Below are 115343 nucleotides of genomic sequence, written 5' to 3' on the forward strand. Positions count from 1 at the left end.
GGGAAAGAGTACAAATGCCAATATCACTTCTTGGCGAAAAGCCGCTTCAAATTTCCACGCGGCACCCAATCCTTGCAAAGAATACCCCAGCGCATGAACTACCCGAGTCATACCTCTCTTGCCTGGCTTCATTTGTCACAACCCCATAAAGAATCTGTCACACAAGCGTCATGCTGTGGTGGTATCTCTTAGCCGTCCCCACTGATAACGCGCAAACGGGTGAAACTATGAATGCTTTTTTGCAGAGAGTCCACCAACTCGATACGCTGGCATTTATGTGGCTGCATGTCACCAAGCGCTTTCCATACCGGCGCACAGTACGCTGGATTTCCCGCTGTGGCGACGGTCCTCTCTACGCCACCATAGCCCTCGCACTCATTGCGTTTGACGTCCCGCAGAGCGAAACTTTTTTGTTTATGGGACTGTGTTGCTACGCTCTGGATGTGAGTCTTTATTTGGTGTTGAAAAATGCCATCAAACGCGATCGGCCGGCAGTGAAAATTGATGTTTTCGAAAGCTGGATTACGCCGTCGGATCAATTCAGCTTTCCCTCAGGTCACACAGCGGCAGCTTTTGTATTTGCCTATTTAATATTGGCATTTTTTCCAGCTTTTGCCCTCGCCGCCTATGTTCTGGCCTGTTTAATTGGCATGTCTCGCGTTTTACTGGGCGTGCACTACCCTTCAGATATAGTCGCAGGCGCTGCTCTCGGAACTGGCTGCGCCATGCTGGGCGGTATTATGTATACAGGATTGATTGGATGAAAATACTTTATGGCGTGCAGGGTACTGGCAATGGTCACCTGACCCGGGCACGCTCTATGGCACGCGCCCTAGCGAATTATGATGTACAGGTAGACTGGCTATTTTCCGGGCGCGAGCGAGCTGATTTTTTTGATATGCAGGCGTTCGGCAACTTCAAGTGCTACCAAGGAATGACCTTGCAGACAAAAAAAGGCAAGGTCAACATGGCGAAAACTATCGCTAAAAGTAACTTACTGCAACTGTATCGCGACATCAAATCTCTGGATATGAGCCAATACGATTTGGTCGTCAGTGATTTCGAGCCAGTATCATCCTGGGCCGCAAGAAGCCAGGGGGTGCGTTCCATCGGCATTTCCCACCAGAATGCATTTTTGTATCCGATTCCCAAGCGCGCCAACAATCTGATTACCGATACGTTTATGCGCTGGTTTGCGCCCACCGACACCCCGGTAGGGGTGCACTGGCACCACTTTGATCAACCGCTGCTGCCGCCGATTGTCGAGCCCTCGGACATCGACAACACCGTTACTGAGAATCAGATTCTAGTGTACCTACCGTTCGCCGATTTAGACGATATTCTTGCGCTGCTGAAACCCCTTACCGGGTACCGCTTCTACGTTTATCACAAGCTCGCAGAAGCCAAAAATATGGGGCATATACAGTTGTGTCCGTTTTCTCGCAGTGGCTTTCAGGCGCACCTGCATTCGAGCGAGGGAGTCATTTCAAGCTCAGGGTTTGAACTGCCTAGCGAAGCCATAGAGCTAGGTAAAAAGCTGTTGGTAGAGCCGGTAATAGGTCAAATGGAGCAACAGTCGAACGCCCTCGCCCTGCAAGCGCTAGGCTACGCCACGACCGCTCACAGATTATCGACAGAGATTATCGCGCGCTGGCTAGAATCGACGCGTCCGAGACCCACACCTTACCCCGATGTCTCCGCAGCGTTAAGCCGTTGGATCGTAAAAGACAAGGCGCAGAATCTCACTTCGCTGAGTAAAAGTTTATGGAGCAAGGTGCCAGGAGTTGTAGATATGCCCGGAGAGGGTATAAGCGAGCAGATTCAGGCGAATTTAACCGGCTGCTGATCATCCAGCAAGACCGGTTGCAAACGACTGTCGTGTCGGGTGACGTAGGCGCGCCAGCGCACCAAAGCGCCCCCGGCTATTAAACCGGCCAGACCCGCCAAAGTGGTTAACCCTTCACCCGCCCCCAGATGATGCACCCCCACCGTGGCAGTTAGAAGACCTAGCAGAGGAACAAAGTAAACCAACATCGAACCATTGGCGACCACCTGTTCGGGAACACCGAGCTCAATGGAATCACCGATCTGGTAATGGGCCGCGTCGCGCCCACCTAAAGACACCCAAATGAAAGTCGTGTGGCCAGCAAACCTCGCCATCAGACTCTGGCCACAACCTTTTTGCGCCGCACAACTACCGCAAGTGGACTTAACAATGGTCTCGACCCACAGGCCATCGGCCTCGACAGCGACAATTTTTCCCGACTCGACTAACATTTCGCAACCCGATCAAGTGTTAGGATTTAGGCTGAAGTGCTTGGCCGATTCGCTCCGCCACGCTGGCGGGCACCTCACCGACCACTGTCAGCTGGTACAGCTGCTGCCCGCTTTTGACACCACCGAGATAAAAGTTGGTAGCGCCTCGCCTCGCCCGCGCTTCTATAGCCACTTCCTGCGCGGCAGGGTCAAGAAACACGGAAAAGGTGGACAGACCATCAGTATACATCAACATCTGAATGTTATTGCGCACCTGGCGCTCACCGGCGAACGCGAACCCTTCGGGAACCCAACCGAGGCGCCAGGAAGCTGGCTCCGCTTTAGCCGTACCTTCACAGTTGGTCATATCCGCAGCGCGCACTCGGTGCGATATTTTCGGCGCACTGGCATTAACGAATGACTCCAGCGGCACTTCTGTTTCCAGCTCGACAAACTGAAACTGCTCCACAGGACGTTGGTTTTCATCCAGCAAGATGGATTTAGTCACCAAACCGGTAGCCCGATCTATGCTAAACACATACCCAAACCGGAAAGGATCGCGGGGCACAATATGTAAGATGGTAGCCTCGCGTCCGGCAATGCGATCGACACCGAGCAGGCGAAAACTGTAGAGTTTTTCCAGCTCAGAGCGCTGTTCCTGCAGGCTGGACGCACGATTGAGCAGCAGTTTTTCCGCTGCCCCTTGGCACCCCAGTGGCTTATTGATAATTGCCTCGCGCTCAGGCCCCTGTAAGTAATACACACGTTGGTACTCAACCCCATCATCCACCCAGTGCTGCAAGCGGAAACTGTCGCTGCCATTGGTATCTTGGTGGGTGAAGATTCCCTGGTAATTCAAGTGTCGCTGCTGCTGGGCAACTTTGGCCAGCAGCTCACTCACGGAGCGAATAGTAGAATCTTCAGAAATCGCAGAAGAACTTGAGGACGAGGCAGGGTCAGCCTCGTCCGAAGGGGATTGCGCCTGCACAACGCTGAGCGGCAAGAGCGTCAGCAACAAGGCGCCGGCAAGCCGACTCATGATTTACTCTTCTTCAATTAACGGGACACGGGCGTGGGGCACGACACCACTGGCACTGTTCACCGCTGCGTGATCTGTGTGTTGCTCCAACAGTTGCTGCAGATAGATACGCACTTTCTCGTTGGATACCTGCACATCGGCGCGACGCGGCTCAACGACCACTTGACGGCGCGGAATCGCCTGATAGCCGGACTGAGCACTGACCGGCCGAGCAGACAATGCCGGAGCGTTAAAGCCCGCGGGTAAAGAAACATCGGCCGGAGCCGGTTGACTGACAGCCGTATCGGCAACCATATCGGCAGCGCCAGTCGGGTCTTGCTGGTAGAACTGCGCTCCCACAATGACCGCGCCAGCCACTGAGGCCGCCACCGCAACGCGACCCAGCCCCACCAGCCAACGAGATTGGCGCGGTGCACTGTGGCTGGGCTCAGCATCCAGCGCCTGACTGATACGACTGGCAAAATCGCTGGGCGCCAGCTGCTCTGGTAATTCCCGACGCGCTGCAGCGCTGATTACTTGATAGCGAGACCACTTCAGCCGCACTTGCTCGTTGCTCGCCGAGGCTTTGAGAATACGAGCCAACTCCAGCTCAGAAGCTTCACTATCAACCGCAGCCGATAGAGATTCGGCTAATTGTTCCTCGAACTTATCTGTCATGCTCGTCGTTACCTTTACCTACAGCGCCTTGCGCTTTCATGGTCTGGCGAATCTGGCATCGTGGCGCATTATAACGTTCGCTAACATAGCGCAGCCGAACCAGAATTACAAAGATTTACAACCGTTGTTCCGGTCTGACACCCCCTGCCGACAAAGGTTCAGCCAGGGTTCAGTTTTTTTAATCGCTGCCAGACAGCAGCGGCTGAATCGATTTATCAATGGCTTCACGGGCGCGAAAAATGCGCGAGCGCACGGTGCCGACGGGGCAGTCCATAATTGCGGCAATATCCTCATAGCTCAGCCCCTCCATCTCACGCAGGGTGACCGCCGAGCGCAAGTCTTCAGGCAAATCGCGAATGGCATTGTCCACCGTCTGCTGAATCTCAGCACACAACAAGTTGCTCTCTGGAGTATCCGCGTCTTTCAGTAAATCTGAACCCGAATAAAACTCGGCTTCATCCACTTCCACATCCGAAGCGGGTGGACGACGCGAGCGCGATACCAGATGGTTCTTGGCGGTGTTAATAGCGATTCGATAAAGCCAAGTGTAAAAAGCACTCTCACCGCGAAATTTATCCAGTGCCCGATAGGCCTTGATAAAGGCCTCCTGGGCGACATCTTGCACCTCGGCTTGATCCCGCACATAGCGACCAATAATGGAGTAAATTTTGTGCTGGTACTTCACCACCAGCAAATCGAAGGCGCGCTTATCACCCTTTTGTACTCTCTCGACCAGTTGCTGATCGGTGTCCGGCGCCGTTTGCGCTGTCATTCGTTTACCCCCAAAACACCCGCCATATCCGGGTGAGTCTCAATTTCCTGCGCCTGCATCCAATGCAAACGGTAACCCATAATCTGTTCAAACGCTTAACATCGGGGCTTATAGCGCCACTTGCAATGGCCCCATAGACCAATATCATCTATGAGAAGTTCCGAGCTAATTATACGCGTTTATAAGCCGCCTTAATCCCCACCACCGCAAAAGGCTCTTAATCCGTCGCTAGCTCTTGCTATACTCCGCCTCTGACAAATTATGAACACGCTCTATGAATCGACATTTTGATCACGATGTACTCATCATCGGCTCGGGTGCCGCTGGATTAACCCTGGCGCTAAGCCTGGCTCAAACCGCGAAAGTCGCCGTTCTAAGCAAAAGCGCCGTCAATACCGGATCGACCTGGTTCGCCCAGGGGGGTATAGCGGCAGTACTGGACGACGACGACTCTATAGAGGCGCACGTCGCCGACACCCTAGTGGCAGGCTCAGGCCTGTGCCATGAGGACGCCGTGCGCTTCACCGTGGAGCGCTCCAAATCCGCCATCAACTGGCTCATTAATCAGGGGGTGGATTTCACGCGCGAACAAAACTCCGACGATTATCATCTAACCCAGGAGGGCGGGCACAGTCATCGGCGGATTATTCACAGCGCTGACGCCACCGGTAAAGCGGTGCACAGCACCTTGATTGAGCAGGTACAACAGCACCCGTCGATCGAGATCTTTGAGCATCACGTGGCTCTCAATTTGATTACCCAGGCAGATGCGGGTTCGCGCAAGTTGCGCTGCACCGGCGCCTACGCTCTCAACCGGGCCGACGATCACGTACACGTCTTCCAAGCAAAAACCGTGGTTTTAGCCACTGGCGGTGCCAGCAAGGTTTACCTGTACACCAGCAATCCCGACAGTGCCTCCGGAGATGGCATTGCCATGGCGTGGCGGGCAGGATGCCGTATCGCTAATATGGAATTTAACCAGTTCCACCCAACCTGCCTCTATCACCCCAAAGCGAAAAGCTTTTTGATGACCGAGGCGTTGCGGGGCGAAGGTGCTTATTTGCGTTTGCCGGACGGCACCCGGTTTATGCCCAAATTTGATGAGCGCGCAGAGCTGGCACCTCGGGATATCGTCGCCCGCGCCATCGACCACGAGATCAAACGCCTGGGGTGCGATTGTGTTTATCTGGATATCTCTCACAAATCCCCTGAGTTCCTCAGTGAGCACTTCCCCACGGTCAAGGCACGCTGCCTGGAGTACGGTATTGATATTACCCGCGATCCGATACCCGTAGTACCAGCGGCTCACTACACCTGTGGCGGCGTAGTGGTCGACAGCAACGGTCAAACGGATCTGGAAAACCTGTACGCGATTGGCGAAACCTCTTTTACCGGTCTGCACGGGGCCAACCGTATGGCATCCAACTCATTGCTCGAATGTATCGTCTACGCCCAATCAGCGGCCGAACATATTGCCTCTCGCTTGACGCGGGTTCCCGCACCGAACAAATCGCCAAACTGGGACGAGTCCAGGGTCACTAATTCCGATGAAGACGTGGTGATTTCGCACAATTGGGACGAGCTGCGCCGATTTATGTGGGACTATGTCGGCATTGTCCGCACCCATAAACGCCTGGAGAGAGCCACGCACCGGATTAAACTGCTGCAGAAAGAAATCGCCGAGTACTACAGCAACTACAAGGTCAGCGGCGATTTAATCGAGCTGCGCAATTTAGCCACGGTGGCCGAATTGATTATCCGCTCGGCCATGGAGCGCAAAGAAAGCCGCGGCTTGCACTACTCTCTGGACCACCCCACCATGAGCGAAGTGGCCCGCGACACTATTTTAGTCCCCACCAACTTTGCCGCTCAGGATATTATCGTCAGCGCCTAGGCCTTGACCTGAGTGACCAGCCAAATCCGCAGGCGCAGGTAATCGGCAGGAGGCAGGCTATCGGGCATTATCAGCAGTGTCAGGCGCCTGCCATTGCGGTAACGCAAGCCCATAGTGACAAGCCAGGGCCATACCCGGGCTTCAGCCTCAAGACTTACCGGCAAAAGAACTCCGTCCGCCTCGGCGAGAGCCCAACCTTTGTGGTCCAACCGCAGGCGTCTGGTGGGCGCTGGACGCAAGCACCAAATGCCGCAGACAAGCTCAGCTGAAAACACAACCACCATCGCAGACCAGTATTCTGGCAATAGCGGAATAAAAGCAATTGAGGTAAGAAAAACAGCGCCGCTAATAATGCCAAGAGCGAAGCGGCGCTGTAGAGACGACGGCAGAATATCGGCGTCCAGATAGAGCCGCCCTGGAAAGTGCCGCGGCAGAGAGGTTTCAGCTGTCTTTAGGCTTACCTGTGTTATCACGGACAATTTGCACAATCCTTTGCAGTTCTGGATCTTCCGGGTCCTGGCGATGCATAAACCAGGCAAACATGTCCTGATCTTCACATTCGAGCAACTTCCAATACCGCTCCTTATCGGCCTGCTCCAGGCTTGGATAGACATTATCCAAAAAAGGCAGCAATACTAAGTCGAGCTCCAGCATCCCTCGGCGGCTGCCCCAAAACAGTCGATTTCTTTCCACTACAGACTCCGGATAGGTAAATACGGCGCCAGTATACAGCTAAGAGCGTGAAGAGGCGACGCGGCGGCCGCCTTCATCACATGCCACATTATTCCGTTACTATACGGATGGTACGGATCATCGGTTGACCGCGGCGATAGAAACGAATCGGCAAAAGCTTGTCCGCAGGCAAACCCGCCGCCAGAGATTCGTAGTCGCTTACGTCGGTCACTTCATCATAGCCTAGCTGTACGATTACATCGCCCGGGCGCAAACCGGTTTCCGCCGCTGGCGAGTTGGGTTCCACCTGACGTACCAGCACGCCGCCGTCTAACTTCCAGCGCTCGCGATAGCGCTGATCGATATTGTCAATTTGCAGCCCCAGCCGGTCTAGACTATTGCCTTTTTTACTCTCGGCTGACTGCGCCACATCATCTTGTACTTCGCGTTCACCGAGAGTGACCTCGAGGGTTTCCTTTTTCCCGCCACGCATTACGGTCAAATCAACTTCAGTGCCGGGTGCTACCCGCCCCACCAGCTGTGGCAGCATACCTGAGTCAATTACCTCTTCGCCGTCAAAACCAATAATAACGTCACTGGGCTTCAGGCCACCTTTTTCCGCCGGGCTGCCGGGCTCAACGTCGTTGACCAGCGCACCCACGGGTTTATCCAGGCCAAACGAAATAGCGAGATCACGATCCACATCGGTAATCATCACCCCTAACCACCCGCGCTCCACGCGGCCACCGTCTTTTAACTGCGCAACCACTTCCTCAGCAACATCGGATGGAATAGAGAAAGACAAACCGTTCGAACCGCCCGAACGACTATAGATTTGCGAGTTAATCCCGACTACTTCGCCATCCATATTAAAAAGTGGGCCGCCGGAGTTGCCTGGGTTAATCGCCACATCGGTTTGAATAAAAGGTACATACTGACTCTGGTTGGCGCCGATGGAGCGGCCCTTGGCGCTGACAATTCCGGCACTGGCGGAATAATCCAGCCCAAAGGGCGAACCAATGGCGACAACCCACTGCCCTACTTTGAGCGAATCGGCTTTGGCAAAGGTTAATTTGGGTAAGTCTTCGGCCTCAATTTTCAACAGCGCTAAATCCGATAGCGGGTCAGCCCCAATGGTTTTGGCAACAAATTCGCGTTTATCGTGCAGGCGAACGTTCACTTCATCGGCGCCGTCGATTACATGGTTGTTGGTGACAATGTAGCCGTCTTCACTGATGATAAAGCCAGAGCCCATAGAACCCGATTGACGCTCTTGCGGCGAAGGCTGGGGAAACCAGGGCGGAAGGTCGTGCTGATCAAAAGGCGACTGACCGAAGGGCGACGCCTGGGTGGTAATCGTCCTGCTGGTGGTGATTTTCACCACTGCCGGTGCGTTTTTTTCAATAAGGTCGGTAAATTCCGGCAGCGCCGCCGCGCGTGCCGCAACCCCCACCAAAAGCAAACATGTAGCCAAAAACACTTTATAAACCAACACTCTGTGCTGCATGTAAACACTACCTCTGTATCGTTAAAGCCAAGCGCAGCATTTTATTAAAGGGCCGCGCAAAAGTGGCAATTTGGACACAGACAAACCGCAAAAATTCCGGCTGAGAAACATTTTCAGTTTAATTTTTAAGGCTTGAGCTCGCCACAGTGCTGGCAGGCGGTTCGAAACGATCCACACGAATCGTCACCCGACGGTTCTCTGCCCGCCCTGCCTCACTGCGGTTGGAAGCAATCGGGTAGCGCTCACCATGCCAGCGCACCTGGAGCATATCCTCGTGAATGCCACGCTGCTGCAGATAGTTAACCACAAACTCCGCGCGGCGCTGTGACAGCTCCAGATTATCAGCGCGCAAACCCGAGCCATCGGTATGGCCATCAATCACGATAGAGGTCACATAGGGGTCGGCCAGCACATAGCGAACCAGGTTATCCAGCAATTCACGCTCCTCATCCATAAACTCTTCGGAGGCGCCGGCAAAGTGCACCGTGCTGCGATGGATCTGATCGTAATTGACAGGCAACAGTGAGCCCAAACAGCGTTGAAACTCGTTGAGTGCGCCGCGAAAGCCCAAAGGCTCAATCACAATATCGGTAAATTCATGCTCACCGCGTGCCGCCCAGGGCTCGGCTCGCAACAGCAACTGATTGCCCTCGCGCAGCTGCTCCAACAACAATTGCGACTCACGCCAATCGTGCATCACCGGCTGGTTTGACTCGACAACCTGAGCTTGGGTCAATAATTGATGCTGGCCAAATGCGCGCCACGCCGGGGTAAGTGAATACCATTGCGCACCACCAGGTGCCAACTGACGGTTTACTTCGGCCAGATAAAAGCGCTGCTGCTCACCGGCGCGGTGCAAAAACACGGCGCGTCCCCACTGGGGCACCTGCTGGTAAAGCGTGCAGGCGAATACACTGGTGTTGGTCTCCCAGCGGGTAGTTTCCATAGGGCCAGAATAGCTCGCAGCAAAACCTGCTGGCGACCACAGCGGGGCGCAACACATCACGAGCGAAGCAATTGCCAATAAACGAACAGCTAAGTACATAGCAACCTCAAGGGATATTTCACTCAGGGTATCGGCCCGATACGGCTGCGCTTTAACGGCAATTTTGCTAGGATGCGAGCCTTTACCAGACAGCGACGAACCATGAGCCGAGAAATTACCCTCACCCGCCCTGACGACTGGCACATTCATCTGCGCGACGGCGACTCCTTAGCGCGCACCGTGGCCGATGCCGAACGTCAGTTCCAGCGCACTATCGTGATGCCCAACCTGGTACCACCGGTGCTCAACGCCGCCCAGGCGCAGGCCTACCGCGAGCGAATTCTCGCCCACAGCAAAGGCGGATTTGAGCCGTTGATGGTGCTCTATTTAACCGATAACACCACGGCTGCCGATATTCGCGCTGCAAAAGCCGCGGGGGTGGTGGCCTGCAAACTCTACCCTGCTGGGGCTACCACCAACTCCGACTCTGGGGTCACCAACATCGCCAATATCCGCGCAACCCTCGAGGCCATGCAGCAAGAGGGCCTGCTGTTTTTAGTGCACGGTGAGGTCACCGACACGGCGATTGATATTTTTGATCGCGAAAAAGTGTTTCTGGAAACCGTACTCGCTCCGGTGGTGCGCGACTTTCCCGCGTTGAAAATAGTGCTGGAGCATATCACCACCGCGGAGGCCGCTGAGTTTGTGCGCAGCGCACCAGAGAATGTGGGCGCCACAATTACTGCACACCACTTGCTCTACAACCGCAACCATATGCTGGTGGGTGGCATTAAGCCGCACTACTACTGCCTGCCAATTTTAAAGCGCAACACTCACCAGCAAGCGTTAATAGAAGCGGCAACCAGCGGCAATCGCAAATTCTTCTTGGGCACCGATTCTGCGCCCCATGCCAAAAGCAAAAAGGAAGCAGCTTGCGGCTGTGCCGGTAGCTACACCGCCTACAGCGCTATCGAGCTCTATGCGGAGGCCTTTGACCGCGCGGGTAAACTGGACAAGCTAGAAGGGTTTGCTAGCCACTTTGGCGCCGACTTTTACGGCCTGCCGCGGAACACCGCTAGGATTACCCTGAGCAACACCCCCTGGCAACTGCCCGAAACACTGCCCTATCTCGACGAAACTATTGTGCCCCTGTGCGCCGGCGAAACCATCAACTGGCAAATCAAGGCTTAAGGATTGTTTGTGAAGCCCCAGCCCCCCGAGTTTGAAAAAGACAATGCCTCACCCATGGCCCAGCGCTTTCGCGGCTTTTTGCCCGTGGTGGTGGACGTGGAAACCGGTGGCTTTAACAGCGCCCGCGACGCTCTGCTTGAAGTTGCCGCCGTAACTCTAACCATGGACAGCGACGGCTCGGTGCGTCCGGACCAGACCCTGGCCTTTCATATCGAACCCTTTGAAGGCGCCAATATTGAACAGTCCGCGCTGGATTTTACCGGTATTGATTTGGAAAGCAGCGACCGCATGGCGGACCCAGAGCCCATGGCAATGACCGAGCTGTTGCAGGGTATTCGCCGCGCGGTGCGCAACAATGGCTGTACCCGCGCGGTCATGGTGGGCCACAACGCCCACTTTGACCTAGGGTTTGTAAACGCCGCTATCGAGCGCTGCGAGATTAAACGTAACCCTTTTCACCCCTTCTCCTGCTTCGATACCGCGACCTTGTCAGGCCTGGCTTTTGGCCACACGGTACTGGCCAAAACTTGTCAGATTGCCGGTATTGAATTTTCCAATAGCGCCGCGCATTCGGCCGCTTACGATGCGGAAAAAACCGCTGAGCTGTTTTGCCTGATTGTTAATCGCTGGCAGGAGTTGGGCGGCTGGCCACCGCCGTTGGCTTAAAGGCGGCAGTTATTGAGCTTCGCGGCTGACACTAACCTGCGGTAATTTTGGCGCAGGCACGGCGCCCCCCTCGGCGGGCGCTATTACCTCGGCCTCCCCCTTGGCCAACAATACGCCATCCTGGTTATGAACACCACAGGCGATGGTAACCAAGCGCACGCGCGCTTTAAGTCCGGTAATGGTTAGCGTCACCGTGGCGGTATCACCTATCTTAATTGGCTGTTTAAACTGCAGTGATTGGGCACGGTAAACCGAACCCGGCCCCGGCAGGCGGGTGGCAATAGCCGCCGACACCAAGGCTCCCAACCACATGCCGTGGCCGATGGGCTCACCGAAGGGTGTGGTGGCCGCATAATCGGCATCGAGGTGCACCGGATTTACATCGCCACTGGTAGCGGCAAACAAGGCGATATCATCAGCGGTCAGAGTCTTACTGTAGTCGACTTGCTGATCCACTGATAAGTCACTGAAGGCGATTGCGTGTAACTGGCTCATGAGGATACTTGCTCTTTGTCAAAAAAGCGCCATTGTAACCTTTTAAGCGCAACATCACGCTACCCACGGGCGCGGCAAGTTGCTATGCTTGGCGGCTCATAATAGAGAGCCACGGCTCATTAACTTTACAGGGATACGCAGGAGAACCCATGTCCAAACAACAGAAGATGTTTGTCGTTGTGGACCCGAACGACGAACAACATGTCGCTCTGGAACGCGTAAAAATGACCTCACAACTGCAAGAGGTCAAACCATTTGTGCACGTCTTTGTCGCCGTCGATGGCGATGCGGTAGACACCCGCGCCTACAATGCCAATCTGGTGCGCGACCAGAGCTGGTTCGAAGAGAAAATTCGCAAGGTTCTAACCGAAGCCGGCGTTGAACACCTGATTGAGGTTTCCTGGTCATCCGAGTGGCAAGAGTCCATCATGCAGTCAGCCAAACGCGCCAATGCCGACCTGATCTACTTGCCGGTGCACGCGCAAACCGCCAGCAGTCGCCGCTTCCTGTTTACTGAATCCAAGTGGGAGCTGTTAAAAGGTGCTTACTGCCCCGTGGTTTTGATTCGCCCAGGTGCTCGCGACCAACGCAAAACTGTATTGGCAGCGGTTAACTTTCAGGCCACCCGCGATGTGCAAATCGAGCTGAACGACAAAATTCTCGCCAGCGCCCGCTATATTGCCGACGTTTACGGCGCGGATTTACACGTGGTGAACGGCTATATGGACTCCATGAGCTACCCGGATCGCGGCCGCTTGGTTAACGAAACCGGCCTGAGCGCGGACCATATTCATGTGGATCACGGCTACACTTCCGACGTTGTCTCTAAAATTGCCGAAGACATTAACGCCGATTTGGTGGTCATGGGTACTCTGGGTCAAAACGGCATGACTAAGACGCGCCGCGGCAACACCGCCGAGCGTTTGATCGATGCCCTGGACACCGATGTGATGGTGATCAACCACGGTTAAGCCTCACAAACACCCACAAAAAAGCCCGGCATGTAAGAACATGCCGGGCTTTTTTATTCGCGCAAGGCTTAGATAAAGCTGCGCACAAACGCCTCAATTTCGGCGTCCTGACAACCATCAAAGAAACACTGCTGGAAACGCTCGCCGCCCACAGCCTGCTTCACCAACTCTGGATCCAGGGCCTTCAAGCCATCCAGGTAACTCTTGGCAGTCGCCTCTTTTACCCCGTTTAAAATACCGGCATTGGCAACCTGAGACTCGCGGCGCTCTGGCGGATAGCCCTGCCCGGTCACACCGGAAAAGGCCTTTTCAAAAATATAGCGAACATTCAGCTCTGCGCCCCAACCAAACCCCTTGGCAAAAGGCAGAGCCAGCGCATTACCGTTATTGATTTGCGCAAACAAGTAGGCATCGGCCGGATCAATGCAATAACCACAGCACACGCCCGGGTAGGCGTTAAGTGACATAAGCGCGCCCTGGCCGGTGCCGCAACCGCTCACGACAAAGTCCACCGCCTTGGAGTTCAGCAGCAAGCTGGCGATAATCCCCAGGTGGATATAGGTGAGACGGTGATCATCGTCGCCATCCATACCCACATTAAAAACCTCATGGTTTTGCTCGGCGCCCACCGCCTTAAGTTCTTGCAGGATAATGGGGTTTTTGCCCGCCTGACTAAATTCGTTCATCAACGCAATTTTCATAACAGCTCTCTCACGCTATTGAATGGAAGTGACTATCTGGAAAAATAGGCCCACACCATACCTGCCCGCCCCCATCTGGTCAACCATTTTGGCCTTACCAAAAATACTAACGCTGCTTAGCGGTGATCTCATTTGATTGCAAATTCGCCAGACTCGGCCGATAATAATACCCAAGCGAACAAAAGCACAGGTTATACGCAATGAAACAAGCCTTGATGGGCGCCCGTATTTTTACCGGTGACCGGTTTATTGACAATCAGGCCCTGATTATCAGCGGCTCTGAAATTTTTGCTTTACTCGAAAATGACAACGTTGTCCTGAAGCATCCGGACGCCGAGATCGTACAGCTTAACGGCGGAATACTCGCCCCGGGCTTTATCGATCTGCAGGTCAATGGCGGCGGCGGCGCCTTTTTTACCAACGATACCAGTGTTGGCGCGCTTCAGACTATGTTAGACGGCCACCGCCCAACCGGCACCACTGGCATGTTACCCACCCTGATCAGCGACACCCGGCAAACCCACCAAGCGGGCGTTAAAGCCGTCAGCGACGCCCTGGCGCAAAACATGGCCGGTATTCTTGGAATTCATATCGAGGGACCATTTTTCGATATGGATAAACGCGGCGCCCACAATGCCAAGTATATTCGCGAAATCGAAGGCGAAGACCTCAATTGGCTTACGCACATTAGCGATGCCAAGGTGATGCTCACGCTGGCCCCAGAACACGCCAACCCAGGTCAGATTCGCCAGCTGGTTGAGGCCGGGGTGATTGTCTGCGCCGGCCACACCAATGCCCATTACGATGATGTACTGCAGGCAGTAGAGGAAGGTTTGTCTGGCTTTACTCACTTGTACAACGCCATGCGCCCGCAAACCGGCCGCGAGCCCGGGGTGGTAGGTGCGGCGCTGGATACCGACACCACTTGGTGCGGCATTATTTGCGACAACCACCATGTTCATCCGGCCTCTGTGCGCACGGCGATCAACGCCAAACCCAAAGGTAAGGTTTATCTGGTGACCGATGCTATGTCCACGGTCGGCAGCGAGCAAAAGTCTTTCACTATTTACGGCGAAGAAATCTTTGAAAAAGACGGCGCTCTGGTTAACGCCGAAGGACGTCTTGCCGGCAGCGCTATTGGCATGATCGACGCGGTTCGCATTAGCCATCAGGACGTTGGTCTGAGCTTAGAAGAATGCCTGCGCATGGCGTCGCTCTACCCGGCAGAATATCTGCAACTGCACCACCAGCTTGGTCGTATCGAGCAGAATTATCGCGCTGACTTAGTTCACTTTACTCACGATTTTTCAGTCACCGCTACCTGGGTAGCTGGCGATTTCAAACAACACTAATTTTCGGAGCAATAATGAAAGTCGTTATCTTAAAAGATGCCGCTGAAGTCGCCGCCTACGGGGCGCAAATTTTTAATAAGCAATTGCATAAAAAGCCCGATTCAGTGCTGGGTCTGGCCACAGGCTCTACCCCGGTTGCCCTGTACAATGAACTCATCGAGCTGGTGAACAAAGGCGAGCTGAGCTTTAAACAAGCCAAAACGTTTAATCTTGACGAGTATCTGGGTCTAGCGGGCGAACACCCGCAAAGCTACCGCTTTTTTATGAACGATAAACTGTTCAACCATGTGGATATCGACAAAGCCAACACCCATGTCCCACCTGGCAATGCCTCCGACCCAGTGGCCGCATGCGAAGAATATGAAGAAGCCATTAACACAGCTGGCGGCATTGATATCCAACTGCTCGGTATCGGTCGCAATGGACATATTGGTTTCAACGAGCCTTCGAGCTCGCTGGCCTCTCGCACCCGCGTCAAAACCTTAACCAAGGCCACCATCGACGACAACGCGCGCTTTTTTAGCGAAGGCGAGTACCAGCCGCACCTTTCCATCACCATGGGTATCGGGACAATTTTAGAATCGAAAAAAGTTGTTCTACTGGCGACGGGTGCGGCCAAAGCCGAGGCTATCAAAGCTACCGTTGAGGGCCCACTGACCGCTGCGTGTCCAGCCTCGGCGCTGCAGCTACACAAAGATGCCGTGCTGATCATCGACGAGCAAGCCGCCAGCAGCTTAAGCGACCCTGAATTTTTTAAGCATATCGAGCGTGAAAACCAACAGCTGGAAAAGCAGCTGGGGCACTAAACGACTACTCCAATATACAGCGCAGCGGTTCATTTACCGCTGCGCTGCCACAATAACAACAATCAAGGCTCAACATGACTCAACTTTCTATTGCTGCGCAGCGTGTGCTGTCCATCGATGTGTTTCGCGGCATTACTATCCTTACCATGGTGTTCGTTAACGAACTGGCCGGCGTACATAACATACCCTCCTGGATGAAACACCTGCCCGCCGATGTCGATGGCATGACCTTCGTTGATTTAGTGTTTTCGGCATTCTTATTTATCGTCGGCATGTCTTTGCCTTTTGCCACGGCCGCACGACTGAAAAAAGGCGATAACCTGAAGCAAGTCTTTGCTCATGTACTCATTCGCAGCCTAAGCCTGATTGTGATCGGCGTATTTATGGTAAACACCATAAGCGGCTTCGACGAAGCGGCTATGCTGTTGCCGATGGATTTATGGGTGCTGTTGATGTACGCCGCCGTATTATTAATTTGGTGCTCTTACCCGAGGCGATGGCCAGCCCTTGGCAGCTTAGCCCCAAAATTGTTTGGCGCCTCCATGTTGTTGGTTCTGTGGTATTTGTACCGGGGCAATAACGGTCAGGGCATGACCACCCAGTGGTGGGGCATTTTAGGATTAATCGGCTGGGCCTACTTAATGGCCAGTATTGTCTATTTACTGTCTCTAAACATGCACCACGCAGGCACACATCTGGCCTTTATTATTATCGGTGCGCTGGCGCTGTTCGCACTGTATTTTGGTTTTGCCGCTATACAAGCCGAGGCGGGATCGGCGCTCGCCATTGTGCAAGAGAACAACCGCAACAATACTCATGCCGCCATTGTGTTGGCAGGCGCTGCGTTATCGACTCTTTTCTACAATACCCAGCTGGCACCTGGCAAAGCCCTTAATGGCACTGTGTTTGTCGCACTCAGTGGCATTCTTGCAGTGCTGATTTGGCAGGTATCCCCCATTTCCAAGATTTGGGCGACCCCGAGCTGGGGAATGTTCAGTATATTTTTCTGCAGCCTGATTTTTTGTCTAACCTATTGGCTGGTTGATGCGCGCGGCTACACTCGTTGGTGCCAATTTTTTGCCCCGGCGGCGGCCAACCCGCTGCTGGTCTACATTCTGCCGTATATCCTGATCGCCGCGTTCGGACTTGCAGGTATTCATTACCGGCCGGCCCTGTTCGGTTCGGGCATGGCGGGAGTGCTCTGGTCGGTCGGATTTGCTCTGGTCATTATGTGGATTGGTGCGTTTTTAAGTAGACTGGGAGTCAAGTTGAAACTCTAGGCGCAAGCTCATGATCATTATCAGCCACCCGAGCTGTCTGCAACACTTATCCCCCGCCGGGCACCCCGAGTGCCCGGAACGCATCGAGGCGATTCGCAATCAGTTAATCGCCAGCGGCCTGGATTTTGTCATCAGCGAGCGCGATGCCCTGCCCGCTACCGATGCCCAACTGCAAGCAGTTCACGATGCCGATTACTTGGCAAACCTTGAAGATTTGCCACCGGCCAGTGGTGTGCGAACCTTTGCCGACGATATCTGGATGAGCCCGGCGACCCTAACCGCCGCCCGCCACGCCGCAGGCTCTGGCCCCCAGGCAGTGGATTTAATCATGCAGGGAGTGAGCAAGACTGTGTTTTGCAATGTACGCCCCCCCGGCCACCACGCCGAGCGCGCCCGGGCGATGGGCTTTTGCCTTTACAACAATATCGCTATCGCGGCGCGCTATGCACTGGATGAGGCCAAATTAGACCGGGTTGCTATTCTCGATTTTGACGTACACCACGGCAACGGCACACAGGATATTTTTCTGGATGAACCCCGGGTGCTTTTTTGCTCGACCTTTCAGCATCCTTTTTATCCTAACACTCCAACTCAAACTGACCGCGCGCACATCGTTAATGTGCCTCTGCCGGCAACGACAAAAGGCCCCGAGTTTCGCGATGCAGTCGAGCGGCATTGGCTACCTGCACTAGAAGACTTCGCGCCGCAGATGCTGTTTATTTCGGCGGGGTTTGATGCGCATTTACAGGACGATATGTCATCGGTGAGTTTGCTGGAGCAGGATTACCAATGGGTTAGTACCGCATTGCGCAATTACCTGGACACTCACGACGAGTGCAAAGGTATAGTCTCAATGCTGGAGGGCGGTTACGACTTGCCCGCTTTGGGGCGCAGCGTAGTAGCCCACGTAAAAGCACTGGCGAAACTCTAATTTCTGCACTCTATTTTCTAAGCTCTGCAACGATTGTTCCCCGACGTGTAAAGCCTACAAAGCGGCTTGCTGGGCGCGGCTTGCGGCGCGCTGCCAACAGCCACCGACCCCTAGAATTTTCCTGAAGTTGGCGAATTTTAACCGCCACTTCGATCATTTAGCTTGCCATTTAGCAACTGGCAAACTAATTGCTCAGCTGTTGGCTCAGTCAGTACAACTTTACCCGGGACACAACCATGAGCAATGCTTCGCGCGGCTTCCGCGATTCTTCAAGGCCTGCCCAATCAAAACTGGCAAGCAAGGTTTTTTACGCCCTGTTATTTTTTTCCTGCCTTGCCCTCAGCGGTATCTCTTTACCGGGTGCAGCGCAAACAGTCGAAAAAAGCGCGCCCGACGTGGTATTTAATATCGCCAAGGAACGCGCCGCAAAACTCGCGCAGCAACCTTATCAGGAACCAGAGTACAATGTGCCGCAAACCCTGCGCGAGATGAATTACGAGCAGTACCGCTCCATTCACTTTCGCCGCGAGGCGGGCCTATGGCAGCACGACTCGCTGTTCGAAGTGCAATTTTTTCACCCGGGCTTTTACTACAATGAACCGGTTAACATCACCACGGTAGACCGCGCAGGCGCCAGCGCCCGCATCCCTTTTAAGCCCGAATTCTTCCGTTATGGCGATCAAGCCAAACCCATCGCTGAAGCCGTCACCCAAGACTTAGGCTATGCTGGCTTTCGCGTTCATTACCCACTCAATGAAGCGGACCGCAAAAGCGAGTTTATTGTTTTTCAGGGTGCCACCTATTTTCGTATCGTCGGCCCAGGCCAGGTGTACGGCATTTCCGCCCGCGGCCTGGCCATTGACACCGCCGAGAGCAGCGGCGAAGAATTCCCTGTATTTCGCGATTTCTGGCTATTACAACCAGATAAAGAACAGACCAGCTTAACCGTGGTTGCCTTGATGGACAGCCCCTCGATAAGCGGCGCCTACCGTTTTACCCTGAAGCCGGGCGCGCCCACCATAGTGGATGTGGACGCTGCGCTTTATCCGCGCACCGAAATCAACAAAGTGGGGATAGCGCCCTTAACCAGCATGTTTTTTAGCGGTGAAAACAGCACGGTTTATGTGGACGATATCCGCCCCGAAATTCATGATTCGGACGGTCTGCTGGTGCACAACACGCAGGGCAACTGGACCTGGCGGCCTCTTAGCAACCCCCAGGTACTGCGCGTTTCATCCATGCAAGAGACCAACCCCAAGGGCTTTGGCCTGCTGCAGCGCGACCGTCATTTCAACAGTTATCTCGATGCCGAAGCTCACTATGCCGAGCGCCCGAGTTTATGGGTCAAGCCCAAGGGCGAATGGGGGACAGGCCGAGTCGAGCTGGTGGAAATACCTACCGACTCCGAAACCAATGACAACATTGTGGCCTACTGGGTGCCGCAAGAGCCTCTGCAACCCAAGGTTGAACACTTGTACGCCTATCAATTGCGCACCTTTGAAGATCGCCTGCCAGAACAAACACTGGCCCAGGTTGAGCGCACCCGAACCGGCTGGGCGGCGATACCCGGCCAGGAAGACGGACCACCTCGCGCACACCGCAAATTTGCCATCGATTTTAGCGGCGGCGAACTGGACAATATTTCTCCCGAAGCGGAGCTTGAGGCACAAACCGCGGTGACCGGCGGCGAAATTACCGATGTGGTAGTGCAGTCGCTGCCCACCCCAGGCACCTGGCGCATCGCGTTTACCTTAATTCCCGCGGGCGAAGCCCCCGCCGATATGCAAGTATCTCTGTCCATGCGCGACCAACAACTGAGCGAGGTTTGGAGCTATGTCTGGTACCCCGATGCTGTACAGTAAAATGTCGTCGCAGGAACCCACCGGTGCCGCCGATAGCGATCATTCCAATGATCGGCCGCGAGAAAACACCATTACCATGCCGGGGAAGACCGCACGCCGGGCGCTGTTTTTCACCTTGGTTTTTTTGCTCGGCGCCCTCGGGGTGGGCATGATGTTCGAAATCCTGCGCCCCAATGAAATCACCTGGTTAGAAATTAGTTTGCTGGGGTTATTCGCCATCACTTTTTTATGGATTGTGTTTGCCTTCACCAGCGGCGCAATAGGTTTTGCTCTGCAGCTTTTCAAAATTGACCCGCTGACATTAAAACGGCAGACATCCATTCCCTCGCCTCACCCACGGGTTAACACCCGCACTGCGGTAATCATGCCAGTGTACAACGAGGATACCGGTCGCGTGATCGCGGGCTTTGAGTCCAGCCTGCGCTCGCTGGAGCAAACCGGCCAGCTCGACGCTTTCGATTTTTACCTGATTAGCGACACCCAAGACCCTGACATTGCCCGCGCCGAGGCCGGCGCCTGGCAGCGGCTGTGCGAACGACTGGGGCCTCTTGCCGAAAAGGTATATTATCGCCGCCGGGTGAATAACACCGGGCGCAAAGTCGGCAATGTCAGCGATTTTTGCTGTCGCTGGGGTGATCAGTATGAATCCATGATAGTGCTGGATGCCGACAGCGTAATGAGTGGCGAGTGCATGCTATCGCTGGTGCACGCTATGGAGCAAAACCCCAAAGCGGCGCTGGTACAAACCGTGCCGATCCCTGTGCGCCAACACACCATGTTCGGCCGCTTTTTGCAGTTTGCCGCCGACCTTTACAGCCCAATGCTCGCCACCGGTCTTGCTTTTTGGCAGACCGATACCGCCAACTATTGGGGGCACAATGCGATTATCCGTATCGATCCTTTTATCCAGCACTGCGGCCTGCCCGAGTTAAAAGGCCGTGGGCCATTCAGCGGCGAAATTCTCAGCCACGACTTTGTCGAGGCCGCGATGCTGCGCCGCGCCGGCTGGGACGTAATATTACTGGCAGATTTGCGTGGCAGTTACGAAGAAGTGCCCAGTAATATGCTCGATTACGCCACCCGCGATCGCCGTTGGGTACAGGGCAACATTCAGCACATGGGAATTGTGCGCGGTAAAGGTCTGCACGGCTTGAGCCGCCTGCACTTCTTGCAGGGTGCTATCGCCTATGTGTCGTCACTGCTATGGCTGAGTATGCTCGCACTAAGCAGCATTGACGCTGTGGTACGCGCCACCACCAGCAACGAGTTCTTTACGTCTGGCTTTCAGTTATTTCCCAACTGGCCCATTGCCAAAACCGGACTGATATTTTCCCTACTCAGCCTCACAGTGGCACTACTTATTTTGCCCAAGGTATTCGGTGTAATTATCGCGCTGATACACAGACGTGCAGAGTTTGGTGGCGCTATTAAGCTACTTGCCGGGGCGACCATTGAAACTCTGTTTGCCATTTTAATTGCCCCGTTGATGATGGTTTTCCACGCCTATTTTGTGGTCTCGGTTCTTGTCGGCCACAAAGTCAGTTGGAACGCTCAGGCGCGAGAAGGTCGCATGGTCCCCTGGCGTGAGGCCTTCGCTCACACACTGCCGGCCACCTTGGTAGCGCTTTTGTGGGGCGGTGTCAGCTATGTTCTAACACCGGTTTTTTTCTGGTGGATGACCCCGGTACTGGCAGGCCTGGTTCTGGCCGCGCCTATTGTGCGCTATAGCAGCAGCCTATCGCTTGGCCTCTGGCTGCGAGACAAGGGAATTTTTATTACCCCGCCAGAGACTCGCGAGCCTGCGGTATTAACTGAGGTGGCGAAATATCTGGATGAAAATTCTGGTGAGTATCCAGATTGCCCAGAGCCTGCCGTGCCTGCATCACGATGGCGGGAAATGCCGATCCAGAGCTTTTAAATAGATGAACACATAAAGCACAGTCCGTTTCGCCGATTGCTACTGGCGATACGGGCTGCCTCTTGTCCATATCAATAAAAATCGTGTAATAGAAACCTAACTCACAGGAAAGCGGAGCAAGTTCTTAAACATCTAATGGGTACGAACAGCTTTAATAAGCCTAAAAATAAGAGGGTATACAAGGCTTCCCACTAAACCCTGCTGCCCTGAAGATCATCCAGCAGCTATTACCAACACGCTCAAACCCAAGCTTGTGATAATAATCTGCAGCAATATCACTATGCAGATAGATTGCATTTGCTTTGTGTTGGCTGAGCAACCTTTGTGTAATTTTAGAAACCAGGTAAGCCGCGTAGCCCCTTCGCCGGTAAGTAGGCGCGGTTACCACAGAACCTATGCCGTAACAATGCTCGCTTAAACCAAACTGATTTGTGTACACGATCAGGGAAGAAACAGGCGTATCATTAACACAGAGTGTGTACCACGAGCCTGATTGGTACTTGCGGCTTTTACGACAGCTTATCAAGTAATCTTGTAGAGACTGTCCCTCGCTCCAGGCATCAAAACCCATAGAGTAAATGATATCCATACTCTGGGGCGCCGTTATTATTTTCATTAGAAATCCCTTTACCTACCCGCAACAGTTTTATTTAAAATCAAACCGCATGGTAATTACCCCCTCTTCCATATCTCGCTTTACCGCAAAACCTAGCGACTTAGCTAAGCCCGCCATGCCATGATTTTGCAGCATGGTTTCGCCGGTTAAATAATCAATGCCACTGTCGCGGCAGTAATTGAGCATTTTTAGCAACAACCGTTTACCTAGTCCCTGGCCTTTCATATCGGCGCGCACCACCACGGCGAATTCGCCTTCGGTGTTTTCCGGGTCCATCAAGGCGCGCACAACACCTAAGGTTTCTTCACTGCCGTCTTCGCATTTGGCGCTGGCAATAAAGGCCATTTCGCGGTCGTAATCAATTTGCGTTTGTCTTGCCAGCTGCTCGTGACCCAGGCTTGGCATTTCGGCAAAGTAGCGGTTGTAGCGGTCGGCGCCCAGCAGGCGGCGGTCAAATTCACGGTGGGCTGCCTCATCTTCTGGGCGGATCGGACGCAGTACCACCTCACGTCCATTTTTTAAACTGATTGGCTCTTCAAGCTCTTTCGGATATGGCCGAATCGCAAGTTGTCGTGTTTGCGGATCGCCCAACTTTACGCTGATATCCAGCACCGTAAGTTCCGCGCCGGAAGCGAGCAGTGGATTAATATCCAACTCCTGGATTTCCGGATGGTCAATTACAATTTGATTGACCTGGGTCAGCAGTACCTCAAGCGCGTGGCGGTTGAGTGGCTGTTGCAAATTGTGATCGCGAATTTTGCCCTCGGCCAGCGCCTGAATAACCAGGTAACGAGCCAGCGCCATATTAAGTGGTGGCAGAGCAACCACGGTATGGCGCTGGGTATCCAGCTCTGTGCCAGCCTCGCCCAATAAAATAACCGGGCCGAACACCGGGTCGTTTTTAACGGCAATGCGCAGCTCGTAGGCACCGGCGCGGCGGGCCATTTGCTGTAAGGTAAATCCCTCGACCTTCGCCTGGGGATAAGTGGTTGCCACACGCTTGAGCATATTCTCGGCGGTTTGATGCACCTCTTGCGCCGCGTGCAGGTTAAGCACAACTCCGCCGACTTCGGATTTGTGCAGAATATCCTGTGAGACAATTTTTAACGCGACCGGAAAACCGATACTCGAGGCCTGCAGCGCTGCCTCTCCCGGTGTCAGTGCGGTAGAAGTGGGCAGAGTTTTAATCCCGTAGGCCTGCAGCAAAGGCACAATGTCTTCGGTGTTTAGCTGATTATCGCCCCGGCTATGGGCCAGGTTGACAATTTTGCGGGCACTGAGAATATCGTGGGGAATACCGGCGGGCACCGACTCTGGTGTTTCCAGCAGCAGCTTTTGGTTACGACGGTATTGCACCATATGCATAAATGCGCCCACCGCCCCTTCGGGCGTGCGAAATGATGCTATTCCCGCTCGAGAGAATTTTTGCCGCCCCGCCACCGAAGCGCCCTCACCCATCCATGCCACCAGAACATTGGGGATGCGCCCCGATTTGCGTTTTATGGTTTGAATGACTTTTGCGGCGTAGGTTTCTCCAGAAACAAGCGCCGAAGGGCCGTGTAATACCAGTAAATTATCGACCTCAGGAGCGTCTAACAGGATTTCCAACGCCTGCTGGTACAACTCGGGCGAGGCATCGCCCAATAGATTAACGGGGTTGGCGCTGCGCCCCCCGACGGGAACCACCTCGCTCAAGCGCTGCTGGGTTTCCTCGCTCAGGGTTTCCAGACGACCGCCATTACTGATTAAGGTATCCACCGCCATAAGCGCGGGACCTACGCCGTTGGTTAGTACGGTGAGCCTTTCACCGTGTATCGGTTTGCCGTGGGCCAGTGTTTCGACTGCGGCAAACAGCTCGCGCAACTCCCCTACCCGCAACATACCGGCGCGGCGAAAGGCGGCATCGTAGACACCGTCTGCGCCGACTTGATCCGGCGCTACTGTGGCTGCCGCCTCCAGGCTTTGCAACGTGTGGCCGGTTTTAATCACCAATATGGGTTTGTGCACCGAGGCTGCCCGCGCCGCCGACATAAACAGCCGGCCGCTGCGAATGGATTCTACATACAGCAAAATCGCGCTGGTTTTGCCATCGCGCCCCAAGTAATCCAGCAGCTCATCGTAATCAACATCCGCACCATCACCCAGGGCAATAAAATGAGAAAAACCGATGCTGCGCTTGTCCGCCCAATCGAGAATTGTGGTACACACCGCCGACGACTGACTGATAAAGGCAATCTTACCCGGCTGCGCCGCAGTGTGCGCATAACTGGCATTAAGACCGATACGCGGCACCATCAAGCCAATACTGTTGGGCCCGAGAATACGCATTTGCCAGCGATGCGCGGCATCGAGCATGGCCTGCTGTACTGTGGTGCCGTCTATCTCAAGCTGGCTCAGGCCGGCAGCAATAACTATTGCATTGCGACAGCCAAACTCACCCAGCTGCTCGATGATTGAGGGCACCCGATCCGCACGGGTACAGATAATTGCCAAATCAGGCACCACCGGCAGCTCATTAATCGAGCCGTAGGCTAAGACCCCATTAATAGCTGAGTACTTGGGGTTAACGGGCATAATGGGGCCGGCAAAACTTGCCTGCAGCAGGTTGCGCATGACGGCATTACCCGGTCGGTTAGCGCGATTGGAAGCGCCAATTACCGCAACCGATGAGGGGTGTAACAATTTGTCGATATGTTTAAGACTCATGCCTGGATTTTAGAACCTGTTGCCCTTATTTGGATAGTAGCAACGCTGTGGGAATTTTAAATTCGCTACAATAGCCGCACTATTCTACTGCACTGCCGTAACGGACTTGCCAACCTATGACAGACACTCTGCCACTGATTCTCGCAGGCCCCATACTGCGCCATACCACAAGTTCACAAGTAACCCTGTGGCTGTGTACCAGTCGCCGCAGCCATATCCAGGTGCAACTGCACCAGCCAGATAACACCGTCCAAACCTTTAACCCCACACAGCACCAACTGCCGGCAGGGGAACGCTGTTACTTGCAACTGCTGCATTTAAAGCTTTCAACGCCTCTGCCAGAAGGCGAGCCTATTGGCTACGAACTGATATTTAACGGTGAGAAAATCGCGTTGCGCGAACGCCTTAGCGAGCTGTGCTACGCTGACGAACCCCGTCCGAGCTTTATCATCCAACCCAAACTTAAACGTTTGCTGCACGGGTCTTGCCGTAAGCCCCATCACCCTGGGGAAGATGGCCTGTGCGATGCCGACAGACTAATGGCGCAAACACGCGGTAACACCCAGCAGACTCCGGCGCTGTTATTAATGACTGGCGATCAAGTCTACGCCGACGATGTGGCGGGCCCAATGCTTGCCGCTATCCACCAGCTGATTGCCAAACTTGGCCTGCGCGATGAAAGTTTTAGCGGCGCTACGGTGGATGACACACAATCGCTGTTTAGCTGCGACAACAATTACTATGAACGCGAACAACTGCTGCCGCGTAATAAAGCCAATCGCGATCTGTTAGAGCTGTTTTTTGGCGGTGCCGAAAAGCCTATTTTTACTTCAGCAGGAGCACACAACCACTTAATCTCACTCAGCGAAATGCTGGCCATGTACCTGCTGACCTGGTCTCCCATCTGTTGGACGCTGGTAAATGTGCAACAGCCACCGGGCGGAATGAAAGACCAGTATCGCGAACAGTACCTCAATGAGCTCAAACACATAAATCACTTTGCCGACGGCCTAGGACAAGTGCAACGACTAATGGCACACCTGCCCAGCTATATGATTTTTGACGATCACGATGTCACCGATGACTGGAATCTTACCCGAGGCTGGGAGGAGACTGCTTACGGTCACCCGTTTTCGCGGCGTATTATTGGCAATGCCCTGATCGCGTACTGGCTGTGTCAGGGCTGGGGCAACCAACCGGAAGTATTCAAGCCTCTCGCCAGCAGGCTGGATTCACTTTTTGCCGACGAGGCAATCAACCGTCAAGATGAGTTGATTGACACACTTTTGGACTGGGAACACTGGCACTATGAGCTGGACACCCAACCCCCTGTCGTGGTGCTGGACACCCGCACTCGGCGCTGGCGCTCGGAATCCAGCCCCAATCGGCCATCGGGCTTGATGGATTGGGAAGCGCTAACCGATATGCAGCAAAAACTGATTGGCCATAAAAGCGTTATCATGGTTTCACCCAGTCCGGTGTTTGGGGTGAAGCTGATTGAAGTGGTACAGCGTATTTTTACTTTCTTTGGCAAAGCGCTGATGGTAGATGCAGAAAACTGGATGGCCCACCCGGGCGCAGCCAATGTGATGCTGAATATATTCTCCCATCTGAAAACGCCGCCACACTTTATTATTTTATCGGGCGATGTGCATTACTCCTTTGTCTACGACGTAACCATTAGGCGGCGTAAGCACAGCCCGGAAATCACTCAAATTACTGCCAGCGGTCTAAAAAATACCTTTCCGGCATCCTTGTTAAAATGGTTCGACAGACTAAATCGCTGGCTTTACGCCAGCCGCTCGCCGCTAAACCTATTTACCAAGCGCCGCCGCATGAAAGTCCGACAACGTCATGTACCCGGACAAAAACACGACCGACTATTAAACCAATGCGGTATTGGTTTGGTAGAGTTGCAAAGTGAGGGCGACCACATAAAAGCCAGCATTATCAGTCGCAATAGGCAGCAAGACTTTTACTAAATTAGCGCAAGCTGGACAGACTACCTTCGGGCTGTCCCGAAGGTAGTCAGGCAGGATTACAGGCATTATTAATGGCCCAGGGAATACTGCTCTTCGCGGTACTCTGGCATATTATCCAGCTGGTCTTCACTCATGGGGGTATTCCATACGATCTGGTTTCCCTCAGCCTTGAACTGGCGCGCGTCCACCAGAACCTCCTTGTCGCCAATGCCGATAAAGCCACCCACGCTGATCACCAGATCGGTCACCCGGTTATCTTTGACAATGACTTTTTCGACTTCGCCCAGAGTTTCGCCTTCGCGATTCACAACATCGCGTCCTTCAAGGTTCTTAGCCTGAGTAGCGGGCGCTGAAGCCAATGACGGACCATCAGACTCCGCCGGATCGGCAGTCTCGCGGGTCGAATACTGCGCAACACCTTGGGCTTCGCCATCCATTTCCGCAGTCATACCCGAGCCTTCTGGGTGACTGGCAAGTGAGCGAGCCTGGCCACTGGTCTGGGCCTGCGATTCAAGCTCCGACTGTGATAGCCGATCACTGCGCAGCAATTCACGGGCGAACACTGCATACTCTTCGCTGTTAAGCGCATCATCGGCGTTGTCGTCAAAGCGATCCATCACTTTATCTTCACTCCAGTCGCGCTGCTTTAAGTCCTGCTGATAGGCACTCTTTAACTCAGAGAACTCCACCTGGCCACTGGTGTCTTTATCCACCTGAGAAAAAGCTTTTAAATTGACCGAAGACTCATACACGCTCCGCTCGCCGTTCTTTTGCATTTCCCCAGCCAGCGCCAAGGGAGACACAGACAAGCTGCCCAACAGAGCTAGAGCGGCCGTTTTAGCAAACACAGTTTTACGTAAATTACTCATAACATTCACCTCAATGGTTTGGTAAAAGGATGCCCTTAGTCGAACGAGCATCCCAAATTCACCCCCAAAGTCCGTGGTATTAGAATGTGTACTGCAGGTTGACGCTGGCGTAGTCCACATCCATATTCAGCGGCTCGCTCTGCAGCACATTGACTTCGTCGCGCTCAATATCAAAATTAAAACGCTCATACTCGACGCGCAGGTCTAAATGCTCCGCGATTTGAAACTTTGTACCTACACCCCAAAAAGTGTCGTCGCCGTCAAAATCTTCTTCCAGATTAGCGACATCCGTGTTCAGCCTTGCATCACTGTCCCACCAAAGTTGCCCCCCTTTGGCGTAGAGAGAAAAAACTTCGGTCAGGGGCGCTTCTAAAATGAGAGCCAAAGAAGTACCCGACGGATCAAAGGTAAAAACATCATTACTGGCTTCGTCAAAATCGATGTACGCCCCTTCAACGCCGATGTACTCGTTAAACTTAACCAAGGCAAACGCTTTTTTCGCCGCCTCGTCCTCATCAAAGTCACCGTCTTTCATTTTAGTGACACCGTAACCACCACCGACAGAAAATTCGGGTTGAAACCGCCAGCCATTGTCCGCAGATTGCGCCATTACAGAAGCTGATGAAGCGCACAGAACACACACTGAAAAAACCTGCTTAAACATAGGTACTACTCCTAAATCATCCTAAGAATCGATCGCTGACAACACAGGGGTTTGAGCGATATCGCAGGTAGCTATCGCAACCAACATGCCAAAAAATATGTTAACTTTCAGATTTGGAGCGGCTTCACATTCTTCGCTCCAAGCTGTGATACACACATTAAAAGGTGTGCGAAAAAACGCAGCTTTGCTCAGTAAACAATCACTATCGAGCCTAGCAACTCCGTGCCACAACCTGACCCTCCGTCGAATGACTTAGCCCGATGGTAAGACTTACAAAATCAGCAAGTGAAGTTTTCAAGAGAGCGAGTGGGTAAGCAGCGAATTGGCGAACCGTTGAGCCCAAACAATACTCTTGATACATTGTTTGGCGCGCAGCTCTATAATGTATCGTTTTCGGCCAGCCCCTTAGCTATATGTCTCTCAACCTGAACGAGCACCTATCCGTCGTTATGAAATTGATTCTCTGTACTGGTCTTTTAGTACTAAGCTTTTTTGCCGATGCAAAAGATTTACTGGATGATGCGAGTGATGGCGAAAACAACACGCAGTACTTTTTCGTCAATGGCTATCAGGACCTGTTGCGACTATTCGGAGATCTCGGCTATACCAAAGAAGCCTGGCTAGAAGGCGACCGTGGCATACCACGGCTATATATTGCTGATATACCCCAGCGCTGGAGTTCGCATACCAGCCAAAAAATCACAGTCGACCTGAAAAAACGACTTTTCTTTCGCCTGCTTTTACCTTTAGTCTTGCGCAGCAACGAAATTATTCTCAACGACCGAAAAAAATTGCTAAGACTCGCCGAGCAAAAGTCACTTAATACCGAGCAGCAGCAGTGGCTGACCCAGACGGCGCAGGCTTACGACGTAGCTGAAGGCGACACATCCCAGAGCGCAGTTATTAATCAACTGCTCAAGCGGGTAGACACGCTCCCGCCATCTCTGGTTCTCGCTCAGGCAGCGGAAGAAAGCGGCTGGGGCACCTCGCGCTTTGCCTTTGCCGGCAACGCGCTTTTCGGCCAGTGGACTTGGTCTGGCGAAGGTATAGCCCCACAAAATCGACGCAGCGGCAAAGGGGATTACAAAATAGCCAGCTTCGCCTCGCCGCTGCAATCGGTGCAAGCACACGCGCGCAATTTAAATACACACCATGCCTATCGACCGTTTCGCGAAAGGCGGAAAAGCTACCGAGAACAGAACAGGCCCTTCGATGGTTCGAGCGCTGCCGAGACCTTAACTCGCTACTCAGAGCGAGGCCCGGCCTATGTAAAAACCCTTCACAGCCTTATCGAGTTTAATAATTTACAAGGTACCGATACGGCAACGCTTATGAGCTCCCCGGCGCTGGTTTTAATGCTGCAACATAGCGAGTAACCCTGGCCCTGAATACTTGTTTAGCCCACGAAGAGCACAGTAGTGACAAGCCCCGGTAAAGTCACTGCGGCGGGCTAACAAAGCCTATTCGATGAGCAAATCCAGGGCGTCAGTCGGCGTAGGCGCGCTCAAAGGCAAAAAAACCACAACCCCAAACACACCGTTAGGATCAAAAATACGGAATTTTTAAAACAGGTATCGCTACAGGCGGAACCGTCACCTCAGGATAGCCATGACGCTGGCGGATTTTAGCCGTACAATCGGGGCAAGCATGCCATCAGCAGATGAACCAAGGAGCCATATGAGCACGCCGGATAAAGTCCAACAAGCCCCCCATGAGACCTCGCAAAGCGCCGCCGCTGGCGAGGGCGAATCCCTGCGAAAGCGGCTGAATCGGATTATCTTTGGTTGGGACACCCCTGCGGGCAAGCTATTTGACTTGTGTCTGATTTGGGCCATCAGCATCAGCGTATTGGTGTTGATGCTGGAATCCGTAGAGTGGATTGTGCGTGAATACGAGCCTTGGCTCCGGGCGGCCGAGTGGACGTTTACTCTATTGTTTACCGCCGAATACCTTACCCGAATCTACTGTGCCGAGCGTCGCTGGGCCTACATAAAAAGTTTTTACGGTATTGTCGACTTACTGTCGATTTTGCCGTCTTATCTGGCGTTTTTTATTCCCGGCGCCAATAACCTTTTGATTATTCGCCTGCTTCGAGTACTGCGGATTTTCCGTATCCTTAAGCTCGCGCGCTATTTGAGCGAAGCCAATTTGCTGATGCGCACAATGATGCTGGCACGACGCAAGATTTTTGTATTCTTCTCTTCCGTGCTGGTGCTGTCGGTTATTTTTGGCTCGCTGATGTATATGGTGGAGGGCCCTGCGCATGGCTTTACCAGCATTCCCAAAAGTATTTACTGGACGATTGTGACGATTACCACGGTAGGCTACGGCGACATTGTGCCACAAACCATTTTGGGGCAGATTATCTCCGCCGCTGCCATGCTCACCGGTTATTCTATTATCGCCGTTCCTACCGGTATTCTCACCGCCGAGCTCGCCCAGGAAATGCAGCGTGATCGCCACCGGCGGTATTGCCCCGGCTGCCAGCGCAGCGGACACGAAGCCGACGCAGCACATTGCAAGCATTGCGGTGAGGCTTTACCTGAGGCCAAGTAACTGACATAAGGATCAATACGAGTTCATTCTCAAACGCGGACGCGAACAGACGCGTTATAAGCGGTTATTGGCGCTCGGCTTGACGCAACTGAATCGAGGCGGCCTCAATGCGAGCCCGATAGGATGACTTAACAAAAATAACTGTCGAATCGGGGGGCAGCTTTAACTTTTGCCAATACCGGCGTGATCCAATGATCACCCCACGCTCATCAAAAAATACTGCACTCGCCTCTAGCCTTTTAACCGACGGACTTTTATTGCGTAAAGATATCCAGACATCAATATTGCCCTCACTGTAACCCCCAATTCCCTGAGACTCTACGACTACGCTTGTGCCCTCATCGAGAGGCTGATTGTGCCACAGCAGCGGCAGCTTCAGGCTGGCATCAGGGCAATAATAGGCCTGCAACTTGTCCCGCTGCGGCAACACCTCTGGAGGCTCAGTCTCAAGCTGTAAACAGCGCCCAAGCGACAGCTCAGAAGCTTTGCCTTTAGATGGCAAGCGCTGATAAAGCTGCTGCCAAAATGAACCCGCCGTTACTCTTGCATTCTGCGACATAGCTTGGCCTAATATTTAAACGAAACGTCCCTGTCTCTAACAGTGTATTGGCACCAGAAGTCCGGGTGCAGTTTTAGTATGCAAGGGACCACTGGCAGCGGCCATAACCCATATGGTGCAAATATCGGTAATAGATGCCGAACAAACGGAAGTGGAAAGCGAAAATGGATATGCAGTGTTCCCACAGCAACTTGCGTGAGCAAGCGATTGAGCTGATTTACTCTACCGCCTTTGACGCCAGCGCCTGGAAATCTTTTATGGCATTGATTAAAAAGGAATTGCGGTATGAGCTGGCCAACGTCACCTTGGTTAACAACCAATCTTTAAAACCCATATCGAGGCAGCACCACAATAACCCCAGTGAATATGAATCTTTGTATCTCAAGCATTTTCACTCCCGCGACATTTGGTATAAGGCCCTGCAGGAGCGTTCAAAAGAAGGGGTATTTACCCCGAGCCACAGAGTGGTTACACCAGAAAACTATAAAAAGAGTGAGTTTTATAATGATTTTTTAAAGCGGTACCAGATCAACAATGCGATCGGTGGCTATTGGCAGTGGCAGGATGATATCTCTGCGCGAGTCAGCTTTTTACGCTCCGATGCGGCTGGCCCTATCAGCGAAGCAGAAGAATATTTCTTTAACTCTCTATCTCGGCATATAAAACACGCCTTACGCCTGCAGCACAGCAATTTCGCCTCATCGCAAACCGAAAACGGCAGCTGCGCCGCCATAATCACGACTGATCTTACGCTTCTCCACTACACCGATTCATTTATGCAGCTGTTGGACGACGGCGGCCTGTCGGCTGGTTTTTCGCATAGATTATGTTTTAAAGATAGAAGCTCGCAAGAAAATCTTGCTGCAACATTAAGAACCATGGATTTACCCGGTGCACCAGACAGTGCAACTGTGCCAATCATTATCAACGGCAGCATAGCCGTTCTTGTGCATATATCTCCACTGTACCTTAGCGCCTGTACCTCGAGAGGCCAGCGAACCTTTTTGCTAAATCTTTCTACAGCGGGGCTATTTAAAACCGAAATACCTATACAGCAAAAGCTGGGGCTAACAGATGCCGAGTTTGCGATTTGCAAAGACCTGGCTCAGGGGGCTTGTATAAAAAGTATTACCGCAAAGCGTTGCCGCTCAGAGCATACTATCCGTAAACAGGTAAAAGATATCCAGAGCAAGCTTTCGGTAAGCACTCAGGCGGGGGTAGTCGCAAAGTACTATCAACTACTACTGAATTCATAACAATTCACTCGACCGGCGAACTCCTTTATACCCGCCAATAAGCGCTCTGGCTCAGTCAGCATAATATTGTGGCCACTCCTGGCGCAATGCACCCACTCACACAGCTCGCCCAGCGCTTGCTCCGCCTTAATCTCATAATTGAGTGGGTCGCGTGCTCCTATATAACACACAACGGGCGCCTGACAATGGCTAACTAAGTGTCTGATGGGCATATCACTAACAAAGTCCACACCGCTAAAGAAAACATCCAAGTTAAAATCCACCTTTTCTAACCACTGCTGTGGCAGAGGCGTGGGATCTAACTCGGGTACGACTTGCGCAAAATAGGCGGCAAGGCACTCCGGCCGCTTTTCGATCCAGAGTTGCTGTACTAAATTTTTCGCTAGCGCATTGCCCCGCGCGGAAAAATACCGTTGCAAAGATTTGGGCCCACCTAGTACCGGCGATATACAGACAATTCCCCCGACTCGGCTTGGCAGGCGCTCAGCCAACAGAAAAGCTGTGTGGCAGCCGGCAGAGTGAGCAAGGACAATCGCGGGCCCGTGCAAGGCGAGTATCGCTTGCAGCGCGTCTAGCCAGTGCTCTTGATACGCGCTTAAGTCCGTCTGCTCCCGATTTAGTCCAGAACCCGGTGAGTCCAGGTAGATAACAGTCCCAGCTAGAGCTTCAAATGCAGGGCGAAACAGACTGTGATTCAAGCCCGGCCCACCCGGAATAGCCACATAGGTTGAGCCGGCTGCACCTGGTTGAACCCAATAGCGATAGGTCAACCCGTGGACTATCACCGATTCTATTAACATCGCGTCAGCCATTGTCTTGCATCCCTTTGTTACGACAATTTACCTTCAGCTTACCCTCAGCCTCCACTAAACCAAACTATGCCGGCAAGGTATAAGCCAACACCGAAAATTGCATGATTGAGTAGGCTTTTCAGTCGTGCCGTCCAAGGTGCAGCCGTCCTGCTGGCGGCGATACCCTGCCCCATACCCGGTTGCATAAACAAAAAGGGTAGCAGCACCGTAGCTACGCCAAACCCTAGCGCTGGCCATAAGTTTGGCTGAAATAACCAGGCGTTGCCCACCCAGCCGAGAAACACTAACGCAAACACGACGCCTGTAATATAGTGAAAAACCCAACCCAGCCACAGCTCCGCAACGACCGGACTTGACTGAGCGATAGCTCTATGGAACACCCGGCCCGCCGATACGTGCCCAAGCCAGCGTCCGAGATATCGCATATTCATTGAAGGAGTATTAAACGCCCAGCGCTGCAGCCAGGCCCAGCAGTCAAGCAACGCCGTTGCGCTAACGCCAAGAAGAACCGCAGCTAAAACCCATTCAGATATTGACTTCATATTTGCCTCCCAACAGATCTAAAATAACAGTCTGCAACTTAAAGCCAACTTGAAGTCAAGAGATGAACAGAGAAGCTTTACTGGATATTGCTCAGGTCGCGCGCGAGGCTAATATAACAGCTGCTACGCTGCGCTATTATGAAGAGCTAATGTTAATTAAACCCGCCGGGCGTCAGGGGCTGAGGCGCCAGTACTACCCTCAGGTGATTCAACAATTAGGTTTAATTGCTTTAGCGCAAGAAGCGGGCTTTTCACTGCAAGACATAGGCGCTATGTTTGCAGGCGGCAAGCTACAAATCGACCGCGAGCAGCTTAGCGCTCAGGCGGACGAGCTGGACCGCCGCATTAAACGCCTAAGCGCTATGCGTGACGGTCTGCGCCACGCTGCACTGTGTCCCCACGAGGACCACCTAGAGTGCGATAAATTTCAACGGTTAATTAAAGTCGCGCAAAAATCGCGGCAGCTTAAGTCCAGACAAGCTCAGCCTCAGCAACTGAGTAAAACAAGTCGCAAGCACAACCATAAACTCTAGCGAATCATCGACTCTCTTGGCACAGTGAACGCTTCGGCCGTAGGATAAAATTACTGATCACAGATAACGGAGTTACGGATTGCGACTAGAATCTTCCTTTAGAAGCGTGCCCTTAGCCGAGATGGATGACATGGAGAGGCTGGGATCGTGATAGGGATTTTCCAAGGTAATGAATTTCAAGCCCTCCCTGCGCAAAAATTCTATTTCAGCCGCAAAGTGTTGACGAAACAAATCTTGCATACCTCCGTGCTGCTGTAACAAGTTAAGGCCCGTTTCGATTCTCTCGGCTAAATGAAGATTACCCTTGCCGACATAAAAAACCACTGGAAACCAGAAACTCACTACGGTATCCGGAACAACCGCCAGCTGTTCAGCAGTCTCCGAGCTGGCAATAGCCTCGCGATAGTCCATTAATGTCGCCGGTAGAAAATCAAACCTCCCCTGCTGCAGCATAGATACCAAAGACGTAACATGGGCGATATCACTGACCCGAAAACCATTGTGGCGGTAAATATCCACATCAGCCCAGCCACGACCCAAGCCGACTTGATAGTCGGCCAAGGCTAAAAGGTTGTCCAGCCGCCGGAAACAATCGATATCATTCGCACGTATAATCAAGCGCTGATGACCGAGCAGATTAAATAGGATGGGTACCTTTATGGGGTGATTTTCTTCATTTTTATCCTGGCTCGCCCCTGGCGGCAAATAAGGGCCTGTGCGTATGTTAATAAGCTTGGCCTTATTAATTTCTCTGCGCGCTCGGCTGGTGCTAAATTCTTGCGCCACCCGTACCAGCTGGTAAGGTCCGTGAGAATCTCGGGTTACCTCTAAAGCACTTTCGAGCAGCGCGAGCTGATAGGCGTCGCGCTTAGGCGACTGCCCCCAATCCCAATACCGGTAAACTTGCGCGGCATTTGTCGCTGACACGGAAAACAATAAAAGTAGCAGTAAATACTTGTTGCAGAGCATAAAATCTACGCCAGTTCTTATATTTATTGTTTTAGATTACCAACAGCGCTTAGGTCACGCAATGTGTCACATAATAGAAACGAAAACGAGCCCTGCGGGGCTCGTTGTTCAGTCGCCGGCGCTTTACTAAGGCGCCGTTGTTTAGCCTGATGTAAACGTTATAAATCGAATCTATCGGCGTTCATTACCTTTACCCAAGCGCTGATAAAATCGCTGACAAAGCGTTCATTGGCGTCATCTTGCGCATACACCTCGGCCAGGGCGCGCAGCTGCGAGTTAGAGCCGAAAATCAGATCCACACGTGTGCCAGTCCATTTCACCGCGCCGGTTTTCATATCGCGGCCCTCGTAGCTGTTGTCGCCTGTGGATTTCCACTGAGTGTTCAGATCGGTCAAATTGACAAAGAAATCATTGCTCAACTGACCTGGCCTGTGGGTGAATACACCAAGCTTGCTGCCTTGGTAGTTCGCACCCAGTACGCGCATGCCCCCCACCAGCACAGTCATTTCGGGTGCGCTTAACCCCAACAGCTGCGCTTTATCCAGCAGCATCTCTTCGGGCGAGGTGATATACAGTTTACGACTGTAGTTTCTAAAACCATCGGCCTCTGGCTCCAGCGGCTCAAAAGACTCGGCGTCGGTAAGCTCGTCGGTAGTATCACCGCGACCCGGACTAAAAGGCACGGTAACTTGCATACCGGCATCCTGCGCCGCTTTTTCAATCGCAGCGGAACCGGCCAGAATAATCAGATCAGCCATAGAGATCTGTTTACTGCCCGCCTGCGCACTGTTGAATTGGCTTTGAATACCTGCCAGGGCGGATAGAACCTTTTGCAGTTGTTCGGGCTGGTTTACTTCCCAGTCTTTTTGCGGCGCCAGACGAATGCGTGCCCCATTAGCGCCACCGCGCATATCTGAGCCACGGTAGCTAGAGGCCGAAGACCAAGCGGTGTAGACCAGCTCCGCAACCGTTAATCCTGAGGCGAGAATTTTCTCTTTCAAAGCAGCCACTTCGGCGTCATTGACCAGCTCGTAATCCACCTCGGGCACTGGGTCTTGCCAGATTAAATCTTCAGCGGGAACCTCTGGCCCTAGGTAGCGCGCTTTGGGGCCCATATCCCGGTGAGTCAGCTTGAACCAGGCGCGGGCGAAGGCGTCAGCAAACTCTTGCGGATTTTTATGGAAGTGCTCGGAAATTTTGCGATATTCGGGATCTTCACGCATTGCCATATCGGCGGTACTCATCATAATTCCGACGCGCTTGCTGGCATCCTCGGCATCTGGCGCGCGGTCTTTATCCTGCAAATCTTTCGGCACCCAAATATTGGCACCGGCAGGACTTTTAGACAGCTCCCACTCGTAGCCAAACAGCACATCAAAATAGCTCATATCCCACTGGGTGGGCGTGGGGGTCCAGGCCCCTTCCAGACCACTGGTGATGGTGTCGCTACCCTTGCCCGAACCATGGGAGCTTATCCAACCCAGGCCCATCTGTTCTACGGGAGCCGCCTCGGGTTCGGGACCAACCGATTCGGCATCGCCCGCGCCGTGAGTTTTACCGAAGGTGTGACCACCGGCCGTAAGGGCGACGGTTTCATAGTCATTCATGGCCATGCGCCCAAAGGTTTCGCGAATATCGCGAGCCGATGCCAATGGGTCCGGATTGCCATCGGGGCCTTCGGGGTTAACGTAAATCAAACCCATTTGCACCGCAGCCAACGGGTTTTCTAAATCCCGCTCGCCACTGTAGCGGCTGCCTTCTTTGTCACTGGTGGCCAGCCACTCTTTCTCAGCGCCCCAGTAAATATCTTGTTCCGGTTCGTACACGTCTTCACGGCCACCGGCAAAGCCAAAAGTTTTAAACCCCATGGACTCCAGCGACACATTGCCTGTAAGGATGTACAAATCTGCCCAGGAGAGTTTGTTACCGTACTTTTTCTTAATTGGCCATAACAGACGACGCGCTTTATCCAGGTTGCCGTTATCAGGCCAACTGTTCAAAGGAGCAAAACGCTGAGTGCCGGTGCGCGCACCGCCGCGACCATCGCCCAAGCGGTAGGTACCGGCACTGTGCCAGGCCATACGAATCATAAACGGGCCGTAATGACCATAGTCCGCCGGCCACCAATCCTGCGAGTCTTTTAATACCTTTTCAATATCTTGCTTCACTTCAGCCAAATTCAGCTTGTTGAACTCGGCTGCATAATCGAATGCCTGGCCCAATGGATTTGAGCTGGGGTGATTTTGATGCAGAATGCTTAAGTTCAACTGGTTGGGCCACCAGTGCTCGTTGCCTGTGCGCTCGTCGGCTACCTTCGTGCGTGAGCCATGCATCACAGGGCACTTCCCTTCGCTGATATTATTAACGCCCATGCGTCTTCTCCTGCTTATCAGTTATTTATATCCAATTACGGTTAAACCCTCGAATAGCAAGCTTTTGTAAGCTTAAGCTCGCTAGGTGGGATATTCAGTATGGTTAAGCCTCGCCGGGTTTGCCATACAAAAACCATAATGAGCTGTATAAATTGCATTTATAGAACACATCTTTGCAGCCATAAAAAAAAGCGAGCCAATGGCTCGCTTTTTAGTTCAGAAATAAGACTTCTGTCGCCGACTATCCCACAAACACCCGGGCGTTACGGAACAGACGCAGCCAGGCGCCGTCTTCTTGCCAGTCGTCCGGATGCCAGGAGTTAGTCACCGCGCGGAATACCCGCTCGGGGTGAGGCATCATAATGGTGGCGCGGCCATCTTCGCTGGTGACACTGGTGATACCCAAAGGTGAGCCATTGGGGTTGGCCGGGTACTGCTCGGTCACCTGTAGGCTGTTATCCAGATAGCGCATGGCCACCAGACCGCTGTTGTCGCAGCTGTTTAAAGCGCGGTCATCGGCGAATTCAGCGCGACCTTCGCCGTGGGCCACGGCCACAGGCATATGCGAGCCCGCCATACCTTTAAACAGCACCGAGGGCGACTCCTGGATTTTTACCAGCGAGAAGCGCGCTTCAAACTGCTCGGACAAGTTGCGCACAAAGCGCGGCCAGTGATCGGCGCCGGGAATCAGATCTTTCAGGTTAGACATCATCTGACAGCCGTTGCACACCCCCAGGCTAAAGGTATCGGCGCGGTTGAAGAAACCTTCGAACTGATCGCGCACCTGCTGGTTAAACAGCACGGTTTTGGCCCAGCCCTCACCGGCGCCCAGTACGTCACCGTAAGAAAAGCCACCGCAGGCCACCAGGCCTTTAAAGGTTTCCAGACCAACGCGCCCGGCCAGCAGATCGCTCATATGTACGTCCACGGCGGCAAAGCCTGCGCGATCAAACGCCGCGGCCATTTCCACATGGCCGTTAACGCCCTGCTCACGCAGTACCGCGATACGCGGGCGCTCGCCTTTGCTGATGAAAGGCGCGGCGACATCGTCGTTGATATCGTAGCTCAGCTCTGCGCTCAGGCCGGGGTTAGCGGCCATAATGCCGTCAAACTCCTGCTTAGCGCAGGCGGGGTTATCGCGCAGCGCCTGCATCTGGTAGCTGGTTTCGCTCCACAAACTCTGCAAAATAACGCGGCTTTGGTCGAACACCAGCTCGCCGTTTTGCGCGATGCGCAGCCAGTCGTCTTCATTCAGGGTACCAATGCTATGCACCAGACCAGTTAGGCCGGCATCGGCGTACAAGGCTTTTACTTTTTCGGCATCGGCGCGCTTAACTTGCAACACGGCGCCCAGCTCTTCGCTAAACAATGCGGTCAGCGGACACTCGCCCAGGGCGTTAATGTCCACATCAATACCGCAGTGACCAGCAAAGCTCATCTCGGCCAGGGTGGCGAATAAACCGCCGTCGGAGCGGTCGTGATAAGCGAGAATCCAACCCTCAGCCAGGGCTTTTTGGGTGGCCTCAAAAAAGCCCTTTAATTGTGCGGCGCTATCCACATCCGCCGGGGTGTCGCCCAGCTGATTGTAGGTTTGCGCCAGAACAGAACCACCCAAACGGTTTTTACCTGCGCCCAGGTCCACCAACAGCAGCTCGGTCTCGCCCTGATCGGTGCGAAGCTCGGGGGTGACCGACAGGCGCACATCGCTGACCGGACTAAACGCGGTAATCACCAGCGACAAAGGCGCGGTGACGGCTTTGTCTTTGCCGTTTTCGCTCCAGGCGGTGCGCATGGACATAGAGTCTTTACCCACCGGAATGGTGATACCCAGTGCCGGGCACAGCTCCATGCCCACGGCCTCAACGGTGCGGTAAAGTTTTTCGTCTTCGCCTTTGTGGCCGGCAGCGCACATCCAGTTGGCGGACAATTTAATGTCTTTGATATCGGCAATCGGGGCACAGGCGATGTTGGTGAGGGCCTCGCCCACGGCCATACGACCAGACGCCGGGGCGTCCAGTAGCGCGCTCGGGGTGCGCTCGCCAATGCTCATGGCCTCGCCTTTGACCGAGTCGTAACTGACGGTGGTAATGGCGCAGTCGGCCACCGGAATCTGCCAGGGGCCGACCATCTGATCGCGTACCACCATACCGGTAACAGAGCGGTCGCCAATGGTGATCAAAAAGCTCTTATTGGCCACCGTGGGGTGCTTAAGCACACGCTCGGCGGCTTCGTTAATGTCAATTTCGGCGGTGTTAAATTCGTCCGAGGCCGGGGTGTAGCGGCTGGCCTCGCGGTGCATTTTGGGCGGCTTGCCGAACAGCAGCGACATGGGCAGATCCACGGGCTTGGCGTCGAAGTGCTTGTCGTTAACCACCAGGTGCTGCTCGCTGGTGGATTCCCCCACTACCGCGTAAGGGGCGCGCTCGCGCTCGCACATTTGCTCAAAGCGGGCGAGATTTTCAGGCGCAATGGCGAGTACATAACGCTCTTGGGATTCGTTGCACCAAATCGCCAAGGGACTCATGGAAGGCTCGTCGTTGGGCACGTTGCGCAGCTCAAAGCTGCCGCCACAGCCGCCGTCTTTTACCAGCTCGGGGAAGGCGTTAGACAGGCCGCCGGCGCCCACATCGTGAATAAAGGCGATGGGGTTGTCGTTGCCCAGCTGCCAGCATCGGTCGATGACCTCTTGGCAGCGGCGTTCGATTTCGGGGTTCTGGCGCTGCACCGAGGCAAAGTCCAGATCTTCGGACGAGCTGCCCGAATCCATAGACGAGGCCGCGCCGCCGCCCAGACCAATCAACATAGCCGGTCCGCCTAACACGACCAGCTTGCAACCGGCGGCAAAGGGCGGCTTGTCGACGTGCTCGCTGCGGATATTGCCGTAACCACCGGCCAGCATAATGGGCTTGTGGTAGCCGCGGCGCTCGCCGTCGTAGTTCTCTTCAAAGGTGCGGAAGTAGCCGCAGATGTTGGGGCGGCCAAACTCGTTGTTAAAGGCCGCGCCGCCGATGGGGCCATCCAGCATAATATCCAGGGCGCTGACGATGCGACCTGGCTTGCCGTACTCCTGTTCCCAGGGCTGGATAAACGACGGAATATTCAGGTTAGAAACGGTAAAACCGGTTAAACCCACTTTGGGCTTAGAGCCGCGCCCTACCGCGCCCTCGTCACGAATTTCACCGCCGGCACCCGTGCCCGCGCCGGCAAAGGGTGAGATAGCCGTGGGGTGGTTGTGGGTTTCCACTTTCATCAGCAGGTTAACGTTTTCGCTGCTGTAGCGGTACTCGGCGGTTTCCGGGTCCGGGTAAAAGCGTCCGGCCTGGGGGCCTTCGACCACAGCGGCGTTATCGGCGTAGGCCGACATCACTTGTTCGCCGCCACACTCAAAGGTGTTTTTGATCATTTTAAACAGGCTGCGGGGCTGCTCTTCGCCATCCAGGGTCCAGCTGGCGTTAAAGATTTTATGACGGCAGTGCTCGGAGTTGGCCTGGGCGAACATCATCAGCTCAACATCCACCGGGTTGCGCCCCAGTTTCTGGAAGTTCTCCACCAGGTAGTCAATTTCGTCATCCGCCAAAGCCAGACCCAACTCGCCATTGGCTTTGGCCAGAGCGTCGCGACCACCGCCTAACACATCCACGCTGGTCTGCGGCGCGGGTTCGGCGTGATCAAACATGCCGCCTGCCGACTCCAGGCTGGGCAGAACCGCTTCAACCATACGGTCGTGTAACAATGCAGCAACTGCTTCGCGCTCAGACTCGGCAATATCGCCCTGCACATGGTAGCTAATGCCCCGCTCAATGCGTTTTACTTCAAACAGACCGCTATTGTGGGCAATATCGGTGGCCTTGGAAGACCAGGGCGAGATGGTGCCAAAACGCGGCACCACCAAAAACAGGCGCCCTTCGTGGGACACTTCATCCATACGCGGGCCGTAGGTCAAAAGCTTGCCCAACACCACTTGATCTTCGTCTGACAGGGGCGCGGCCAGATCGATAAAGTGGGTGTATTCGGCCGCCACGGCGGTGACACCGGGAGCGACCTCTTGCAAACTGGCAAGTAATTTTTGCGTACGGAAAGGAGAAAGTGCGGGGGCACCGGGCAAAATCAGCATAGCGGGTTGAGCCTCAAGCTAGCGGGGTTGAGTTGTGTACACACAGGTCGCCGACAGCCCCGTCCGGTGAGGTAAATCGGCCGACCCTAAAAAGGGCGGCTATTGTACTGCAATTACCAGGTAAAGGCAGCCGCGACAGGCACTTAAAGCTCAAAAAACACCCAGCTAATTTTCTCCAGAGCGGCGATCTATAGCTTTGCGGCGAGTAAACTCCATAACTTAGCTCAAATTGGCTTTAGACTCTTAATGCCGACACAGCTATTATTTAAACAACCACACCAGTTGCGACGCGTGACGCGGTCCACGACAAAATGGCCATGTCAAGCTGGCAGATCGGCACCGATGTGTATAAAATCGCGCAAATTTTATGCACCCTATCTATTAAGCGCATGCACTAAAGAGCATATGCGAATAGCGGGCACAGGCTGAATCCGGCTAACCCCGGAAGGCGGAGTGAATGCTGAAACAGACCATCGGCCAATACCTGTACAGGCTCCCAGCGCGACTGCGCGCTAAGCGCTTGCTGTTCAGTGTGTTACTGCTTGCTCTGACTTTAGCTCTGACCACCAGCCGCCCACCCACCACCCTTGAACAACTACTGCAAACTGGCACCCTGGTAGCCATATCGCGCAACGGCCCCACCACCTATTACGAAGGTCCCGAGGGCACCACCGGATTTGAGTTTTTGCTGCTACAGGGCTTTGCCGACTACCTGGGCGTAGAGCTACAAATTCTGGAGCAGGAAAGCCTGAGCAAAATGCTGCAGCAGGTGGCTAGCGATCAGGCCCACCTGGCCGCCGCGGGTCTCAGCATCACGCCCCAGCGGGCCAAAACCGTTAAATTTACTCAGCCCTACCTCGAGGTAAAGCAGCAGCTCTTGTATCGCCGGGGCAGTTCCAAACCTGAATCTCTGGCAGATCTAAGCGGCGGCGATTTACTGGTGATTGCCGGCTCCTCCCACGCCGAGCGTCTGGAAACTCTGAAAGCCGAGTTTCCGGACCTCACTTGGCGTGAGCAAGAAAGCCTGGAAATGATCGACTTGATGGAAATGGTGCACCGCGGCGAGGTGGACTACGCCATCGTCGACTCCAACGCCTACCTCAGCAACGCTCATATTTTCCCCAAGGCACGTATCGCCTTCGACCTGGGAGACTCCGAACAGCTTGGCTGGGCCTTTGCACACCGCTTAGATAGCTCGCTGTACGACAAAGCGCGGGAATACTTAGATGAGATTAAAGCCAATGGCTCGCTAGAGGCGCTGGTAGCCGAGCTGTTCCACACCCCGGCCCCCGTGAGCACCGGGGGCGCCCTGCTGTTTACCCACCGGGTAGAAAATCGCCTGCCTCAGTGGCAGGAACTGATTCAGGAGGTAGCCGCCGAGGTGGACATGAGCTGGCAACTGCTGGCGGCCATGAGTTATCAGGAGTCCCACTGGAACGCCAAAGCTGTATCGCATACCGGCGTACGAGGCTTAATGATGCTAACCCGCACCACCGCCCGCGAATTGGGAATTGAGGATCGACGCGACCCGGAGCAGAGTATGCGCGGCGGCGCCTTATATTTTAAGAATCTTTACCAGCGCCTACCCGAGCGCATCACTGACCCCGACCGCACCCTGTTGGCACTGGCGGCCTACAACGTCGGTATGGGCCACCTGGAGGATGCCCGGGTGCTGACCCAGCGTCACGGCGGCAACCCGGATCTGTGGGCCGATGTGGAAAAACACCTCCCCCTGTTGGCCAAGCGCAAATACTACCGCACGGTAAAACACGGCTACGCGCGCGGCTGGGAGCCGGTACATTATGTCAACAATATCCTTCAGTATCGCGATATTATTGTCTGGCACGACCAACAGGAACAGCGCCGCCTGGCGCTGATGGAAAACTCAGAGGGCGCCGAAGACGGCGAGAGCACCGATGACGCTAGCAGCAAAGCGTCCCAAAATCAGCTCGCGCCGCTGTCAATTTTATAGTCCGGGATCACCTACCGAGCATAGGGAAGTGCCCCCCCTGCCTTAACACACATTTAGCCTGGCATTAACCGTGGCGCCCGGCTACGGATGGCATTTAGGCTACACTAAGCAACCAATTCTTTTCGCAACAGGATGTGATTATGATTACTTATCTCTACTGGGGTGGCGTTATTACCCTGGCCATGGTGGTGTTGATACTGCTGGGTAAAAATAACTTCTGGCGCAGTGCCATCGGCGGAGCACTTATTGTTTTTATTGGCGGCTGGGCGGCCTATTACTTTCACTTCGAACAGGTGTTTGTAAAACGCTACGGCGGGGTGATGACCATCACCATACCCGAAGGCCAGCAACACATAACCGCAACCTGGAAAGATGACAATCTCTGGATTGAAAACTACGACCCCAAGACTAACACTTGTCACTTTAACGAATACTCCAAAGGGAATATTCTGCAAGGTAAAGTGAGCTTGAAAAACTGCAACCCGCTCGGGGTTGGCAGCAGTGCGGCACGCTTAAGCGCGGCGAGCAGGCAAGCCCCGCAAGCGGTTGAAGAACTCAGCCCTTAAGCGCTTTCTTTTCAGCCCGCCGGCGTTTAAAAAACGCCTGCAATTGTTGCTGACAGGCCTCGCGCTCAACCCCGGGAGTGAGGCTAATAGAGTGATTAAAATAGGGCGCGTCTAGCAAACGCGCCTGGCTTTCCACCACCCCGGCTTTAGGCTCTACCGTGCCATACACCAAACGGGAAATTCGACTGTGCACAATTGCGCCGGTGCACATGGTGCAGGGCTCAAGGGTAACGTACAAAGTGCAATCGGCCAGACGGTAATTACCCAACTGGCGCGCCGCATCGCGCAGCGCCATCATTTCAGCGTGCGCTGTAGGGTCACAGGCGCCGATGGGGCGATTATAGCCGCGCCCCACCACTACCCCATCGCGTACCACCAAAGCTCCCACAGGCACTTCGTCGTTATCTCCGGCACGCTCGGCAAGGGCCATGGCCTCGCGCATCCAATGGCGGTCGTCGTCGCTGGCGGGCATTTGCGCTGACTCACCGCGGGCGCGGCGTTCGGCTTCATCCACACTCATAGGCGCGACAAATGCAAAGCGCGGTATCGCTACCCCGTCACGCTCGACCGACTCGGTAAACATTGCCAGCGGGCGCACCCACCAAGAGTAATCCCCGTACAGGCAGCGGTACACCACCAGCGCTTCTTCGGTTTCGCTGTGGGTGGCAATGCGGTAAACAAAGTAATCACTGCCTTTGTAATGGCGGTATAAACCGGGGCTGATTTGCATAAACACTCTGGGCTGGAAAAAGCCGCTATTTTAGAGCCTAGGTTTAGGTAACGCCATGGGCGGCAAGCAATTGATTATGGTTTGTAAAGTTAAGGCCACAGCGGCGAATAAATTCTGCCAGCTCGGTCAACTCACCACGGCCGTTGTCAGGTGCCGCGCTCGCCTTGGCATCCAGCGCGGGAAAAAGCCCGTAACCGGCCAGCAGGCAGGCCCAGGATTTTGCCTGATAGCTGCCCTCAAGATTGTACTTGCGCATATCAGCGGCAAAGTTATCGCTGTGGCGCCACAGATGCAGCACCGCCTGTAACGATTCAGAGAGTGCGTTATTCGCCGCGTTATCGCGCCAATAAGCCGTGTCCGTGCGCTGATTCACCTTGTAGTGGCAAACAATGTAATCGCGAATACCACTAAACTTTGCGCCAATCTCACGATTAAAGTCATCCTGATATCGACCGCTAAAATCGCCGTCTTCAAAACGTTTAATAAACTGCATAATGGTGTTGAACGTCAGCGCCAAAGCCGTGGCTTCCAGAGGCTCGATAAACCCCTGCGCCAGCCCTACCGCCACACAGTTGTGGCGCCAATGCTGCTGCACCACCCCCACCTTCATTTGCAGGTGCCGGGCGCTAACCTCGGCATCCTGCAGCCCTAAGTGCTGGCGCAATTCAGTTTCGGCCTGGTCTGCGCTCAAGTGCGCCGAGCTGTAAACATAACCATTACCACAGCGATTACGCAGAGGAATTCGCCAAGCCCAGCCGTTAGATAGGGCGGTAGAATCAGTGGCCGGGGTAATTTCAAGCGCAGCGTCAGTGGGCAATACAACAGCTGCATCGTTAAACAAATTGTCGCGGTAGCTGGTAAAAGGCACTTGCAGAGCATCCTGCAATAGCAGAGATTTAAAGCCGGTGCAGTCGATAAAAAAATCCGCTTGTACAGTGCGGCTATCATCCAGCCGTAAACGGCTAATTTCTCCCATCTCGTTTAACTGCACCTGAGCCACGTTGCCCTCAATACGCTCGACCCCTAAGAACTCGGCCTTGGCAGCCAGAAACTTGCCCAGCAGCGCTGCATCAAAGTGGTAGCCGTACGCCACATTAAAAGGGAAACACTCAGCGGCAATAGGGCCCAAGTTGTTGCGGGTTAAGTAAGATTCAAGGAAATATTGATCTGGGTGAGGGGTTTCCGACCGGCCGAGACGCCGCGCCTGAATATGTTTAAAAAACATAGGCATGGTCAGATCATCCGTCTGCGCCGGAAACGGATGAAAATAACGCTCGAAGCCCGGCACCGATGACCAGTTGGAAAAATAAATGCCGTTTTTATACGTGGCATTGCAACGGGGCATCCACTCGGACTCAGCAATTCCCAAGGTATCAAAAAAAATTTTTAGATGCGGCGTACTGCCCTCGCCCACCCCTACCGTGCCAATATTGTCAGACTCGAGCAAACGCACGTTAATATCCGGCCAACGCGACGCCATCAAGGTCGCGGCCATCCAGCCTGAAGTACCACCGCCAACAATTAATAGGGTTTTCGGCTTTTGTGATTTGCCCACCACTTTTACCTCTTCTTAGGGCCGGCCGACATTAGCGGCTGTGCAACTGATTTAACCAGGCGCGGTGCGAGCTGAGCGCTTGCACCGCTTTCTCACACCAGGCGTTGTGCTCGCGTATTTTCGCCTCCGCCAGTGGAATTTCTGACGGGTTCAGGGCCGGTAAACGGGTGGGGAAATACATGCCGTAGAGCACGTACATATAACTTTGCTGATTAAATAAATCCACCGTGCTAAAAAAGTCGGTGCGTTTGGGCGAAGCAATTTTCCACAGCGCCAATCGCTCGGCCAGCACATCCGATAACTTGGCTCGGTCGGTACAATCGACCCAGAAATCCGAGTCCCGACGATCGGAAATACAATAGTGCAACTGAATGAAATCGATGGTGCGCTCCCAGATATACTCCACCCAGTCGTTGCAGTGACGCGATAAAAGCGCAATATCGTCTGTGTCGCGAGGAAAATGGTCCGCCAGCAGCGCCGCACAGAAATCCGTCACCATAATGGAGGTGGCCTCCAAAGGCTCAACAAACCCTTGCGATAATCCCAGCGCGGCGCAGTTTTTATGCCAGAAATATTGCCGATACCCCGCCTGCATAGGCACCTTGCGCAAATTCGCCGCTTCGGCATCAAACCCCAGATAGCGGGAAAACTCTGCCACGGCCTGCGACTCACTCATATGCGACGATGAATACACAAAGCCCGTGCCGCGCCGATGAGGCAGGGGGATGTCCCAAATCCATCCCGCACTGTGGGCTTTAGCGGTGGTGTAAGGCTGCACCTCATCGCTGGGCTCGGTCGGCACCTGTACGGCCAGCGCCGTGTCCGTTGGGATTTGCTCAGTTTTCGCTAAAAACGGCACTTGCAAAGCCTGCCCCAGTAAACGCGAGGCAAAGCCCGAACAGTCGATATAAAAATCAAACGCCTCTTCACCGCCCGAGGCAAACTGCAAACGATCAATACTGCCATCATCGCCCATCACCACGTGTTCGATAGTTGCAAACTTGTGACGAACGCCAAAGCGAGTAAGGGCATTATCAGCGAGCAGTTGCGCAAACTTTCCCGCATCAAAGTGATACGCGTAGTGCACCACCCCATCGTAGGGAGACGACGAAGGATGCTTGGGGCCTATATTGTGCTCGGCCAGCGCATGCATAGCCGAGAGTTCAGAAAACGCCATTTGCTGTTGGTGGTGCATCCAATAGTGGCTGATATCCACCCCTACAGGAAAAGGCGCTACAAACGGATGATAGTAATAATGGTCCGCCCCGTACTTGTCAGCATCCATCCAGTTGGCAAACTTGATACCCAACTTAAAGGTGGCCTGACACTTGGCCATAAACTCGCGCTCGTCGATACCAAAGCGCTGCAGAGTAGCGCGTATATTGGGCACAGTGCCCTCGCCGACGCCAATGGTGGGTACATCCTTGGATTCGATCAGGCAGATCTCCACCTCTGGGTCGCGGCCCACGGATAGCCCCAGGTAATTCGCCGCCAACCAACCGGCGGTACCGCCGCCCACAATGGCGATTTTTTTTATCTTCATACTGCGCGACTCACTTCAACAAGCTGATAAACCAGTCTTTAACCTGGCGCTCAAACTCCGGCGACATTTCCCCCAGCACACCCTGTTTATGGGCCGGAATATAAGACTGAGGGTCTTCCCCTTGTTTAAACAGATAGTGATCAAACATGGCTCGCCAGGCGTTGCGCTGCGCGGGGGTTAAATCGCGCATCGCCATAGCAGCAAAATTTAAACTTTGCAGCGGCGTAGGCTTTTGTTGCGGTTTACCGATCGAACCATTCCACCAGTAATTCATCAAGCCGTTAACCTCGGCCAGCGAATCCACGTGGTGCCACCAAAGCATGGGAATAAAAATCGCATCGCCGGGTTCAAGCACCGCGCTATAGGCGTTTTTTAAAGCCTCGCGGTAACGCGGGTAGCGATCAAAATCCGGGGCGTGCAGTGACACTAAACTCACCGGTGCACCGGCGGGCGTGTAATCCAGCGGCCCGGGATACAAGTTAGCCACTTGCTCGGGTGGGAACAGCACAAAGCGCCGCTTACCGGCCACGACGCAGGCCAAGTTATCGGAGCCGTCATAGTGCGCGGAGACAGACACTTTATTGCCCACCCACAGCTTGGGTGCTACAGGCTCGGCGAATAAAGTGGCCGGATTGGCGGCGGACAACCCCGGCAGAATTTTATCCACCGCCACCCCCTGTACCGCTACAGAGGGTTTTACGTCGCGACCGGCCAACTCCAGCAACCGCCCCAAGAACAAATCCAGCCGCTCGCCGCCTTCAATATAATTAAAGCCATCCAGATTATCGTTGTAAAAAAAACGCCCCTCAATGGCAGGATGGCCGAGCACTACATTGACGTGCTCGCCACGATAAAACTGCGCAAGATAACGACAGAAATATTCATCCGACTGGAATGATGCCTCAACCAGCGGCCAGTCGCTCACCAGACCGCGAATGACCACGGGTTTTTGTTGCGGCACTATGTCGTTAAAAAATTGCTCGCGGCTTACACCCCGGTACTCTGGAAAGCTTAAAAAATTCTGCATAGCGAAACTGCTTTACTGCATGTGCGTAGGTAAAATGACAAGTTAAACGAAAAATGCGCGCGATAGAAGCTATCGCGCGCATTCGCTTGCGTCACTTGCTCACACTTATCAGAAGGTAGCGCGTACACTCAAAGCGTAGCGACGGTCTGTGGTAAAGCTAAGTGCCTGGGTTTTATCACCCTCTTGGTTCAACTGGTACTGAGTTTTGGTTTCCGAGTTAAGCAAGTTGCTGCCCTCGATACCCACTTTCCAGTTATCGTTGATGGTGTAGTAAAAGCTTGCATCCAGGTGATCCACAGGTTCTGCGTAAGCCGGTACAAACTCTTCCGACTCACGACGGGTCAGCAGATACTCTGAGCGCCAGTTGTAGGCCACCCGCAAGGATACATCACCGTACTCGTACATACCGACAATGTTCAGGTTTTCATCCGAGTAACCCTGCAGCGGCAAGCCCGAGAATACGCGGAAGCTGTTGCGGTTATCCGTTACCTGTGAACCGTCGTTGTTGAAAATCAAATCCGAGGTGCTTTCGTTCAGCGGATCTTCCAACCCGTCCTGGTCGATATAGGTGTAGTTGAACTGCAGACCTAAACCACTCCAGGCGCCGGGTAAAAAGTCGTAGAACTGCTGGTAAGAGAATTCCGCCCCGCGAATGGTGCCCGAGCCGGTGTTATCCGGGCCGTAAGCCGATACCGGATAGGTGTAACCGGCGTGCTCCAGCTCGTAGGCAAAGCTCTTGTTGCGAATAATGTTATCCAGATCTTTCTGAAACAAAGCCAGACTCACCGAACCCACCGGCGCAAAGTACCACTCCAGAGTTAAATCCAAATTAACGGATTCTTCCGGCTCCAGGTAGGGGTTACGCGATACCGCGGTAATTTCGATATCTTCAATGCCCACTACCGGGTTGGTGACTTCATCGCGGCCCGAGGATGGATCTTGCAACACGTTTTCATAGTCCAGACTCACCACCATGCTGTTGCGGCTGTCCAGCAGGCTGGGATAGTAAAGCGCCTTAGACGCGGCAAAGCGCAGCACCAAGTCGTCGGTTAACCCCAAACTTAAATTCAAGCTTGGCAGCACTGTGTCATAGTCAGTGCCCTGTACCGTACTCTGTTCGGCGCTGCCATCGGCCAGCGCGTACAAATCCGGATGATCGTTTGCAATAACGTCGGCCAGCGAGTCGGTGCCGCGCTTATCCACCGGCGGCAGTACTTCAAAGCCGGTAGACTCAAGCTGATAGCTTACATAGCGCAAACCGATATTACCTCTAAGTGGCATGGCCATGTCGAACTCAAAGTCGCCGCGAATATACGCCTCGGTGCGCTCTTCGCCAGACGAACTCAACTGATAGACTGAGAAAGGCCCATCAATCCGGTTGTTCATATCTTCGTAAGGAACACCGCAGCGGCCGCTGCCATCACTGGCATTACCCACCGCATTCCACACACCACAGCCATCGCGTAGAGTATTGGCAAAATCCTCTACCAAATCCATGCGCGGGAACAGGAAGCTGTTGTACTCACCCTGCACCACTTCACCGTTGTAGTGATCGGCAAAGCTTACCCGCTCAAACAGATCTGGCTGTTGTTGTGGCGACGCATTGTAGCGATCACCCTGTACCCACGGAGTACCCAGCGCGGTCCAGTTAGAATACTCGGTATCGCCAATTTCCAGCTCTTTATCCGAGTAGTAAGCACCGCCTTTAATGGCGGTAAGTGGGCCGTCAAAGGTGTACTCCACATCAATTTTAAAGGCATCCATAGAGGCGTCAGAGCGCACCTCCTGCTGCATGCCGTTACCCAGGTATAAATCCGGGTTAGGGGCGTCGCCCACGGTATTGATGGTGGGGTCAGATACGCGCGAATTTAAGTACTCAATGGTTGGCGTATCGCCGCGCAAATCGAGGAAAAACGGCGCCACTTCGGCAGTCAGGTCACCGCGCACTCGACTGGTTAGGTTGTAGTTGTGAGTGGTCTGGGTTGAATCCACGTGCTGATAATCCAATACCACTTTTAAACGGGTAGTGGGATTTAACTCAACATTAAACGAGGTATCTTCAACCGTATCTTCGTTGTAATTCCAACGACTGCGGAACTGCAGCGGGAAGTTGATATCCGCATTGGCCCCTACCCCAGAGGTTAAAAAGCCATCTTCGGTGGTGGTGATAGGACGGCCATCTTCTTCCGTCCACACCACGGCGTTACCCGTGCCGCTGACAAAGCCACGGTCACCCGAGGCAATAACCCGCTCGCGCCATTCCAAGGAGGCTTCAGAGCTGATGTGCTCTAAGGTGGTAACGATGGTTTCATCGTTATTTGCCCACTGCAAAGACGCTGTTAAACCCTGACGCTCGCGGTCATTCTCAGCGGTACTGAGATGGTAGTTAGCCGGCACATACCACACTTCGCCAGCGGGTTGGCCCGGTAGCGGATCACCATCAACCGGTGGCGCTTCGGCCGTTTCTGCGGTAATCAGCTCAGCGGGCACACCATTACACTCGGGCATCCAACCCAGGGCGTTAGGCACACAGGGGCCGTCGTAATAACCTTCTACTTTACCCGGCGCGCCTTGCAAGGTGCCCCACTCATCCCACGAGCCGCGATAATATTCATCGCTGCGCGAGTGGAAGTTACCCAGGCCTACACCATCGCCGCGGGTTTTGTATTCAGAGTATGCGCCAGAGACCAAAAAGCCAAAACGACCGGCGCTGGTCTCCCAGGAATCCGAAAACAGTGCGGAGAAAGAAGGCGTCCACTCTTCGCGGTAATCGCCGTAATTACCCTTGGCGGTAAAAGAAATTATCTGATCGTCGGAATCAAATGGCTTGCGAGATATCAGGTTTACGGTACCGGCAATACCGCCCGAAATTTTATCGGCGGTTTGGTTTTTAACAACTTCCACCGCGCCTAAAAGCTCGGCCGGAAAATCTTCGTAATTCAGACCACCATAGGGGTTTGCACTGAAGGCATCGCGACCATTTACTTCGGAGCGCACCCGATCCAAACCGCGCACCAGTACACCGGTACCTTCATCGGCGTAGTGTTTCGGGTCATCCGACGAGGCGAAGCGTTCAATCGTTACACCCGGTACACGCTGCAGCGCTTCAGTCACACTTTTATCTGGCAGCGCGCCGATATCTGAAGCTGTAATAACGTCTTTAACTGTATCGGCAAAGCGCTTCATGTCTTGCGCACTTTCGATACTCTGGCGCATCCCGCGCACTACAACTTCCTCTACCAATTCCTCTTCAGCAGCCGCACTCTGTGCGAATACTGATGGAACCGCTACACCTGTCGCCGCCGCGCACACCGCGAGGCTCAGCAGTTTTTTACTGAATTGCATAGCCACATACCCTTTTTGAATGTTCTTTTTGTTTCGGCGTACCGAAATCCCCAACACTGCATTTCCCCTCGGCATACGCGCCGGCCGTTACCGAGAATCACAACCCCAGACTTTCCGTAACGAAAAGAAACACAATAACGCCGGCAATGATCTGATATTTATTTTCACAAACCAGCAAATTACAGGTTATTATTTTTACTCCGTTGTGGACAACGTTGTCAAGATGTGATCAACATCAAATTTAAAAAATAACTTGCGCGCACTGATCTGCAGCACCGAACGTAATCGGTGCCCTAAAAGGTGTCGCAAAAAAGTTTATCTATCCGCACCAACGTGGGAGTATCGTTTGACGGGCAGTAGGGCCGCCTCTGACGCCCCACCTAGTTTCAAGTAAGGAAAAGATGGCTAGGTTTAAATAACGCCACGAGCCTTTAAGTCGGTTAAAGCTGCAATCGATAAACCAAGGCGCTCGTGCAGTACACTATCCGTATACGCCCCCACAGTGCCGCCGGGCCACTCGGTACCACCCGGGGTAGTTTGTAACTTGGGCACCATGGCGGGAATTTCCAGCTTGCGACCGTCAATTTCCACCTGCTCGAACATACCGCGGGCCCGGTAATGAGAATCGCTAAACATATCGGCTACGCTGTAAATCGGGCCCGATGGAACGCGGGCATTTTCCAGCACCTGCAACACCTGCTGGCAATCTCTCGTCCGACACCAGTCCGCCAACACTTTGTCGATTTCGTTTTCACACTCCACCCGCCCGGCGTTATCACTCATACGCGGATCACGCGCCAAATCCTCGCGCCCTACGGCGGACATTAAACGCCGAAAAATAGAGTCGCCATTGCCGCCAATCACAACATATTTCCCGTCTTGGCAGCGATAGGTATTGGTGGGTACGATTCCGGTAACCGTTGTGCCCGATGGCTCGCGCACAATGCCCGCACCGGAATACTCGGGCACCACAGCCTCCATTAAATTAAACATGGATTCATACAAAGCCACGTCCACTATCTGCCCCGCCGCCTGACTGCGCTCGCGACCGAGCAGCGCCATCACCACACCAAAGGCGGCGTGCAAACCCGCAATGGAATCACCAATACTTAGATTGGGCCGCACGGGCGCCTCGCCCGGGTGACCATTTACATAGCGAAAACCACTAAAGCCTTCACACACAGAGGCAAAGCCGGGCTTGTTGCTGTAGGGGCCATCTTGACCGTAACCGGAAATGCGCGCGTAGATTAGACTGGGGTTGTCCGCTTTGATCGCATCCGGCCCCAACCCCCAAGACTCCATCACCCCGGGGCGAAAGTTTTCAATTAACACATCGGCATCGCGGCACAATTGCTTTGCCAGGTCAGCGCCTTCCGGCTGCTTTAAATCAAGAGTGACACTTTTTTTATTCCGCCCGATGGAACGCCACCAAAAAGAGGTGCCGTTTTCCACCGCGCGCCAGCCGCGAATCGGGTCGCCTTTACCGGGTGGCTCAATCTTAATCACCTCAGCACCGAAGTAAGCCAACAGGCTTCCTGCAAAAGGGCCTGCAATCAATTGGCCAAATTCAATCACCCGAATGCCTTGTAAAGGTTTGCGCTTTTCTTCCATAGTGTTTTTATTCTGTGGTTAAAATAATTTTGCCAATATGGCGATTGGATTCCATTAAAGCATGAGCTTCGCTGGCTCTTTCCAGGGGAAAGCTGGCGGCAATCACGGGCGCTATTTGTTTCGCGCTTAGCAATGGCCAAACTTTTTTCAATAACTGCTGTGCAATTTCTTTTTTACGCTCCGGATTTTGGGCGCGTAGCGTTGATCCGGTTAAGGTCAATCGTTTGAGCATAACCGGCATAAAATCCAGCTCGACTTTACTGCCCTGTAAATAGGCAATATTGATAATACGGCCATCGGGCTTTGCCGCTTTAATATTGCGAGCTAGATATTCACCACCCACCATATCCAAAATCACATCGGCGCCGCCGAACTCGCGCACAACGCTGACAAAGTCTTCGTCCCTGTAATGGATCGCGCGTTCAGCCCCCAGGGTAATCGCCGCTGCGCACTTTTCTTTACTCCCTGCGCTGGCCAACACCTGCGCACCAAAAGCTTTGCCAAGCTGAATGGCCGTGGTACCTATGCCGCTGGCAGCGCCATGCACCAATAGTGTTTCGCCCGGTTTTAGTTGGCCGCGCTCGAACACATTGTGCCAAACGGTAAAAAAGGTTTCCGGTAGCGCCGCCGCCTGTACAAGGGAGAGCCCTTCGGGCACAGGTAAAACCTGCCCCACCTTGGCGGTGCAATACTCGGCATAGCCGCCACCATTAACTAAGGCGCAGACGTTTTGGCCAATGCTAAAACCACTGGCGTTTTCGCCCAGGGCAACAATCTCACCGGCCACCTCCAGGCCCAAACGTTCGCAGGCATCGGGCGGTGGTGGGTACAAGCCCTGGCGCTGCAACACATCGGGGCGGTTGACACCACAGGCGGCGACGCGAATTAAAACTTCATCCGCAAAGGGGCGGGGGGTGGGCAAACTGTGCAGGACCAAACCGCTCGCCTCGCGACTCTCGTGAACAATTGCGCGCATTTGCTCGGCAACAGCCATTAGGGCCCCACCCGGTCAATAAGCCATTGATTGTTCTCATAGCGGTAGCGAAAACAGTCGTGCAACCGGTGCGCACCGCCCTGCCAAAACTCTACCTCGGTGGGCACTAGGCGATAGCCCCCCCAGTGCGCCGGGGTGGGAATATCGGCGTCGGCGTAGCGCTTATCAAGCTCACGGAAATTGGTCTCCAGCTGCTCGCGCGAGGCAATCACATCACTCTGGGGCGACGCCCAGGCTGCCAGTTGGCTGGTACGCGGCCGCGAAGAAAAATAGGCCTCGGAAACTGTGCGCTCAAGCTTTTCCACCAGACCACACACTTTTACCTGGCGATCAAACATATGCCAGGGAAACAACACACTGGCTTTAGGATTGCCGGCCAGATCTCGGCCTTTGCGGCTGTTGTAATTGGTGAAAAACACAAAACCGCGCTCGTCCAGCTGCTTTAACAACACAATTCGCTGAGACGGCTGGCCACCGGGGGACGCCGTTGCCAATACCATAGCGGTCGGATCACTCACTCCGCCGGCTTCGGCCTGCTCAAACCAGCGCTCAAACTGGGTATAGGGAGACTCGGCCAAATCGGCGCGGCGCAAACCACCTTGGGTGTATTCGCGCCTTTTGGTTTCATACATATTGCTCATAAAACACCTCACTTTGCTGAGATGTATTATACGCGCCGTAACAAATAAAGTTGTTCAACCAACTCGTCGCGGCCCTCAGAATACAGGCGACATAAAAAAGGCGCCCGTGGGCGCCGAAGTTGGGGGTTAGAAATGTTGGCTTAGGCGATAGCGGCTTGCACCCGCTGACCGTAATCGGCATCGCACTGGCTAATCAGTGCCACCATACGCTCTTGCACCGAGCTGTCTGCCTGACGCAAACCACCGGCAATGTTGTTCACCAATTGGCTTTTCTGGTCTTCACTCATCAAGCGGTACAAGTCACCTGCCTGCGAGTAGTAGTCGGCGTCCGACTGGTCGTAACGCTTAGCCGCTGACCCTGCCAATGTCAGTGGTGGCTCGGGTGTGTGATTGCTCACATCCGGCGCACCTTGGGCGGCGCGGTCGTTGGGGTAAAAGTTTGCCCCGCTGCTCTGCACGCTCGATCCGCCATTCATCGGGCAACCAGCCATGGCGCCATCACGCTGGTAGTGATTCACCGGACAGCGCGGACGGTTAACCGGCAACTGGTTGTGGTTTACTCCCACCCGATAGCGATGTGCATCCTGATAGGCGAGCAATCGGGCCTGCAGCATTTTATCCGGCGAGGCGCCCACACCTGGCACCAGGTTACTGGGTGCAAAGGCGGCCTGTTCGGTTTCGGCAAAATAGTTATCAACGTTACGGTTCAGCTCCAACTGGCCAATTTCCATTAACGGAAAGTCTGCATGGGGCCAGATTTTGGTCAAATCGAACGGGTTAATGTGATAACTCTGCGCCTGCGCCTCGGTCATAATTTGCACTTTCACCGCCCAACTGGGGAAGTCGCCTTTGTCGATAGATTCCACCAAATCCTGTTGTGCGCCAAACGCAGGTAAGCCCTCGGTTTCTTTTTCCGTCAGGGTTTTAATGCCCTGGTTGGATTTAAAGTGCCATTTCACCCAGTAGCGTTCGCCCTTGTCGTTCCAGAAGCTCAAGGTGTGCGAGCTAAAACCATGCATGTGCCGGTAGCTGGCGGGGATACCCCGGTCGCTCATCAAAATAGTCATCTGGTGCAGCGATTGCGGGTGATTGGCCCAAAATTCAAAAATCGCCTGAGGGTCCGGCAAATTGGTGCGTGGATTCTTTTTTTGCGAGTGAATAAAGTCCGGAAACTTGATCGGGTCATTCAAGAAAAAGACCGGAGTGTTGTTACCCACCACATCAAAGTTGCCCTGCTGGGTGTAAAACTTCACCGCAAAACCGCGCGGGTCGCGAGCGTAATCGCTGGAATCCTGACCACCACCCACTGTAGAAAAGCGCACAAACACCTCGGTTTGCTCACCCACTTTTTGCAGAAAGTTTGCGATAGTGTAATCACCCATGGCTTTACTCAAGGTAAAGGTGCCATAGGCACCAGAGCCACGGGCGTGCACGACACGCTCGGGAATACGCTCGCGATTAAAATGGGCCAGCTTTTCAAACAGGTAATGATTGTCGAAGGTTAAGGGACCTCGCTCACCGGCACTGATGCTGTTGTTGTCATCAATGACCGGGGCGCCGGCCGAACTGGTTAAGGTAGTTTTGCTCATCTGCGAATTCCTTCTTTCTCTGCCTGACTGATTACCAAAAAATTTAACTTTTTGATCACAGGGAAAATATTAATAGACTAGACAAATTAATAAAAATTAATAAATAAAATGATCCTAATAGCAATGACCAAAGAAGTCCCTGTCTATGAGCTATGTTATTGTCATTACTCAGATGGCATTTTGATCTAACGCAAGGGCGATGCATTAAGGGTACAATCGTCACATAAAAGCCCCTATAATTGGCGCAATTATCTACACTCGTGAGGCCCCATGACATTATCCGCAAGACCCACAGGCGTACTACTCGCCGGAGGCCTGGCCCGCCGCATGGGCGGCGGCGATAAATGTCTGCTGCCGCTGAGAGGCAAAACCCTACTCAGTCGAAGTGTCGAACGGGCTCAGGAGCAAGTAGCTCCGCTGCTGTTAAGTGCCAACGGTAATGCGCTGCGGTTTGCCCGGACCAAACTTACGGTGGTACCGGACGTATTCGCCGATTTTCCCGGCCCCATGGCGGGTATTCACGCCGCCATGGATTGGATGTGTCGCGAACAGCCAGGCACTGAGTGGCTGGCAAGCTTTGCCTGCGACACGCCCTTTTTCCCCAAAGATATGTGCGCACAGCTGCAACAAGCCGCCGAGCCAGACAGCAAAGTTATTGTCGCCGCCTCCAATGGTCGCCTGCAGCCGGTGTTTGCGTTGTGGCACAAAAGCTTGCTGAGCGATCTCGCCGCCACCTTGCAAAGTGGCGAAATACCCTGGCTGCAACATTGGATTGCCGAGCGCCCCCATACCCAAGTGGACTTTGCCTGCGAGCCCTTCGATCCTTTCACGAATATCAATACGCCACAGGATCTATACTCTGCTGAGGATCTACTGGCCGCACACCAGGCACTTTGAGTAACTGGCAATTTTTGGCCATTCTGATAGACTCTGCGCCCTTTTGAGACGATCTTTCAGCAAAATGAGCTTTTCACGCAACACTAGTCCACCATAGGGCGCCCCCTGCCTCACCTCTATACAGGCCTGAAATATTTTTCGGGCAGACTTCTGCTATCTGTTCAATTCTTTAAAACGGACGTTTTATATGCTTGATACTCTTCGCCAGAACTGGCTGAGCAATGTGCGTGGCGACCTGCTCTCGGGCACCGTGGTTGCACTCGCCCTAATCCCAGAGGCCATAGCCTTTTCCATTATCGCCGGAGTGGATCCAAAGGTCGGCCTCTACGCCTCCTTCTGTATCGCGTTCATCAGTGCCTTCGCAGGTGGCCGCCCGGCCATGATTTCCGCCGCCACCGGCGCCATGGCTTTGGTGATGGTAGATTTGGTCAAAGACCACGGCTTGGAATATTTGCTCGCGGCAACGCTGCTAACCGGTGTACTGCAAATTATTGCGGGGGCGCTCAAGCTCGGTAACTTGATGCGTTTTGTCTCACGCTCTGTGGTGACAGGGTTTGTAAACGCTCTGGCAATACTGATCTTTCTCGCGCAATTGCCCGAGATTACTGGCGCCAACTTTACCCTGCCGGTTTACGCGCTGCTGATTGCCGGTTTGGGAATTATCTACCTGCTACCCTATGTTACCCGCGCGATACCCTCACCCTTGGTGTGTATTGTCGCGCTCACCGCGGTTGCCATTTATTTCGGTATTGATGTGCGCACCGTGGGCGATATGGGGGAGCTGCCCGACAGCCTGCCGGTGTTTTTGATACCGGATGTTCCGCTCAATTTAGAAACCTTAAAAATTATCTTTCCCTTCTCTCTTACCCTGGCGGTAGTGGGCTTGCTGGAATCGATGATGACCGCCACGATTGTCGATGACCTGACCGACACCGAGAGCAATAAAAGCCGTGAGTGTGTGGGCCAGGGTCTGTCGAACATTGGCGCCGGCTTTCTCGGCGGCATGGCCGGTTGCGCCATGATTGGGCAGTCGGTTATCAACGTAAAATCCGGTGGCCGCACGCGGTTATCGACATTAGTCGCGGGCGTGTTTTTGCTGATACTGGTGGTCTTTTTAGGCGATTGGGTGGGCCGCATCCCCATGGCCGCTTTGGTGGCGGTGATGATTATGGTCTCTATCGGCACCTTTAGCTGGGCCTCAATTGCGGCGCTTAAAACCAATCCCAAAAGCTCCTCGGTGGTCATGATTGCCACGGTTGCCGTAGTGGTTGCCACTCATAACCTCGCCTTGGGCGTGCTCTTGGGTGTACTGCTAAGCGCCCTATTCTTTGCTCATAAGGTGGGGCAAATTTTGTATGTGGGCTCTGAGCTAAGCGACGATCGCAGCCATCGCACTTACACGGTTGTGGGCCAGGTCTTTTTTACCTCGGCCGAACAGTTTATCGGCGGTTTTGACTTCAAAGAGGCGGTAGATCGTGTCACCATCGATTTATCCCGCGCGCACTTTTGGGACATTACCGCCATCAGCTCACTGGACAAGGTGGTCATTAAATTGCGCCGCGAAGGGGCCGAGGTAGACTTAATTGGTCTCAATCAGGCCAGCGCCACCCTGGTGGACAAATTTGCCGTACACAATAAGCCCGAAGAAGTTGAAAAGTTAATGGGGCATTAAAAGGACCATATTATGGCTAGCAATGTAATCGCCTGTATCGACGACTCCAATTACGCTCAAGCCGTTTGCGACGGTGCCGCTTGGGCCGCGCAAAAGCTGCAAGCGCCGCTGCACCTGTTGCACGTGCTGGATTATGTGCACGGCCTAGGAGAGCGCAACTTATCCGGCACCCTGGGCTTTGGCGCCCAAGAAACACTGCTGGAAGAGCTGGCCGAGCTGGACGAGAAACGCGGCAAGTTGGCCATGGAGCAAGGCAAGCAAATGCTTGCCGCTGCCCTTGAGCGAGTAAACCAGGCGGGCATCAGTGAGGCGCAAACACGCCAACGCCACGGCGAACTAACCGATACACTGGTGGATCTGGCCGATGAAACCCGCCTATTGGTGGTGGGCAAGCGCGGCGCCGAAAGCGCCAGTGCCCATGGGCATATCGGCAGCCATATCGAGAAAATCATCCGCACCATGCACAAGCCCATTTTGATTGTGCAGCAGGGCTTTAGCGCCCCCAAACAACTGATGATTGCCTACGACGGCAGCCCCACCATTCGCAAAGGCATCGAGATGATTGCCGCGAGCCCCCTACTTAAGGACAGCGTGTGTCACTTGGTTATGGTGGGCAAAGACACAGCGGACAATCGCGAGTCGTTAGCCTGGGCTAAAAACCAGCTGCAACAGTCGGGGATTGAGGCGGCCGAACATATTATTGCCGGCGACCCGGACTCGGCACTCGAAGAATTCCAACGTGAAAATGCTATCGATTTACTGGTGATGGGCGCCTACGGTCATTCACGCATTCGCCACTTTATTGTGGGTAGCACCACCACCGCCATGATTTGCCGCTGCAAAACGTCAATGCTGGTGCTGCGTTAAGGTGTTGCGTTAATGCGAGTTCTGTTTATCGGCCAATACCTGCTGCTGTTAGCGCTGTACCTGGTAATGGGTACCGCCAAACAACCCCAGCAGGTCGTGGGCGATTACAATGATGTACTGATGCACTTTGCCGGTTACGCCGTGGCGGGTGTATCGGTCAGTATCGCTTTTGCCCGGCAGGCAATCTGGCTGAGGTTTTTTCAGCTGTTTTGTTTTTCTACCCTGGTAGAAATTATTCAGTACACACTGCCCTGGCGCAGTTTTGAGCTCAAGGATATCGCTGCGAACTCGCTGGGCATTTTGGTGGGATTGGCGTGCTGGCAGGTGGTTTTATGGATCAGGACAAAAGCCCGCGTATCCACAGAGAACAACCGCGAACGGTCATAGACCATCCGCAGTTATTCGCTTATCCCTATAGGGAATCTCTCAAGAAACCAAACGTTTACTTGGGCGACCATTCGAACTTTTTGAACGGCTCGTCAATGGGTGTCTCGGCCAAGTGGTTGACGTAGTTACTCATCACTTTTTGCGAAACCACCAAAATCACTTCCAGTACCTGACGCTTGGTAAAACCCGCATCTAAAAAGGCACTGACTTTGGCGTCATCCACATTGCCTCGGTTGCGCACCACTTCCAGGGTGAACTCGCGCAGGGCTTCCAGCTTGGCGGGCAACTCGGTTTTATTACGCAAAGCTTCGGTAATAGATTCATCCACCTTCATTGAATGAGCGATGCCGGTATGTGCGGGCACACAATAGTGACATTCGTGCTCCACATTCACCGTTTGCCACACCACAGTTTTTTCCTCGTTGTCAAAGCTAGACTCCAGCACCAACCGGTGGAGTGCTTGGTAGCCTTCCAGCAGCCCCGGAGCCTCGGCCATCACCGCGTGCAAGTTGGGGATCATGCCGAAGCTTTTCTCCGATGCCTGCAATAGGCTTTTGGCTTCCTGCGGGGCAGAATCTTGAGTGTGTAAAGTAAAGTCAGTCATACCATCTCCTATCAATTTTCTGTGAATCTCAAAATATTTGAGCAATCATTCAATTTCGAGTTAAGCCTACCTGTATCTGAGTGATCATTCAAGATATAATTGAGCAATCGTTCAAATTATTGGAAATGTCATGCCCAGAAGCGCGCAATACGACCGAGAAACAGCCTTACAAGCAGCGGTAGATCTTTTCTGGCGGCGGGGCTTTTACGCCACCAGCCTGAAAGATATTGAAAAAGCGCTGGATATGCGCCCTGGCAGCCTGTACGCCGCGTTTGGCAATAAACAACAACTGTTTGATGCCGCTATCGATACCTACGCCGACCAAATGCGAGTTGACGTACAGCAGTTTATTCAGCGCGAAAACGGCGTTATCAACGGTGTAATGGCCTATTTACGCTGGCTTTTGCTCGGCGATGACCAATCTACTCTGGCAGAAGCTCCCGCCTGCCTAGTGGTGAAAACGCTGCTGGAATCCACCGACGACGCCGACCCGCTGCGCAGCAAAGCGCGTCACTTACTGCAGCAAGTGGAGCAGGGCTTTACGGCCGCTCTGGAGCAAGCTAAAAATGCCGGAGAACTAAAAGCGGATGTGGACTGCGCGCGGCTAGCGCGGCTATTGCAAACTCAGCTAATGGGCGCCCGATCTTTCGCTCAAAGCTCACCCGATGTAACACAGCTGGACAGTTTGCTGGATGATATTGAAATGATTTTCACACCCTATCGCCGTGGATAAACGATGGCTGCACCATTTATCCGCGGCGCCGCCGAAGCAAAAAACGGCGATAGGAAAGATAACTGACTGACTTAGCTGCCCTCAACTCACCACTCGCACCCGAAACTGCCGACCTTTCAACTTGCCGTTGCGAATTTTATCCAAAGCTTTTTTCATCTGCGCACGCTTAACTGCAACGAACGATGAGTTATCGGCAATATTAATTTTACCCACGGCACCGCCATCGATACCCTTGTCTCCGGTCAGGCAACCCAGAATATCGCCGGGGCGGACTTTCTGTTTTTTTCCGCCGTCTATTTGCAGTGTCACCATCGCCGGTTGCGGCGCCTGGGCATTGGCCACGTCTATTTTAGGTAATGGGGTGTTGGATACCTCAAGCCCCTGCTCTTCTTCCAACAATAATAGTTTGTAGTGCTCTTTATCGCTGTGCAGATTACAGGCAATACCTTTCGCACCCGCGCGCCCGGTACGCCCCACCCGATGCACGTGTACTTCGCTGTCACGAGCGAGCTGGTAGTTAATTACCATGTCCAAATTTTCGATGTCCAGACCGCGAGCGGCGACATCGGTAGCCACCAGCACCGTGGCACTTTTGTTGGCAAAGCGCACCAGGGTAATGTCGCGATCACGCTGCTCCAAGTCGCCATGCAATGCCAATGCACTGAACCCCTGAGCCGATAAAGCATCCGCTACTTGCTGGGTTTCACGCTTGGTATTGCAAAACACCACAGCGGATTCCGGCTGGTGCTGCAAGAGCAATAACTGTACGGCACGCAAACGCGACGACTCGTCCGTAACGGCATAAAAGCTCTGCTGAATGCTAGAGGTGTCGTGGCTGGACTCTACTTTCACCAACAGCGGCTCGCGCATAACCCGCTTAGCAATCTGTTCAATTTTGGGCGGATAAGTCGCACTGAACAGCAGCGTTTGACGCTTCACCGGTGCCGCTGCAATCACCGCATCCAGCGCTTCGGCAAAGCCCATTTCCAACATGCGATCCGCTTCGTCCAGCACCAACATCGATAGCTGACTTAAATCCAAATTGTTTTTGCGGATGTGCTCTTCCACCCGCCCCGGCGTGCCCACCACAATGTGCGCGCCATGCTCCAGCGAATTGATTTGCGGGCCGAAAGGCATTCCGCCGCAAACCGTCAGCACTTTAATATTGTGAATCGCCCGCGCTAGGCGACGAATTTCTTTGGCCACCTGATCGGCTAACTCGCGCGTGGGGCAAAGCACCAGCGCCTGCACGCAGAAACGTTTGACCTCAAGGGCATTAAGTACTCCCAAGCCAAACGCAGCGGTTTTACCCGAGCCGGTTTTGCCCTGGCCAATCACATCACGCCCGGCAATAATGGCCGGTAAACTCTCCGCCTGAATGGGCGTCATGGATGTATAGCCAAGGGATTTAAGATTTTGTTGCAATTCGGGTTGCAGGCTCAGGCGAGAAAACTGGGTTTGACTGTCAGACACGGGGGAGGAGTTATCCTGTCATTGAGGGTTTGAGAAATTATACCTGTGTAAGCTTAAGGACGATATGTAAATAAACAGCGGATGCCGGTGCATCCGCTTAGGCAAAGGCTAGCGAAAACCAACGGCTTTACTGTTGCTGCTGTTGCAGCATCTGAGCGATTCCTGTGCCGATACTTGCCGCACCACCCAGGCTCCAGCCACCGTCTACCGGGATCACCGCACCGGTAATAAAGCTTGCCAAATCGGAGCTTAAAAATACGCAGCAGTCGGCAACATCCCGCGCCCGGCCCATGCGTTTTAACGGTACGGTCTGGACAATTTTGTTGCGCATATCCTCGCCCGGCGCCAGGCGATCCATGCCCTCGGTGCCCTCAATCGGCCCGGGGATCACCGAATTCACCCGCACCCCTTCGCCGCCCCACTCAATGCTCAAGGTGCGGGTAATCATGTCCACCCCAGCCTTGGCGGCGCATACATGTACTTGCCCGGCCATCGCAAGCTGCGCTTGAGGCGCCGAAATATTAATTACCGAGGCCCCGGGCTTACGCAAATAAGGATAAATAGCGCTCATCACATGGAAGGTGCCCTTGAGGTCGATATCCACCACCGCACCAAAGCCATTGTCGGACAAGCCGCTGGCAAGTGCAGGAAAGTTGCCCGCCGCGCCGGAGACGACAATATCCAGAGCGCCCCACCGGGCGTGCAACTGGCTGACAGCTTCGCGCATTTCATCGCCTTTGCGCACATCAACGCTAAAGCCACAGGCGTCCTGCGCTCCCATTTCAGTCAAAGCCAGCACCGTGGTGTCGATTTTATCCTGCGAGCGACTGATCACACATACGCTGCAACCTAAGCCCGCAAAGCGCTCAGCAATACCGCGACAGATACCACTGGTACCGCCCACTACCAACACCGTTTTACCGGCAAAGTCTCCATTTAATTTCATGCGTTACCCTTATTCATTAGTTGGCTGATAACCTGCTTCGCTTCATCGCCACGCAAACACTCGGCAAATACCGCGAGCTCGCGTTCAATCACTCTATCCGTGGGCCAAGCTTCTACCTCGCCAAGTAAGGCTTTGGTGCGGGCCACCGCCTGCGGCGGTAATTTGCCCAGCTCGGCACACACCCAGTCCACCTCTTCGGCAAGCCGCTCCAGCGGATAGACTCCATTGACCAAACCCAAGCGCTCTGCCTCCAGAGCCTCAAGCTTATCGCCCAACAGTAAAAGCTCGCGAGCTTTAACATGCCCAATGCGCTTGGCCAGCAAGGTGCTGGCGCCAAACTCAGGGCACAATCCCAGACGGGTAAAAGGCAATTGAAAGTAAGAGTCTTCGCTGGCGTAGACCAAATCACAATGCAGCAGCAATGTGGTGCCGATACCCACGGCCAGGCCATTGACTTCGGCCACCAGCGGCTGCGGCAATTCTCGCACCGCTCGCATAAACTGCACCGCTGGATGACTCTCGTTCAGCTCGCCGGCACTCAAAAAATCGGCCAGGTCATTACCCGCGGTGAAACTATCGCCACTGCCGCACAGCCGCACCACGCGCACATCGCCTTGGCCTGCGGCCCAGCGCAATGCATCGGTCAGGCTCTGGTACATTGCCAAAGACAAGGCGTTTTTTTGCGCCTCACGGTTTAACGTTAGACGCAGCTGACCGCGAGAAAAGTCTGCGCCAATTTGGGAACAAAGTGTTGGCAAGCTCAAGGGATGTCTCCTGACAAGTTGATAAATGCAACAGCTACGGTTTCTGCCCAAGCAGTGTAGACACTTTTTTGTGACACTGTCTGCCCCTGTTAGCCCACGGGTTACGCCTGAGACAACAGATGTCTTATAATAATCGCTCCTTTGTCACGCCAATTCATCCTCTGTGACAGGCATCAAAAATTCTGGACACGTTTTTTCAAGGACTCTTACTGTGAAAAGCTTAATCCGCCGACCCTACTCGCTTCGGGCTTACTCGCTAACACTTGCCTGCGCGGCAATCCCCGCGACCATTTCCACAACCGTCGCCGCAGCTGAAGACATCGACGCGCCCACTGTCGCCACCGTCGAGATAGACGCGCCCTGGGACTGGGTTAAGCTCACCTCCGGTGAGTGGCTCAAGGGCGAAGTTACCGCTCTGGAGCAAGACTCGCTGGAGTTTGACAGTGACGAGCTGGGAGACCAGTCCATTGACTGGGAATCGGTTGCGGCGATCCACACCCATAAGTCTGTGAATGTGCTGTTCACCAACCAGCAACTTTATACCGGCAAGCTCGAGACGGTGGACGGCAAGCTGTACATCGACGGCCAGGGGCCTTTTGAAATTCTCGATGTGATGCGCATCGCCAGCACCAGCAGGCGTGAAATCGACCGCTGGAGCGGTAAGGTCGGTGCCGGGGTTAACTACCGCACCGGTAATGTGGATCAGGAAGACTTCAATGCCAATGTCAGTCTATTGCGCCGCACCGCCCGCTCCAGTGTGCGCCTAAGCTATATTGCCGATGTGTTTTACGATGAAGGCGAAGAGACCAGTAACGAGCACCGGGCCACGGGCAGCTGGTATATTCGTCGTTCCGAGCGCTGGTTCTGGCAGCCTGTGCAATTTGAATTTTACAGCGCGCCCCTGCAGAACATCTCCAGCCAGTGGACCGCGGGTATGGGTGCCGGTGTGTACTTAATTGATAATGACCAGACCAGCTGGACCACATCGGCAGGCCCGGGTTATATGTACACCAAATACAAAGAAGTCCCCGAAGGGCAAGACGAAACGGTCGATTCCGGGGCTTTTTATCTCAACACCCAATACGATCAGGAGCTGACGGACTATATGGACGTAAGCGCCACCTACCAGCTGACGGCCACTAACAACGAGTCGGGCAAGTACAAACACCATGGTGTGGTCAGCTTGTATATCGACCTGACCGACAAGCTTGATTTAAGCATGAGCGCCTACTGGGATCGAATTAAATACCCCCAGGCGGATGCCGACGGGGTTATTCCCGAACAAGATGACTTCCGCTATACCGTGGGTGTCAGCTACGAGTTTTAACTCCCCTTTCTACCCGGGGTCATCGCCGACCCCGGAGTGCCTTCACTCTGGCGCCATAACGGCCCGCCCGATCCCCCGCCATGGTACAATCGCCGCTTTTGCACTACTGAATTGGGCACTATGAACATCCGCGAATTACTCAGCGAAAAAGTACGCGCCGCCATGACCGGCGCCGGCATCCCCGACGACTGCCAACCCATGGTGGCCGCAGCCAAAAAAGCAGGCTTTGGCGACTATCAGGCCAATGGCGCAATGGGCGCTGCGAAAAAAATGGGCACCAACCCGCGCGAGCTGGCGGCCAAGATTGTCGAGCATCTGGCCGTTGATGAGCTGGCCGAAAAAGTGGAAATTGCCGGCCCCGGCTTTATTAACATTCACCTGAAGCCCGAATGGCTGGCGCAGCAAACCGCTAGTGCCGAGCGCGCCACCGACCTGGCTATCCGCGCCGCCGAGACACCGCAAACCATTGTCGTGGATTATTCCTCGCCCAATCTGGCCAAAGAAATGCACGTAGGCCACTTGCGCTCGACCATTATTGGCGACTCGCTGGTACGGGTGTTAGAGCGTTTGGGTCACACCGTCATCCGGCAAAATCACGTGGGCGACTGGGGCACACAATTCGGTATGCTGATTGCCGAACTCGAAGAGCACCTAGCCCAGAACGAGAGCGCCAGCATGGCACTTTCCGACCTGGAGGTTTTTTACCAGCAAGCCAAGGCTCACTTTGATGCCGACGAAGCCTTTGCCGATAAAGCCCGAGAATATGTGGTCAAACTGCAATCGGGTGACGAACAGGTGCTAAAGCTGTGGCGCCAATTCAAGCAAGTGTCTCTCGATCACAGCGCTGAAATTTACCAAAAGCTCAACGTCACCCTAAGCGCCGCCGATGTGCGCGGCGAAAGTTATTACAACAACGATCTCGCTCCTATCGTGCAAGAGCTGCAAGAGCAGAAGCTGTGCAGCGAAGACCAGGGCGCGCAAGTAGTATTTTTGCCGGAGTTGGCCGACAAAGAGGGCAACCCCTCGCCGGTAATTGTGCAGAAAAAAGGCGGCGGCTTTTTGTACGCCACGACCGACCTTGCGGCGCTGCGTTATCGCGCGGTGGATTTGAACGCGGACCGTATTCTGTACTTTATCGATGCCCGTCAGTCATTGCATATGCAGCAGGTGTTTACCCTGGCGCGCAAAGCCGGTTTTGTCAGCAACCAGGTGAGCCTGGAGCATCACGCCTTTGGCACCATGATGGGATCCGACGGCAAACCTTTTAAAACCCGCAGCGGCGGAACGGTTAAGCTTTCGGCCCTGCTGGACGAAGCCGTCGATCGCGCTCGCGCGGTTATTACCGATAAAAACCCCGAGCTGGCAGAGGCCGACGAAGTGGCCCGCAAGGTGGGTATTGGTGCGGTTAAGTACGCGGATTTAAGTAAAACCCGCACCAATGATTATGTCTTTAACTGGGACACCATGCTCAGCTTTGAAGGCAATACCGCCCCTTATTTGCAGTACGCCTATACCCGAGTGCAGAGTATTTTTCGCAAGGCCGGGGTGAACCCCGAACAAGTCAGCGCCGATATTGTTATTGGCACCGAACAGGAAAAAGCACTTGCGATTAAACTGCTGCAATTTGGCGAAGTGCTGGCCCAGGTCGCCGAGGATGCTCTGCCCCATGTGCTGTGCAACTATGTCTACGATGTCGCCAGTTTGTATATGCGTTTTTACGAGGCCTGCCCAATTTTGAAATCCGACGTTGAGCCGGCCACCCGCGACAGCCGCTTGCGGCTGTGCCATTTGGTATCGCGCACCATTGCCACCGGCTTGGACATGCTGGGGATTGAAGTCTCCGAACAGATGTAAACCCTAGGGCCTATTGCCATTGCAAGCTCCCAGCAACGCCCTGACCGGGGCGTTGTTTTTTATCGCTGAGCTTTACAAACTTAACGCCTTTCGGCCTTTAGTTTCGGTGCCGCCGGGGCGCTATATTCTGTATAGTAACGGCGCGTAGAACCCCAAAACCCTCGGCCCACCATGACCAAGCTGCAATTACCCCGCTACTTTTTATTGTATTTAGGCGCCTTAGTCGCGCTGGGCCCGGTGGCAATGGATGCCTATCTGCCCGCTTTACCCACTATGGCCCAATCCTTGGGTGTATCGGTCGCAACCCTAAGCACGTCTGTCAGTACGTTTTTAGTGGGCTTTGCCGCCGGGCAACTTTTGGGTGGTCCCTTGTCGGATCAAATCGGACGTAAGCGGGTTTGTATTATTGGCACTTTACTATTTATTCTTGCCAGCGCCGCAATCGCCTGCAGCGAATCGGCTGGCACCATCAAGCTATTGCGGGCCCTACAGGCTTTTGGCGGCGGGTTTGCCAGTATTACCGCTATGGCCCAGGTCCGCGATGCGTATCCGGCGGATGAGATCGGGCCGCGCTTTGCCACGGTAATGATGGTGATGATGGTCGCCCCGGTGATTGCACCTCTGTTTGGTACGGCCTTGCTCAGCTTTGGCTGGCAGGCGATTTTTATCTTTCAGGTCAGCTACGCCTGCGTCTTGCTGGCGATTATGTGGCCACTGATTCCCGAGACTATGCAGCACCCGCCCCGGGCCATTTCCATCCGCCGGATCGCACACCAGTACGCTGACATTCTGCTGCATCGCCAAGACGGCAAGTTCATTGCCGCGCGCTTTGCCCTTTGCATGGGTAGTGCGGCCGGCATTTTGCTGGTTTATGTCACCCACGCCTCTTACATGTATATGACGTATTTCGGCATTGGTGAAACCCACTTTTCAGTACTGTTTGGTGGGGCCGCCGTAGGTTTAATTGGCGCCAACTCCTTAAGCACTCAATTGCTGAAACGCTACCGTGCGCTAAACGTATTTGCCGTCATAATTGTGTTGCAGGCGCTACTGGTCGTCGCTTTTACCGGATTTGCCTATTGGAATGCACTCAATTTACCGCTGGCCGCCAGTTTAATTATTCTGATGGTCAGCTGTGTGGGCGTTATTAACCCCGCGGGGGCAACTCACTTTATGGGGATGTTCCCGCCTCACCAGGGCGGTAGTGCGGCGGCAATTCAAACCGTCTCAATGTTTGTCATGGGCTCTGGTATGGGGCTAGTCGCCAGCGTGTTCTTGAGCGACTCGATTACTCCGATCGCCTTGAGTATGCTGGCATCATCCATACTCAGCTTACTCCTGCTACCCGCCATTCGCCGCTACGGCGAACCGTCGGGCCGCCCTGTTTAAGCTATAGTAGTGCAACAAAGAAGTTTCTGATCACTAAAGGAGAGTGAAAATGAATAAGCTTTGGGGCATGTTTACGATTGCCGCACTGGTCGCGGGGTGCGATCAGTCCAATCAAGAGACCTCGCGCCAGCCCAATCCGGCAGCGGTTTACTGCGAAAAGCAAGGCGGGCAGTACGACTTTGACTCGGGGCAATGCACCCTGGCCAATGGCGAAGTAGTGGACGCCTGGGACTATTACCGTGAAACGCTGGAGAAAAAAGTGGGCCTGCCCAATCCGGCCGCCGTGTATTGCGAGGCCCAGGGCCAATACAATACACAAAGCGGTGAGTGCACCTTAGAAGACGGGTCGGTGGTGGATGCCTGGGAGTGGTTTCGCGAGCAGCACAAGAGCAAATAGTCCCGCGACGGCGGACGCCGCGGGAGTTGCGCATTTAGGATTTACAAGGCGCGTGCTTTATCCAGACCTTCGCGCAAGTCGTTAGTCCAGCTGCGCAGATACATATTCGCATCGTGCATATTGGTGGCGCGGTTGGTCCACTCCAGGTACATGTCATCGCGGTCGCGCTTGCGATCCACCACGCGCGCCAGAATCTCACCAGTGGCGCCGTCATAGGCTTCTAAAAACAGGGTCATTTCGCCGGAATCAGTGGTGTAGGTCGTGACCATGCCAACATCGTTGAGATCGGGCGCGGTGACATCCAAGTCGATGATTGAAGGGCGCACATCCAGCACTCGCACATCACTCTGCTCGCCCTCGGCCACGATGCGATAGGCCGGCTCCTTTTCTAACGCCTGGCGAAAATATTTATCGCAGGCCTCGGCAAGACGGCCCTTGATTACATCCATATCCTCGTCGGTGACGCGCGCGCGACCCGCCGAAATATTGGAGTTTTGATTGCGCTGCCAATTATCGCGAAAGGCCACGGTACAGGGGCGCAAACTAATGGCCCCGTAAGCGCCGAGATCAATCTCGGGTTTGAGATACACCTGATCTAAATCGCGATTATCGATTAAGTGTAAACCGTCGTGAGACACAGGCGGCGGCGGAGTCGCACAACCAGCGGTAAATACAAAAGTACAAAGAAGTGCGAGGCTAAGCGTTCTCATAGAGTGGCTCCAATGATTGATTCCCTTTAACCATTCAAAACTAGGCGAAAGCTTCAGCCAAGGCAAGGTTTTACTGGCTTAAAAGTGTATCAATTCGTTGCAGCTCGATGATCAACGCTTCGCCAGAAATCGCCATGGGGCGAAAATACTCCTGCGCCATGGGCGCAATTTGGCAATTCACCGGTAAACTGCCACGCTGCTCTACCAACTGCTGCAGGCGGGGCAGAAATATAAACTGCAGCCACTCGGTAAAAGACAAGGTATCTATAGCGAAAGGCTGAGTGCTGGCCAGCGCCTCAGCCGACGGTGGGCTGGACTCCCATAACTGCAGCTCGCGCATGGCCGCTTCTATATCAATTAACACATTGGCTACGGCGATATGCTTATCGGCCATGACGTTGCTAACTCTCAATTTGACGTTTAAACGGCGGCAGCGAGTCCAAAATTGCTTTGCCGTAGCGCTTGGTCACAACACGCCTGTCCAGCAGGGTGATACAACCTGTATCACCCTCGGTACGCAGCAAGCGGCCACAGGCCTGAATCAATTTAAGGGAGGCATCGGGGATGGTAATTTGCATAAACGGGTTGCCGCCGCGCGACTCCACCCACTCGGACACAGATGCTTCAATGGGATCGTCGGGCACCGCGAAAGGCAACTTGGCGATTACCACATGGGCGCAATAATCGCCGGGCAAATCGACACCCTCGGCAAAGCTCGCCAAACCAAACAGGACACTGCCCTCGCCTTTGTCGATACGCTTTTTGTGCTCTACCAGCATTTCCTGCTTGGAAGAAACCCCCTGCACCTGAATCCGTCGGCGCCAGTGCTCAGGCATTTCATCAAACACGTCCAGCATTTGCCGCCGCGATGAAAACAACACCAGCGAGCCCTCATCGGTTTGCAACAGCTCGGGCAAATAGTCGATTACTGCGCGGGTGTGGGCATAGCTATCGCCCGCGTCCACCGCCTCGGCGGGCACGCGCAGAACACCGCGGGAAAAATCAAACGGGCTGGGTACCACGGCGTAGCGACTGTTGTTGGGTGTGCCAGCGCGCATTTGAAAGCGATCAAATTTACCCAGCGCAGTTAAGGTGGCCGAAGTTACCACGGCGCCGTAGCACTGGTTCCAGAGGCTGAACTCCAAAGTACGGGCCGCCAGAATCGGGCTAGAACACACCTCAATATCGTAGTTGCCGTTAAAGTCCACCAGGGTCAGCCAACGCGCCTTGGGGATACTGGTTTGCGCATCGGTGCGCGAATAGCTCAACCACAGCTCGGCACCGGCTTCAGCGCGGGCCTGCCAGGCGCCAATCACCGGGTAGTTATTTTCCAAATCCACTTTAGGAATACGGCAGTGAGCGTCTTCCATGGCCTCGTTGATTTCATTCGCCATTTTACCCAAAAGATCACTGAGCCGATCAAAACTCATGTGCAACTGCTCAGCCTGGGCGCGAATACCTTCAGGAACAATGCCGCCCTCAAAACGATAATGGGTCGAACGGCGTTCGCGAGAATCATCTGCAATCGTCTGAATCAGTTCATCCAATGCTGGGTACAGCATATCCAGCTCGCGTTTGCACTGAATAAACTGCCCCGGCAATTGTTCGCCAAAGTGATCCACCCGCCCGGCGCCACTGATTTGCCCCAACACCCCAGATAGCGACTTATTACATTGCTCCAGCCAACGGCTGGTAGAGAGCATACGGCCGTGACAGGCAAAGTGATTGAGCGCCTTGTCGGGTAAATGATGGCCCTCATCGAACACGTAAATGGCCTCTTCCGGGTCGGGCAATATCGCCCCGCCCCCCAATGCCAAGTCTGCCAGGACTAGATCGTGATTGGTGACGATACAATCGGCGGTATGCAGCGCATCACGCGCTTTAAAAAAACTGCACACAGAGACATTGGAACAGCGTCTGCCGGTGCACTGACGATGATCTGTGGTGACTCTCTGCCAGTCCGCCGGCTCCAGTTCGCTGGGCCAGGAATCGCGCTCGCCGTCCCATTTATTGGCCGCCAGGGCGTCCATCATCGACTCATAGAGCTTAATGCCCTGCTCATCGACGCTGGGCAGTTCATCTTCGTAAAGCGCGCGGGTGGGATCGTCGGCGCTGGCGAATTCGCCCATTAAATTGTCCAGTTTTGACAGACACAAATAGCGCCCCCGCCCTTTGGCCAGGGCAAAGCTAAAAGACAGGTCAGTGTGATTTTTAAGCTCGGGTAAGTCTTTGTGAATAATTTGCTCTTGCAGGGCGACGGTAGCGGTAGAGACCACCAACTTTTTACCCAGCGCCTTGGCGATAATAATTGAGGGCAGCAAATAGGCGATGGTTTTACCCGTGCCCGTGCCTGCTTCAACCACACACACATGGCCGTCGCTGTTGCGCACGCCTTCGGCATCGGAGCTAATACTGCCCAGGGTGCGGGCAATTTCCGCGATCATCAACTTCTGCCCGTGGCGCGGGCCCAGCTCGCGGGATTTCAGAAATTCAGAATACGTCTGCTGAATCTCCTGCTTGATCGCATCGGTGAGCATTTACGCCTGCTGAGCCTTCAATTTATTGCGCACCGGATTGGCGTACATATTCAGCACAATGTCCCGGTATTCCGAGGGCACTGAGGCAATGTGCAAATCGAAGCTGGCGCGCGCTTGGCTTAAATTCCCCGGCTCGAAAGGCTTAGCTTTATCGGAATAAGGCAGCGAGCGGGCCTCGCCTCCTACTGCATCAAAGGCAAAACAGTTGCTGGGATGCAGTACCTGCTTGGCCCACACTTGGCGGTCAATCTCGGCGGCTACGGCTTCGGTATCGGCATAGTCGCCGTCGAGCACATCGCCGAAGGCGACATGCACGTGGCCTTTCTGCCCGGCAATACCTTTGGCAATGCTCTGCACATCTTCCTGATCGCCCTTTTCATAACCCCCGGTGGTGCGCTGGGAATGCAGCTCGTGCGCCTTGGCGATATCACAGGGGTCATTTTCATAGGAAATGGAAACCGGCACGATTTTCAGCGAGCGCACATACTCAGAAAAATCCTGCGCCTTGGGCCGGTTGAGGGTGAGCATCCCGATCACCGCCGGGTTGGTCAGGTCGTTGCCGTCTTTGGCGCGCCCCTCACGCTGGGCGATCCAAATATTGGCTTTGTCCTCGGTCAGCGAGTGGAAAATATAGGCCGATAGTTTTTTCGCCGCCTTAAGCTTTTCCCGCGGCGCCTTGGCCGAGCGTTTCACAATAAAGCTTTTGTTCAGGCGCATTAAATCTGACACATACTCTTTGGTCAGTAGATTATCGCCAATCGCGATGCGCAAAGTTTTAAAGCCCGCGTGGTACAAGCTCCAGTTTACAAACGCCGGGTCCATGGCGATATCCCGGTGATTGCTGATAAACAGATAGGCCTGGTTGGGGTCGAGCTTATCCAGCCCCGAGTTGGTTAACCGGGTAGTGGTGGTTTCAATCATATGGCGCATGTACTTCTCTACAACCAACTGAAACTTATCTACACTATCCACGCCGACCAGTTGGCGAGCCATAACCCGGCGCACTAAAGGCCGTAAAATAAAACCTAAGGGGCCCGCCAAGCGCGGAAACTTTAGCCGCGCTACGGCATCGGCAAGTTCCGGATCGGCCAGAATTCTGTCCAGCACGGGGCGCACTTCATCATCGTTATAGGGTCGGATATCGTCGAAATCGGTCATGAGCTTGGTCGTAGATTGTTAAACCACACAATAAATAGGGATTGCCACTGGCGCCGGTAGGCGGGCGAGGCCCGAAACAGGCGCACAACATACCCAAAAGAGGTGCAAAATGCCACTCACAGCCCCCATAAACTGTCCCTGCGGCTCGGGCAATGCCACCGCAGATTGTTGCGGCCCACTTATCTTTGAAGGTCAGAGCGCCCCCACCGCCGAGCGCTTGATGCGCTCGCGATACACCGCCCATGTAGTACAAGCGATTGACTACCTATGGCAAACCTGGAGTGTGTCCAGTCGCAACCGCACATCCAAAGAGGCGATTGACGACTGGGCCCGCAGCTGCCATTGGCTGGGGCTGGATATACTCGCCTGCGAAGGCGGTGGTGCCGACGACGACACTGGCACAGTGACCTTCAGTGCCCGCTACCAGCTGGGCCAGCAGACTCACCACCATCTGGAAAAATCCTTGTTCCGGCGCGAGAGCGGCCACTGGCGTTATATCGATCATTGCGGTTAAATCGATAATGCGTCGAAAATGACGGTAAAACTGTGACCCATAATGATGTTTTTCGCGCCAACAATCGGTAAACTTCGGTTTTGCCCGTTGCCCGAGTCCACCCATGAAAATATTGCTGGTTGAAGACAGCGCCACCCTGCGCCACGCCATGAGCCAATACGTGCTTGATGCCGGGCATAGTCCCCTGCTCGCCGAAAGCGGCGAGCAGGCGTTGCAGCTGCTGGAAGACACACCGGTAGATATGATCATTATGGATGTGGAAATGCCGGGGCTGAACGGCTTTGAAACCACGGCGTTAATTCGCGAGTGGCTGGGCAGCCACTGGATCCCGATCATATTCGTCACCGGCATGAGTGAAGACGACGACTACCGTCAAGGTATCGAAGCCGGTGGGGACGATTATCTGATCAAGCCGGTCAGTAAAATGATCATTACGGCAAAAATTCGCGCCATGGAGCGCATTGCCGATATGCGGGACCAGCTCAACCGCCTTAATAACGAGCTGGAAGCACTGAGTCAGCTGGATAGCCTTACCCAGGTGCTCAATCGCCGCACCTTTAACGAGCAGGCAGAACAGCAATGGTTATTAGCCGGACGCAAGCAAACCCACACTTGCGCGCTGATGATCGATGTCGACCACTTCAAACTCTACAACGATCACTATGGCCATCCCGCAGGCGATGCCTGCCTGAAAGAAGTTACGGCGGCCATCAAAGGTTGCCTCAATCGCCCCTACGACCTCCTCGGCCGCTACGGCGGCGAAGAGTTCGTAGTGCTGCTACCAGAAACCGATGCGGCCGGGGCCGAGAGGGTGTGCAGCAGCATTAAGCAGGCCGTGGCCGATTTAGCCCTGCCTCACAAGGTTTCTCCGGTGGAGCCTATTGTCACCGTATCCATTGGCGCCGCCTGCTGCCTGCAACCACGCAGCTGCAACTTAGAGGAGGTAATTAAAGCCGCCGACCGGGCGCTCTATCGCGCTAAGCACACCGGGCGCAACCAATATGCCCTGGAAGAAATGACCGCCCACCGCACGGTAATCATCGCCCACAGTGATGAAGATGTACTGCAAGAGGCCAGCGCCTGCCTGCGCCCCATTTACAACCTGATCACGGCCGAAAGTGCCGAAGAAACACTGGAGCTAGCGGTTAATATCCGCCCCGACTTAATCATTCTCTGCCCCACCCTAGTCACCCAGGACGGCGCTTATCTGGCCGACACTTTGGCAGAGTTGGAGCGCACCGCGCCCATTGCCCAACTGTATCTCGGGCACGTCGCCGAACCGCCCCCGGCGGCCAGACCCAGTGTGGACTTACCCCTGAACTGCGAAGATTTACAGAAGATGGCCGGCCAGCTGTTGGGGCACTAGCACCCCAACGCTGCCACTAAACGCTTTGCTGCTAGCGACCAAGCGCTTTGCGGCTAAAGGGTACGCAGAGAGTTATACCAGTTTACATCGCGGGCGTATTTATCCACCTGATCCACTACATCCAACACCAGGGCAAACAGCGCCATGCGCACCAGCACACCGTTATCCGCCTGGCGGAAAATCGCCAGATTAGGATTTTGGTTTAAATCGTTGTCCAGCTCATTGGCGTCGGCCCGTGAATCGCGCGGCAGCGGATGCATAATTACGGTGTTGGGTTCGCAGTACTGGGTGTAAATAGACTGGTTTAAGCGGAAGCGGCCGCGGTACATATCCGCCTCCTCTTTGGTGGCAAAGCGCTCTTCCTGAATGCGAGTGGAATAGGCGATATCGACGCTGGAGATACTCTGCGTCAGATCTTCCGTAACCACCACTGTATGACCTGCAAGGCGCATCTCCTCAACGATCGCCTCCGGCATGGCCAGCTCTGCAGGCGACACTAAAGTCACATGCACATTGGCGAAATGCCGCAGCAGCTTACACAGTGAGTGGACCGTGCGGCCGTACTTCAAGTCACCAATAAGTGCGATACGCAGGCCATCGATACCGCGATTTTTTGACGCCAGCTCTTTGCGAATGGTGTACAAGTCCAGCAGTGCCTGGCTCGGGTGCTCGTTCGCCCCGTCACCACCGTTCAACACAGGTACCCGGCTGGCCTCGGCAAACTCAGCCACTGACCCCTCCTGGGGGTGACGCATGCAGATTACATCGGAAAAGCCCGACAAAACCCGCGCGGTATCATACAGAGACTCCCCTTTGGCAATGGCCGAGCTTTCAAAACCCGTGGTTTCACGCACCTCGCCCCCCAGCAAGTTAAAGGCGCAGCCGAAGCTGATACGCGTGCGAGTACTGGGCTCGAAAAACATATTGCCCAAAATCGCGCCTTCTAACACCCGGGTCACCCGGCGGCGCAGCGCGTAGGGCGCCATGGCATCGGCCACCTGAAAAATATGTTCAATATCGGAGCGTTCAAACTGTTCCACGGAGAGGATATGAGAGCCGGTAAAAATCACGTGTCTTCCTTTGCCTGTTGAAGGAGGGGTCACTATTCTAGCGTCCCAACCAGTGCGGTGGAATCATTGCACAGGCAAGATCTGAAAATTTGCCCAGAACAGGCTTAAATAAAATCACGATCGACTTGATTGGCGTATAAAAACACTTTATAAAACCCGCAAACGGCCGATATAACACTATAGTGAATCAGTACCGACAATAAGGACAGCAAGTGCCCGATCACCCAGATACCTTATCCAAATACAGCGACGCGCTGACTGCCGAAAAAGTTCTGCAGTCCGGCTGTCTGCGCTGGAGTGCGCCGGTACTTTACCGCGATCCGTTTGAACTCAACCATCGCACCGCGCTGGCCTTTGAACCGCAAACACTGCTGAGTAATGTGATTCGTACCGCCTGCGGTATGATCTTCGCCCGCGAAGATCCGCGCGGCGCCTCACCATTGACTCAGGTCATTCGCCGCTGGCGGGATGAGGAACGCTTTGCCTCTCCTGAGGAGGCGGAAGAGGTGTTGCAGGAGCTGATGGCCCGCATGGTGGATCAGCGCCAAAACGAGCTGGACGAAATGATGAGCGACTGGCGCCGCTACACACGCAGCCTGCGTATTTGCAGTTTCTCCGCCAAAGCCGACAACCTGACCGCCTGGCAGTACTTTGCCGACAGCCACAAAGGGGCCGTATTGAAGTTTCAGTGCGGCGACAACACGTCGCTTGCCGCGCCGCAACAGGTGCAGTATCTGCCGGCGCGCCCGGAAATTACCAGCCTTAAAGAACAGCTAAACGTCATTCTTTACAACGAAAAGCTGCACAGCCAGGATTTTTTTGCCGAGAAATTTCTCTGCAAACAACCGGCGGCAAAGGGCGAACAGGAGTGGCGCTGCTTTTTTAATGTTGATGCCGCTACGGCGGCCAAGTCCACCGACGAGAATGACTGGTTCAGCGACCAACCATTTGCTGCGAACGAACTGCGAGCGGTTTATTTTGGCGCTTTTATGAGCACCGAAGACAAACAGCGACTACTGGCCTTACTCAAGCATCGCTACCCGGAAACCAAAGTATTCCAAGCCGAGGCTGTAGCGGGGAAATACGAAATAAGCTTTAATCGCCTCAAACACTGAAGACTCAGGCCTCATCTGGCGCTAATACCGACGCTGCGAGGCCAGCAAACCGAGCAGCAGCGCCAGCGACAAAAACACCACCGGCCAACTACCCCAGCGCATAAACGGTGTGTCGCCGTAGGCGGGATAAATAACACCGCTCAAAGTAGCGCTGACAAACTGACGGCTTTTTTCGACGACTCTCCCTTTGGGGTCGACAATCGCACTCACACCATTATTGGTGCTGCGCAACAGGTAACGTCCGGTCTCCAGTGCACGCATCTGCGCCATTTGCAGGTGCTGTAAAGGACCGATTGAGTCGGCAAACCAGGCATCATTACTTACGGTTAACAGCACATTGCGATGCCTGGCGCTCTCTGCCACCAGCGATGGGTAAACCACTTCATAGCACACACTGGGAGCAATGCTGACATCATTAATCAGCAGGCCCCGCTGATCATCCGGGCCGCGATGAATGTAAGAGGTAGGCAAATCAAAAAACTCTATAGTGCCGCGCAACCAATCTTCCAGGGGCACATATTCGCCGAAAGGCACCAGCCGACGCTTGTGGTATATACCCATGGCCTCACCAAAGCCTGTCACCGAGTTGTAATAGCGGCGGCGACTCAAATCGTCGTAAATAATCCCGGTAACAAGCCCGGTATTGGTATCCGCCGCCTGGCGGTTAACCCGATTGAGAAAATCCAGGGCGTTGTTGTAGGTGAGCGGCACCGCCGCTTCGGGCCAGATCAGCCAGTCGCTGTCCCAGTGAGGCTCACTCAAATCCATCAGGCGATCCAGGGTGGGCTGAGCGAATTTCGGGTTCCACTTTAACTCCTGCGCCACATTGGGCTGCACCATAGTCACACTGATGGGCTGGTCGCGATTCAGCTTGCTCCACTGTACGTTTTCAAGCTGCCAACCCACCAACCACAGCGCACACACCATAATGCTCGCCATCCACAGGTTGCCAGACGGGCGCATAAAAAAGCCCCAGGCGGCGAGGGTAGCGGCGCTAAAGGCGGTAATAAAACTGAGCCCGAGCACACCAAACAATGGGGCCCAGCCGGCCAGCGGCGTCTGCAAATGACCATAACCCAGGTAAAGCCAGGGGAAGCCGGTTAACAACCAGGAACGCAGCCATTCACCGAGCAGGTAACAGGCGGGAAACCCCAGCAAAATCCCCAAGCGGCCGTGCCCCATCAGTGAGCGGCAGATGACAAAGGGCACGGCAAAAATACCGGCCATAAAGAGCACAAAAAGCGCGGTTAGAAGCCCCGCCAGCCAGACCGATGCATTGCCAAACTGGTGAATGGCTACAAAAATCCACGACACCCCCACCCCGTAAAGCCCTAGGCCGAAAGCCAGCGCCACTATCCAGGCGCGACGGCTGGCGACTTTAAATAACAGTAGCGGAAAAACCGCAAGCCCCAGTAGGGCCAACGGCCAGAGATTAAAAGGCGCAAACGCCAGAGGCTGCAGGGCCCCGGCCAGCAGTGCCAGGGCGGCGGCGTTGTACCAGCGCAGGCGATTAAGTCCGCGACTGACAGTGCCGGTGATTATGGTCTCAGTGCCGATCAAGTGTTAAACGCACCAGATGAATTTGCCGATTATCGGCATAGAGAACGCGGAAGGTAAAGCCGTCTACCTCGGTAGTTTCATTGCGCTTAGGCAGGTGGCCAAAAGACTGCATCAAAATACCGCCGATGGTGTCAAAATCTTCATCCGACAGCCCGGCTTCGAAATAATCGTTGAAATCTTCGATCGGGGTCAGCGCTTTGATCACATAATCGGTATCGCTGACTTTTTTGATGTGCTCGTCGGAAATCTCTTCATCGGTTTCATCTTCAATTTCGCCGACGATCTCCTCGAGAATATCCTCAATAGTAATCAGACCAGAGATACCGCCGTACTCATCAATCACCAGCGCCATATGGTAGCGCTGCTCGCGGAATTCCCGCAGCAGCACATTAACGCGTTTACTTTCGGGCACGATATTGGCGGTGCGAATAATCTGCTCCAGGCTAAAATCGTTGTTGCCCTCCAGCATCATCCGCAGTAAGTCTTTGGCCAGTAATATGCCTTTAATATCGTCGATAGAATCGCCAATCACGGGAAAACGCGAGTGGCCAGACTCAATAATTTTGGGCAGAAAGTCTTTTGGTTTATCGTCAATTTTTACCGCGACGATTTGCGTGCGCGGGATCATGATTTCCCGCGCCTGCAGGCTGGACACGTCCAGTGCGCCTTCGATGATGCTGAGCGCCTCCTGGTCCAACAACTTGTTGTCGGCGGCGTCTTTTATAATTTCCAGTAGGTCGTCGCGGGATTTGGGCTCGCCGGAAAAGGCGTTGAGCACCCGATCCAACCAAGACTTCTCCTGTTTATCCTGGAGGCGCGACGCGCTGCTACTCGATGGGTCGTCCGTCATGGCACTGATGATTCCTGTGTCGTTGTCGTATAGGGGTTGCCCGCACCAGTGTCGGTGCCGGCTTCAGCATAGGGGGGGGCAAACCCCAGCCCGGTGATAATCTCGGTTTCCAGCGTTTCCATACGCTCGGCGTCAGTGTCGTCAATGTGGTCGTAACCTAGCAAATGCAAGGTACCGTGCACAAGCATATGAGCCCAGTGGGCCTTTAGGGTTTTGCCCTGTTCGCGAGCCTCACGCGCTACCACCTCAGCGCATACGGCTAAGTCCCCCAACAAGGGTAATTCAAGCTCGGCGGGCAGATCGGCGGGAAAGGAAAGAACGTTGGTAGGGTAATGCTTACCTCGGTATTGACCGTTTAACTCGGCGCTGGTGTCGGCGTCGACAATGCACAGGCTGACTTCGGCTGGATCCCGATGGCCTGCGACTGCCGCCGCCACCCATCGGTGTACTTCGTCGTCGCTGGGCAGTTGGTCGTCATCGACCTGAATATCAATATCCACCTGGACGCTCATGGCTCAGCGCTCACGATCCGGGTTGGCCGCTTCGAAGGCATCGTAGGCCTCGACAATACGCTGTACCAGCGGGTGGCGCACTACGTCTTTAGAGCCAAAGTGAGTAAAACTTATTCCCTCGACGTTGTTCAGTACCTCAACCACATGCTTGAGGCCGGATTTCTGGCCACGCGGTAAGTCAATTTGACTGGGATCACCGGTAATCACGGCGGTAGAGCCGAAACCGATGCGGGTCAGGAACATTTTCATCTGTTCACAGGTGGTATTCTGGCTCTCGTCCAGAATCACAAACGAGTTGTTCAGGGTGCGGCCGCGCATATAGGCAAGCGGCGCCACTTCAATCACATTGCGCTCGAGCAGCTTGCCGACGGTTTCAAAGCCCAGCATTTCAAACAGGGCGTCGTACAGCGGGCGCAGGTAAGGGTCTACCTTTTGGGCCAGATCACCGGGCAAAAAACCCAGCTTTTCGCCCGCCTCAACGGCGGGGCGCACCAGCAGAATACGCTCTACGTCATCGCGCAGCAGCGCTTCGACCGCACAGGCCACGGCCAGATAGGTTTTACCGGTACCGGCCGGACCAACACCAAAGTTGATATCGTTGGTCTGGACTGAGCGCACATAGCGCTGCTGGTTAACGCCGCGAGGCTTAATGGTGCACTTTTTGGTTCGAATGAGTACGGTACCGGCGGGAATTTTCTCTTCGTTTTGCTCAGCGCCGGCGGGCGCAGCCGTCGGCTCGGCAGAGGTCTGTTGCATAAGCTGTTCGATTCCTGCGCTTTGCAGCGCCAGATGGATTTCGTCGGGAGTCAACTCGATGGTACTGGTTTCGCGATACAGCTCGCGCAGCACTTCGGCGGCGGTTTCAGCGAGAGCGCGGCCGCCTACCAGAGCAAAGTGATTACCCCGGTTACGGATTTCGATGTTCAGGCGCTGTTCGATCTGGCGCAGGTGCTGGTCAAACTGACCGCATAAACTGGCAAGACGGCGGTTGTCATTTGGCTCAAGAATCACCTCGCAGGTGACCTGAGAGGTATCGGGCACGACGTGTTTATTCAAGGATGGATAAATACTCTTGTTGCGTTTTCTGATTCAAAGCGTAAACCATTACCCAGTTAGGGGGAAGCCCGTGAACCGGCGAATTCTTTATTACCGGCTCGGGGCTACAAACCTGTGGTTATAGCAATCGATGATTACATTTCGTCGAGCTCAGAGCCGATCAGCGTACCCAGAAGCGAATTGGGCAGAGCCTGGTCGATTCGCACATCGGCAAACTTGCCGATCAGAGCCGGATCATCCGCGCGGAAGTTGACTACGCGGTTATTCTCGGTACGTCCCGACAGCTGCCCCGGATCTTTCTTGCTGTAGCCGGATACCAGCACCCGCTCGACATTACCCACCATGCGACGACTGATGGCCTGGGCCTGCTGGGTAATACGATCTTGCAGGATTTTCAGGCGCTGTTTTTTGACCTCCATGGGAGTGTCATCGGGTAAATCCGAGGCCGGGGTGCCCGGGCGCGGGCTGTAAATAAAGCTGAACGAGGTATCGAAACCGATATCGCCAATAAGCTTCATGGTGCGGGCGAAATCGTCTTCGGTTTCGCCGGGAAAGCCGATAATAAAGTCAGAGGAAAAACTGATATCCGGGCGGTGCTCACGAATACGGCGCAGCTTGGATTTATATTCGATCGCGGTGTGGCCGCGCTTCATCGCCATCAAAATACGGTCGGAACCGCTCTGGACCGGTAGATGCAGATGGCTGACGAGCTCGGGCACTTCGGCGTAGACGTCGATCAGCGATTCGGAAAACTCCACCGGGTGCGAGGTGGTAAAGCGAATGCGGTCAATACCCTCTACTGCGGCGACGAAAGTAATCAGCTCAGCCAAGTCGACAATGCCGTCATCGGATTCGCCGCGATAGGCGTTTACGTTTTGCCCTAAAAGGTTAATCTCCCGCACGCCCTGGGCTGCCAGATGGACGACCTCGCGCATTACATCGGCCACCGGACGGCTCACTTCCTCACCGCGGGTGTAAGGCACCACACAGAAGGTGCAGTATTTGGAGCAACCTTCCATGATCGAGACAAACGCGCTCACGCCATCGGCATCGGGCTGGGGCAGCTTGTCGAACTTTTCGATCTCGGGGAAACTGATATCCACTACCACCGCGCCGTTGTCACGGGGCTGCTCCATCATCTCGGGCAGCCGGTGCAGGGTTTGCGGGCCAAAAATCAGATCCACAAAAGGCGCGCGCTCGGCAATCGCATCGCCCTCTTGGCTGGCGACGCAACCGCCCACCCCAATAATCATATTGGGGTTCTTTTCCTTCAGCTGTTTCCAGCGCCCCAATTGGTGAAAGAGCTTTTCCTGCGCTTTTTCACGAATGGAGCAGGTGTTAATCAGCACCACATCGGCCTCTTCGGGGTTCTCGGTGGCCACCATTTGGTGGGACTCCCCCAGAAGATCGCGCATGCGCGATGAATCATACTCGTTCATCTGACAGCCATGGGTCTTGATGTAGAGCTTTTTTACCGGTGTCTCGGTCGCTGACATAGAGTGCGGGCCTGCATTGGGACGAAATTTAAGGCCGCGCATTATAGCTATCTCAATGACCAAATCCCATAGCCCGCAGGCAAAAAATGATTATTTTTTGTGCAAAATTCTTCCATTGAGCTGCGGATATGCTATTCTTCGCGCCCTTTTTCAACAGCAGAGATACCCGTTGTACACCATGAACTCACGCCCTATTTACAAGGTGATTTTCCACAATCAGGGACAGGTTTTTGAAGTCTTCGCCCGCGCCATCTACCAGAGCGAAATGTACGGCTTTATTGAAGTCGAGGAGTTCGTGTTCGGCGAGCGCAGCCAAGTGGTAGTAGACCCAGGTGAGGAAAAGCTAAAAGCCGAGTTCGCCGGAGTGAAACGCTCGTATCTGCCCATGCACGCCATTGTGCGCATTGACGAGGTGGAAAAAGAAGGCGCCGCCAAGGTCAGTGAATTTAAAGGCGAAAAAGTCACCCCCTTCCCCTACGGCGGGATGAGCCCGAGCGATAGCTAGCTCCAGCGATCTTATTCGCGCCGCGCAGCCTGCGGCGCATTTACTCCCAGCGCACAATCTTTTAGCATCTCGGCAGGGCTCGCCAAACCGTCGGGCCACCGGCTGCAGGGGTTTTGCGTGAGCTATGACATTACTATAATCGGCGCGGGCATCACCGGCGCGGGCGTAGCTCAGGCGGCAGCGGCAGCAGGTTACAAAGTGGCGGTGCTCGAATCCTCGCAAGTAGGCGGCGCGACCTCCAGCAACTCTAGCAAGCTTATTCACGGCGGACTGCGCTACTTGGAATCGCTCCAGTTTTCTCTGGTGCGCGAGTCCTTGCAAGAACGGGAAACCCTGCTGCGCATAGCGCCCGAGCTGGTCAAGCTAGCCCCCCTACATATACCTATCTACAAAAACAGCAAGCGCAACCCCTTAACCATTCACACGGGGCTTTTTCTTTACCGCTTGCTGTCGGGTTGGGACGCTACGACCCAATTTCGCCGCCTGAATAAAAACCAATGGCCCGAATTGGATGCAATTCGCCACGAGAACCTAATCGCCATATACCGTTACTTCGAAGCGCAAACAGATGATCGCGCCCTAACCCGAGCGGTAATGGCATCGGCGCAGCAGCTGGGGGCCGAACTGCTGCAACCGGCTGAATTTACCGGTGCGGCTCTACGTGCCTCAGCGCAAACAAGCACAGTACAAGCGGCCGGCGACATCGAGGTGAACTTTTACCAGGGCGGTCGTGTGCAACACTTATCTACGCGAGTATTGGTCAATTGCGCGGGCCCCTGGGCCAGCGAGCTAAACAAGAAAATCACCCCCACACCGGCACTGCCGCCGGTTGAGCTGGTACAAGGTAGTCATCTGTTGCTGCCCCCGGTGCTGCAGCATCACTACTACCTGGAGTCACCCAGCGATGGGCGGGCGGTGTTTGCCTTACCCTGGCAGGGTAAATTGCTGCTGGGCACCACCGAGACACCTCATCAAGACGCGCCCGAACAGGCGGTGTGCCACCCCCACGAAACCCATTACCTCCTGAATATTCTGAAACACTATTTCCCCGACCTACACCTGCTGCCTTCATCAGCACAAACCATGGCGGGTTTACGAGTGCTCCCCAAAACTCAAGGCAGTGCTTTTGGCCGCAGCCGCGATGTAATGATGATCTCAGACCAGCGCTCCAAGCCACGCGTTCTGACCGTAATGGGGGGCAAGCTCACCACCTACCGAGCCTCCGCGTGGCAGGTTATGCAGCAGCTTTATCCCTCTCTCCCCGCCCCTAGGCGCGGTATGGATACCCGCCAGATTGCTTTGCACCCTGTCGATTAACGGGCGCGCCTCACACCCTGATAGGCACTTATTAGGCAAGCTTTGCGCAATCGGTTATGATCTGGCCGCGTTTTGATAACAACACCTGAACAAGCTGTGCGACCCGGATAAGCTATGCGCGATCTAATCACCCGACATCTTCATAAACTGTATCTGGCCATTTTGATGGTGTGCTCGCTGAGTGTTTACACCATTGGCCTCGGCCACCCCAACGCCCTGTTCTGGGATGAAAACTACCATATCGCCTCGGCGCAAAAGTATATTGACGGCGTGATGTATATGGAGCCCCACCCACCCTTGGGCAAACTGTTAATGGCGGGCAGTGAAGCGGCGCTGGGCTTAAACAGCGATAAAGATAAATCCAAGTTCTCCAACACCGATTATCTGCGCGATCAGCATCTCCCCGAAGGGGGCATTGAATACTTTGCCTACCGCCTTCCCTCTGCGCTGCTGATGGCGCTGTCGGTGCTGTTTTTTTACGGCATCATCCGTCGCATTAGCGGTAATGCGCACTTGGCCTTCGCGTTTAGCTTTCTTTTAATTTTCGACAATGCCTTGGTCATTCACGCGCGCTCGGCCATGCTCGAGGGTATTCAGCTGTTTTTTATTCTCGGCGCCATTTATCAAACCGTGCGTTGCATTACCTTAAAGGTACAGCAAAACCGCGCCATTACCCTGCCCGATTATGCATGGCTGGGGGTTTGGATAGGTCTTGCCGTATCGGTAAAAGTCAACGGCGCGGTACTGCTGTTATTGTTTGTAATGCTCTACGGCGCCGACCGCTGGGAGGCCATAAAAAACTGGCGCCTGGCCGAGTTGATAAAAAGGCTGGCCGTTACGGTACCCAGCGGTGTGCTACCGGTCATCGCGGTGTTTCTCGCTATTTTCTATCTGCACATTGGCCTCGGCGGCACCATGCCCACGCATAAGAACTATGATGCGAGTCGCGAGTACAAAGATCTGATAAAAAGCGAGCAAACCTGGAGTGCGGCAGCGTTCAGCCAAGGCTTGCAGGATAATTGGCAGTATATGGCCAAGTATGCCGATGGCGTACCGCGCCTGGACGTCTGCAAAGAAGGCGAAAACGGCAGCTTTGCCATGAACTGGCCCCTGGGCAGCAAGACCATTAACTACCGCTGGTCAAAGCAGACCACCGACGGCGTCACCTATGTGCGTTATCACAATATCGTCGCCAATCCGATCGTCTGGTTCAGTGTGGTGGCCGGTATTGTGTTATCCGCCGGCCTCATTATCAGTCGATTTGTCTACCAAAACCCGGTCAAGGACACCGCGCTGTTTTACTGGATTTGCGCTTTCAGCGGTTTATACATCAGCTACATGATTGCCATTTTGCAAATTGAGCGAGTGATGTACTTGTACCATTACTTAGTGCCCCTTGTGTTTGGCATTATTAACTTGGCGCTGATTTTCCAGTACGTATTCTACGAACAACTGCAACAAGGCAGCCGTCACACCTACATTAACTTAGGCGCTTATATCGCGCTGACTGTGGCCGTGTTTTTTCTTTTTGCGCCTTTCACCTACAGTTGGGAGCTGACCGAATCGCAGTTTGAAATGCGCAATTGGTTTGATTACTGGAAACTGGAGCTGGTGCGCTAATGAGTAAAAATACAATTTTTTCACTGCTTCTGTTTATTTGTGCCCTGCTTATTATTGTCAGGGTAATTCCGCCCTCGGTGGATGAGAACCTGGCACTGGTACTGAGTAAAAGCCGCAGCAACATTACCAATATCAATCACTCGCGCAACATCTCTGATACGCGCACCGTGATGATCGACAAAGTTGAGCTGAATCAGGACAATCGCTTTAAACACCCCGTGCTGGGAGTGCTGGGCTGGACAGAGGATTTCTATGCGGATATCGAAAGTCGGTTTAGAGTGACCGAAAAAGGTCGCTATCGTTTTATGGTGGGCAGCGACGACGGCTTCAGTCTAAAAATCGACAACAAACGTTTGTGCCAATACCCCAAAGACCGCCCCTTTAGCAAACAATCCTGTTATCGACTGCTGGATGTTGGCGAGCATACCCTGACGCTCAGTTATTTTCAGGGATTTGGCAACTCGGGGCTGACGCTGGAGGCCGGACTCGCCAATGGCGCCAAGCCGAAGTTTTGGGGCGAAGACATCTCAGGAATTGAATACATCGTCGAATAAGCCGATTCGTAAAATTTTTAACAAATTATCGGCTTATTTCCCGGAGCTTAACTGTTAAGTTAATAGTGGTTAAATAAAAGCTTCGAGGAATCAACATGGCTACACAGATATCACGCCGAACCCGACTTTGGCTGGCGCTCAGCGCAAGTACAATGCTTCTCAGCGCCTGCGGCAGCGATAGCGACGACAACTCAACCCCACCCGAAGCTCAGGCACCCGATGCGGCGCAGGTAACTGCCGAGATCAGCACCAAACAGGTAACCCTATCCTGGGACGATGTTGACGGCGCCACTGAGTACCGGGTTTACCGCGATCTAGATGGCAGCTCCGGTTACGAGCCAATCAGCGAAGATATCACCACCTCCGAATTTGCGTACCCCCTCGCCGCTCATTTAACGGACTGGGACGACGTTCGTTTTCAGGTTGAAGCCTGCAACAGCGCTGGCTGCACGCCAAGCGAAGATATTTATATCGACGGCGCCGCGATCGACGCCATCGGCTACCTGAAAGCCGACACGCCACAAGATAAATCCGCCTATGGCTTTGCTATGGCTATTTCTGACGACGGCAGCACCCTGGCCGTGGGTAGCCCTCGCTATGACGCGGGCAATAACGTGGATGCCGGTGCAGTTTACTTGTACAGCAAAACCGACAGCGGCTGGAGCCAAACCGGGCGCATCGATAACCCAGCCAGCGATGGCGGCGACGGTGACCTGTTCGGCTACGCGGTGGATCTCTCCGCTGACGGCTCGCAGCTACTGGTCACCGCGCCCTATGAGGATGGCGGCTCTGCGGGAGTGAACAGCGCAAACGATGACGAGCCTATTCGCAATTCCGGTGCGGCCTACCTGTTCACGCAATCGGGCTCAGCTTGGCAGCAAACAGCCTACTTCAAAGCCAGTAACCCAGATCCCAACGATTTTTACGGCATACGCGCAACCATCAACAGCGACGCCACCCGCGTTGCCATCAGCGCCCCCTTCGAAGCGAGCAATGCAGCTGGTGTGAACGGTGACCAAGGTAATAATGACATTGAGCTCGCCGGCGCAGTCTATGTCTACCAACTCAGCGACAGCTGGGCGCAGGAAGCTTACATAAAACCCAGTTTTCCCTCCTGGCCTGATAGCCCATGTTTTGATCCAATGCCGCCAGGTATAGAATGTGACGAAGCCTCACCCTCAAGATTCGGCTATGGTCTCGCCTTTGACGACTCCGGCAACACCCTGGCGATTGGCGCACCCGGTGAGAACTCAGCGGACGGACAAATAAACGGTAACCAGTCAGACTTCAAAGCGAAAAGCGCCGGAGCCGCTTACATTTTAAGGTTTGCAAACAATAGCTGGCAGCACACCGCTTATATCAAAGCAAGTAACCCAAGCATTGACGACGAGTTCGGCTATGCGTTGGCACTTTCTGGCGATGGCAACACCCTCGCTGTCAGCGCCCCCCACGAGGACAGCAATTTAACCGGAGTGCACCCATCTCCCATCCCTAACGATACCGCCGATTTAGATGTGCCGTTTAATGAAGATGGCGAACCCGATTCAGGCGCGGCCTATGTATTTAGTTTTGATGGTAGCGACTGGTCACAGGTGCGCTATATCAAAGCCGAAGCGACCGACGAGGACGATCTATTTGGTTGGTCAGTGCAACTGAACAGTGATGGCACAACGCTCGCCATTGGTGTGCCTCGAGAAGACTCGGAAGAGACGGGCATCAGCGATGACTGGGGCAACAGCAGTGCACCGGCAGCCGGAGCGGCTTATGTTTACCAATACTCAGACACCGACAACTGGGCTCTGAGCAGCTATCTAAAAGCAATCAATACAGATGCCAACGATACCTTTGGCCGCACCCTAACTCTGTCGGGGAACGGCGAGACTCTGGCCGTTGCCGCCACCGGCGAAGACAGCTCGCAAGTTGACGCCCCCGCCAATGAAGATGGCGAAGACAGCGGCGCCATTTACCTCTACTAGCGAAAGCACTTGTTTGATTTTCCCGCGGGCAGCCCCTGCGGGAATTTTCTTCCTTCTACTCTGTCAGATACCCGCCGGCTCCCCTGCGGCTGAGCGTCAAACATTGACACACCCAGCCTCACCGGACAGAATCCCCCGCTTAAATGAATAATCAGGAAACTGCTGCATGAGACAATCGCTGTATCCCTTTATCAAGACGCTTGGCTTTGTGCCCTGTCTGTTCGCCGCTCTAGCGCTAACGGCCTGCGGCAGCGACGATGATGACTCATCGGCGAGCTCCAGCAGTCAGTCCAGTGTTTCCAGCAGTGCGGGTACTTCAAGCACCTCAAGCTCCAGTTCCAGCGTCGCAGCTAGCTGGCCCGACATCAATATAGAAGGGGCCGCGCCCAAAACCCTGCGAATTTACTGGGACGCGGTAGAAAATGCCGCCTTTTATCGTGTCTATAAAGACCCGGACGGCGCCAGTGGCTTTACCCAGGTGGGCGAGGATATTACTGCGCCGGAGATTTACGACACAGTGAGCGTCCACCAGACCAACTGGGCTGAGGCCCGCTATATGGTAGAAGCCTGCGTCAGCGAGGGAGATTGCAGCAACTCCAATGAAGCGGTAGCGCTCAATGCGATGCTGGACACAATCGGCTATTTGAAAGCCTCCAACACCGAAGAGCAAGACTGGTTCGGCTGGAGCCTGGACATGTCGAGCGACGGTACAACCCTCGCCGTTGGCGCCACTCAGGAGGACTCAGTCGCCACAGGTATTGACGGCGATCAGGCCGACAACTCCAACTTCGCTACCGGCGCCGTCTATGTTTTTGTCATGGGCGATAACGGCTGGACTCAGCAGGCCTATATCAAAGCGTCAAATACCGAAAACCTGCGCACCCTTGAAGACGAAGATGGCGAGACGGTGGAATACTATATATCCAATGACCGCTTCGGCTACGATGTCAGTTTATCCGACGATGGTAATACCCTGGCGGTAAGCGCTCTGCGCGAAGACAGCAACGCCCGCGGCATTAATGGCAATCAGGACAACAACTCGGCCAGCGATGCCGGGGCTGTGTATATCTTCGAGCGCAGCGACGACAGCTGGGCACAAACGGCCTATGTCAAAGCCTCAAACACTCCGTCTTCCGAGAGCAGCTCTTCCAGCGAGAGTTCGTCCTCGTCTTCTAGCAGTAGCAGCAGTAGTGACGACGGTACCACCACAACTGGCGACCGTTTCGGCTACTCAATAGATTTATCGGGAGATGGCTCCACCCTGGCCGTGGGCGCCCCTGGTGAAGATAGTGCCGCAGAAGAAATCGATGGCGATGAGCAAAGTAACGATGCGACCAACTCCGGCGCCGCTTATGTGTTTGTTAAAAGTGAGACAGGCTGGCTTCAGCAGGCCTACATCAAATCCGACGTTGTAAACATTGGCGGAGGTTTGGGCACCGCAGTAGCGTTATCAGGCGATGGCAACCGTCTCGCAACCGGTGTTCCCGGAGAAGACTACGCCGGTACCGGAGTCAACGAAGAGCGCCCGACTGACAGCGCCGCGGCAAACTCTGGCGCCGTATTTGTATTCACGCGCGATGCAGATCAGTGGTCTCAACAAGCTTACATCAAGCCAAGCTACACATTCCTGTCACAGAGTTTTGGCAGTGCGCTTAGCTTTAATAACGCAGGCACTATGCTGGCGGTGGGAGCCTTTGGCGAAGGCAGCCTGGCGACAGGCATCAACGGTGATCCGTCAGATTACGCAGAAAACCGCGATGAGGAAGACCGTCCGGATACAGCCTATCGTTCGGGGGCGGCCTATCTCTTTGAGCTATCAAACGGGCAGTGGGCACAGACGACCTATATCAAAGCTTCCAACCCAGAAGCATATGACCGCTTCGGCCACTCGGTAAGCCTGTCCGCTGACAGCTCTACCTTAGCGGTCGGCGCGTATTTCGAAGACAGCAACGCTGTTGGCGTCAACGGTGATCAAGACAATAACGCCAACACCAATAGCGGCGCCGTCTATATTTTCAAACAAGGCGCAGACGGTTGGGCTCAGAGCAGCTACGTAAAAGCGCTGCAAAGCGATAACCAGGATCGCTTCGGTCAAGCCCTGGCGGTCACCGCCGACGGCAGTACGCTCGCCGTTTCTGCTTACCGCGAAGCTGGCGAAGGCACAGGTACCAATGGCGACAGCACTGATAACTCAGCGCCTGCGGCAGGGGCAGTACTGCTCTACTAGCGGTTTATTGAGACACGTCATACAAAGAAAGGCCGGTTGCAACAACCGGCCTTTCTTTTGGCAGAAGCTAAATAATAAGCTTCAACTTTCCAACCACACCTCTTGCGCCCAGTGCCATACGCTCTGCCAGCGCTCATCGGTTAAATCACCATCGCGCCAAAAAACCACTTCACCTTCCGGCTCGACGCTGTAATAGTGACCGTTGACTTCACACAAAGGGACAAGGTGACGCGGCAGCCCATTGGCCCAGGCTACCGAGGCGACCTCGGGCAGATAGGTATGACTGTAGGGGTCTGCGGCAGTCACAGGCTCCAGCGAACCATAGACCACGTCGCTAACGCTCAGTAAAAAGTGACGCATCTCGCGGGGCAGAGGCAGCAACAGCTCCTCCTCCACCTCAACCAGGGTGTCGTCATCGGGAAGCTCCAGGGGGACGGGCACCTCTATATTGTGCTCGCGAAGCTCATCAATCACATCTTCCATCGAATATTCCGCCGTTTTTCTGGGCCGCCTAGACTAACCCGCACCCAAACCGCGGGCAAGCATCCGTTATACCGTTAACGCTTAACCCGCGAAGAATTGCCTGAGGAGTAAATCACACAATTGCGTATTGGCATTTGCACGGCTAAGACCAGGGGGTAAGGTAGCCGTTTTGCTTTACAGATGCCACGTCATGCTCAAGTATCCGATTTTCCTGCTCAGCCTAGCTACCCTCACTGCCTGTGGGGGCTCAGGCGGAACCGACTCACCTACCCCGCCGCCTGGCAACAGCTCGGTCAGCTCAAGCGTCGAGTCCAGCGCGAGCTCCGAGTCATCAAGCTCATCCAGCGTGAGCTCGTCCTCGGAATCGAGTCCGGTGAGCAGCGCTTCATCCAGTGAGGCGTCAAGCAGCAGCCTCACCAGCAGCAGCTTGCCGAGCTCTTCTTCCTCATCCGCAGACACAAGCAGCTCGAGCAGCGTGCCGCCTGTTGTGAATCCTCCGTCAAGCTCCAGCTCCAGCTCCAGCTCCAGCTCCAGCTCCAGCTCCAGCTCCAGCTCCAGCTCCAGCTCCAGCTCCAGCTCCAGCTCCAGCTCCAGCTCCAGCTCCAGCTCCAGCTCCAGCTCCAGCTCCAGCTCCAGCTCCTCAGTATCGTCCTCGTCCAGTGAATCGAGTGCAAGTGAATCGTCGAGTATTTCCAGCTCAAGCAGCAGTTCGTCCATTGCGCTGGTGCCAGTAACGGGCCTGGAAACCTCCGCCGCAAGCAACCGAGTCAGTGTAGTATGGGACCCGGTGCCAGGCGCCACCGGCTACAATCTGTACTGGGCAAGCGAGCCCTATATCAACAGCACCAATATCCACGCCTTTAACAATGGCGATTGGCAAGAAGATGTCAGCGCACCCTGGCAAGTCAATGGCCTTAGTAATGATCAGACCTACTACTTTGTGGTTACGGCCACCACTGACACTCAGGAGAGCGAAGACAGTGCCGAGGTATCGGCCACGCCGCGCAGTCAACTGGCACAAAGTAACCCGTCAGCCCAAGAGGTGCTGATGCTGGAACTGATCAATCGCGCCCGTTTTGATCCAGAGGCCGAAGCCGCCCGCTTCGGCATCGACCTAAACCAAGGTTTGAACCCTGGGACCATTAGCAGTGCGCAAAAGCCACCCCTCGCTCACAATCGTCAACTGCTGCAGGCGTCACGCGATCACAGCCAGTGGATGCTAAATTCAGACATCTTTTCACATACGGGGGAAAACGGCAGTGACCCAGGTGACCGCATGGCCGCGGCGGGTTACGCATTTAATCCGCCCTACAGTTACGGCGAAAACATCGCCGTCGCGGGCACCTCTGGTTCATCATTGAATAAAACCACCTACATTTACTCCCATCACCAAGGTCTGTTTGAATCCGCAGGGCACAGGCGCAACTTGCTTAGCACAAACTTCAAAGAAGTGGGCGTGGGGCAAAATATAGGCACCTATTATTTCAGCGGCAATTATGGCGACTGGTTTTTGTCATCGATGTTGACGCAGAGTTTTGCTGCCAGCGGCTCATCTTACTTTGTGAGCGGGGTGGTTTATAACGACAGTAATGGCAATAATTTTTACGATGTCGGTGAGGGGCTTGGCGGCGCCAACGTGAGTATTGGCAACGCTAACACGACCACCTCAGCCAGCGGCCTTTATACATTGGCGCGCAGCAACGGCAGCTACAGCATCAGCATTACCACAGGTGGCATTGAAGTGAACGACACGGTTGTCGTCAACGGTGCCAACCGAAAGTTTGATGTGATAGTCAATGCCGGAGAGGCCACGGTCAACAGTTGGTAAGCGGCCCGGACAGATAATCAAAAAAGCGAAATTTGCTGGTCGGTAATCGCGGCCAGCGAATCGCCTAAAAAGTACAGAATACCGTCGGCCACCGGCGCTAACTGCTTTTCGCGGTAGTGCTCGTAATCGATTGGGCTACGTCTCGCAGCGGCGGGCTCAGCGCCGTTAATCGTTATCACATAACTCACCCAATCGCCACGGCGCAAGACCCCCTCGCCCCAATCGCGCTGTTTGCGCGCGGCTTGCACATGTGGGGGAATATTTTTCTCATAGTCATCCAACCGGCGGCGCAAGCGCTTGCGATAGATCAGCTTGTCATCCGCACGGCCTTGCATTAACTGATTCACACCCGCAAGCACATAGTCGCGGTAATCCAAGTCTAAAAATACGCGGCGGTATAACTCGGTTTGAAATTCGCGCGCCAGCAAGGTCCAATCGGTACGCACCGACTCCAAGCCTTTAAACACGAGTGTTTCACTATCGCCTTTAGTGGCCAGACCGGCGTAACGCTTTTTACTGCCTTCGTCCGAACCGCGCACCGTGGGCATTAAAAACTTTCGGTAGTGAGTTTCAAACTCTATTTCCAAAGCGCAATCAATCTTCAACTCACGAGATAACTTTTCACGCCACCACAAGTTTAACCCCTGGGCTAACTCCACACCGATTTCACGCGCGCGCTCATTGCTAAGATTTTCACTCTCATTACTGAGCCACACAAATACCGAATCGGTATCACCGTAAATAACCTTCTGCCCCTGCTGCTCGATCCAACGCTTACTGGATTGAATAATTTCGTGACCACGTAAAGTGATAGAGCTGGCTATTCGCGGGTCAAAGAAACGACATCCGGGGGAGCCCAGAACGCCGTAAAACGAATTCATAATAATCTTTATGGCATAAGACAAAGGTACATTCGCTTGCGCTTTTGCCTGCTCCCTCGCTTGCCATAGATTCTCGATCATATCCGGCAAGATAGCGCTATCGCGATCAAACTCCGCGCCATTAAAGCCCGGCACACATTGCGCAGTGGCAACCAAACCGAGTCTGGCCTTCCAAAAGGCACAGGGATCGATACAGAAAGTTCGAATAATACTGGGGTACAGACTTTTAAAATCCAACACCAAAACGTGATGATAAATCCCCGGATCCGAATCCATTACATACCCACCGGGGCTGATGATATCGGTCTTCAGCTCGCCAAGATTGGGGGCAATAAACCCGGCGCGATGCAAACGCGGTAAATAGCCGTATTCAAAAGCCGCCACTGAACCGCCAATGCGATCCAGCAAAAGCCCTGTCAACTGACTGCGTTCAACGGCAAACGCGAGCAAACGCTCGCGCTCAAAAATATTCCACACCAACTCGCAGTCTTTCAGGTTATAGCGCGCAAGCTGCGGCTTGTTACTGGAGAACAAGCGAGTAATATCCTCGCCACGCCCAGCGCCATGTAACAGCTTACCCTCTCCTAAGAGCTCGCTGGCAACCTGGTCGAGGGCAAAACTTTCAAACTGATAGTTGGCCGCCTTTAGCAACTCGATGCCATCGAGCATAACCCGCCCAGGAACGCTGACAAAGCGACGCCCGCCTTCACCTTTTTCTTCTCGCCAGTGCGGCGTTCGCCCGCCGCGCCCGAGCGTAAGCTTTACCTGTAAGCGATCCGCCAACTGCTGTAGCACCCACAGATCAAACTGCACCAGATTCCAACCGATCAACGCATCCGGGTTCTCGCTCTCAAGCCACTGCAAAAATTTCAGCAAACAATCCTTTTCGCTGGGACAAAACACCAGCCGTGTGCCCTCGTCCAACTGCCTCTCAACATCTAATTCAGAGACCATATACACAACTCGCGTGCTAGCCGAAAACACCCCGATGGAATACAAACGCTGAGCGTCCATAGTGGTTTCGATATCCACTGAGGCAAGTTTCAAAGATGGGCGGTAATTACTGGGCTTGAGTGCTGGATCAAGCCAGCTATCGGCTGACTGTTTGGGCGATTCTAAGTCGGCTGCAGCGGTAATAAAGCGCTCCATCAAAAAACGCTCTGCCGGACGGATATCGGCTTCCCAGCAGGCGATAGCATGGGAGGTCAGACGCTTTTCCGCCTCCCGTGCCAGAGCAACTCGCGAAAAGTACAGCGCCGCCACGGTTTTACCGTCACGAGTGCTTAGCTCTAGCAAACGACTGCGCCAGCCGCGCATCGGCGCCAACAATTGCTGAGCGTCTTTGAGCTTACTCGCCAGAATAAAAAAAACCGCCTCTTGGGCGGTGTGCCTGGTATGGATAGGGCCGTTATCCGTAGCCCACCAATATTCCAACTCCAAGCCGCGGCGGCTGTCGCGCCAACCGCGAGTTAGTAAGAACGCCTCTGTCATCCTTGCGCGAGTAGCTCCCGCAAATCAATAATGGCGGCATTTGCCCGGGAAATATAGGAAGCCATTACCAGAGAATGATTCGCCAACACCCCAAAGCCACTGCCATTTAAAATCATAGGGCTATAAACTCGATGCTGGGTCGCCTCCAGCTCACGAATAATTTGCTGCAAGCTGACACGAGCATTTTTCTTTTGCAAAACATCGGCGAAATCCTGCTCCACCGCACGTAGAAAATGAATCAACGCCCACGCTGAGCCGCGCGCCTCGAAATAAATATCATCGATTTCCATCCAGGGCGTTTTAACGAATTCATCGCCCGGCGCTGGGGTAGCCTGGGCCGCGCCGGCCTCACCGGCCAAATCAATATTCAAACGCTGCTGACCTACACTGGCGCTGAGTCGCTGAGACAAATTGCCCAAACGGGTTTCTACGGTAGCAAGCCAGTAGCGTAAGTTATCAGCACGGGCATAAAACTGAGCATTCTTCTGGGCCGGATCGATCAAACGCTCTAAGTATGCGTGTAAGTGCTTGGTACCCTCGCGATACTGTTTTTCTGTGGGAGGAAACAGCCAGCTGTCGTTGTTAAAATTAAAGCGCGATTCAGCCAGTGCTAGATCCTTATCTTCTAAAGATTGAGACTGGGAGCGGCTAAACGCTTCGCGCATGGCCTTACTCATATCCCGCACCTGAATAATCACGCCATATTCCCAGTTGGGCATATTGTCCAACCACACACTGGGAGGCGTTACATCATTACTGAGATAACCCCCGCGTTTATCCAGCAAGGTTTCGGCCACCGAAATTAAACTGACTGTGGTCGCCGCGCCAATGACCGGCGCGCGCGACTTTTGCGCCAGCACGCTTTCGGTACGCGCCTGCACATTGAAAGTATCCGGCGTGTAGCTCCAGTACATCCCCAGCACTAGCAGTAAGAGCATCACGCCAAGCACCGGCAAAACTAACCAGGTCGGCTTTTTCCGCTCGCGGCGTTGTGTATCTGAGGCAATGGATTCCGACTCCAGTTCGCTGACGGAATCGCCCTTACCGGTTAGCTTGTGCCACTGGCGTTTTACTTTATCCATTACCTTTGCTCCTTATCAGTGATGATGTTGATGATCCGGCTCATCAAACAAACTGGTGACACGCAGGGAAACCACAACAGGGTCAACGTTTGCAAAGTTCAAAGTCAATTCTGCCGTTTCACCACTGCGCAACGATTTATTTACGTCTTTTAGCATCACATGCCAGCCACCTGAAACAAAGGTAAAGCTCTCCCCCGGGGCGAGCTTTAACTCAGATTCATGGCGCATTTTCATCACCCCGTTTTCACTGCTATGGGAGTGGAGTTCTGCAGAGGCCGAACAAGTACACGTTGCAGATTGCAGCACAGCTTCACTGCCGCCGTTATTTATAATGGTAAAATAAGCCGCAGACGTGCTCTGACCCGGCACAGGCAAACGCATACTGGCGTCGCGGACCGTTATTTCCTGTGCTGCTGCATTAGCCATATTGAAACCACACACAATGACCAACAGCTTGAGCAAAATGGCGGTACCGTGAAAACCCAGTCGTTGTTTTATCACTGTTGTTACTCTCTTGCTTAAAGTGGGGGAAGAAACTCGATTCGCGCCGGACTGCCTATTTGTATATCACCGCGCAGCAAATAACCGGCTACGGCTTCACGCATGGTCTGGTAAATCCAGCGCCCCTGCGCATCGGTACCCGCGACAATCAACACCATGCTGTCATCGGTCTTTGCCCTTAGAGCAAGCTCAGCCAGCTTGGCTTTAATAGCGTCGGAGCGCTGCGCCAGAGCCGCACGGTCGAGCGCGACACTGTCATTAGATATGGGCCGAGCGGCGGGCTTTTCGATGGCATCTCGCTGCTGAGCAACCAGCGACTGCACAGCCGTATCCTGGGGTAAAACCCGGGCGGCACGATCCAGGTAAGTCTCGGCCTCACTAAAGCGGCTGCGCTGAGCGGCGCTGCGTGCCATGTCCAAATACCTCAATACAATCGACTGCAAGCCGAGCGTAGCGGCCTTATTGTCAGGGTCTAACAACAGTACTGAGCTGTAGCGATCATAAGCATTGTCGTAGGCAGGACTTAGCAAACGATCGCGAGCCAGAGCGCGATCGGCACCATATAGTAACTCAGCGATTTGCTGCGCGCGCCGCTGCTCGGGGGTAAGTTCGGGCTCGCGCGGCTGCACCTGCACGACTTCGGATTTGCTTGGTTCGACTTGCGGCCCGGCGCAAGCGACAAGCATAATCGCACCTAGAAATAGGCAGCAGCGATAGAGCAAGGTATTTAACACCACTTATTGATAACCTCGTTTGGACGCAGTAACTAAGCTGTGGTTGCAGAACGCCAGTGTAGCCCGAGGGGCCAAGCCTCGGCAACGCGCACGCCCCTAAAGGTCTAACAACATCAAGGGAACCAAGCGAACGAGAACAGATCTTACGCTGACAATTTACTTAGGCTTCGAATCCATCGCAGGCAAGTTTTCATGACATACAAACTTTACCGTTCTCTCTTCCCAGCTATTGGCATTTACTTGTTGTTGCTGGCTGCGGCCAGCTCGAGCCTAGCGGATACCAAATCTTTATTTGCTCCAGACAGCAAGGGAGAGGCATCGCCAGTTGCGCAGCAAACGCTGGGAGCAGACAGCGACGGTAGCGAGCCCGAATTTTTACCGGTCACCGAAGCCTATTTATTATCCAGCTGGATAAAAGACAATCAACTGATCATTCACTGGGACATCGAGCCCGGTTATTACCTATACCGAGAAAAGATTAATCTTCAAACTTCAGCCGCCGAAGCACTGAACCCCAGCTTTTCTGCCAGCGAAGAAAAGTTCGACGAATACTTTGAAAAATTCATGCAGGTCTACTACACCGGTGCGACTCTTACCCTGCCGCTGAGCGAACAAACACAGCCCTTTAAGCTAAAGGTGCAATCTCAAGGCTGCGCCGACGCCGGACTGTGCTACCCGCCGCACGATGATTACCTTCAAATCGACCCCACCAATGGCAGCACCGAAGTCATAGACGCCGCGCAATTTCAGACGCCAGCCAAAACCGCAGAGCCAACGAATTCTCTGCCGCTGGTTATTGTGTTCGCCCTGCTTGGCGGCATTGTACTCAACCTCATGCCCTGTGTTTTCCCTGTGCTTTCCATAAAGGTGCTAAGCCTCGCCAGCGCGCACCGCGAGCGCCTAAAACTGCACGGCTGGGCCTACACCGGCGGCATCGTACTAAGTTTTGCCGCTTTCGCCAGTGCGCTAATGCTAGCCCGAGCCGGCGGCGAGGCCATCGGCTGGGGCTTTCAGCTGCAATCGCCCATGCTGATCGCGGCGCTGGTGTATCTGTTCCTGGCAATGGGCTTGGCCCTTTCGGGGCTGCTGAATATAGGCGCGGGCTCTATGGGAATTGGCCAGGGCTTGGCACAGAAATCGGGACTGTCCGGATCGTTTTTTACCGGTATTCTCGCCGCTGTGGTCGCCAGCCCCTGTACAGCGCCTTTTATGGGTGTTGCTTTGGGCTACGCCCTAACCCAGCCTATGCTGGTGTCGCTAATTATTTTTTGTGCCCTGGGTTTTGGCATGGCGCTGCCCCTGCTGGCGCTGTGTTATTTTCCGCGCCTGGTGCACCACCTGCCACAACCTGGCCCTTGGATGGATACCTTAAAACAGGCGCTGGCTTTCCCGCTTTACCTCACCGCCCTGTGGCTGCTGTGGGTACTGGGTCGCCAAGCCGGGACTGATGCGATAGTCATCTTGCTCGCGGGAGTGTTCTGTTTTGCCATGGCGCTCTGGCTCAAAAGTCACAGCCCTCGCAGCGCCGTTGGCAAGTGGAGCCTCGGCATCCTGACCGCCAGCGCACTCATTATCGCCCTCAGTCTGCCTTTTTTATGGCTGCAGCGGGACACCGAGCAGCAAGATCGCTGGCAGCCCTACAGCGCCGAACGTCTACAAGCCTTGCGCGCCGACGGGCGCGGTGTCTTTGTCAACCTGACCGCCGACTGGTGCCTCACTTGCTTGGCCAACGAGCGTATCACTCTCGATACCGAGGCCGTAGCCGCTGCCTTTGATCACTACAACATCGCCACCCTGAAAGGCGACTGGACTAACCACGATGCCACCATCACCAAACTTCTGGAGCAGTATCAGCGCAGCGGCGTGCCACTGTACTTGTGGTACCCACCAGGAAGCTCAGGTAACGCTGAAATTCTGCCGCAATTGCTGCGGCGCGAACATTTGCTGTCCGCTTTTGCACAAAGTTACCCCGATAACCCACTAATTAGCGAACGATAGCCGCTAAGTTTGGATTTTTCTCAAACTTTTACCTAATATGTCTAAAACCTGAGGTTAAAACCCGCGAAATTACCTGAAACCGCACTGCAAACGAAAACAGCACGACAATTAAAAATCGCAAAAGCCGCTAAACGTACGTAAACGTGCTGCTATTTTTCGGGATTTATGGAAAAAATGCGCCGCAGCGTGGACAGAGACGGCAATTTGCGGCAAACTCCCGATCCTGTGGCAACCGCCGATGACAGCAACCCGACGGGATAAGGATTCGAGTATGGCGAGCATTTTGGTTTTGCACGGCCCCAACCTGAATTTGCTGGGCACTCGTGAGCCGGGCGTCTATGGCGCCACCACGCTCGAAGATATCAATCGCCAGCTCGGCGAACTATGCCGTGCCCAGGGCCATCACTTGCTGGCCCTGCAGAGCAACGCCGAGTACGAACTGATCGACCGAATCCACGAGGCTCGCACGGAAGGAGTGGACTTTATCATCTTCAACCCCGCCGCCTTTACCCACACCAGCGTGGCGCTGCGCGACGCACTGCTGGCCGTCGATATTCCGTTTATCGAAGTGCACTTGAGCAACGTTTATAAACGTGAGGCGTTTCGCCACAAATCCTATTTTTCAGATATTGCCGAGGGCGTAATTTGCGGCCTTGGCGCCGAGGGCTATCAATTGGCCCTGCAAGCGGCATTCAGCCGTACGGCTAAACCCTAAACTAACATTCGTCACCCGTATTGAGAGAGGGCACCCATGGACATTCGTAAAATTAAAAAGCTGATCGAACTGTTGGAAGAGTCGGATATCGGCGAGCTGGAAATCAAAGAGGGCGAAGAGTCTGTTCGCATCAGCCGCAACTCAGGCAATGTTGGGATAAGCCCACAGCCTTATTACGCCCAACCACCGGCGGCCCCCGCACCTGCCCCGCAGCCGGCAGCCCCGGCGGCAGAGGCAGCCCCGGCGGCAGCCGAAGCGCCAGCTCACAGCGGCCACGCCGTGGTCTCGCCTATGGTAGGGACCTTCTACCGCTCTCCCAACCCGGGCGCCGCGCCGTTTATCGAGGTAGGCAAACAAGTTAAAGCCGGCGACGTTATCTGCATCGTTGAAGCAATGAAAATGATGAATCAGATCGAAGCCGACAAATCTGGCACCATTGAGGCCATATTGGTTGAAGACGGCGAACCGGTAGAGTTCGATCAGCCCTTGGTAACCATCGTTTAAGCACCCTGTGCCGATTTATCGAGGAGTTGGTTTATGTTTGAAAAAATTCTGATCGCCAACCGCGGTGAGATTGCCCTGCGGGTGCTGCGCGCCTGTAAAGAGATGGGCATCAAAACCGTGGCAGTGCATTCCAAAATCGATCGCGACCTAAAACACGTGCGCCTCGCAGACGAATCCGTTTGCATTGGCCCCAATCCATCGCCACAAAGCTATCTGAATATTCCGGCAATCATTAGCGCCATGGAAGTCACGGACTCTGTGGCCGTGCACCCAGGCTATGGCTTTTTGGCCGAGAATGCCGACTTTGCCGAGCAAGTGCAAAAAAGCGGATTTACCTTTATTGGCCCAGATCCAGATGTGATCCGCATGATGGGTGATAAGGTGTCGGCCATTGTAGCGATGAAAAAAGCAGGTGTTCCCACCGTGCCCGGCTCGGACGGCCCACTGCCGACCCACGACGCCGACAAGTGCCATGAAATTGCCCGCCGTATCGGCTACCCGATTATCATTAAAGCGGCCGCTGGCGGCGGTGGGCGCGGCATGCGCGTGGTGCACACCGAGGGCTCGCTAATGAGCTCGATCAGCATCACCCAAAACGAAGCCAAAAGTGCCTTTGGCGACGACACGGTGTACATGGAGAAATTCCTGCAGAATCCACGTCACGTGGAGATTCAAATTCTCTCCGACGGCCAGGGCAACGCCATCCACCTGGGCGATCGCGACTGCTCTTTGCAGCGCCGCCACCAAAAGGTGTTGGAAGAAGCCCCTGCCCCCGGCATTCCTGATGACGTGCGCGCAGCTACGGCCCAGTCCTGTGTGCAAGCCTGTATCGATATAGGCTACAAAGGCGCCGGCACCTTCGAATTTCTCTACGAAGACGGACGCTTTTATTTCATCGAGATGAACACTCGTGTACAGGTAGAACATCCGGTGACTGAAATGGTTACTGGAGTCGACATCATCAAAGAGCAGATTCGCGTCTGTTCAGGACAAAAGCTGTCCATCAAGCAAGAAGATGTCGTCATTCGCGGCCATGCCTTCGAGTGCCGGATTAACGCCGAAGACCCCAAAACCTTTATGCCCTGCCCTGGCACCATTAAGAACTACCATGCGCCAGGCGGTCTGGGAGTTCGGGTAGATTCACACCTGTACAGCGGCTATTCAGTACCGCCCAACTACGACTCCATGATCGCCAAGATCATCACCCACGCGGACACACGCATTGAAGCACTGGATCGCATGAAAAATGCGCTGGAGGAAACCATCATCGATGGCATTCGCACCAATATTCCGCTGCAACAACGCCTGGTTCGCGACGCGCCTTTCCGCGAAGGCGGGGTGAACATTCACTATCTGGAGAAAAAGCTCGAGGGCTAGCCCTCTGCCGCGCTGCCCCTGTGGCAGCGCCTTGCTTGCAGCCGACGACTATGCCCTGGTTACAATTAAAACTGATCACCACCCGCAAACAAACCGAAACCCTGGAAGACGCCTTGTTAAGCGCCGGCGCCTGTTCAGTCACCCTAGAGGATAATGCCGACCAGCCCATTTTAGAGCCCGGTCTCGGCGAGACACCTCTATGGGATCAAGTCAAACTAACAGGTCTGTTCGATGCCGAGATAGACACGGCAATTACCACCTCAATCATTACTCGCGCGCTCGGCACTGAGCTGCCAGAACACCACTGGGAACAGCTCGAAGACAAAGACTGGGAGCGCGAGTGGATGAGTAACTACCATCCCATTTGCTGCGGGGATCGACTTTGGATTTGTCCCAGCTGGTGCGAGCCGCCCGAACCAGAGAAGATCAATATTTTACTCGACCCAGGCCTCGCATTTGGCACCGGCACCCACCCCACTACTTTCTTATGCATGGAGTGGCTTAACGATCAGGTGCTGGACGGCTTAGACGTTATCGATTATGGCTGTGGCTCGGGTATTCTCGGCATTGCCGCGCTCAAGCTGGGTGCGAAACGTGCGCTGGGTGTGGATATCGACCCCCAGGCATTGATAGCAACCAAAGACAATGCTGCGCGCAACCATCTGGCGACAGATGCTATGCCCGTCTACCTGCCGAAACAGGCACCCGAGTCAGAGGCCGATCTAGTACTGGCGAATATACTGGCCGGGCCACTGGCAGAGCTGGCACCCAAGCTGACCGCCCTAACCCGTCCAAACGGCCTGCTGTGCCTGTCCGGTATTTTGGCCACCCAGGCCGAGGCCGTAATGGACGCCTACCGGGAGCAGTTCGATTTTGACCCGATTGCACAAAAAGACGAGTGGGTTCGGATAACAGGACGCAAAGTTCGGTAAAATGGCGCCAATTTACCGCAATTCGGTTTGCCGTTACACTCAGTGAACTTTACGCCACGCGCATTTGGAAAGGACTGGCTGATCCATGGCTACAATGGTTACCCGCTGCCCACAGTGCAAAACCTCTTTTCGGATTACTCCGACTCAGATACAAAAAGCAAAGGGCGCGGTGCGCTGCGGTTCTTGCCTGCACATTTTTAACGCCGAACAACACCTAATTGAAGGTGCCATTGCCAAGCCCAAAAAACCAGCCAAACCTGCCCCTGCCTCATCCGAGCAGAAGCCACCGCCGGAGCAAACCAGTCTTGCTATAGAGGAGCCGCAGCCGCTAGCCCCTCCCCCTGTAGAAAGCCCCGGCAAACTCGAATTTGATCAAGAGCAAATTGATCGCGAAAGCGAACTGGATGATGACTTTCTGATCAGCGATGACATGGACAAAGGTCCAGACAGTGATGAAGACGCTCTCTATATTGGCTCCAGACAGGAAAGCCGCTCGCTGTTCGAACGCAACCTGAGCAAAGAAGAGCGGGAATTTGTCGATGACAGTGACGAGTCCTGGGCCGAAAGTTTGCTGCAAGAAGACAGCAGCGACCCGGTAGACATTGCGCCAAAAGGTAACGAACCGCAACCTACATACGACACTTACCCCACCAGTCTGGATGACGACGACTTTATAATTGACGACTCTGAACCCTTACCCGAGCCCGATGAAGAGCTGGACGAAACAGAGACGCAAGAACCCGCCGCGCAGAGTAAAGTAACCGCCCCCGAGCCGCGTTTTCATCTTAACGATAGTGACGAAGATGACGAGTCGCTCTATGGCGAAAAGCTGCGCGCCTACGACAGCGAGCGCAACGCGCTACTGATGGGCATAGACCCAGTGCCGGTGGAAATGACCGGCATCTCTGCCAGCCGCTGGCGCTCGCGCCTGATTTGGGGCAGCCTGAGCTTACTCGCGGTTATTGCCCTAGTAGCCCAGATAGCCTGGCTGCAATTCGACCGCCTGAGCCGCTCACCTACCTATCGCCCCTACTACGAACTGGTTTGCGATACGCTGGGCTGCACTCTACCCGATCGCGCCGATAAATCCCGCATCAAAACCTACAATTTAGTCGTGCGCAATCACCCTGAAACTGCCAGCGCACTGCTGGTGGATGCCATGATTCTCAACAACGCCCCCTTCGCCCAGGCCTACCCAAACTTGCTATTGGTTTTCACCAACGCCAACAGCAAGCCCGTGGCCAGCCGCGAATTCACCCCGGCCGAGTATCTGCGCGGCGAACTTGCTGGCAGCAGCCAAATGCCGCCTAAACAGCCGATTCAGCTCTCGCTGGAGCTGGCCGACCCAGGCCCGGAGGCGGTCAACTACCGCATGGATATTCGCTAAAAGTCAAGGCCAAAATCGGCTAAAAAAAACACAATCTGTGTGATTTCTGCGTTCCCAATCCGGTTGCAAAAAGGTATCATAGCCAGCCTTTTTCGGCGGCACCTTTGCCTGGCAAATGGCCGGCGAGCAATCCAAGTGGCAGATAGCGTCGGTAGGTAGTTGACAGTGTTTCAGATTGGCCCCTATCACATCGACTCAAGGGTGATACTCGCCCCCATGGCCGGTGTAACCGATCGTCCATTTCGTCAGTTGTGTCGCTCGCAGGGTGCGGGATTAGTCGTTTCCGAAATGGTTACCTCTGATAGTTCGCTGTGGCACAGCCGCAAAAGCCGTCAAAGACTGGATCACCGCGGTGAAGCGGGCCCAATAGCCGTGCAAATTGCCGGTGGCGACCCGCAGATGATGGCCGATGCCGCCCGACTCAACGTCGACAACGGCGCCCAAATCATCGATATCAATATGGGTTGCCCAGCCAAAAAAGTCTGCAAAAAAGCAGCGGGATCAGCCCTGTTAAAGGATGAACAACTGGTGGCGGATATTTTGCGTGCGGTAGTAGCCGCCGTAACAGTGCCCGTCACCCTTAAGATACGCACCGGCTGGTGTCCTGAGACACGCAACGCGATTGCTATTGCCCGCCTTGCCGAAGACTCAGGTATTGCCGCTTTAGCGATTCATGGCCGCACCCGCGCCTGCCGATTTGGCGGCAGCGCCGAGTACGACACTATCGCTGAGGTGGCAAGCCAGATAGGAATTCCGGTGTTTTGTAATGGCGATATCGACAGCCCTGAAAAGGCGCGCCAGGTACTCGACCATACGGGCGCTCAGGCCGTCATGATTGGACGGGCGGCCCAGGGGCGCCCCTGGATTTTCCGGCAGATTGATCATTACCTGCGCACAGGTGACCATTTGCCGGAGCCTCCCCTGAGTGAAATCAGGGACATACTATGTGCCCATCTGGAGGAGCTGGCCGAATTTTACGGCCCCGTTATGGGCCCGCGCATAGCGCGCAAGCACCTGGGGTGGTATTTAAAAACCATGCCCGATAGCGAGCCGTTTCGCGCCAGTTTTAACCAGCTGGAAAAGACCGAAGATCAACATGCCAGCGTTCGCAAATACTTCGAACCGCTGATAGAAAGAGAGGAAAAAGCGGCATGAATTCAGCAGAAACTTTTATTACCGATGCTCCCATTGCGCCCCAGCAAAACGTGGCCGAACCTCAGGGCCAGTCTCTGCGAGGCAGTGTAGAGCAAGCTATGGAAAACTACTTCCAGCACCTGGATGGCCAGTCGGTAAGCAACGTCTACGAAATGGTATTGGCCGAGGTGGAGGCTCCGCTGCTTGAAGTGGTACTCAAATACACCCGCCATAACCAAACTCGCGCCGCACAAGTATTGGGCTTAAACCGCGGTACCCTGCGCAAAAAGCTGAAGCAATACGGCTTGCTGTAACAGCGCTTTAGGCGTCAAACGCCTGGGCTCCGGGGTGGTTATTACCACCCTTTTTATTTTTACCCCCTGTCAACATGCTAATGGAAAACCGAAACCATATGAGCAATGTCACCGACCTGGCACCGGTAAAACGCGCACTGATCAGCGTGTCGGACAAAACCGGAATTGTCGAATTTGCCACCGCGCTGCACCAAGCTGGTGTTGAAATCCTCTCTACTGGCGGCACTTATCGCCTGCTTAAAGACAACCAGATACCCGCCGTTGAAGTGTCCGACTATACTGGCTTCCCCGAAATGATGGACGGCCGGGTCAAGACCCTGCACCCGAAGGTACACGGCGGTATTCTCGCCCGTCGCGGCCAGGACGATGCGGTCATGAGCGAGCATGACATCGGCGCTATCGACATGGTGGTGGTTAACCTTTATCCCTTTGAAAACACCGTCGCGAAGCCAGATTGCTCTTTAGAAGACGCGATTGAAAACATCGACATCGGCGGCCCAACCATGGTGCGCGCTGCGGCTAAAAACCACGCCTGGGTGAACATTGTGGTTAACGCCAGCGACTATGACAAAGTGCTCGGTGAAATCAAAACGAACAACGGTTGCACCACCTACAAAACCCGCTTTGACTTAGCCATTAAAGCCTACGAGCACACCGCCGCCTACGACGGCGCTATTGCCAACTACTTCGGCCGCTTAGTTGAAGGTGGCAGCGAAGATTTTCCGCGCACTTTCAACAGCCAGTTTCATCAGGTGCAAACCTTGCGCTACGGTGAAAACTCCCATCAAAAAAGCGCTTTCTTTGTCGAAAAAAAACCAGCACCTGGCACCATCTCTACCGCCGAGCAGCTGCAGGGCAAAGAGCTGTCCTACAACAATATCGCCGATACCGACGCAGCGTTGGAAACGGTCAAGCTGTTTGACGCTCCCACCTGCGTTATCGTTAAGCACGCCAACCCCTGCGGTGTGGCGACTGCTGATAGTCTGCTGAACGCCTATGAACGCGCCTTTGCCACCGACCCAGAATCGGCCTTTGGCGGCATTATCGCGTTCAACCGCACTCTGGACGCCGCCACCGCCAAAGCGATTGTGGACAAGCAGTTTGTCGAAGTAATTATCGCCCCGGCGATTGACCCCGCCGCCGTAGAAGCGGTAAGTGCGAAGAAAAACGTGCGTTTGCTAGCTTGCGGCGAATGGGGTCAAGCGCCCGCTGACTACGACTACAAACGCGTCGCCGGCGGCCTACTGGTACAAGACCGTGACAATGGCACGGTTAGCGAAAGCGATTTGAAAGTGGTCACTAAACAAGTGCCCACCGAGGCGCAAATGCGCGACCTGCTGTTCACCTGGAAAGTCGCCAAAATGGTTAAATCCAACGCGATTGTCTACGGTAAAGATGGTGCCACCGTGGGTGTGGGTGCAGGCCAAATGAGCCGCGTTAACTCCGCGCGCATCGCCGGCATTAAAGCCGAACACGCGGGCCTTGAAGTACCCGGCTCAGTGATGGCCTCCGACGCTTTCTTTCCCTTCCGCGACGGTATCGACAATGCCGCGGCCGCTGGTATCGCCGCTGTGATTCAGCCGGGCGGCTCCATGCGCGACGAAGAAGTTATCGCCGCGGCGGATGAAGCAGGTATCGCCATGGTGTTTACCGGGATGCGTCATTTTAGGCACTAAGTCGAATGCTCGTCGGACGTCAGACGTCCGACGAGCCAAAAAACACTCAACATCCACAGAACCAAGCCCTCTTTATGAATATCCTAATCATCGGCGGCGGTGGCCGCGAACACGCGTTGGCCTGGAAGGCGGCGCAAAGCAAAAAAGTCGATACCGTCTTTCTGGCCCCGGGCAATGCCGGCACTGCGCTGGACGACAAGCTTAAAAACGTCGATATCGGCGTGAGTGATTTTGCCCAACTGGTAGAGTTTGCCAAAGCCGAGCAAGTCGAGCTGACCATTGTCGGCCCAGAAGTGCCCCTGGTGGAAGGCGTGGTGGATTACTTTGCTGAACACGGCCTGGCGTGCTTTGGCCCCAGCAAAGGCGCGGCGCAACTGGAAGGCTCTAAATCCTTTACCAAAGATTTCTTAGCGCGCCACAAAATCCCTACCGCTGAATACCAGAATTTTACCGACGTTGAACCCGCATTGGCCTACTTGCGCGAGAAAGGCGCGCCCATTGTGGTGAAAGCAGACGGCCTGGCTGCCGGCAAAGGCGTTATCGTTGCCGAAACCCTTGAACAAGCCGAAGAAGCCGTGCGCGATATGCTATCCGGCAACGCTTTTGGCGATGCCGGCTGTCGCGTGGTGATTGAAGAGTTTCTGACAGGCGAAGAGGCCAGCTTTATCGTTATGGTGGACGGCGAAAATATTCTGCCCATGGCCACCAGCCAGGATCACAAACGCGCCGGTGATGGTGATACCGGCCTGAACACCGGGGGCATGGGAGCTTATTCCCCCGCCCCGGTCGTGACCGCCGATGTGCACCAGCGCATTATGGACGAAGTCATCAAGCCCACCGTGGAGGGCATGGCCGCCGAAGGCAACCGCTATACCGGCTTCCTTTATGCAGGCCTGATGATCGACAGCGAGGGCACTCCCAAAGTCATTGAGTACAACTGCCGCTTTGGCGACCCCGAAACCCAGCCAATTATGTTGCGGTTAAAGTCTGATCTGGTCGAGCTGTGCCTGGCCGCAACCCGTGGCGAGCTGAATAAAGTCACCGTCGAATGGGACCCTCGCGCCTCAGTGGGCGTGGTACTGGCTGCCGGCGGTTACCCCGGCAGTTATAACAAGGGCGATGTGATTAGCGGCTTGCCAGAAACTGAAACCGACGGCGAAAAAGTATTCCACGCCGGCACGGCGGAAAAAGACGGCCAAGTGGTAACCAACGGTGGTCGCGTACTCTGCGCCACAGCCCTGGGCGATACCGTCAGCGAAGCGCAGCAGCGTGCCTATCAGCTGGCCGACAAAATCCAGTGGCAGGATGTGTATCTGCGCCGCGACATTGCCTATCGGGCCATTGCCCGCGAGCAAGAAACTCGCTAATAAGCAGCCATAAAAAAACCCGCAGCAATGCGGTTTTTTTATGGCGTATGCTCTACCACCGTTACTTTTCAAACTCTGGGTTCCAGTGCGACAGAGATATTTGCAAAGTTTCCAGCACTTGCAACATGCGTAGATTTAAGCTCTCAGCCACCGGCAAAAACTCACTGAAGTCAGCGGTATTTATATAGGCATTGGCCTGCAGTAAAAAACCTTGACGCTGCACGGCTTCAAATCGCACTCTGCGTGACGTTTCGAGCACCCGCGGATGCTCCTCAAGCACCTTATTCATTTCAACCAATGCAGCCTGCAATTTCTCACTGCCTACCTCGAGCGACACATAAAAGCTCTGCCGATACAAACGCTGATCAATGGCCGAAAAGTTCTCTAACACCTGCGCGGAAAACAATGAATTGGGTACATTGACCAGGGTACGGTCCAGCTTACGCAGCACCGTTGAGCGCAAACCAATTTCCTCTACCGTGCCGACTACATTGCCAAAGCAGCAGAAGTCTCCGGGCTTTATGGGTCGGGCGATAAACAGGGTAAAAGCACCGAATACATTCTCTAGAGTTTTTTGCGCCGCCAGCGCCACCGCCAGCGAGCCGATACCCAAACCGGTCAGCACTGTCGCCATGTTATAGCCGGCACTCTCTAACCAGAGCAACACCGCCAGAACGATGATAATAACCTTCAGCGTGGTGACCAGTGGGGTGACGAAACCTGGCGCATAGGTTTCATCCCGGGCGATCGCGCGGCCCACATAAATTGCTCGTAAAAACTCTACCACCCCCAGCGCCAAAAAAAGCGCCGCCAGATAAGCGAGAAAACCAGTATCGAAAATAACCCGCGCTTTTAGTGGCAGGCCCAACTGAAACACACTCCAGTTTAAAAACAGAAAGAATAAGAATCGGCGCAAAGGCTTGCGAATAAGCCTTTGCATGGTATCGCCGTAAATAGAAAAACGATCGACCAGTTTGAGTAAAATCCACTTGATAATACCAGTGCCGATCCAGGCACACACCACCAGTAAAACCAGAGCGACCACCTGCCAATTGTGCATGTGGAAGAGCTTAAAGTCTGGCAGCCAGCGCTCGAGTATTTCTAACTGCGGTGGATAGCCGTAGTGGCTCCACAGCTCGGGAATCTGTGCAATGCTGGCATTGGAGAGCTTCCATACCTGGCGACCCTGGTCATCCGGCACACGTTGCAAAAAGATATCGTAGCGCTCTGAACCATAGCTCAAACTACCCAATAGCTCGCGATAAGGGGGCAGGCCGTCGTCCAGCTTGCCGCTCTCCTCGTCACTAATGCCGGTCAGGTCCAGTATCTGGTATTGCTCCCACACCAAAGTGAGCTTGCGCATCAGCTCTTCGGGCGGTATGTCTTTAATCTCGTCGGGCAAATAACGAAAGTCGGCGTACTCTGCCATAGTGCGCCACTGCTCGTTACGCCCCGCTTCGCGCAATAACAAAACCGCCCCCAAAGGCGTTGCCAGTGGGCGCGCTCGCTGTAAATGAGCAGCTTCCTCTTCTGCGACAGTATTGGTGTCGACGATATCTTTGAGGGTTACTTCCTGGCCGTGCACTGCGGCTGCCAGTAGCCAGAGCCCTAGCAGCAGCGCTATGCAGGTGCCGTTAAAGCGACGCAGAATAACTACCCCTTCCACTTAATATTGCACCCCAGGCTCGGGCGCTGAGCCGGACTGACCTCGCCGCCCTCAGCCAGGGCTTTGGCAGCAGCGATTAAATCCGCCCCGTCTACCGGCTCGTCATTACCGGGACGCGCGCCGTCCATCTGGCCGCGATAAACCAATTTCCCGGTACCATCGAACAGATAAAAATCGGGGGTGCAGGCGGCGTCGAAAGCGCGCGCCACGTCTTGCGACTCATCGTACAGGTAGGGAAAGGGGAAATCGTGCTGGGCGGCAAAAGCAACCATTTTATCCGGTGCGTCGTCCGGGTACTGTGCAGCATCGTTGGAACTTATGGCCACAGATCCGATACCCAGTTTACTGAGTTCGCGGGCCATGGGAGAGAGAAAATCGGCTATATGTAAGACAAACGGACAGTGGTTGCAGATAAACATCACCAGCAGTCCGTTGTCTTTTAGATTGTCGCGAATATTGTAAATGTCGCCGGCGCCATCGGGCAGTTTCACCTGCGGTAAATCTGTGCCTAAAGGCAGCATATTTGACGGGGTGCGAGCCATAATTCCTCCATTATTAAGATGTATGGCTATTTAACCGCGCCTGAGCGTCAAAGTAAAACCGGACTAATCGTCAGAGTCGCCCTGTTGCAACTGCTCTTCAATTTCCTCATAGCTGCCGTGGCGGACATCTTCACCTTTTACCAAATAGACTACATACTGGGCGATATTACGCGCATGGTCACCAATACGCTCCAGCGCCCGCAAGGACCACATAATATTCAACACGCGGGTAATGCTGCGCGGATCTTCAATCATGTAAGTGATCATCTCACGCATAGCGGTGGAGTACTCCATATCCACAGTGCGATCTGTCTGCACCACTTTAAGCGCTACGTCCAAATCAAGGCGAGCAAAGGCATCCAGTGAATCGTGCAACATGCGCGATACATGATTGCCGATGTGGCGCATTTCTACGTAGCCGCGCGGGGCCGCTCCATCGCGACTTAAGGCAATAGCCTGACGCGCAATCTTACTCGCCTCATCGCCGATGCGCTCAAGGTCTGTAATCGCTTTGGTCACCGCAATCACCAGACGAAGATCCCCCGCTGCGGGCTGGCGTTTTGCGAGGATACGCACGCACTCTTCATCGATGGAAACTTCCATTGAGTTAACCTTGCGATCGCCGTGCACTACTTGCTCGGCCTTCTCCAGGTCCACCTCAATCATCGCGGTAATAGCATCATTCACCTGGCGCTCTGCCATACCGCCCATTTCTGCCAGGTGCGTTTTAATATCATCCAGCTCGATATTAAACTGCTGGGAGATATGGTGAGTGTGACTGGTAATATCCATAGCCAATTATCTTCTGTGTAAAGTAAATGTAAGCGATTGCGCGCGACTTAACCGTAGCGACCGGTAATATAATCTTCGGTTTGTTTTTCTGTTGGATTGGTAAACAGGGTATCTGTGTCGCCGAATTCAATCAGATCCCCCATATACATAAACGCCGTGTAATCCGATACCCGCGCCGCCTGCTGCATATTGTGCGTAACAATCACAATGGTGTACTTGTCTTTGAGCTCGTAAATCAACTCTTCGATTTTCAGCGTTGAGATTGGGTCCAGCGCCGATGCCGGTTCATCCAACAAAATAACTTCTGGCTCAATGGCAATAGCACGGGCAATCACCAAGCGCTGTTGCTGACCGCCGGACAAGCCAAAAGCGTTGTCGTGTAGACGGTCTTTTACCTCGTCCCACAAA

General features: G+C 54.2%; 102 protein-coding genes (2 of these 102 only partly in view). 48 read left to right on the forward strand and 54 right to left on the reverse strand.

The window, feature by feature from the left end:
- Positions 1-111, reverse strand: the beginning of a protein-coding gene (locus NHM04_RS06385; protein WP_305881962.1) for a diacylglycerol kinase. The gene continues 243 nt to the left of window position 1, outside the view; the window shows 111 of its 354 coding nt (coding positions 1-111); the start codon lies at positions 109-111; its stop codon lies beyond the left edge, outside the window.
- Positions 112-227: 116 nt separating this feature from the next.
- Between NHM04_RS06385 and NHM04_RS06390 the strand changes: the two genes are divergently transcribed.
- A complete protein-coding gene (locus NHM04_RS06390; protein ID WP_254266159.1) occupies positions 228-764 on the forward strand; it encodes a phosphatase PAP2 family protein in 537 nt (178 codons plus the stop codon).
- Positions 761-1846 (forward strand): MJ1255/VC2487 family glycosyltransferase, encoded by a 1086-nt coding sequence (locus NHM04_RS06395; protein WP_254266160.1) that lies wholly within the window; start codon positions 761-763, stop codon positions 1844-1846. The genes NHM04_RS06390 and NHM04_RS06395 overlap by 4 nt, the downstream gene beginning before the upstream one ends.
- On the opposite strand, the gene NHM04_RS06400 is transcribed toward NHM04_RS06395, so the two are convergent.
- The 4 genes from NHM04_RS06400 to rpoE form a co-directional block, all read right to left on the reverse strand.
- Entirely contained in the window at positions 1822-2277 is a 456-nt protein-coding gene (locus tag NHM04_RS06400) for a SoxR reducing system RseC family protein (protein WP_254266161.1), read from the reverse strand. The two genes, NHM04_RS06395 and NHM04_RS06400, sit on opposite strands and share 25 nt — an antisense overlap.
- A gap of 19 nt (positions 2278-2296) precedes the next feature.
- A complete protein-coding gene (locus NHM04_RS06405; RefSeq protein ID WP_254266162.1) occupies positions 2297-3295 on the reverse strand; it encodes a MucB/RseB C-terminal domain-containing protein in 999 nt (332 codons plus the stop codon).
- A gap of 3 nt (positions 3296-3298) precedes the next feature.
- Positions 3299-3952 carry a sigma-E factor negative regulatory protein gene (locus NHM04_RS06410; RefSeq protein WP_254266163.1) on the reverse strand — a complete coding sequence of 218 codons (654 nt, stop codon included), beginning with the start codon at positions 3950-3952 and terminating at the stop codon, positions 3299-3301.
- A gap of 178 nt (positions 3953-4130) precedes the next feature.
- The gene (gene rpoE / locus NHM04_RS06415) at positions 4131-4724 is read right to left on the reverse strand and encodes an RNA polymerase sigma factor RpoE (RefSeq protein WP_254266164.1); all 594 of its coding nucleotides are present in this window, start codon (positions 4722-4724) and stop codon (positions 4131-4133) included.
- Positions 4725-4998: 274 nt separating this feature from the next.
- On the opposite strand from rpoE, the gene nadB reads away from it, so the two are divergent.
- Positions 4999-6618 (forward strand): L-aspartate oxidase, encoded by a 1620-nt coding sequence (gene nadB, locus NHM04_RS06420; RefSeq protein WP_254266165.1) that lies wholly within the window; start codon positions 4999-5001, stop codon positions 6616-6618.
- On the opposite strand, the gene NHM04_RS06425 is transcribed toward nadB, so the two are convergent.
- The 4 genes from NHM04_RS06425 to NHM04_RS06440 form a co-directional block, all read right to left on the reverse strand.
- Positions 6615-7091, reverse strand: a complete 477-nt coding sequence (locus NHM04_RS06425; RefSeq protein ID WP_371872598.1) for a protein YgfX — start codon at positions 7089-7091, stop codon at positions 6615-6617. The two genes, nadB and NHM04_RS06425, sit on opposite strands and share 4 nt — an antisense overlap.
- Positions 7060-7272, reverse strand: coding sequence for a succinate dehydrogenase assembly factor 2 (locus NHM04_RS06430; protein ID WP_254266600.1), 213 nt, complete (start codon positions 7270-7272; stop codon positions 7060-7062). Before NHM04_RS06430 ends, NHM04_RS06425 begins: the two co-directional genes overlap by 32 nt.
- A gap of 127 nt (positions 7273-7399) precedes the next feature.
- Positions 7400-8797 (reverse strand): DegQ family serine endoprotease, encoded by a 1398-nt coding sequence (locus NHM04_RS06435; protein ID WP_254266167.1) that lies wholly within the window; start codon positions 8795-8797, stop codon positions 7400-7402.
- 118 nt (positions 8798-8915) lie between these two features.
- Positions 8916-9992, reverse strand: coding sequence for an OmpA family protein (locus NHM04_RS06440; protein WP_254266168.1), 1077 nt, complete (start codon positions 9990-9992; stop codon positions 8916-8918).
- Between NHM04_RS06440 and pyrC the strand changes: the two genes are divergently transcribed.
- Positions 9945-10973 (forward strand): dihydroorotase, encoded by a 1029-nt coding sequence (pyrC, locus tag NHM04_RS06445; RefSeq protein WP_254266169.1) that lies wholly within the window; start codon positions 9945-9947, stop codon positions 10971-10973. The genes NHM04_RS06440 and pyrC overlap by 48 nt on opposite strands.
- Positions 10974-11027: 54 nt before the next feature.
- The gene (gene rnt, locus NHM04_RS06450; protein WP_254266601.1) at positions 11028-11639 is read left to right on the forward strand and encodes a ribonuclease T; all 612 of its coding nucleotides are present in this window, start codon (positions 11028-11030) and stop codon (positions 11637-11639) included.
- 9 nt (positions 11640-11648) lie between these two features.
- Here rnt and NHM04_RS06455 read toward each other — a convergent pair whose 3' ends face one another.
- Positions 11649-12134: a MaoC family dehydratase gene (locus tag NHM04_RS06455; RefSeq protein ID WP_254266170.1), complete on the reverse strand. Its 486-nt coding sequence runs from the start codon at positions 12132-12134 to the stop codon at positions 11649-11651.
- A gap of 149 nt (positions 12135-12283) precedes the next feature.
- On the opposite strand from NHM04_RS06455, the gene NHM04_RS06460 reads away from it, so the two are divergent.
- Positions 12284-13105 carry a universal stress protein gene (locus tag NHM04_RS06460; RefSeq protein WP_254266171.1) on the forward strand — a complete coding sequence of 274 codons (822 nt, stop codon included), beginning with the start codon at positions 12284-12286 and terminating at the stop codon, positions 13103-13105.
- Between the two features lie 68 nt (positions 13106-13173).
- On the opposite strand, the gene NHM04_RS06465 is transcribed toward NHM04_RS06460, so the two are convergent.
- The gene (locus NHM04_RS06465; RefSeq protein ID WP_254266172.1) at positions 13174-13806 is read right to left on the reverse strand and encodes an RpiB/LacA/LacB family sugar-phosphate isomerase; all 633 of its coding nucleotides are present in this window, start codon (positions 13804-13806) and stop codon (positions 13174-13176) included.
- Between the two features lie 200 nt (positions 13807-14006).
- Here NHM04_RS06465 and nagA point away from each other — a divergent pair, with 200 nt between their 5' ends.
- The 6 genes from nagA to mdoH all read left to right on the forward strand — a co-directional run bounded on the left by nagA (position 14007) and on the right by mdoH (position 21955).
- Entirely contained in the window at positions 14007-15158 is a 1152-nt protein-coding gene (nagA, locus tag NHM04_RS06470) for an N-acetylglucosamine-6-phosphate deacetylase (protein WP_254266173.1), read from the forward strand.
- 14 nt (positions 15159-15172) lie between these two features.
- Positions 15173-15964 carry a glucosamine-6-phosphate deaminase gene (nagB, locus tag NHM04_RS06475; protein WP_254266174.1) on the forward strand — a complete coding sequence of 264 codons (792 nt, stop codon included), beginning with the start codon at positions 15173-15175 and terminating at the stop codon, positions 15962-15964.
- Between the two features lie 74 nt (positions 15965-16038).
- The gene (locus NHM04_RS06480; protein WP_254266175.1) at positions 16039-17244 is read left to right on the forward strand and encodes a DUF5009 domain-containing protein; all 1206 of its coding nucleotides are present in this window, start codon (positions 16039-16041) and stop codon (positions 17242-17244) included.
- A 10-nt stretch (positions 17245-17254) separates the two neighbouring features.
- Positions 17255-18175, forward strand: coding sequence for a histone deacetylase family protein (locus tag NHM04_RS06485; protein WP_254266176.1), 921 nt, complete (start codon positions 17255-17257; stop codon positions 18173-18175).
- A 236-nt stretch (positions 18176-18411) separates the two neighbouring features.
- Positions 18412-20037, forward strand: a complete 1626-nt coding sequence (locus NHM04_RS06490) for a glucan biosynthesis protein (protein ID WP_254266177.1) — start codon at positions 18412-18414, stop codon at positions 20035-20037.
- Positions 20009-21955: a glucans biosynthesis glucosyltransferase MdoH gene (mdoH, locus tag NHM04_RS06495; protein ID WP_254266178.1), complete on the forward strand. Its 1947-nt coding sequence runs from the start codon at positions 20009-20011 to the stop codon at positions 21953-21955. Before NHM04_RS06490 ends, mdoH begins: the two co-directional genes overlap by 29 nt.
- A gap of 160 nt (positions 21956-22115) precedes the next feature.
- Here the strand turns inward: mdoH and NHM04_RS17405 are convergent, their stop codons facing one another.
- Positions 22116-22571, reverse strand: coding sequence for a GNAT family N-acetyltransferase (locus NHM04_RS17405; protein WP_371872585.1), 456 nt, complete (start codon positions 22569-22571; stop codon positions 22116-22118).
- 30 nt (positions 22572-22601) lie between these two features.
- On the reverse strand, positions 22602-25277 hold the full coding sequence (locus NHM04_RS06500) for a bifunctional acetate--CoA ligase family protein/GNAT family N-acetyltransferase (protein WP_254266179.1): 2676 nt from the start codon (positions 25275-25277) through the stop codon (positions 22602-22604).
- A 116-nt stretch (positions 25278-25393) separates the two neighbouring features.
- On the opposite strand from NHM04_RS06500, the gene NHM04_RS06505 reads away from it, so the two are divergent.
- Positions 25394-27259 (forward strand): alkaline phosphatase family protein, encoded by a 1866-nt coding sequence (locus tag NHM04_RS06505; protein ID WP_254266180.1) that lies wholly within the window; start codon positions 25394-25396, stop codon positions 27257-27259.
- A gap of 68 nt (positions 27260-27327) precedes the next feature.
- Here NHM04_RS06505 and NHM04_RS06510 read toward each other — a convergent pair whose 3' ends face one another.
- Entirely contained in the window at positions 27328-28128 is an 801-nt protein-coding gene (locus NHM04_RS06510; RefSeq protein WP_254266181.1) for a PRC-barrel domain-containing protein, read from the reverse strand.
- A gap of 79 nt (positions 28129-28207) precedes the next feature.
- On the reverse strand, positions 28208-28792 hold the full coding sequence (locus tag NHM04_RS06515) for a porin family protein (protein WP_254266182.1): 585 nt from the start codon (positions 28790-28792) through the stop codon (positions 28208-28210).
- A 449-nt stretch (positions 28793-29241) separates the two neighbouring features.
- Between NHM04_RS06515 and NHM04_RS06520 the strand changes: the two genes are divergently transcribed.
- Together NHM04_RS06520 and NHM04_RS06525 are read left to right on the forward strand one after the other, a co-directional pair.
- Positions 29242-30168, forward strand: coding sequence for a glucosaminidase domain-containing protein (locus NHM04_RS06520; protein WP_254266183.1), 927 nt, complete (start codon positions 29242-29244; stop codon positions 30166-30168).
- A gap of 301 nt (positions 30169-30469) precedes the next feature.
- Positions 30470-31348 (forward strand): ion transporter, encoded by an 879-nt coding sequence (locus tag NHM04_RS06525; protein ID WP_254266184.1) that lies wholly within the window; start codon positions 30470-30472, stop codon positions 31346-31348.
- Between the two features lie 64 nt (positions 31349-31412).
- Here NHM04_RS06525 and NHM04_RS06530 read toward each other — a convergent pair whose 3' ends face one another.
- Positions 31413-31907 (reverse strand): hypothetical protein, encoded by a 495-nt coding sequence (locus tag NHM04_RS06530; RefSeq protein WP_254266185.1) that lies wholly within the window; start codon positions 31905-31907, stop codon positions 31413-31415.
- A 164-nt stretch (positions 31908-32071) separates the two neighbouring features.
- Here NHM04_RS06530 and NHM04_RS06535 point away from each other — a divergent pair, with 164 nt between their 5' ends.
- On the forward strand, positions 32072-33163 hold the full coding sequence (locus NHM04_RS06535) for a hypothetical protein (RefSeq protein ID WP_254266186.1): 1092 nt from the start codon (positions 32072-32074) through the stop codon (positions 33161-33163).
- On the opposite strand, the gene NHM04_RS06540 is transcribed toward NHM04_RS06535, so the two are convergent.
- Positions 33142-33975: an alpha/beta fold hydrolase gene (locus NHM04_RS06540; RefSeq protein ID WP_254266187.1), complete on the reverse strand. Its 834-nt coding sequence runs from the start codon at positions 33973-33975 to the stop codon at positions 33142-33144. The two genes, NHM04_RS06535 and NHM04_RS06540, sit on opposite strands and share 22 nt — an antisense overlap.
- A 44-nt stretch (positions 33976-34019) precedes the next feature.
- A complete protein-coding gene (locus NHM04_RS06545) occupies positions 34020-34517 on the reverse strand; it encodes a DUF2938 domain-containing protein (RefSeq protein WP_254266188.1) in 498 nt (165 codons plus the stop codon).
- A 62-nt stretch (positions 34518-34579) separates the two neighbouring features.
- Between NHM04_RS06545 and NHM04_RS06550 the strand changes: the two genes are divergently transcribed.
- On the forward strand, positions 34580-35050 hold the full coding sequence (locus NHM04_RS06550) for a helix-turn-helix domain-containing protein (protein WP_254266189.1): 471 nt from the start codon (positions 34580-34582) through the stop codon (positions 35048-35050).
- Between the two features lie 72 nt (positions 35051-35122).
- On the opposite strand, the gene NHM04_RS06555 is transcribed toward NHM04_RS06550, so the two are convergent.
- From NHM04_RS06555 to purL, 3 genes are all read right to left on the reverse strand, one after another.
- Positions 35123-36019 carry a hypothetical protein gene (locus NHM04_RS06555; RefSeq protein ID WP_254266190.1) on the reverse strand — a complete coding sequence of 299 codons (897 nt, stop codon included), beginning with the start codon at positions 36017-36019 and terminating at the stop codon, positions 35123-35125.
- 158 nt (positions 36020-36177) lie between these two features.
- A complete protein-coding gene (gene katG / locus NHM04_RS06560; RefSeq protein ID WP_254266191.1) occupies positions 36178-38391 on the reverse strand; it encodes a catalase/peroxidase HPI in 2214 nt (737 codons plus the stop codon).
- A 241-nt stretch (positions 38392-38632) separates the two neighbouring features.
- The gene (gene purL, locus NHM04_RS06565; RefSeq protein WP_254266192.1) at positions 38633-42505 is read right to left on the reverse strand and encodes a phosphoribosylformylglycinamidine synthase; all 3873 of its coding nucleotides are present in this window, start codon (positions 42503-42505) and stop codon (positions 38633-38635) included.
- Between the two features lie 457 nt (positions 42506-42962).
- Between purL and mltF the strand changes: the two genes are divergently transcribed.
- Both mltF and NHM04_RS06575 read left to right on the forward strand, forming a co-directional pair.
- Positions 42963-44477, forward strand: a complete 1515-nt coding sequence (gene mltF / locus NHM04_RS06570; RefSeq protein ID WP_254266193.1) for a membrane-bound lytic murein transglycosylase MltF — start codon at positions 42963-42965, stop codon at positions 44475-44477.
- Between the two features lie 140 nt (positions 44478-44617).
- Positions 44618-45043: a hypothetical protein gene (locus NHM04_RS06575; RefSeq protein ID WP_254266194.1), complete on the forward strand. Its 426-nt coding sequence runs from the start codon at positions 44618-44620 to the stop codon at positions 45041-45043.
- On the opposite strand, the gene tadA is transcribed toward NHM04_RS06575, so the two are convergent.
- The 9 genes from tadA to NHM04_RS06625 all read right to left on the reverse strand — a co-directional run bounded on the left by tadA (position 45033) and on the right by NHM04_RS06625 (position 58078).
- Positions 45033-45773 carry a tRNA adenosine(34) deaminase TadA gene (tadA, locus tag NHM04_RS06580; protein WP_371872586.1) on the reverse strand — a complete coding sequence of 247 codons (741 nt, stop codon included), beginning with the start codon at positions 45771-45773 and terminating at the stop codon, positions 45033-45035. The two genes, NHM04_RS06575 and tadA, sit on opposite strands and share 11 nt — an antisense overlap.
- Before the next feature lie 43 nt (positions 45774-45816).
- Complete coding sequence (locus tag NHM04_RS06590) at positions 45817-47328, reverse strand: tryptophan halogenase family protein (RefSeq protein WP_254266195.1); 1512 nt, start codon at positions 47326-47328, stop codon at positions 45817-45819.
- A gap of 31 nt (positions 47329-47359) precedes the next feature.
- Positions 47360-48871, reverse strand: a complete 1512-nt coding sequence (locus tag NHM04_RS06595) for a tryptophan halogenase family protein (RefSeq protein ID WP_254266196.1) — start codon at positions 48869-48871, stop codon at positions 47360-47362.
- 10 nt (positions 48872-48881) lie between these two features.
- Positions 48882-49898 (reverse strand): cupin-like domain-containing protein, encoded by a 1017-nt coding sequence (locus NHM04_RS06600; RefSeq protein ID WP_254266197.1) that lies wholly within the window; start codon positions 49896-49898, stop codon positions 48882-48884.
- 108 nt (positions 49899-50006) lie between these two features.
- A complete protein-coding gene (locus NHM04_RS06605) occupies positions 50007-53243 on the reverse strand; it encodes a TonB-dependent receptor (protein ID WP_254266198.1) in 3237 nt (1078 codons plus the stop codon).
- A 411-nt stretch (positions 53244-53654) separates the two neighbouring features.
- Positions 53655-54854: a CaiB/BaiF CoA-transferase family protein gene (locus NHM04_RS06610; protein WP_254266199.1), complete on the reverse strand. Its 1200-nt coding sequence runs from the start codon at positions 54852-54854 to the stop codon at positions 53655-53657.
- A gap of 7 nt (positions 54855-54861) precedes the next feature.
- Complete coding sequence (locus tag NHM04_RS06615) at positions 54862-55848, reverse strand: NAD(P)H-quinone oxidoreductase (protein ID WP_254266200.1); 987 nt, start codon at positions 55846-55848, stop codon at positions 54862-54864.
- Positions 55848-56489 carry a pyridoxamine 5'-phosphate oxidase gene (gene pdxH / locus NHM04_RS06620; protein ID WP_254266201.1) on the reverse strand — a complete coding sequence of 214 codons (642 nt, stop codon included), beginning with the start codon at positions 56487-56489 and terminating at the stop codon, positions 55848-55850. The genes NHM04_RS06615 and pdxH overlap by 1 nt, the downstream gene beginning before the upstream one ends.
- A 140-nt stretch (positions 56490-56629) precedes the next feature.
- Entirely contained in the window at positions 56630-58078 is a 1449-nt protein-coding gene (locus NHM04_RS06625; RefSeq protein ID WP_254266202.1) for a catalase, read from the reverse strand.
- A 270-nt stretch (positions 58079-58348) separates the two neighbouring features.
- Between NHM04_RS06625 and mobA the strand changes: the two genes are divergently transcribed.
- The 4 genes from mobA (at position 58349) to NHM04_RS06645 (ending at position 61901) form a co-directional block, all read left to right on the forward strand.
- Complete coding sequence (mobA, locus tag NHM04_RS06630) at positions 58349-58975, forward strand: molybdenum cofactor guanylyltransferase MobA (protein WP_254266203.1); 627 nt, start codon at positions 58349-58351, stop codon at positions 58973-58975.
- Positions 58976-59162: 187 nt separating this feature from the next.
- Positions 59163-60647, forward strand: coding sequence for a SulP family inorganic anion transporter (locus tag NHM04_RS06635; protein WP_254266204.1), 1485 nt, complete (start codon positions 59163-59165; stop codon positions 60645-60647).
- A gap of 12 nt (positions 60648-60659) precedes the next feature.
- Entirely contained in the window at positions 60660-61514 is an 855-nt protein-coding gene (locus NHM04_RS06640) for a universal stress protein (RefSeq protein ID WP_254266205.1), read from the forward strand.
- Positions 61515-61526: 12 nt separating this feature from the next.
- The gene (locus NHM04_RS06645) at positions 61527-61901 is read left to right on the forward strand and encodes a VanZ family protein (protein ID WP_254266206.1); all 375 of its coding nucleotides are present in this window, start codon (positions 61527-61529) and stop codon (positions 61899-61901) included.
- Between the two features lie 55 nt (positions 61902-61956).
- Here NHM04_RS06645 and NHM04_RS06650 read toward each other — a convergent pair whose 3' ends face one another.
- Complete coding sequence (locus NHM04_RS06650; protein ID WP_254266207.1) at positions 61957-62505, reverse strand: carboxymuconolactone decarboxylase family protein; 549 nt, start codon at positions 62503-62505, stop codon at positions 61957-61959.
- A 130-nt stretch (positions 62506-62635) separates the two neighbouring features.
- Here NHM04_RS06650 and NHM04_RS06655 point away from each other — a divergent pair, with 130 nt between their 5' ends.
- On the forward strand, positions 62636-63238 hold the full coding sequence (locus tag NHM04_RS06655) for a TetR/AcrR family transcriptional regulator (RefSeq protein ID WP_254266208.1): 603 nt from the start codon (positions 62636-62638) through the stop codon (positions 63236-63238).
- Between the two features lie 81 nt (positions 63239-63319).
- Here the strand turns inward: NHM04_RS06655 and dbpA are convergent, their stop codons facing one another.
- From dbpA to NHM04_RS06670, 3 genes are all read right to left on the reverse strand, one after another.
- Positions 63320-64711, reverse strand: coding sequence for an ATP-dependent RNA helicase DbpA (gene dbpA / locus NHM04_RS06660; RefSeq protein ID WP_254266209.1), 1392 nt, complete (start codon positions 64709-64711; stop codon positions 63320-63322).
- Between the two features lie 127 nt (positions 64712-64838).
- Positions 64839-65657, reverse strand: a complete 819-nt coding sequence (locus NHM04_RS06665; RefSeq protein ID WP_254266210.1) for an SDR family oxidoreductase — start codon at positions 65655-65657, stop codon at positions 64839-64841.
- Entirely contained in the window at positions 65654-66421 is a 768-nt protein-coding gene (locus NHM04_RS06670; RefSeq protein ID WP_254266211.1) for an enoyl-CoA hydratase, read from the reverse strand. The genes NHM04_RS06665 and NHM04_RS06670 overlap by 4 nt, the downstream gene beginning before the upstream one ends.
- A 211-nt stretch (positions 66422-66632) precedes the next feature.
- On the opposite strand from NHM04_RS06670, the gene NHM04_RS06675 reads away from it, so the two are divergent.
- The 4 genes from NHM04_RS06675 to NHM04_RS06690 all read left to right on the forward strand — a co-directional run bounded on the left by NHM04_RS06675 (position 66633) and on the right by NHM04_RS06690 (position 71388).
- The gene (locus tag NHM04_RS06675; protein ID WP_254266212.1) at positions 66633-67748 is read left to right on the forward strand and encodes a DUF481 domain-containing protein; all 1116 of its coding nucleotides are present in this window, start codon (positions 66633-66635) and stop codon (positions 67746-67748) included.
- Positions 67749-67868: 120 nt separating this feature from the next.
- Complete coding sequence (argS, locus tag NHM04_RS06680) at positions 67869-69602, forward strand: arginine--tRNA ligase (RefSeq protein ID WP_254266213.1); 1734 nt, start codon at positions 67869-67871, stop codon at positions 69600-69602.
- A 171-nt stretch (positions 69603-69773) separates the two neighbouring features.
- Positions 69774-70991 carry a multidrug effflux MFS transporter gene (locus NHM04_RS06685; RefSeq protein WP_254266214.1) on the forward strand — a complete coding sequence of 406 codons (1218 nt, stop codon included), beginning with the start codon at positions 69774-69776 and terminating at the stop codon, positions 70989-70991.
- A 49-nt stretch (positions 70992-71040) separates the two neighbouring features.
- Entirely contained in the window at positions 71041-71388 is a 348-nt protein-coding gene (locus tag NHM04_RS06690; protein WP_254266215.1) for a DUF333 domain-containing protein, read from the forward strand.
- A 41-nt stretch (positions 71389-71429) separates the two neighbouring features.
- On the opposite strand, the gene NHM04_RS06695 is transcribed toward NHM04_RS06690, so the two are convergent.
- The 4 genes from NHM04_RS06695 to NHM04_RS06710 all read right to left on the reverse strand — a co-directional run bounded on the left by NHM04_RS06695 (position 71430) and on the right by NHM04_RS06710 (position 75793).
- Positions 71430-72098 (reverse strand): DUF3313 family protein, encoded by a 669-nt coding sequence (locus tag NHM04_RS06695; protein WP_254266216.1) that lies wholly within the window; start codon positions 72096-72098, stop codon positions 71430-71432.
- Between the two features lie 70 nt (positions 72099-72168).
- Positions 72169-72492: a YqcC family protein gene (locus tag NHM04_RS06700; RefSeq protein ID WP_254266217.1), complete on the reverse strand. Its 324-nt coding sequence runs from the start codon at positions 72490-72492 to the stop codon at positions 72169-72171.
- Positions 72493-72499: 7 nt separating this feature from the next.
- The gene (dinG, locus tag NHM04_RS06705) at positions 72500-74635 is read right to left on the reverse strand and encodes an ATP-dependent DNA helicase DinG (RefSeq protein ID WP_254266218.1); all 2136 of its coding nucleotides are present in this window, start codon (positions 74633-74635) and stop codon (positions 72500-72502) included.
- A complete protein-coding gene (locus tag NHM04_RS06710) occupies positions 74636-75793 on the reverse strand; it encodes a 1-acyl-sn-glycerol-3-phosphate acyltransferase (protein WP_254266219.1) in 1158 nt (385 codons plus the stop codon).
- Positions 75794-75902: 109 nt separating this feature from the next.
- Between NHM04_RS06710 and NHM04_RS06715 the strand changes: the two genes are divergently transcribed.
- Both NHM04_RS06715 and NHM04_RS06720 read left to right on the forward strand, forming a co-directional pair.
- Positions 75903-76307, forward strand: coding sequence for a YchJ family protein (locus NHM04_RS06715; RefSeq protein WP_254266220.1), 405 nt, complete (start codon positions 75903-75905; stop codon positions 76305-76307).
- Between the two features lie 103 nt (positions 76308-76410).
- Positions 76411-77673 carry a diguanylate cyclase domain-containing protein gene (locus tag NHM04_RS06720; RefSeq protein ID WP_254266221.1) on the forward strand — a complete coding sequence of 421 codons (1263 nt, stop codon included), beginning with the start codon at positions 76411-76413 and terminating at the stop codon, positions 77671-77673.
- A 53-nt stretch (positions 77674-77726) separates the two neighbouring features.
- On the opposite strand, the gene NHM04_RS06725 is transcribed toward NHM04_RS06720, so the two are convergent.
- On the reverse strand, positions 77727-78743 hold the full coding sequence (locus NHM04_RS06725) for an aspartate carbamoyltransferase (RefSeq protein WP_254266222.1): 1017 nt from the start codon (positions 78741-78743) through the stop codon (positions 77727-77729).
- Between the two features lie 212 nt (positions 78744-78955).
- On the opposite strand from NHM04_RS06725, the gene NHM04_RS06730 reads away from it, so the two are divergent.
- Positions 78956-79858, forward strand: a complete 903-nt coding sequence (locus NHM04_RS06730; RefSeq protein ID WP_254266223.1) for a DUF2971 domain-containing protein — start codon at positions 78956-78958, stop codon at positions 79856-79858.
- A 21-nt stretch (positions 79859-79879) separates the two neighbouring features.
- Here NHM04_RS06730 and lnt read toward each other — a convergent pair whose 3' ends face one another.
- The 5 genes from lnt to miaB form a co-directional block, all read right to left on the reverse strand.
- A complete protein-coding gene (lnt, locus tag NHM04_RS06735) occupies positions 79880-81418 on the reverse strand; it encodes an apolipoprotein N-acyltransferase (RefSeq protein ID WP_254266224.1) in 1539 nt (512 codons plus the stop codon).
- On the reverse strand, positions 81405-82268 hold the full coding sequence (locus tag NHM04_RS06740; RefSeq protein ID WP_254266225.1) for an HlyC/CorC family transporter: 864 nt from the start codon (positions 82266-82268) through the stop codon (positions 81405-81407). Before NHM04_RS06740 ends, lnt begins: the two co-directional genes overlap by 14 nt.
- A complete protein-coding gene (gene ybeY, locus NHM04_RS06745) occupies positions 82265-82780 on the reverse strand; it encodes an rRNA maturation RNase YbeY (protein ID WP_254266226.1) in 516 nt (171 codons plus the stop codon). The genes NHM04_RS06740 and ybeY overlap by 4 nt, the downstream gene beginning before the upstream one ends.
- 3 nt (positions 82781-82783) lie before the next feature.
- On the reverse strand, positions 82784-83821 hold the full coding sequence (locus NHM04_RS06750) for a PhoH family protein (protein WP_254266603.1): 1038 nt from the start codon (positions 83819-83821) through the stop codon (positions 82784-82786).
- A gap of 149 nt (positions 83822-83970) precedes the next feature.
- Positions 83971-85332, reverse strand: a complete 1362-nt coding sequence (miaB, locus tag NHM04_RS06755) for a tRNA (N6-isopentenyl adenosine(37)-C2)-methylthiotransferase MiaB (protein WP_254266227.1) — start codon at positions 85330-85332, stop codon at positions 83971-83973.
- A 178-nt stretch (positions 85333-85510) separates the two neighbouring features.
- Between miaB and NHM04_RS06760 the strand changes: the two genes are divergently transcribed.
- From NHM04_RS06760 to NHM04_RS06785, 6 genes are all read left to right on the forward strand, one after another.
- A complete protein-coding gene (locus NHM04_RS06760) occupies positions 85511-85837 on the forward strand; it encodes a DUF1820 family protein (RefSeq protein ID WP_254266228.1) in 327 nt (108 codons plus the stop codon).
- Positions 85838-85954: 117 nt separating this feature from the next.
- The gene (locus tag NHM04_RS06765) at positions 85955-87154 is read left to right on the forward strand and encodes a glycerol-3-phosphate dehydrogenase/oxidase (protein ID WP_254266229.1); all 1200 of its coding nucleotides are present in this window, start codon (positions 85955-85957) and stop codon (positions 87152-87154) included.
- 114 nt (positions 87155-87268) lie between these two features.
- Positions 87269-88774: a phospholipid carrier-dependent glycosyltransferase gene (locus tag NHM04_RS06770; protein WP_254266230.1), complete on the forward strand. Its 1506-nt coding sequence runs from the start codon at positions 87269-87271 to the stop codon at positions 88772-88774.
- Positions 88774-89328 carry a PA14 domain-containing protein gene (locus NHM04_RS06775; RefSeq protein WP_254266231.1) on the forward strand — a complete coding sequence of 185 codons (555 nt, stop codon included), beginning with the start codon at positions 88774-88776 and terminating at the stop codon, positions 89326-89328. The genes NHM04_RS06770 and NHM04_RS06775 overlap by 1 nt, the downstream gene beginning before the upstream one ends.
- 95 nt (positions 89329-89423) lie before the next feature.
- A complete protein-coding gene (locus NHM04_RS06780; protein ID WP_254266232.1) occupies positions 89424-91304 on the forward strand; it encodes an FG-GAP repeat protein in 1881 nt (626 codons plus the stop codon).
- Positions 91305-91470: 166 nt separating this feature from the next.
- Entirely contained in the window at positions 91471-93531 is a 2061-nt protein-coding gene (locus NHM04_RS06785; protein WP_254266233.1) for an FG-GAP repeat protein, read from the forward strand.
- Positions 93532-93612: 81 nt separating this feature from the next.
- Here the strand turns inward: NHM04_RS06785 and NHM04_RS06790 are convergent, their stop codons facing one another.
- Positions 93613-94014, reverse strand: coding sequence for an SMI1/KNR4 family protein (locus NHM04_RS06790; RefSeq protein WP_254266234.1), 402 nt, complete (start codon positions 94012-94014; stop codon positions 93613-93615).
- A 174-nt stretch (positions 94015-94188) separates the two neighbouring features.
- Complete coding sequence (locus tag NHM04_RS06795; protein WP_254266235.1) at positions 94189-94731, reverse strand: hypothetical protein; 543 nt, start codon at positions 94729-94731, stop codon at positions 94189-94191.
- 7 nt (positions 94732-94738) lie between these two features.
- Here NHM04_RS06795 and NHM04_RS06800 point away from each other — a divergent pair, with 7 nt between their 5' ends.
- Complete coding sequence (locus NHM04_RS06800; RefSeq protein ID WP_254266236.1) at positions 94739-95842, forward strand: CAP domain-containing protein; 1104 nt, start codon at positions 94739-94741, stop codon at positions 95840-95842.
- Between the two features lie 17 nt (positions 95843-95859).
- Here the strand turns inward: NHM04_RS06800 and NHM04_RS06805 are convergent, their stop codons facing one another.
- Genes NHM04_RS06805 through NHM04_RS06820 form a run of 4 tightly spaced genes read right to left on the reverse strand, consistent with a single transcriptional unit; the run spans position 95860 to position 100483 of the window.
- Positions 95860-98214: a DNA polymerase II gene (locus NHM04_RS06805; RefSeq protein WP_254266237.1), complete on the reverse strand. Its 2355-nt coding sequence runs from the start codon at positions 98212-98214 to the stop codon at positions 95860-95862.
- Positions 98211-99296, reverse strand: coding sequence for a DUF2333 family protein (locus NHM04_RS06810; RefSeq protein WP_254266238.1), 1086 nt, complete (start codon positions 99294-99296; stop codon positions 98211-98213). Before NHM04_RS06810 ends, NHM04_RS06805 begins: the two co-directional genes overlap by 4 nt.
- A gap of 15 nt (positions 99297-99311) precedes the next feature.
- Complete coding sequence (locus tag NHM04_RS06815; RefSeq protein WP_254266239.1) at positions 99312-99758, reverse strand: copper chaperone PCu(A)C; 447 nt, start codon at positions 99756-99758, stop codon at positions 99312-99314.
- Positions 99759-99814: 56 nt separating this feature from the next.
- Entirely contained in the window at positions 99815-100483 is a 669-nt protein-coding gene (locus tag NHM04_RS06820; protein WP_254266240.1) for a tetratricopeptide repeat protein, read from the reverse strand.
- A 240-nt stretch (positions 100484-100723) separates the two neighbouring features.
- On the opposite strand from NHM04_RS06820, the gene NHM04_RS06825 reads away from it, so the two are divergent.
- The 10 genes from NHM04_RS06825 to purD all read left to right on the forward strand — a co-directional run bounded on the left by NHM04_RS06825 (position 100724) and on the right by purD (position 111935).
- Complete coding sequence (locus NHM04_RS06825; RefSeq protein WP_254266241.1) at positions 100724-102529, forward strand: protein-disulfide reductase DsbD; 1806 nt, start codon at positions 100724-100726, stop codon at positions 102527-102529.
- A gap of 271 nt (positions 102530-102800) precedes the next feature.
- Positions 102801-103244 carry a type II 3-dehydroquinate dehydratase gene (aroQ, locus tag NHM04_RS06830; RefSeq protein WP_254266242.1) on the forward strand — a complete coding sequence of 148 codons (444 nt, stop codon included), beginning with the start codon at positions 102801-102803 and terminating at the stop codon, positions 103242-103244.
- Between the two features lie 36 nt (positions 103245-103280).
- Complete coding sequence (accB, locus tag NHM04_RS06835) at positions 103281-103748, forward strand: acetyl-CoA carboxylase biotin carboxyl carrier protein (RefSeq protein WP_254266243.1); 468 nt, start codon at positions 103281-103283, stop codon at positions 103746-103748.
- Between the two features lie 33 nt (positions 103749-103781).
- Positions 103782-105125 (forward strand): acetyl-CoA carboxylase biotin carboxylase subunit, encoded by a 1344-nt coding sequence (gene accC, locus NHM04_RS06840; RefSeq protein WP_254266244.1) that lies wholly within the window; start codon positions 103782-103784, stop codon positions 105123-105125.
- Positions 105126-105175: 50 nt separating this feature from the next.
- Entirely contained in the window at positions 105176-106057 is an 882-nt protein-coding gene (prmA, locus tag NHM04_RS06845) for a 50S ribosomal protein L11 methyltransferase (RefSeq protein WP_254266245.1), read from the forward strand.
- An 85-nt stretch (positions 106058-106142) separates the two neighbouring features.
- On the forward strand, positions 106143-107444 hold the full coding sequence (locus tag NHM04_RS06850) for a DUF3426 domain-containing protein (protein ID WP_254266246.1): 1302 nt from the start codon (positions 106143-106145) through the stop codon (positions 107442-107444).
- Positions 107445-107603: 159 nt separating this feature from the next.
- Entirely contained in the window at positions 107604-108599 is a 996-nt protein-coding gene (gene dusB / locus NHM04_RS06855; protein ID WP_305881963.1) for a tRNA dihydrouridine synthase DusB, read from the forward strand.
- Positions 108596-108892 carry a DNA-binding transcriptional regulator Fis gene (gene fis / locus NHM04_RS06860; RefSeq protein ID WP_254266247.1) on the forward strand — a complete coding sequence of 99 codons (297 nt, stop codon included), beginning with the start codon at positions 108596-108598 and terminating at the stop codon, positions 108890-108892. Before dusB ends, fis begins: the two co-directional genes overlap by 4 nt.
- 98 nt (positions 108893-108990) lie before the next feature.
- Positions 108991-110568, forward strand: coding sequence for a bifunctional phosphoribosylaminoimidazolecarboxamide formyltransferase/IMP cyclohydrolase (gene purH / locus NHM04_RS06865; protein WP_254266248.1), 1578 nt, complete (start codon positions 108991-108993; stop codon positions 110566-110568).
- 74 nt (positions 110569-110642) lie between these two features.
- The gene (purD, locus tag NHM04_RS06870) at positions 110643-111935 is read left to right on the forward strand and encodes a phosphoribosylamine--glycine ligase (protein ID WP_254266249.1); all 1293 of its coding nucleotides are present in this window, start codon (positions 110643-110645) and stop codon (positions 111933-111935) included.
- A gap of 61 nt (positions 111936-111996) precedes the next feature.
- On the opposite strand, the gene NHM04_RS06875 is transcribed toward purD, so the two are convergent.
- The 4 genes from NHM04_RS06875 to pstB all read right to left on the reverse strand — a co-directional run.
- Positions 111997-113601: a mechanosensitive ion channel family protein gene (locus tag NHM04_RS06875; RefSeq protein WP_254266250.1), complete on the reverse strand. Its 1605-nt coding sequence runs from the start codon at positions 113599-113601 to the stop codon at positions 111997-111999.
- Positions 113589-114143: a thioredoxin family protein gene (locus NHM04_RS06880; RefSeq protein ID WP_254266251.1), complete on the reverse strand. Its 555-nt coding sequence runs from the start codon at positions 114141-114143 to the stop codon at positions 113589-113591. The genes NHM04_RS06875 and NHM04_RS06880 overlap by 13 nt, the downstream gene beginning before the upstream one ends.
- A gap of 63 nt (positions 114144-114206) precedes the next feature.
- Positions 114207-114935 carry a phosphate signaling complex protein PhoU gene (phoU, locus tag NHM04_RS06885; RefSeq protein ID WP_254266252.1) on the reverse strand — a complete coding sequence of 243 codons (729 nt, stop codon included), beginning with the start codon at positions 114933-114935 and terminating at the stop codon, positions 114207-114209.
- Positions 114936-114982: 47 nt separating this feature from the next.
- Positions 114983-115343: the 3' portion of a phosphate ABC transporter ATP-binding protein PstB gene (gene pstB / locus NHM04_RS06890; RefSeq protein WP_254266605.1), read on the reverse strand. Its footprint extends 404 nt past the window's final position; only the last 361 of its 765 coding nucleotides appear in the window; the start codon falls outside the window, past its right edge — the gene reads right to left on this strand; its stop codon occupies positions 114983-114985.

The sequence above is a fragment of the Gilvimarinus sp. DA14 genome (assembly GCF_024204685.1).
Lineage (GTDB): Bacteria > Pseudomonadota > Gammaproteobacteria > Pseudomonadales > Cellvibrionaceae > Gilvimarinus.

What these genes read in the sequence shown, in the direction of transcription:
- NHM04_RS06780 (WP_254266232.1), top strand. Translation starts at nt 89,424, where the DNA reads ATGGCTACACAGATATCACGCCGAACCCGACTTTGGCTGGCGCTCAGC.
- NHM04_RS06430 (WP_254266600.1), bottom strand. Translation starts at nt 7,272, where the DNA reads ATGCTGGAGCTCGACTTAGTATTGCTGCCTTTTTTGGATAATGTCTAT.
- NHM04_RS06650 (WP_254266207.1), bottom strand. Translation starts at nt 62,505, where the DNA reads ATGACTGACTTTACTTTACACACTCAAGATTCTGCCCCGCAGGAAGCC.
- NHM04_RS06500 (WP_254266179.1), bottom strand. Translation starts at nt 25,277, where the DNA reads ATGAGTCTTAAACATATCGACAAATTGTTACACCCCTCATCGGTTGCG.
- accB (WP_254266243.1), top strand. Translation starts at nt 103,281, where the DNA reads ATGGACATTCGTAAAATTAAAAAGCTGATCGAACTGTTGGAAGAGTCG.
- nagA (WP_254266173.1), top strand. Translation starts at nt 14,007, where the DNA reads ATGAAACAAGCCTTGATGGGCGCCCGTATTTTTACCGGTGACCGGTTT.
- NHM04_RS06490 (WP_254266177.1), top strand. Translation starts at nt 18,412, where the DNA reads ATGAGCAATGCTTCGCGCGGCTTCCGCGATTCTTCAAGGCCTGCCCAA.
- prmA (WP_254266245.1), top strand. Translation starts at nt 105,176, where the DNA reads ATGCCCTGGTTACAATTAAAACTGATCACCACCCGCAAACAAACCGAA.
- pdxH (WP_254266201.1), bottom strand. Translation starts at nt 56,489, where the DNA reads ATGAGCAATATGTATGAAACCAAAAGGCGCGAATACACCCAAGGTGGT.
- NHM04_RS06480 (WP_254266175.1), top strand. Translation starts at nt 16,039, where the DNA reads ATGACTCAACTTTCTATTGCTGCGCAGCGTGTGCTGTCCATCGATGTG.
- NHM04_RS06465 (WP_254266172.1), bottom strand. Translation starts at nt 13,806, where the DNA reads ATGAAAATTGCGTTGATGAACGAATTTAGTCAGGCGGGCAAAAACCCC.
- purH (WP_254266248.1), top strand. Translation starts at nt 108,991, where the DNA reads ATGAGCAATGTCACCGACCTGGCACCGGTAAAACGCGCACTGATCAGC.
- NHM04_RS06615 (WP_254266200.1), bottom strand. Translation starts at nt 55,848, where the DNA reads ATGGCTGTTGCCGAGCAAATGCGCGCAATTGTTCACGAGAGTCGCGAG.
- NHM04_RS06545 (WP_254266188.1), bottom strand. Translation starts at nt 34,517, where the DNA reads ATGAAGTCAATATCTGAATGGGTTTTAGCTGCGGTTCTTCTTGGCGTT.
- NHM04_RS06400 (WP_254266161.1), bottom strand. Translation starts at nt 2,277, where the DNA reads ATGTTAGTCGAGTCGGGAAAAATTGTCGCTGTCGAGGCCGATGGCCTG.
- mltF (WP_254266193.1), top strand. Translation starts at nt 42,963, where the DNA reads ATGCTGAAACAGACCATCGGCCAATACCTGTACAGGCTCCCAGCGCGA.
- argS (WP_254266213.1), top strand. Translation starts at nt 67,869, where the DNA reads ATGAACATCCGCGAATTACTCAGCGAAAAAGTACGCGCCGCCATGACC.
- NHM04_RS06795 (WP_254266235.1), bottom strand. Translation starts at nt 94,731, where the DNA reads ATGGACGAACTGCTGCTTGAGCTGGAAATACTCGACGATTCACTTGCA.
- NHM04_RS06390 (WP_254266159.1), top strand. Translation starts at nt 228, where the DNA reads ATGAATGCTTTTTTGCAGAGAGTCCACCAACTCGATACGCTGGCATTT.
- NHM04_RS06575 (WP_254266194.1), top strand. Translation starts at nt 44,618, where the DNA reads ATGATTACTTATCTCTACTGGGGTGGCGTTATTACCCTGGCCATGGTG.
- NHM04_RS06535 (WP_254266186.1), top strand. Translation starts at nt 32,072, where the DNA reads ATGGATATGCAGTGTTCCCACAGCAACTTGCGTGAGCAAGCGATTGAG.
- NHM04_RS06760 (WP_254266228.1), top strand. Translation starts at nt 85,511, where the DNA reads ATGAACTCACGCCCTATTTACAAGGTGATTTTCCACAATCAGGGACAG.
- purD (WP_254266249.1), top strand. Translation starts at nt 110,643, where the DNA reads ATGAATATCCTAATCATCGGCGGCGGTGGCCGCGAACACGCGTTGGCC.
- NHM04_RS06820 (WP_254266240.1), bottom strand. Translation starts at nt 100,483, where the DNA reads ATGCTTGTCGCTTGCGCCGGGCCGCAAGTCGAACCAAGCAAATCCGAA.
- NHM04_RS06520 (WP_254266183.1), top strand. Translation starts at nt 29,242, where the DNA reads ATGAAATTGATTCTCTGTACTGGTCTTTTAGTACTAAGCTTTTTTGCC.
- NHM04_RS06790 (WP_254266234.1), bottom strand. Translation starts at nt 94,014, where the DNA reads ATGGAAGATGTGATTGATGAGCTTCGCGAGCACAATATAGAGGTGCCC.
- NHM04_RS06555 (WP_254266190.1), bottom strand. Translation starts at nt 36,019, where the DNA reads ATGCTCTGCAACAAGTATTTACTGCTACTTTTATTGTTTTCCGTGTCA.
- NHM04_RS06640 (WP_254266205.1), top strand. Translation starts at nt 60,660, where the DNA reads ATGGCTAGCAATGTAATCGCCTGTATCGACGACTCCAATTACGCTCAA.
- NHM04_RS06435 (WP_254266167.1), bottom strand. Translation starts at nt 8,797, where the DNA reads ATGCAGCACAGAGTGTTGGTTTATAAAGTGTTTTTGGCTACATGTTTG.
- NHM04_RS06485 (WP_254266176.1), top strand. Translation starts at nt 17,255, where the DNA reads ATGATCATTATCAGCCACCCGAGCTGTCTGCAACACTTATCCCCCGCC.
- accC (WP_254266244.1), top strand. Translation starts at nt 103,782, where the DNA reads ATGTTTGAAAAAATTCTGATCGCCAACCGCGGTGAGATTGCCCTGCGG.
- rpoE (WP_254266164.1), bottom strand. Translation starts at nt 4,724, where the DNA reads ATGACAGCGCAAACGGCGCCGGACACCGATCAGCAACTGGTCGAGAGA.
- NHM04_RS06785 (WP_254266233.1), top strand. Translation starts at nt 91,471, where the DNA reads ATGAGACAATCGCTGTATCCCTTTATCAAGACGCTTGGCTTTGTGCCC.
- dinG (WP_254266218.1), bottom strand. Translation starts at nt 74,635, where the DNA reads ATGCTCACCGATGCGATCAAGCAGGAGATTCAGCAGACGTATTCTGAA.
- NHM04_RS06880 (WP_254266251.1), bottom strand. Translation starts at nt 114,143, where the DNA reads ATGGCTCGCACCCCGTCAAATATGCTGCCTTTAGGCACAGATTTACCG.
- NHM04_RS06655 (WP_254266208.1), top strand. Translation starts at nt 62,636, where the DNA reads ATGCCCAGAAGCGCGCAATACGACCGAGAAACAGCCTTACAAGCAGCG.
- NHM04_RS06665 (WP_254266210.1), bottom strand. Translation starts at nt 65,657, where the DNA reads ATGAAATTAAATGGAGACTTTGCCGGTAAAACGGTGTTGGTAGTGGGC.
- NHM04_RS06715 (WP_254266220.1), top strand. Translation starts at nt 75,903, where the DNA reads ATGCCACTCACAGCCCCCATAAACTGTCCCTGCGGCTCGGGCAATGCC.
- purL (WP_254266192.1), bottom strand. Translation starts at nt 42,505, where the DNA reads ATGCTGATTTTGCCCGGTGCCCCCGCACTTTCTCCTTTCCGTACGCAA.
- NHM04_RS06740 (WP_254266225.1), bottom strand. Translation starts at nt 82,268, where the DNA reads ATGACGGACGACCCATCGAGTAGCAGCGCGTCGCGCCTCCAGGATAAA.
- NHM04_RS06720 (WP_254266221.1), top strand. Translation starts at nt 76,411, where the DNA reads ATGAAAATATTGCTGGTTGAAGACAGCGCCACCCTGCGCCACGCCATG.
- NHM04_RS06775 (WP_254266231.1), top strand. Translation starts at nt 88,774, where the DNA reads ATGAGTAAAAATACAATTTTTTCACTGCTTCTGTTTATTTGTGCCCTG.
- NHM04_RS06810 (WP_254266238.1), bottom strand. Translation starts at nt 99,296, where the DNA reads ATGGATAAAGTAAAACGCCAGTGGCACAAGCTAACCGGTAAGGGCGAT.
- NHM04_RS06550 (WP_254266189.1), top strand. Translation starts at nt 34,580, where the DNA reads ATGAACAGAGAAGCTTTACTGGATATTGCTCAGGTCGCGCGCGAGGCT.
- miaB (WP_254266227.1), bottom strand. Translation starts at nt 85,332, where the DNA reads ATGTCAGCGACCGAGACACCGGTAAAAAAGCTCTACATCAAGACCCAT.
- rnt (WP_254266601.1), top strand. Translation starts at nt 11,028, where the DNA reads ATGGCCCAGCGCTTTCGCGGCTTTTTGCCCGTGGTGGTGGACGTGGAA.
- NHM04_RS06440 (WP_254266168.1), bottom strand. Translation starts at nt 9,992, where the DNA reads ATGAATGTGCCAGTCGTCAGGGCGGGTGAGGGTAATTTCTCGGCTCAT.
- pyrC (WP_254266169.1), top strand. Translation starts at nt 9,945, where the DNA reads ATGAGCCGAGAAATTACCCTCACCCGCCCTGACGACTGGCACATTCAT.
- NHM04_RS06610 (WP_254266199.1), bottom strand. Translation starts at nt 54,854, where the DNA reads ATGGAAGAAAAGCGCAAACCTTTACAAGGCATTCGGGTGATTGAATTT.
- NHM04_RS06695 (WP_254266216.1), bottom strand. Translation starts at nt 72,098, where the DNA reads ATGAGAACGCTTAGCCTCGCACTTCTTTGTACTTTTGTATTTACCGCT.
- NHM04_RS06605 (WP_254266198.1), bottom strand. Translation starts at nt 53,243, where the DNA reads ATGCAATTCAGTAAAAAACTGCTGAGCCTCGCGGTGTGCGCGGCGGCG.
- NHM04_RS06770 (WP_254266230.1), top strand. Translation starts at nt 87,269, where the DNA reads ATGCGCGATCTAATCACCCGACATCTTCATAAACTGTATCTGGCCATT.
- NHM04_RS06515 (WP_254266182.1), bottom strand. Translation starts at nt 28,792, where the DNA reads ATGTTTAAGCAGGTTTTTTCAGTGTGTGTTCTGTGCGCTTCATCAGCT.
- fis (WP_254266247.1), top strand. Translation starts at nt 108,596, where the DNA reads ATGAATTCAGCAGAAACTTTTATTACCGATGCTCCCATTGCGCCCCAG.
- mdoH (WP_254266178.1), top strand. Translation starts at nt 20,009, where the DNA reads ATGTCTGGTACCCCGATGCTGTACAGTAAAATGTCGTCGCAGGAACCC.
- phoU (WP_254266252.1), bottom strand. Translation starts at nt 114,935, where the DNA reads ATGGATATTACCAGTCACACTCACCATATCTCCCAGCAGTTTAATATC.
- NHM04_RS06530 (WP_254266185.1), bottom strand. Translation starts at nt 31,907, where the DNA reads ATGTCGCAGAATGCAAGAGTAACGGCGGGTTCATTTTGGCAGCAGCTT.
- NHM04_RS06505 (WP_254266180.1), top strand. Translation starts at nt 25,394, where the DNA reads ATGACAGACACTCTGCCACTGATTCTCGCAGGCCCCATACTGCGCCAT.
- NHM04_RS06600 (WP_254266197.1), bottom strand. Translation starts at nt 49,898, where the DNA reads ATGCAGAATTTTTTAAGCTTTCCAGAGTACCGGGGTGTAAGCCGCGAG.
- mobA (WP_254266203.1), top strand. Translation starts at nt 58,349, where the DNA reads ATGACATTATCCGCAAGACCCACAGGCGTACTACTCGCCGGAGGCCTG.
- NHM04_RS06595 (WP_254266196.1), bottom strand. Translation starts at nt 48,871, where the DNA reads ATGAAGATAAAAAAAATCGCCATTGTGGGCGGCGGTACCGCCGGTTGG.
- NHM04_RS06645 (WP_254266206.1), top strand. Translation starts at nt 61,527, where the DNA reads ATGCGAGTTCTGTTTATCGGCCAATACCTGCTGCTGTTAGCGCTGTAC.
- ybeY (WP_254266226.1), bottom strand. Translation starts at nt 82,780, where the DNA reads ATGAGCGTCCAGGTGGATATTGATATTCAGGTCGATGACGACCAACTG.
- NHM04_RS06825 (WP_254266241.1), top strand. Translation starts at nt 100,724, where the DNA reads ATGACATACAAACTTTACCGTTCTCTCTTCCCAGCTATTGGCATTTAC.
- NHM04_RS06710 (WP_254266219.1), bottom strand. Translation starts at nt 75,793, where the DNA reads ATGACCGATTTCGACGATATCCGACCCTATAACGATGATGAAGTGCGC.
- NHM04_RS06395 (WP_254266160.1), top strand. Translation starts at nt 761, where the DNA reads ATGAAAATACTTTATGGCGTGCAGGGTACTGGCAATGGTCACCTGACC.
- NHM04_RS06625 (WP_254266202.1), bottom strand. Translation starts at nt 58,078, where the DNA reads ATGAGCAAAACTACCTTAACCAGTTCGGCCGGCGCCCCGGTCATTGAT.
- tadA (WP_371872586.1), bottom strand. Translation starts at nt 45,773, where the DNA reads ATGCAAATCAGCCCCGGTTTATACCGCCATTACAAAGGCAGTGATTAC.
- NHM04_RS17405 (WP_371872585.1), bottom strand. Translation starts at nt 22,571, where the DNA reads ATGAAAATAATAACGGCGCCCCAGAGTATGGATATCATTTACTCTATG.
- NHM04_RS06805 (WP_254266237.1), bottom strand. Translation starts at nt 98,214, where the DNA reads ATGACAGAGGCGTTCTTACTAACTCGCGGTTGGCGCGACAGCCGCCGC.
- NHM04_RS06460 (WP_254266171.1), top strand. Translation starts at nt 12,284, where the DNA reads ATGTCCAAACAACAGAAGATGTTTGTCGTTGTGGACCCGAACGACGAA.
- NHM04_RS06540 (WP_254266187.1), bottom strand. Translation starts at nt 33,975, where the DNA reads ATGGCTGACGCGATGTTAATAGAATCGGTGATAGTCCACGGGTTGACC.
- NHM04_RS06700 (WP_254266217.1), bottom strand. Translation starts at nt 72,492, where the DNA reads ATGGCCGATAAGCATATCGCCGTAGCCAATGTGTTAATTGATATAGAA.
- NHM04_RS06690 (WP_254266215.1), top strand. Translation starts at nt 71,041, where the DNA reads ATGAATAAGCTTTGGGGCATGTTTACGATTGCCGCACTGGTCGCGGGG.
- NHM04_RS06405 (WP_254266162.1), bottom strand. Translation starts at nt 3,295, where the DNA reads ATGAGTCGGCTTGCCGGCGCCTTGTTGCTGACGCTCTTGCCGCTCAGC.
- NHM04_RS06410 (WP_254266163.1), bottom strand. Translation starts at nt 3,952, where the DNA reads ATGACAGATAAGTTCGAGGAACAATTAGCCGAATCTCTATCGGCTGCG.
- nagB (WP_254266174.1), top strand. Translation starts at nt 15,173, where the DNA reads ATGAAAGTCGTTATCTTAAAAGATGCCGCTGAAGTCGCCGCCTACGGG.
- NHM04_RS06510 (WP_254266181.1), bottom strand. Translation starts at nt 28,128, where the DNA reads ATGAGTAATTTACGTAAAACTGTGTTTGCTAAAACGGCCGCTCTAGCT.
- aroQ (WP_254266242.1), top strand. Translation starts at nt 102,801, where the DNA reads ATGGCGAGCATTTTGGTTTTGCACGGCCCCAACCTGAATTTGCTGGGC.
- NHM04_RS06850 (WP_254266246.1), top strand. Translation starts at nt 106,143, where the DNA reads ATGGCTACAATGGTTACCCGCTGCCCACAGTGCAAAACCTCTTTTCGG.
- NHM04_RS06685 (WP_254266214.1), top strand. Translation starts at nt 69,774, where the DNA reads ATGACCAAGCTGCAATTACCCCGCTACTTTTTATTGTATTTAGGCGCC.
- NHM04_RS06635 (WP_254266204.1), top strand. Translation starts at nt 59,163, where the DNA reads ATGCTTGATACTCTTCGCCAGAACTGGCTGAGCAATGTGCGTGGCGAC.
- katG (WP_254266191.1), bottom strand. Translation starts at nt 38,391, where the DNA reads ATGGGCGTTAATAATATCAGCGAAGGGAAGTGCCCTGTGATGCATGGC.
- NHM04_RS06455 (WP_254266170.1), bottom strand. Translation starts at nt 12,134, where the DNA reads ATGAGCCAGTTACACGCAATCGCCTTCAGTGACTTATCAGTGGATCAG.
- NHM04_RS06525 (WP_254266184.1), top strand. Translation starts at nt 30,470, where the DNA reads ATGAGCACGCCGGATAAAGTCCAACAAGCCCCCCATGAGACCTCGCAA.
- nadB (WP_254266165.1), top strand. Translation starts at nt 4,999, where the DNA reads ATGAATCGACATTTTGATCACGATGTACTCATCATCGGCTCGGGTGCC.